The 115343-nt window shown below is 46.9% G+C and carries 95 protein-coding genes, 2 rRNA genes and 8 pseudogenes (2 of these 105 only partly in view); 32 read left to right on the top strand and 73 right to left on the bottom strand.

Features of this window, described 5'->3' with window-relative positions; genetic code table 11:
- The 9 genes from MKX76_RS08355 to MKX76_RS08315 form a co-directional block, all read left to right on the top strand.
- On the top strand, positions 1 to 2427 hold the 3' portion of the coding sequence (locus tag MKX76_RS08355) for an alpha-mannosidase (protein WP_341033450.1). Its footprint begins 681 nt before the window's first position; 2427 of the gene's 3108 nt are visible here — the last part of the coding sequence; its start codon lies beyond the left edge, outside the window; it ends in the stop codon at positions 2425 to 2427.
- 170 nt (positions 2428 to 2597) lie between these two features.
- Positions 2598 to 3521: an ABC transporter permease gene (locus MKX76_RS08350; RefSeq protein WP_007131396.1), complete on the top strand. Its 924-nt coding sequence runs from the start codon at positions 2598 to 2600 to the stop codon at positions 3519 to 3521.
- Positions 3522 to 3533: 12 nt separating this feature from the next.
- Positions 3534 to 4430, top strand: coding sequence for a carbohydrate ABC transporter permease (locus tag MKX76_RS08345; RefSeq protein ID WP_077566283.1), 897 nt, complete (start codon positions 3534 to 3536; stop codon positions 4428 to 4430).
- Between the two features lie 83 nt (positions 4431 to 4513).
- A complete protein-coding gene (locus MKX76_RS08340) occupies positions 4514 to 6175 on the top strand; it encodes an extracellular solute-binding protein (protein ID WP_007131398.1) in 1662 nt (553 codons plus the stop codon).
- 258 nt (positions 6176 to 6433) lie between these two features.
- Positions 6434 to 8461 carry a glutaminase domain-containing protein gene (locus MKX76_RS08335; RefSeq protein ID WP_445669839.1) on the top strand — a complete coding sequence of 676 codons (2028 nt, stop codon included), beginning with the start codon at positions 6434 to 6436 and terminating at the stop codon, positions 8459 to 8461.
- Between the two features lie 19 nt (positions 8462 to 8480).
- Entirely contained in the window at positions 8481 to 11801 is a 3321-nt protein-coding gene (locus MKX76_RS08330) for a glycosyl hydrolase (RefSeq protein ID WP_341033447.1), read from the top strand.
- Positions 11802 to 12305: 504 nt separating this feature from the next.
- Positions 12306 to 13256 (top strand): carbohydrate ABC transporter permease, encoded by a 951-nt coding sequence (locus tag MKX76_RS08325; RefSeq protein WP_341033446.1) that lies wholly within the window; start codon positions 12306 to 12308, stop codon positions 13254 to 13256.
- 59 nt (positions 13257 to 13315) lie between these two features.
- Complete coding sequence (locus MKX76_RS08320) at positions 13316 to 14185, top strand: carbohydrate ABC transporter permease (protein WP_007131402.1); 870 nt, start codon at positions 13316 to 13318, stop codon at positions 14183 to 14185.
- A gap of 40 nt (positions 14186 to 14225) precedes the next feature.
- Positions 14226 to 15605: an extracellular solute-binding protein gene (locus MKX76_RS08315; RefSeq protein ID WP_028404294.1), complete on the top strand. Its 1380-nt coding sequence runs from the start codon at positions 14226 to 14228 to the stop codon at positions 15603 to 15605.
- 111 nt (positions 15606 to 15716) lie between these two features.
- Here MKX76_RS08315 and MKX76_RS08310 read toward each other — a convergent pair whose 3' ends face one another.
- The 7 genes and pseudogenes from MKX76_RS08310 to MKX76_RS08280 form a co-directional block, all read right to left on the bottom strand.
- Entirely contained in the window at positions 15717 to 16853 is a 1137-nt protein-coding gene (locus MKX76_RS08310) for a GerAB/ArcD/ProY family transporter (RefSeq protein WP_341033445.1), read from the bottom strand.
- 69 nt (positions 16854 to 16922) lie between these two features.
- Positions 16923 to 18146: a Ger(x)C family spore germination protein gene (locus MKX76_RS08305; RefSeq protein ID WP_341033444.1), complete on the bottom strand. Its 1224-nt coding sequence runs from the start codon at positions 18144 to 18146 to the stop codon at positions 16923 to 16925.
- A 34-nt stretch (positions 18147 to 18180) separates the two neighbouring features.
- Positions 18181 to 19777, bottom strand: a pseudogene (locus tag MKX76_RS08300) (spore germination protein).
- A 159-nt stretch (positions 19778 to 19936) separates the two neighbouring features.
- Positions 19937 to 21178, bottom strand: a complete 1242-nt coding sequence (locus MKX76_RS08295; protein ID WP_341033443.1) for a Ger(x)C family spore germination protein — start codon at positions 21176 to 21178, stop codon at positions 19937 to 19939.
- A gap of 40 nt (positions 21179 to 21218) precedes the next feature.
- Complete coding sequence (locus MKX76_RS08290) at positions 21219 to 21428, bottom strand: CLC_0170 family protein (RefSeq protein ID WP_007131406.1); 210 nt, start codon at positions 21426 to 21428, stop codon at positions 21219 to 21221.
- A complete protein-coding gene (locus tag MKX76_RS08285) occupies positions 21425 to 22519 on the bottom strand; it encodes a GerAB/ArcD/ProY family transporter (protein ID WP_007131407.1) in 1095 nt (364 codons plus the stop codon). Before MKX76_RS08285 ends, MKX76_RS08290 begins: the two co-directional genes overlap by 4 nt.
- A 3-nt stretch (positions 22520 to 22522) precedes the next feature.
- Positions 22523 to 24153: pseudogene (locus MKX76_RS08280) on the bottom strand (spore germination protein).
- Positions 24154 to 24479: 326 nt separating this feature from the next.
- Between MKX76_RS08280 and MKX76_RS08275 the strand changes: the two are divergent.
- The 4 genes from MKX76_RS08275 (at position 24480) to MKX76_RS08260 (ending at position 31462) form a co-directional block, all read left to right on the top strand.
- Entirely contained in the window at positions 24480 to 27407 is a 2928-nt protein-coding gene (locus MKX76_RS08275; protein WP_210095498.1) for an insulinase family protein, read from the top strand.
- A 344-nt stretch (positions 27408 to 27751) separates the two neighbouring features.
- Positions 27752 to 29251, top strand: a complete 1500-nt coding sequence (locus tag MKX76_RS08270; RefSeq protein WP_028404302.1) for a malate:quinone oxidoreductase — start codon at positions 27752 to 27754, stop codon at positions 29249 to 29251.
- Positions 29252 to 29473: 222 nt separating this feature from the next.
- Positions 29474 to 30616, top strand: a complete 1143-nt coding sequence (locus tag MKX76_RS08265) for a nitric oxide synthase oxygenase (RefSeq protein ID WP_051425038.1) — start codon at positions 29474 to 29476, stop codon at positions 30614 to 30616.
- A 135-nt stretch (positions 30617 to 30751) separates the two neighbouring features.
- Positions 30752 to 31462 (top strand): lipase family protein, encoded by a 711-nt coding sequence (locus MKX76_RS08260; RefSeq protein ID WP_341033441.1) that lies wholly within the window; start codon positions 30752 to 30754, stop codon positions 31460 to 31462.
- A gap of 506 nt (positions 31463 to 31968) precedes the next feature.
- On the opposite strand, the gene MKX76_RS08255 is transcribed toward MKX76_RS08260, so the two are convergent.
- Positions 31969 to 32688, bottom strand: coding sequence for an NAD(P)-dependent oxidoreductase (locus MKX76_RS08255; protein ID WP_445669838.1), 720 nt, complete (start codon positions 32686 to 32688; stop codon positions 31969 to 31971).
- Between the two features lie 199 nt (positions 32689 to 32887).
- Between MKX76_RS08255 and MKX76_RS08250 the strand changes: the two are divergent.
- Together MKX76_RS08250 and tnpA are read left to right on the top strand one after the other, a co-directional pair.
- Positions 32888 to 33007 (top strand): annotated as a pseudogene (locus tag MKX76_RS08250) (MerR family DNA-binding transcriptional regulator); the annotation flags it as partial.
- 536 nt (positions 33008 to 33543) lie between these two features.
- Positions 33544 to 34017 carry an IS200/IS605 family transposase gene (gene tnpA, locus MKX76_RS08245; protein WP_007127619.1) on the top strand — a complete coding sequence of 158 codons (474 nt, stop codon included), beginning with the start codon at positions 33544 to 33546 and terminating at the stop codon, positions 34015 to 34017.
- Between the two features lie 332 nt (positions 34018 to 34349).
- Here the strand turns inward: tnpA and MKX76_RS29745 are convergent.
- Positions 34350 to 34439: pseudogene (locus tag MKX76_RS29745) on the bottom strand (FAD-dependent monooxygenase); the annotation flags it as partial.
- Positions 34440 to 34847: 408 nt separating this feature from the next.
- Here MKX76_RS29745 and MKX76_RS08235 point away from each other — a divergent pair.
- Complete coding sequence (locus tag MKX76_RS08235; RefSeq protein WP_341033439.1) at positions 34848 to 35507, top strand: AlkZ-related protein; 660 nt, start codon at positions 34848 to 34850, stop codon at positions 35505 to 35507.
- 263 nt (positions 35508 to 35770) lie between these two features.
- On the opposite strand, the gene MKX76_RS08230 is transcribed toward MKX76_RS08235, so the two are convergent.
- The 4 genes from MKX76_RS08230 to MKX76_RS08215 all read right to left on the bottom strand — a co-directional run bounded on the left by MKX76_RS08230 (position 35771) and on the right by MKX76_RS08215 (position 37807).
- Entirely contained in the window at positions 35771 to 36289 is a 519-nt protein-coding gene (locus tag MKX76_RS08230) for an SRPBCC domain-containing protein (protein ID WP_007131420.1), read from the bottom strand.
- A 25-nt stretch (positions 36290 to 36314) separates the two neighbouring features.
- On the bottom strand, positions 36315 to 36659 hold the full coding sequence (locus MKX76_RS08225; RefSeq protein WP_007131421.1) for an ArsR/SmtB family transcription factor: 345 nt from the start codon (positions 36657 to 36659) through the stop codon (positions 36315 to 36317).
- Positions 36660 to 36852: 193 nt separating this feature from the next.
- Positions 36853 to 37065, bottom strand: a complete 213-nt coding sequence (locus MKX76_RS08220; RefSeq protein ID WP_028407015.1) for a hypothetical protein — start codon at positions 37063 to 37065, stop codon at positions 36853 to 36855.
- Positions 37066 to 37096: 31 nt separating this feature from the next.
- Positions 37097 to 37807 (bottom strand): GAP family protein, encoded by a 711-nt coding sequence (locus MKX76_RS08215; protein WP_007131422.1) that lies wholly within the window; start codon positions 37805 to 37807, stop codon positions 37097 to 37099.
- 90 nt (positions 37808 to 37897) lie between these two features.
- Between MKX76_RS08215 and MKX76_RS08210 the strand changes: the two genes are divergently transcribed.
- A complete protein-coding gene (locus MKX76_RS08210) occupies positions 37898 to 38491 on the top strand; it encodes a TetR/AcrR family transcriptional regulator (protein ID WP_007131423.1) in 594 nt (197 codons plus the stop codon).
- A 246-nt stretch (positions 38492 to 38737) separates the two neighbouring features.
- Positions 38738 to 38884, top strand: a complete 147-nt coding sequence (locus MKX76_RS08205; RefSeq protein ID WP_210095507.1) for an IS3 family transposase — start codon at positions 38738 to 38740, stop codon at positions 38882 to 38884.
- A 525-nt stretch (positions 38885 to 39409) separates the two neighbouring features.
- Here MKX76_RS08205 and MKX76_RS08200 read toward each other — a convergent pair.
- The 3 genes from MKX76_RS08200 to MKX76_RS08190 all read right to left on the bottom strand — a co-directional run bounded on the left by MKX76_RS08200 (position 39410) and on the right by MKX76_RS08190 (position 42374).
- Positions 39410 to 40129: a hypothetical protein gene (locus MKX76_RS08200; protein ID WP_100085264.1), complete on the bottom strand. Its 720-nt coding sequence runs from the start codon at positions 40127 to 40129 to the stop codon at positions 39410 to 39412.
- A gap of 113 nt (positions 40130 to 40242) precedes the next feature.
- Positions 40243 to 41595 carry a sensor histidine kinase gene (locus MKX76_RS08195; RefSeq protein ID WP_341033436.1) on the bottom strand — a complete coding sequence of 451 codons (1353 nt, stop codon included), beginning with the start codon at positions 41593 to 41595 and terminating at the stop codon, positions 40243 to 40245.
- Between the two features lie 71 nt (positions 41596 to 41666).
- Positions 41667 to 42374 (bottom strand): response regulator transcription factor, encoded by a 708-nt coding sequence (locus MKX76_RS08190; RefSeq protein WP_213614113.1) that lies wholly within the window; start codon positions 42372 to 42374, stop codon positions 41667 to 41669.
- Positions 42375 to 42955: 581 nt separating this feature from the next.
- Here MKX76_RS08190 and MKX76_RS08185 point away from each other — a divergent pair.
- The gene (locus MKX76_RS08185; RefSeq protein WP_341033434.1) at positions 42956 to 43621 is read left to right on the top strand and encodes a hypothetical protein; all 666 of its coding nucleotides are present in this window, start codon (positions 42956 to 42958) and stop codon (positions 43619 to 43621) included.
- Between the two features lie 278 nt (positions 43622 to 43899).
- Here the strand turns inward: MKX76_RS08185 and MKX76_RS08180 are convergent, their stop codons facing one another.
- The 16 genes and pseudogenes from MKX76_RS08180 to MKX76_RS08105 all read right to left on the bottom strand — a co-directional run bounded on the left by MKX76_RS08180 (position 43900) and on the right by MKX76_RS08105 (position 58657).
- Positions 43900 to 44670 carry a nucleotidyltransferase gene (locus tag MKX76_RS08180; RefSeq protein WP_213614117.1) on the bottom strand — a complete coding sequence of 257 codons (771 nt, stop codon included), beginning with the start codon at positions 44668 to 44670 and terminating at the stop codon, positions 43900 to 43902.
- 171 nt (positions 44671 to 44841) lie between these two features.
- Positions 44842 to 45336, bottom strand: a complete 495-nt coding sequence (locus MKX76_RS08175) for a hypothetical protein (RefSeq protein ID WP_213614119.1) — start codon at positions 45334 to 45336, stop codon at positions 44842 to 44844.
- A gap of 611 nt (positions 45337 to 45947) precedes the next feature.
- Positions 45948 to 46328, bottom strand: coding sequence for an anthrone oxygenase family protein (locus MKX76_RS08170; RefSeq protein WP_341033432.1), 381 nt, complete (start codon positions 46326 to 46328; stop codon positions 45948 to 45950).
- Between the two features lie 391 nt (positions 46329 to 46719).
- On the bottom strand, positions 46720 to 47151 hold the full coding sequence (locus tag MKX76_RS08165; RefSeq protein ID WP_213614121.1) for a VOC family protein: 432 nt from the start codon (positions 47149 to 47151) through the stop codon (positions 46720 to 46722).
- 824 nt (positions 47152 to 47975) lie between these two features.
- Positions 47976 to 48857, bottom strand: a complete 882-nt coding sequence (locus MKX76_RS08160; RefSeq protein WP_210095514.1) for a nucleoside hydrolase — start codon at positions 48855 to 48857, stop codon at positions 47976 to 47978.
- A 347-nt stretch (positions 48858 to 49204) separates the two neighbouring features.
- Complete coding sequence (gene ssuE, locus MKX76_RS08155; RefSeq protein ID WP_210095515.1) at positions 49205 to 49774, bottom strand: NADPH-dependent FMN reductase; 570 nt, start codon at positions 49772 to 49774, stop codon at positions 49205 to 49207.
- Positions 49775 to 49785: 11 nt separating this feature from the next.
- Positions 49786 to 50268 carry a M20/M25/M40 family metallo-hydrolase gene (locus tag MKX76_RS08150; RefSeq protein ID WP_210095516.1) on the bottom strand — a complete coding sequence of 161 codons (483 nt, stop codon included), beginning with the start codon at positions 50266 to 50268 and terminating at the stop codon, positions 49786 to 49788.
- 12 nt (positions 50269 to 50280) lie between these two features.
- Positions 50281 to 51620 (bottom strand): annotated as a pseudogene (locus MKX76_RS08145) (LLM class flavin-dependent oxidoreductase).
- 36 nt (positions 51621 to 51656) lie between these two features.
- Positions 51657 to 52124 carry a DinB family protein gene (locus MKX76_RS08140; protein WP_341033429.1) on the bottom strand — a complete coding sequence of 156 codons (468 nt, stop codon included), beginning with the start codon at positions 52122 to 52124 and terminating at the stop codon, positions 51657 to 51659.
- Between the two features lie 154 nt (positions 52125 to 52278).
- On the bottom strand, positions 52279 to 53454 hold the full coding sequence (locus tag MKX76_RS08135) for a M20 peptidase aminoacylase family protein (RefSeq protein ID WP_341033428.1): 1176 nt from the start codon (positions 53452 to 53454) through the stop codon (positions 52279 to 52281).
- A 43-nt stretch (positions 53455 to 53497) separates the two neighbouring features.
- Positions 53498 to 54514: an LLM class flavin-dependent oxidoreductase gene (locus MKX76_RS08130; RefSeq protein WP_341033426.1), complete on the bottom strand. Its 1017-nt coding sequence runs from the start codon at positions 54512 to 54514 to the stop codon at positions 53498 to 53500.
- A gap of 13 nt (positions 54515 to 54527) precedes the next feature.
- Positions 54528 to 55280, bottom strand: a complete 753-nt coding sequence (locus MKX76_RS08125; RefSeq protein WP_341033425.1) for an amino acid ABC transporter ATP-binding protein — start codon at positions 55278 to 55280, stop codon at positions 54528 to 54530.
- Positions 55277 to 55987: an amino acid ABC transporter permease gene (locus tag MKX76_RS08120; RefSeq protein WP_341033424.1), complete on the bottom strand. Its 711-nt coding sequence runs from the start codon at positions 55985 to 55987 to the stop codon at positions 55277 to 55279. The genes MKX76_RS08125 and MKX76_RS08120 overlap by 4 nt, the downstream gene beginning before the upstream one ends.
- Positions 55984 to 56769, bottom strand: coding sequence for an amino acid ABC transporter permease (locus MKX76_RS08115; RefSeq protein ID WP_210095523.1), 786 nt, complete (start codon positions 56767 to 56769; stop codon positions 55984 to 55986). Before MKX76_RS08115 ends, MKX76_RS08120 begins: the two co-directional genes overlap by 4 nt.
- 33 nt (positions 56770 to 56802) lie before the next feature.
- Positions 56803 to 57639 (bottom strand): transporter substrate-binding domain-containing protein, encoded by an 837-nt coding sequence (locus MKX76_RS08110; protein ID WP_090911061.1) that lies wholly within the window; start codon positions 57637 to 57639, stop codon positions 56803 to 56805.
- A 139-nt stretch (positions 57640 to 57778) separates the two neighbouring features.
- Entirely contained in the window at positions 57779 to 58657 is an 879-nt protein-coding gene (locus MKX76_RS08105) for a LysR family transcriptional regulator (RefSeq protein WP_210095524.1), read from the bottom strand.
- Positions 58658 to 58926: 269 nt separating this feature from the next.
- On the opposite strand from MKX76_RS08105, the gene MKX76_RS08100 reads away from it, so the two are divergent.
- Positions 58927 to 59469 carry a GNAT family N-acetyltransferase gene (locus MKX76_RS08100; RefSeq protein WP_007131441.1) on the top strand — a complete coding sequence of 181 codons (543 nt, stop codon included), beginning with the start codon at positions 58927 to 58929 and terminating at the stop codon, positions 59467 to 59469.
- 474 nt (positions 59470 to 59943) lie between these two features.
- On the opposite strand, the gene MKX76_RS08095 is transcribed toward MKX76_RS08100, so the two are convergent.
- Complete coding sequence (locus tag MKX76_RS08095) at positions 59944 to 60270, bottom strand: hypothetical protein (protein WP_244152755.1); 327 nt, start codon at positions 60268 to 60270, stop codon at positions 59944 to 59946.
- A 141-nt stretch (positions 60271 to 60411) separates the two neighbouring features.
- Between MKX76_RS08095 and MKX76_RS08090 the strand changes: the two genes are divergently transcribed.
- Entirely contained in the window at positions 60412 to 60786 is a 375-nt protein-coding gene (locus MKX76_RS08090) for a winged helix-turn-helix transcriptional regulator (protein ID WP_007131443.1), read from the top strand.
- On the opposite strand, the gene MKX76_RS08085 is transcribed toward MKX76_RS08090, so the two are convergent.
- The 18 genes and pseudogenes from MKX76_RS08085 to gap form a co-directional block, all read right to left on the bottom strand.
- Positions 60776 to 62197 carry a hypothetical protein gene (locus MKX76_RS08085; RefSeq protein WP_341033422.1) on the bottom strand — a complete coding sequence of 474 codons (1422 nt, stop codon included), beginning with the start codon at positions 62195 to 62197 and terminating at the stop codon, positions 60776 to 60778. The genes MKX76_RS08090 and MKX76_RS08085 overlap by 11 nt on opposite strands.
- Before the next feature lie 422 nt (positions 62198 to 62619).
- Complete coding sequence (locus tag MKX76_RS08080) at positions 62620 to 63489, bottom strand: hypothetical protein (protein ID WP_341033421.1); 870 nt, start codon at positions 63487 to 63489, stop codon at positions 62620 to 62622.
- A gap of 447 nt (positions 63490 to 63936) precedes the next feature.
- On the bottom strand, positions 63937 to 64863 hold the full coding sequence (locus MKX76_RS08075) for a phosphotransferase family protein (RefSeq protein WP_007131447.1): 927 nt from the start codon (positions 64861 to 64863) through the stop codon (positions 63937 to 63939).
- Between the two features lie 327 nt (positions 64864 to 65190).
- Complete coding sequence (locus MKX76_RS08070; RefSeq protein ID WP_007131448.1) at positions 65191 to 65880, bottom strand: stalk domain-containing protein; 690 nt, start codon at positions 65878 to 65880, stop codon at positions 65191 to 65193.
- Positions 65881 to 65921: 41 nt separating this feature from the next.
- Positions 65922 to 67028: a sensor histidine kinase gene (locus MKX76_RS08065; RefSeq protein ID WP_007131449.1), complete on the bottom strand. Its 1107-nt coding sequence runs from the start codon at positions 67026 to 67028 to the stop codon at positions 65922 to 65924.
- On the bottom strand, positions 67021 to 67716 hold the full coding sequence (locus tag MKX76_RS08060) for a response regulator transcription factor (protein WP_007131450.1): 696 nt from the start codon (positions 67714 to 67716) through the stop codon (positions 67021 to 67023). The genes MKX76_RS08065 and MKX76_RS08060 overlap by 8 nt, the downstream gene beginning before the upstream one ends.
- A 269-nt stretch (positions 67717 to 67985) precedes the next feature.
- Positions 67986 to 70118, bottom strand: coding sequence for a hypothetical protein (locus MKX76_RS08055; protein ID WP_341033418.1), 2133 nt, complete (start codon positions 70116 to 70118; stop codon positions 67986 to 67988).
- Positions 70094 to 70909 carry a hypothetical protein gene (locus MKX76_RS08050; RefSeq protein ID WP_341033416.1) on the bottom strand — a complete coding sequence of 272 codons (816 nt, stop codon included), beginning with the start codon at positions 70907 to 70909 and terminating at the stop codon, positions 70094 to 70096. The genes MKX76_RS08055 and MKX76_RS08050 overlap by 25 nt, the downstream gene beginning before the upstream one ends.
- Positions 70910 to 70995: 86 nt before the next feature.
- Positions 70996 to 72333, bottom strand: coding sequence for an ABC transporter substrate-binding protein (locus tag MKX76_RS08045; RefSeq protein WP_007131453.1), 1338 nt, complete (start codon positions 72331 to 72333; stop codon positions 70996 to 70998).
- Between the two features lie 37 nt (positions 72334 to 72370).
- Positions 72371 to 73525, bottom strand: coding sequence for an efflux RND transporter periplasmic adaptor subunit (locus MKX76_RS08040; RefSeq protein WP_340900525.1), 1155 nt, complete (start codon positions 73523 to 73525; stop codon positions 72371 to 72373).
- A gap of 38 nt (positions 73526 to 73563) precedes the next feature.
- Positions 73564 to 74382 (bottom strand): carbohydrate ABC transporter permease, encoded by an 819-nt coding sequence (locus tag MKX76_RS08035; RefSeq protein ID WP_341033413.1) that lies wholly within the window; start codon positions 74380 to 74382, stop codon positions 73564 to 73566.
- A gap of 77 nt (positions 74383 to 74459) precedes the next feature.
- Positions 74460 to 75326 (bottom strand): carbohydrate ABC transporter permease, encoded by an 867-nt coding sequence (locus MKX76_RS08030; RefSeq protein ID WP_341033411.1) that lies wholly within the window; start codon positions 75324 to 75326, stop codon positions 74460 to 74462.
- 625 nt (positions 75327 to 75951) lie between these two features.
- Positions 75952 to 78543, bottom strand: coding sequence for an FtsX-like permease family protein (locus MKX76_RS08025; protein WP_341033409.1), 2592 nt, complete (start codon positions 78541 to 78543; stop codon positions 75952 to 75954).
- A complete protein-coding gene (locus tag MKX76_RS08020) occupies positions 78540 to 79223 on the bottom strand; it encodes an ABC transporter ATP-binding protein (RefSeq protein ID WP_007131458.1) in 684 nt (227 codons plus the stop codon). The genes MKX76_RS08025 and MKX76_RS08020 overlap by 4 nt, the downstream gene beginning before the upstream one ends.
- Positions 79224 to 79312: 89 nt before the next feature.
- Positions 79313 to 80251 carry a VanZ family protein gene (locus tag MKX76_RS08015; RefSeq protein WP_341033407.1) on the bottom strand — a complete coding sequence of 313 codons (939 nt, stop codon included), beginning with the start codon at positions 80249 to 80251 and terminating at the stop codon, positions 79313 to 79315.
- A 101-nt stretch (positions 80252 to 80352) separates the two neighbouring features.
- Complete coding sequence (locus tag MKX76_RS08010) at positions 80353 to 81354, bottom strand: sensor histidine kinase (RefSeq protein ID WP_341033406.1); 1002 nt, start codon at positions 81352 to 81354, stop codon at positions 80353 to 80355.
- The gene (locus tag MKX76_RS08005) at positions 81355 to 82038 is read right to left on the bottom strand and encodes a response regulator transcription factor (RefSeq protein ID WP_007131461.1); all 684 of its coding nucleotides are present in this window, start codon (positions 82036 to 82038) and stop codon (positions 81355 to 81357) included.
- Positions 82039 to 82555: 517 nt separating this feature from the next.
- Positions 82556 to 83556, bottom strand: a pseudogene (gap, locus tag MKX76_RS08000) (type I glyceraldehyde-3-phosphate dehydrogenase).
- Positions 83557 to 83662: 106 nt separating this feature from the next.
- On the opposite strand from gap, the gene MKX76_RS07995 reads away from it, so the two are divergent.
- A complete protein-coding gene (locus tag MKX76_RS07995; RefSeq protein ID WP_007131464.1) occupies positions 83663 to 84517 on the top strand; it encodes a helix-turn-helix domain-containing protein in 855 nt (284 codons plus the stop codon).
- 227 nt (positions 84518 to 84744) lie between these two features.
- Here MKX76_RS07995 and MKX76_RS07990 read toward each other — a convergent pair whose 3' ends face one another.
- A complete protein-coding gene (locus MKX76_RS07990; RefSeq protein ID WP_431786078.1) occupies positions 84745 to 84993 on the bottom strand; it encodes a GNAT family N-acetyltransferase in 249 nt (82 codons plus the stop codon).
- A 927-nt stretch (positions 84994 to 85920) separates the two neighbouring features.
- Here MKX76_RS07990 and MKX76_RS07985 point away from each other — a divergent pair.
- The gene (locus tag MKX76_RS07985) at positions 85921 to 86307 is read left to right on the top strand and encodes a VOC family protein (protein ID WP_007131465.1); all 387 of its coding nucleotides are present in this window, start codon (positions 85921 to 85923) and stop codon (positions 86305 to 86307) included.
- A 12-nt stretch (positions 86308 to 86319) separates the two neighbouring features.
- Positions 86320 to 86979: an AlkZ-related protein gene (locus tag MKX76_RS07980; RefSeq protein ID WP_007131466.1), complete on the top strand. Its 660-nt coding sequence runs from the start codon at positions 86320 to 86322 to the stop codon at positions 86977 to 86979.
- Between the two features lie 39 nt (positions 86980 to 87018).
- Here MKX76_RS07980 and MKX76_RS07975 read toward each other — a convergent pair whose 3' ends face one another.
- The 5 genes from MKX76_RS07975 to MKX76_RS07955 all read right to left on the bottom strand — a co-directional run bounded on the left by MKX76_RS07975 (position 87019) and on the right by MKX76_RS07955 (position 90766).
- Complete coding sequence (locus tag MKX76_RS07975; RefSeq protein ID WP_007131467.1) at positions 87019 to 87957, bottom strand: phosphotransferase; 939 nt, start codon at positions 87955 to 87957, stop codon at positions 87019 to 87021.
- Positions 87958 to 88229: 272 nt separating this feature from the next.
- A complete protein-coding gene (locus MKX76_RS07970; protein WP_341033404.1) occupies positions 88230 to 88919 on the bottom strand; it encodes an erythromycin esterase family protein in 690 nt (229 codons plus the stop codon).
- A gap of 68 nt (positions 88920 to 88987) precedes the next feature.
- Positions 88988 to 89668 (bottom strand): erythromycin esterase family protein, encoded by a 681-nt coding sequence (locus MKX76_RS07965; RefSeq protein ID WP_341033403.1) that lies wholly within the window; start codon positions 89666 to 89668, stop codon positions 88988 to 88990.
- A gap of 291 nt (positions 89669 to 89959) precedes the next feature.
- Positions 89960 to 90232, bottom strand: a complete 273-nt coding sequence (locus tag MKX76_RS07960; RefSeq protein WP_007131469.1) for a DUF2277 domain-containing protein — start codon at positions 90230 to 90232, stop codon at positions 89960 to 89962.
- 93 nt (positions 90233 to 90325) lie between these two features.
- The gene (locus MKX76_RS07955) at positions 90326 to 90766 is read right to left on the bottom strand and encodes a hypothetical protein (protein ID WP_007131470.1); all 441 of its coding nucleotides are present in this window, start codon (positions 90764 to 90766) and stop codon (positions 90326 to 90328) included.
- A gap of 848 nt (positions 90767 to 91614) precedes the next feature.
- Here MKX76_RS07955 and MKX76_RS07950 point away from each other — a divergent pair.
- Entirely contained in the window at positions 91615 to 92925 is a 1311-nt protein-coding gene (locus tag MKX76_RS07950) for a hemolysin family protein (RefSeq protein ID WP_210095703.1), read from the top strand.
- 64 nt (positions 92926 to 92989) lie between these two features.
- Entirely contained in the window at positions 92990 to 94057 is a 1068-nt protein-coding gene (locus MKX76_RS07945; RefSeq protein ID WP_007131473.1) for a hemolysin family protein, read from the top strand.
- 600 nt (positions 94058 to 94657) lie between these two features.
- Here the strand turns inward: MKX76_RS07945 and MKX76_RS07940 are convergent.
- The 3 genes from MKX76_RS07940 to MKX76_RS07930 all read right to left on the bottom strand — a co-directional run bounded on the left by MKX76_RS07940 (position 94658) and on the right by MKX76_RS07930 (position 97809).
- On the bottom strand, positions 94658 to 95491 hold the full coding sequence (locus MKX76_RS07940) for a carbohydrate ABC transporter permease (protein WP_341033402.1): 834 nt from the start codon (positions 95489 to 95491) through the stop codon (positions 94658 to 94660).
- Positions 95492 to 95510: 19 nt separating this feature from the next.
- Positions 95511 to 96407, bottom strand: a complete 897-nt coding sequence (locus MKX76_RS07935; protein WP_100085266.1) for a carbohydrate ABC transporter permease — start codon at positions 96405 to 96407, stop codon at positions 95511 to 95513.
- Positions 96408 to 96495: 88 nt separating this feature from the next.
- Positions 96496 to 97809: an ABC transporter substrate-binding protein gene (locus MKX76_RS07930; RefSeq protein ID WP_210095704.1), complete on the bottom strand. Its 1314-nt coding sequence runs from the start codon at positions 97807 to 97809 to the stop codon at positions 96496 to 96498.
- A 269-nt stretch (positions 97810 to 98078) separates the two neighbouring features.
- Between MKX76_RS07930 and MKX76_RS07925 the strand changes: the two genes are divergently transcribed.
- The 3 genes from MKX76_RS07925 to MKX76_RS07915 are packed head-to-tail and all read left to right on the top strand — an operon-like array spanning position 98079 to position 101301.
- Positions 98079 to 98882: a cache domain-containing protein gene (locus MKX76_RS07925; protein ID WP_341033400.1), complete on the top strand. Its 804-nt coding sequence runs from the start codon at positions 98079 to 98081 to the stop codon at positions 98880 to 98882.
- Between the two features lie 45 nt (positions 98883 to 98927).
- On the top strand, positions 98928 to 99806 hold the full coding sequence (locus MKX76_RS07920) for a sensor histidine kinase (RefSeq protein ID WP_341033399.1): 879 nt from the start codon (positions 98928 to 98930) through the stop codon (positions 99804 to 99806).
- The gene (locus tag MKX76_RS07915; RefSeq protein WP_341033398.1) at positions 99799 to 101301 is read left to right on the top strand and encodes a response regulator; all 1503 of its coding nucleotides are present in this window, start codon (positions 99799 to 99801) and stop codon (positions 101299 to 101301) included. Before MKX76_RS07920 ends, MKX76_RS07915 begins: the two co-directional genes overlap by 8 nt.
- Before the next feature lie 280 nt (positions 101302 to 101581).
- On the opposite strand, the gene MKX76_RS07910 is transcribed toward MKX76_RS07915, so the two are convergent.
- The 11 genes and pseudogenes from MKX76_RS07910 to MKX76_RS07860 all read right to left on the bottom strand — a co-directional run bounded on the left by MKX76_RS07910 (position 101582) and on the right by MKX76_RS07860 (position 113245).
- Positions 101582 to 102265 carry a hypothetical protein gene (locus MKX76_RS07910; protein WP_007131479.1) on the bottom strand — a complete coding sequence of 228 codons (684 nt, stop codon included), beginning with the start codon at positions 102263 to 102265 and terminating at the stop codon, positions 101582 to 101584.
- Positions 102266 to 102268: 3 nt separating this feature from the next.
- Positions 102269 to 104008, bottom strand: coding sequence for a sensor histidine kinase (locus MKX76_RS07905; RefSeq protein WP_341033397.1), 1740 nt, complete (start codon positions 104006 to 104008; stop codon positions 102269 to 102271).
- A 3-nt stretch (positions 104009 to 104011) separates the two neighbouring features.
- Positions 104012 to 104686, bottom strand: coding sequence for a response regulator transcription factor (locus MKX76_RS07900; RefSeq protein WP_007131481.1), 675 nt, complete (start codon positions 104684 to 104686; stop codon positions 104012 to 104014).
- Positions 104687 to 105847: 1161 nt separating this feature from the next.
- The gene (locus MKX76_RS07895) at positions 105848 to 106435 is read right to left on the bottom strand and encodes a chloramphenicol phosphotransferase CPT family protein (protein ID WP_040739586.1); all 588 of its coding nucleotides are present in this window, start codon (positions 106433 to 106435) and stop codon (positions 105848 to 105850) included.
- Positions 106380 to 107261, bottom strand: coding sequence for a metallophosphoesterase family protein (locus MKX76_RS07890; protein ID WP_083832651.1), 882 nt, complete (start codon positions 107259 to 107261; stop codon positions 106380 to 106382). Before MKX76_RS07890 ends, MKX76_RS07895 begins: the two co-directional genes overlap by 56 nt.
- 132 nt (positions 107262 to 107393) lie before the next feature.
- Positions 107394 to 108140 carry an amidohydrolase family protein gene (locus tag MKX76_RS07885; RefSeq protein WP_007131484.1) on the bottom strand — a complete coding sequence of 249 codons (747 nt, stop codon included), beginning with the start codon at positions 108138 to 108140 and terminating at the stop codon, positions 107394 to 107396.
- A 658-nt stretch (positions 108141 to 108798) separates the two neighbouring features.
- Positions 108799 to 108903: pseudogene (locus MKX76_RS07880) on the bottom strand (TetR/AcrR family transcriptional regulator); the annotation flags it as partial.
- Positions 108904 to 109103: 200 nt separating this feature from the next.
- Complete coding sequence (locus tag MKX76_RS07875; RefSeq protein ID WP_007131485.1) at positions 109104 to 110126, bottom strand: DUF4179 domain-containing protein; 1023 nt, start codon at positions 110124 to 110126, stop codon at positions 109104 to 109106.
- Positions 110127 to 110166: 40 nt separating this feature from the next.
- A complete protein-coding gene (locus MKX76_RS07870) occupies positions 110167 to 110709 on the bottom strand; it encodes an RNA polymerase sigma factor (RefSeq protein WP_007131486.1) in 543 nt (180 codons plus the stop codon).
- A gap of 415 nt (positions 110710 to 111124) precedes the next feature.
- Complete coding sequence (locus MKX76_RS07865) at positions 111125 to 111880, bottom strand: alpha/beta hydrolase (RefSeq protein ID WP_007131487.1); 756 nt, start codon at positions 111878 to 111880, stop codon at positions 111125 to 111127.
- A 786-nt stretch (positions 111881 to 112666) separates the two neighbouring features.
- Positions 112667 to 113245 (bottom strand): hypothetical protein, encoded by a 579-nt coding sequence (locus MKX76_RS07860; RefSeq protein WP_007131489.1) that lies wholly within the window; start codon positions 113243 to 113245, stop codon positions 112667 to 112669.
- A gap of 221 nt (positions 113246 to 113466) precedes the next feature.
- Between MKX76_RS07860 and MKX76_RS07855 the strand changes: the two genes are divergently transcribed.
- The 3 genes and pseudogenes from MKX76_RS07855 to MKX76_RS07845 all read left to right on the top strand — a co-directional run bounded on the left by MKX76_RS07855 (position 113467) and on the right by MKX76_RS07845 (position 114167).
- Complete coding sequence (locus MKX76_RS07855; protein ID WP_007131490.1) at positions 113467 to 113760, top strand: DivIVA domain-containing protein; 294 nt, start codon at positions 113467 to 113469, stop codon at positions 113758 to 113760.
- Between the two features lie 105 nt (positions 113761 to 113865).
- Positions 113866 to 113982: pseudogene (locus MKX76_RS07850) on the top strand (AraC family transcriptional regulator); the annotation flags it as partial.
- A gap of 5 nt (positions 113983 to 113987) precedes the next feature.
- Positions 113988 to 114167, top strand: a complete 180-nt coding sequence (locus MKX76_RS07845; protein ID WP_341033394.1) for a hypothetical protein — start codon at positions 113988 to 113990, stop codon at positions 114165 to 114167.
- A 225-nt stretch (positions 114168 to 114392) separates the two neighbouring features.
- Here the strand turns inward: MKX76_RS07845 and rrf are convergent.
- Positions 114393 to 114509: ribosomal RNA gene (gene rrf, locus MKX76_RS07840) — 5S ribosomal RNA — on the bottom strand.
- Positions 114510 to 114776: 267 nt separating this feature from the next.
- Positions 114777 to 115343, bottom strand: a 23S ribosomal RNA gene (locus MKX76_RS07835) (it continues 2479 nt past the right edge of the window).

The raw sequence follows: 115343 nt of genomic DNA, 5'->3' as shown, positions 1-115343 counted from the left end.
CTGATGCTGCGCGGGGGAGATTCGGTGTTGACGATCAGCGCTGTCGGGCATGCGCATATCGACCTGGCTTGGCTGTGGCCGCTCCGTGAAACGATCCGCAAGGGAGCCCGAACCTTCTCCACGGCGCTCCGCATGCTGGACCGATATCCCGATTACGTGTTCGGCGCCAGCCAGCCCCAGCTGTACGAATGGATGAAGCAGCATTATCCGAAGCTGTACGAACAGATTAAGACGAAGGTTCGCGAAGGCCGATGGGAGCCGCAGGGAGCCATGTGGGTCGAATCTGATACCAATGTCCCGGGTGGGGAATCCCTCGTTCGTCAACTCCTGTACGGCAAACGATATTTTATGCAGGAATTCGGCCTGGAGATGAAGTCGCTATGGATGCCGGACGTCTTCGGCTATACGGCTAGCCTGCCGCAGCTGCTTCGCAAAGCAGGCGTCGATTACATGATGACCCAGAAGCTGTCCTGGAGCGAGTATAACCGCCATCCGCATCATTCCTTCTTATGGGAGGGCATCGACGGATCGAAGGTATTGACGCATATGCCGCCGGAGGATACGTACAACAGCCCGGCTGCCCCGCGGTCCATCGCCAAGATAGAACGGGAATATCTGGATAAGAACGTATCCGGCCATGCCCTGTTGCTGTTCGGCATTGGCGACGGCGGGGGAGGCCCCGGTGAGGAGCATCTCGAACGGCTGGTGCGGGAGAAGAATCTGCTGGGTCTTTCGCCGGTCGTGCAGGAGCCGTCCTGGCGATTCTTCGAACGGCTTGATGAGGAGAAGGAAAGGCTTCAGACCTGGCGGGGGGAGTTGTATCTTGAGAAGCATCAAGGGACGCTGACGAGTCAGGCGCGCAGCAAGCGGTATAACCGGATGATGGAAAAGGCGCTGCGGGAGCTGGAATTCGCTTCGGTCCTTGCATTCGCCGAGACGGGCAGAGCTTACCCTGCTGACACGCTGGAGGCGATTTGGAAGGAAGTGCTTCTGTACCAGTTCCATGACATCCTTCCCGGCTCTTCGATCAAGCGCGTGTATGATGAATCCTTGCAGCGGTATGAAGCGCTTCTCGAACAGACGGAAGCCATGATTCGGGAAGCGTATACCGGGTTGGCCGGTCGGATAGCCGCAAATGACGAAGCGTGCAGGGCCGTCGTCTTTAATTCACTTCCATGGAAGAGGGAGCAATGGATCGAGATCCGCGGCCGTTGGCAAAAGGTGCAGGTTCCGGCCATGGGCTTTACCACCGTTGCCGTTCAGCCTGAGGCTGGCGAAAGTACCGATGCGAGTCCTGAGGAATCAAGCGCATCCGTTATGGAATCCGCTGCCGGATATGAAGAAGCCGTCCGGGTTTCCGTTAATGAACGAACGCTGGAGAACGACAAGCTGACCGTAACGTTTGATCCGGACGGAACCATCCGGTCGATTATCGATAAAGAGGCGGGCCGCGAGGTTATCCCGCCGGGGGAGGCTGGCAATCGGCTGCATGTGTATGAAGATGAAGGCGATGCGTGGGATTTCCGCCATGACTATGCCGCTACTGCCGGACAGCCGCTATCGCTGATGGATGTGCAACCTTATGATAGGGGGCCGATAAGCGGTTTGATCTTTCGCTATCGTTTCGGCGAATCCGAGCTGACGCAGACGGTTAAGCTTTCGGAAGGCAGCCGCCGGATCGATTTTGAGACGATCGTCGATTGGAGGGAGCGGGGGAAAATGCTGCGGACCTCCTTCCCGGTGAACGTGAGATCCGAGCATGTCACGTGTGAAATCCAATTTGGCAGCATCAGCCGCCCCACCCATCGCAATACGATGTGGGACTTCGCCAAAGACGAGATCTGCGCTCACCAGTGGATCGATATGTCCGAGCCGGATTACGGCGTTGCATTGCTGAACGACTGCAAGTACGGCCATCGGGCTTGCGGGAATGTGCTGGATCTGAACCTGCTGCGCAGCAGCTCCTATCCCGATCCGGATGCGGACGAGGCTGAGCATCGGTTCACCTACTCGTTATATCCGCATCTGGGCAACCATGTTCAAGCCGAGGTGTACAAAAGAGGGTATGAGCTGAACATCCCGCTCCGTATCGCGGAAGCTTCCGCCGATCCGGCGGCAACTTCTCGTAAGCAGCGGGAACCCAAATCGTTCCTGAGCTTGGGCCACCCGCATGTCATGGTGGAGTCCGTCAAGAAAGCCGAGGACGGGGACGATATCATCGTCCGGCTTTTCGAAACCTCGGGCACCCGCATCCAGACAAGGCTGCAGCTCGGATTTGCGGCTGAAGAGGCTTGGACAGCCGATCTGTTGGAACGAAGGCTCACCCGGGTGGATCTAGAGGACGGCGCACAAATTCCCCTCACCTTTGCGCCGTTCGAAATCATCACGCTGCGACTGAAGGCAGCAATGGCATCAAGCCGCCCATGATGCCATTAACGCATGAGCTCGTGAACGTATGCTGCCCATGAAGAGCATGAAGTTCATGAAGCGCATGAGCGTATGAAGCCCATGAAGCCCATGAAGCCCCTGGAGTCGATCCCCTTCGGATAGGTAATGGGGCTTCAAGGGTCAAGGACGGGAAAGGAGGTGTATACAAGATGAAAAATCGACTGGAAAACAGCCGATTATGGAAAAAAATATGGCAGCACAAGCTCTTTTATTTGTTCATGCTTCCGGGCATCGTCTGGTTTTTCCTGTTTTCCTATGTCCCGCTGTACGGAATCCAAGTGGCCTTCCGGGATTACACCTTCATCGGGGGCTTCACCGGGAGCCCCTGGGCCGGATTCAAGTATTTCGAGCAATTCTTCAACTATTATCAATCCGGGGACATCATTCGCAACACGGTCATCATCAGCCTGATGAAGCTGCTCATCGGATTTCCGATGCCGATCATCCTGGCCTTGCTGCTCAATGAGGTGCGGAAGATCAGGTTCAAGAAGACGATCCAGACCTTATCGTACCTGCCTTACTTCGTATCATGGATCGTCGTCGTGACTCTAATGCAGCGTCTCTTAACGCCATACGGCGGACCGGTAAATGATGTGCTGTCAATGCTGGGTGCCGATCCGATCCAATTCCTGAACAACCCGACATGGTTCTATCAAATGATTGTCGGCTCCGATATTTGGAAGAACATCGGCTGGAATTCCATTATATTCATGGCCGCGATTGCGGGCATCGACCAGCAGCTGTATGAAGCCGCAAAAATGGACGGTGCCGGACGCTTTCGCCAAATGTGGCATATTACCTTGCCTGGGATCCGAAACGTCGCGATCATTCTGTTTATCCTGGCGGTCGGAAACCTGATGAGCGCCGGATACGAGCAGCTCCTTCTATTAAATGGCCCTGCAACCGCGAGCATAGGCAGCGTGCTGGATGTACATGCCATCAACTCGGGGATCCGGGAAGGGCGGCTCAGCTATGCGGCTGCCGTCGGTTTGTTCCAGAGCATTATCGGTCTGATCCTGATTCTGACGGTAAATCGGATTGCCCGAAAAGTCAGCGACGTATCCCTGTTCTAAGGAGGTGACGATATGAAACGCAAGTGGTCCTTTTTTTCTATATTCAATTATACGGTGCTTGCTCTGGTTGGCTTTGCCATGATCTATCCGTTCATTTACATTCTGGCTTATTCGTTGAATGACGGCAAAGATTCGATGATGGGCTCGATTTATTTCCTGCCGCGAAAATTCACGCTCGAGAATTACGCCCAGGTGTTTGACAACGCCCGAATCTGGCAGGCTTACCGGATCACCATTATGCGCACGCTGATCGGCACGTTCTTGCATGTCGTATTGTGCACGCTCATGGCGTATGCGCTGTCGAAAAAAACGCTGCCGGGACGGTCATTCTTCACGTTTTACATTTTTCTGCCGACCATCTTCAGCGCGGGATTCATTCCGTTCTTCATCACGCTGCAGAAGCTGCATCTGATCAATACGTTCTGGGTGTATGTCCTGCCGATGCTGTATAACTTCATGCATATCGTCATCATCCGGACGTTCCTGCAAGGCATACCGGAAGAGCTTGAGGAGTCGGCGAAGATTGACGGTTACGGGGATTTTCAGATTTTCCTGCGGATCATCCTGCCGCTGTCCGGCCCTGTGCTCGCTACGATTTCGCTCTTTATCGGGGTCGCTCATTGGAATGACTGGTTCTCCGGGGCTTACTATGTCTCCAATAAAGAACTGATACCGGTACAGACGCTGCTCCAGGAAATGCTGACCGAAGCCGAAGCGCTCTCAAACTCCATGCAGCGGGCATCTCAGCAAGGCGGGCAGACGGTGGGCATGGCAAGCGGAGCGGGAGCAACACCCGAGTCGCTGCGGATGGCGCTTCTCGTCATTACGGTGTTCCCGATTCTGTGCATCTATCCGTTCCTGCAGCGGTATTTCGTAAAGGGGGTCATGATCGGTTCGGTGAAAGGTTAAGATTTGTTTCCTGCTCGTGATTACAAGCATGCAGCGTAGAATGGCTCACGAAGTTGATATCCATATTCCAGGAGGCGATTGGATTGAAAAGGATTTGGTCGAAAGGCGCATCCATTTTGCTTATGTCCGCCATGGTTGGAGGATTACTGATCGGCTGCACGAACACACCAGGAACAGGCGACGGCGGTGAAGGCAAGGAAGGAGAGACATCATACAAGCTGAAAATACTGCACAACTGGAACGGCTCGAGCGGTTCGGATAACGGGATGACGCCGGTTGAGCAGGTGATTAAAGAGAAGACTGGTGTCACGCTGGAGTGGGAATATACGAAAGGCAGCGAGACGGAGAAGGTGAATCAGATTTTTGCGACGCAGAACCTGCCCGACATTTATACCGGGCCTGCATGGGGCGGCGAGCTTGACGGCATTATCAAAGCGGCCAAAGAGGGCCAGCTGGTGGATATCTCGGACAAGCTAAGCAACTATCCGAATCTGATGAAGTCGATTGCACCGGAGAACGTGCCGCCGGCTTTATATGAGAAGGCGATCGATGCCTATGACGGCAAAAAGTATCTGCTGCTGCAAAACCAGCCGGCCACGAACGAGGATGGCATGGATTGGCTGTACGGCTTCTATGTTCGCAAGGACATCGCCGAGAAGCTTGGAGTCGATCCGCAATCCGTGAAGACGAAGGAGGATTTCTATAATTTCCTTAAGAAAATCAAGGATGCCAATCTTCAGGAGAACGGGCAGCCCGTCTTTCCGCTCGGCGGGTTCAGCAACGGCTGGGCGGTCGGCATCGGCAACACGATGTTCTATTCGGGTGCCTCCTATGTCGATAAGGGCGACGGAACGGTAGAGCATAACTTTTTTACGAAAGGCTATGAGGAATACACGCTCTTCTACCGGAAGCTGATCGAGGAAGGGCTGCTGGATCCGGAGACGTTTACGCAGACGGACCCGATCGCCAAGGAGAAAATCAACCAAGGCCGCATCGCGATTCTGGCGGCGCATTATCCGGCCATTCTTGACGCGTCCAAGGAGTATGCATCCGCCCATCCGGGCAGCGAGTTCGTTCCGCTCGGTCCGTTGGAGCGTGCCGACGTCGAGCCGGACCGGCCGGTGGACCTGGCGATCCAGGGGAACAATGTGACGGCCATAACGAAGAACTGTAAGGGCGAATGCGTGGATGCGGCGTTGAAGTTCCTGGATTTCATGGCTTCCGATGAAGGCTTCATGTTAGCGAGATACGGCGTAGAGGGCGTTCATTGGGAGATGAAGGACGGCAAGCCGGTTGCCATTCAGGAATGGTTCGACAAGTTCAGCACGGATACGAACATGAAGCTCCGCAAGAACGAGGGCATCAGCATCGGATTGGAATCGCTTACCGGACTGGACCGGATCAATTCGGCTGCCGGCGGCGACATCTGGGCCGATCAGGATCGGGTAGCCGCGATGGAAAACGCGCGAAAAATCCTTCGGCCAAACGGCATTCACGTGATCACGGCCTACAATCCGGGCGATGTGATCACGAAAGCGCCAGAGTGGGAAATGCTTAAGCCGTCGATGGACCGAATGGGCGATGCTTGGAAGGAAGCCGTGTTTGCCAAATCCGATGAAGCGGCGCTGAGCATCATTAACGAGCTTCGCGAACAGCTCCGCAATACCGGATATGACCAGGCAATGAAGTTTACGAACGATAATCTGAAGGGGAAAGACATCGTTACGGTTCAAATGCCGAACTAGCCGCAGTTTTGGTACAAGCACTCATTTGCTAAATCTTTAGCGGTTGGACTCGAATACAAAAGGTTTGCGGGAGAATAAACAGGCTTCGCTGTCTTTGTGATCAAGGATTGCGAAGTCTTTCGCATAAAAGCCCGTTTCATTCAAAGGAAATTCGGATGCCATGCAGAACTGTTAGGATAATATTTATGCTGCAATTTGCATCTCCTGCAAGATGGGTTCATGTTGTATCCGCCAAATATCGGAACAAAGGGAGCTGAAATGAACATGAAGACAAGTTTAAGACCGCCGTCCGTGCCGCTGGTCACGATTGACCCGTATTTTAGCGCGTGGTCGGCAGCCGATCATCTGTATGACGACCATATCCGGCATTGGACGAATAAACGCTGCGGTATGGTCGGCCTGATCCTAATCGACGGCAAACCGAGGAAGTTCATGGGACGGGTCGGACTGCAGGATGAACCGTCGGGTCCGGCGGAACCGGAGGTGCTGGAGCAAATCGGGCTTGCCGTTGAGCCGCTGACGACCCGCTACACCTTCGAAGGTGAAGGCATCCGTCTGGAGGTTAGCTTCACATCGCCGCTGCTGCCGGATGATTTGGATGTTTTGTCCCGTACCGTCACCTATGTCACGTTTCAGGCGAAGTCCATTGACGGTCAATCCCATCAAGTAAAAATTTATTTAGATGTAACCAGCGAGTGGTGTGTCCATACCACGGATCAGGTCGTCACCTGGAAACGTCACGAGCAATCGGAACGTTTGTCCGCTTTGTCGATCGGAACTGTAGCCCAGCCGGTACTGCAGCGCGCCGGGGATGATACGCGAATCGACTGGGGTTACATGTACCTAGCGTATCCTAAATCAAAGCGCATTCGAAGCGCCATTCATTCCGCAGCTGGAAGGGAAGCGTATCTTCGAACCGGCGAGCTCCCGGTTGCCGACGATGCAGCTAAACCGAGGCCTGCCGGGGAAAATATGCCGGTTCTCGCAGCCGAAGTCGATATGGGGCGCATCGACGCCGAGCCTGTGTCACAGTTCCTAATGCTCGCCTATGACGATGTGCATTCCATTGAATATTTTCATCAGCCGCTGGATGCTTACTGGAAGCGAAACGGGGCGTCCTTTCAGGAGATGCTGCTCTCGGCTGCGGACGAATATGAGGATATCCTGCAGCGCTGCCAAGCCTTTAGCGATGAGTTGCTGGGAGAATGCGCCGCAGCGGGCGGCGAACAGTTCAGGGATATCGCGGCATTGGCATACCGGCAAGCGATCGCGGCTCATAAACTGGTCACGGACGGATCGGGGCGGATCTTATTTTTCTCCAAAGAAAATTTCAGCAACGGCTGCATCGCCACCGTCGATGTCAGCTACCCGTCGATGCCTCTCTTCCTGAAGTATAATCCGGAACTGGTCAAGGGGATGATGCGTCCGATCTTCGATTATGCCGGAAGCGGCCAATGGGCATTTGATTTTGCCCCGCACGATGTGGGCACGTATCCGAAAGCCAACGGTCAGGTATACGGCGAGAACAAGCTGGAGTACCAGATGCCGATCGAGGAGTGCGGCAATATGCTGCTGATGGCAGCGGCCGTCTGCAAATACGAGGGCAGCGGGGATTTTGCCAAGGAGAACTGGGAGCTGCTGTCCAAGTGGGCCCGTTATTTGCTTGCGCATGGGCTTGATCCGGACAATCAGCTCTGTACCGATGACTTTGCCGGGCATCTCGCCCACAATGCCAACCTCTCGATCAAAGCGATTGTCGGAATCGGCGCCTATGCCTCAATGTGCAGCCTGCTAGGTATGGATGAGTCTGCCGAAGAATACCTGGCAGCGGCCAAGGCAATGGCCAGCGAGTGGCTGTCCATGGCGGACGCCGGGGATCACTACAAGCTTACCTTCGACAGCCCGGTCGAATCTTGGAGTCTGAAATACAACCTTGTGTGGGACCGGCTCCTGGAGCTTGGCTTGTTCCCGGATGAGGTTGCCGTCAAGGAGGTTGAGCATTATCTGAAGCAGCAGAATCAATACGGCGTGCCGCTGGATAGCCGCGAGACGTATACCAAGGCGGATTGGCTCATTTGGAGCGCTTCGATGGGAACCCGTTCGCAGTTTGAACGGTTGATCGCTCCGTTCTGGGACTTTCTGAACGAAACGGAAAGCCGCGTTCCCATCACGGATTGGTATGATACGAAGTCCGGGAAGCAGATGAATTTCCAGAACCGGTCAGTCGTGGGCGGCTTTTTCCTGCCTTTGCTGCTTTCAAAACAAACAGCGGCTAATGGACATTAAATGAAATCAGGTGATCAAGGTGCAGGAGTTTAGAACACGAGATACCATGCAGGATATTGGCCGAGCACCAATACGGGGCGATTCATTAGAAGCGCAGTTCCGGGATCCCGCCGCCATATTCCGTCCCCAGCCTTTTTGGTTTCTCAACCATAGGCTGGAGAAGCCGGAGCTGGAGCGGCAGCTTGAGGCCATGCATGAGGCGGGCGTCGGCGGGGTCGTGCTGCATGCACGGCATGGGATGCAATCGGGCTTTCTATCGGATGAGTTCATGGATGCGCTGGAGTTCTGTACGGAGGAGTGCCGCAAACGAAACATGATGGTATGGCTTTACGATGAGGATAACTGGCCGAGCGGAACGGTCGGCGGCAAGCTGACGCGGCAGTATCCGGAATATCGCATGCGGTACCTTCGCGTTGAAGAGCGAAGACTTCTAGGAGGCGGGGCGCAGGCTTCGTTGAAGCTAGACTTTACCTCTTACGAGCATCAAGAACTTATCGCCATTCTGGCTTACCGCGCGATTGAACGGGAAGGGGAGTGGCTGCTGTGCAGCAATCCCGAGAACATCACCGGCTTGCTAAACCAGGAATGGGTTCCTAAGACCGACGATTCCTACGTGATCCTTGCGTGCTGGTCCTGTGAAATTGCGGAAGGAATGACCTTCGCGCAAGGCTATTATCTGGATACGCTGAATCCGGAGGCGGTTCAAGCGTTTATCCGGATGTCATACGAGCCGCTGCTGCGATTGAAGAGGCAGTACGGGAAGACCATTCAAGGCGTGTTTACCGACGAGCCGGGACTCATGATTCATGACGGCTTCTTCGGCGTGGAAGCGATCCGGACGGATGTCCATAACGTGAGAGCAACGCTCCCGGGGATGGTGTTTGCCTGGTCCCATGGCATGGTCGAGCGGTTCCGGGAAGAGAACGGGTATGATCCGATTCCGCACTTGGGCGCATTGATGTACGGCATGGCAGATGGGAGCCGGACGTTTCGTCAGCAGTATTATGAGACGATTACGAGGTGGTATGTCGGCGGCTATCATGCAGCGATCCGCACCTGGTGCGAGCGGCTGGGCCTGCTGTACATCGGCCATACCTTGGAGGAGCCCGTGTGGGGCCAAGCCCGCTCCCAAGGCAATCAGACCCGCGTCATGCAGCAGTTTCATTACACGGGCGTTGATTATTTGACGCCGGGTATCGGCACCAAGGATCATCCGCATAGGATCGTGTCCGTGAAGACGGCGGCATCCGTGGCACAGCTGGAAGGCAAGGAGCGGGTCGTATGCGAGTCCTTCGGGGCAAGCGGTCATGCCTACTCCATGCGAGAGCGGCGGCTGGATGCGAATTTTATGGCGTTTCTGGGCGTCAATCTATTCATTCCGCACGCGTTCTATTATTCCTTTGCCGGCTATCGAAAAACGGATTTTCCGCCGACGGAATTTTATCATGCGCCGCATTGGCCGCATTATCGCAGCTTCGCTGATTACATCGGGCGCCTCAGCCTGCTCGGGGCTTATACAAAACGGCGGCCCGAAGTTCTCATGTTGTCACCGATCCACACGGTATACGACCATATGTTCGTATCGGGACAATCGAACCAGCATCCGGCTTGCGACCGATACTTCTCCTTGCTGTCGGATCGTCTGCTTCGGCATTCGCTGGATTATGATTATGTCGATGAGTGTCAATTGCGCGTAGCAAAGATCGTGCAAGGAAGCGGATTTTGCTTTGCGGGACAGGAGGACGGGTATCGGATACTGATTCTTCCGGGACTACAAGTGATGTCGAGAGATATAGCGGAACGATTAATGTCCTTCGTATCGGAAGGTGGAGCCTTAATAGCGATTGGCGCCATTCCGCAGCATAGTGAATACCAGCGGCACGATCCTGAAGTCACGCGTCATATGGACGCTTTGTTCGGGGCATCTCATCATGGTGTCGTTAACACGGTCGGAAAAGGGGTCACGGTATATTTCGACCTGGCCGGCGCGGATCATGACGAAGCAGCTGCTTCAGGAAATGATCGGAATGCCGAAGAAGAGTGTTTCGAGAACGTTTGTTCTCTTCTTCGGACGATGTTGTACAGACAGCTTAACCTGTCTTTGGATGTGACTGCAGGGAGCCGAGAGGATGTCATCATGGTGGAACGATATCGAGAGGGTATGCCTTTCGCATGGTTGCTGAATTGGTCAGATCGCGCCGTAACGGTCCGGATGAGCTGCAGTGACCGCCGCAGCGATGAACTACGCTTGTGGGATCTGGAGAGCGGGAGCGTTGTTTGCCTGACGAACCATGCCGAGCTGCACTTGGCGCCTGGGGAGCTGCGCGTGATTTCGTTTCCGACCGATCGAGGCACAGAATGGGGAGATCGAACTGACGTTCGGATTGATGGCCGAATCGATGCCCAACATTCTACAGATACTAGGATACCCGGCGAGCGGTTGCTGGGAGATTCTTGGCATTTCCAGACCCATGATCCTAACGTGCTCCTGCTTGATCGGTGGATGGTCACGCTGAATGACCGCGAGTCGCGGATGAATGCAACGATGCCGGGCCAAGTGAATACGTACCGTACGACCTTTACATTATCTGCAGAGCTGATCGATTGGCTGCGGGACGCACGGCGCTCGCATGAACAACAAAGCCAGCATACACTTGATCCTGCACGCACAGCGAGCCAGCCGTCCATTGAGCTGATCCTTGACGATGTGGACCAGCGCATTCCGTCCCATATCGGGTTCCTGCAGCGCCGCCGAAATATCGAAATTTTTGTCAACGGAGCTCGGCAGGAAGGCTTGCGGCCATCCCGGTGGCAAGATCCATATTATTCGGCAGTCGACATCACCTCGCATCTAACGGAGGGGGAGAATGTGCTCGAGGTGCTGACGGTTTCATTGCTTGAGCCCATGCCAGCTGTTTCGTTTCCGGCATTTCTAATCGGCCCCTTTGCGGCCCATGGTCACGCGTTAACCGTTCAGCCAGAGCTACTGTCAGGCGACTGGTGCAAAGCGGGTTATCCATACTACGCAGGAATCGGATGTTACTCGCAGCAGCTGTCGATTGCCGGAAAGGACCTTGCTCCGGATGAAGAAATATGGCTGGAGGCCGAGGATATTCGGGAGACAGCGCGGCTGTACGTGAAAAAGCACGATGCCGGCGTCCGGCTGTGGCCGCCCTACAGCTGGAATATCACCTCTTATATGAAGCAGGGGGATCATGTCTTCCGCATTGAAGTTGCGAATACGCTTGAAAATGTGTACGGCAAAAAAGCTCTGCCTTCCGGCGTGCTTGGACAGGTCAAGCTGGTCCGGCGGAGAGCGGGGGCTTCCTCGCAATCGTAGGTTCATAGACGGAGGAGCGATCAGGAGATTTCCTCACAAACCTTGTTTCAAAGAGGGATGACTCTCACTGAAAGGAGAGTCAACCATAGTTTCAAATATAAAGAAGGCCTTATCGTTAATCGATAAGGTCATTTGTTTGGGGATATGAGTTTACATAATATATTATATGTAAATTCGTTTATTAAGATCCTTATAGTATAGATACTTAATCTTTAAAATCTCCAAGTCCCTATTCCAGAATTCATATTCTGTATATGAATAGCCTGCTGTGATTCGATTAACGTAAAAACCCGCCACCAGTCGACCTGCAGCAATCTGCAGATTTATCGTTGGTTCGATAAGGACGTCTTCTGGTAAGCGTCGATAAACCGGGAAAAAAGAAAGATACATTATCCGGAATCAATCCGGAATCCAACACATAATCTTGTACAGAATGGACAGGGAATCCTTGTCCGACTGCCGGGCAATAGATCCGGCGATTATATGAAAGGAGGAGGATTGGTTGTGTCATCCACCCCGGAGGGGAAAGGGTCTGCGGTTCATGGTGGCCTGCCCAAGCGAAAATTCCGGTTCACCCGCAATGACTGGATGGGGTATTTGTTCAGTGCCCCGCTGATCATTGGCGTACTGGTGTTCGCCATTTACCCGATGTTTGCCGCGCTGTTCATGAGCTTTCATCAGACGTCAGGACTCAATCTGACCGGTACATGGGTTGGGTTGAACAACTACAAGTACGCGTTAGGGGATACCATATTTTGGCAAGCGTTTTCAAACACGTTCTTAATGGGGCTGTGGTCGGTCGTCCTCGGCATCGCTTTTTCTTTCATCTTGGCGAGCTTGATCAACAACCTGAAGTGGAACCTGGGAAGGAATTTTTTCAAAGCGGTCTATTTCTTGCCGAACGTTGTTTCCGGTGTGGCCACGACGCTCTTGTTTTCTTTTCTGTTCTTTCCGTCCAAGGAAGGGCTGATCAACTTTGTCATCGGATTGTTCGGCATCGAGCCTATCGGATGGTTCACGAATCCGCAAGTGGCGCCGTACAGCATTGTGCTCATGAGTCTCTGGGGGGCGCTTGGCTACAACACGATTATTTTTCTGGCTGGGCTGCAGAGCGTTCCGCGCGACCTGTACGAAGCGGCTGAGGTGGATGGGGCGGGTACTTATCGAAAATGGCTGTACATTACGATTCCGTATTTGCGTCCGATCTTTGTATTCATGCTCATCATGGGAACGATCGGCGGGATGAAGCGGTTTACCGATGTGTGGTTAATCGGAGGGACAGCCGGCAATCCGGGCGGAAGCCTGATGACGGTGGTGCTGTATATCTATCGGAATGCGTTTCTGGCTTCCCAGATGGGGCTTGCCACTGCGGTATCCTACCTGTTATTCCTGATCATTCTCATTCTGACGGTCTGCCTCATGCTGCTGAACCGGCGTAAGGACAGTCTGGATTAAATGCCGCCTAGCATGATGGCGATCTGCAAACACGATATCATGAAGACAGGAGGGAGACCATGTCCGGTACAGCTGTCTCTAAGGAGCCTGTGCCCCGCAGACGGTTGTCGATCAATCAGTTGATTCTGACAATCGTGCTGTTCGCCGGTTCCTTCATAATGATCGTACCGTTCTTATGGATGCTGATTACCAGCTTCGACTGGGCAGCGCGGCTGAATATTACGTTTCCGCCCAAAATCTGGCCGGAGGAGCCGTCCATTCGAACCTTTGAGGTTGCATTCACGAATATCAAGATGTTCCTCTATATCGGGAATTCCACGCTGGTCAGTGCAGGCGTTATTCTCATTAGCTCCCTATCGGCGCTATTGTCCGGCTATGCGTTGTCTAAGCTTCGTTTCAAGGGGGCGAACATCGTGCTTCTTCTCGCCCTCAGCACCATGATGATCCCGTTTGAAATGACGATGATTCCGCAGTACCTGCTGTTCAGCGAGCTTGGACTTGTTGATAATTACCTCGCCTTTTATTTGCCGGCGATGAACTATGCGTTCGGTACATTCCTGGCGAAGGCATTCTTCGATCAGCTGCCCAGCAGCTTAAGGGAGGCTGCCGTACTGGACGGTGCCAAGGAGTTTACCGTGTTCAGCCGCGTGTATTTGCCGCTGTGCACGCCGATCATTGCCACGATGGTGATTCTGCTGTTTCTCGGCGTGTGGAATGATATGCTCTGGCCTTTGCTCATTTTGAAATCGGCAAGCAAATACACCATTCAGATCGGTCTGGCCATGTTCACCTATAATAACGGCATTAACCAACAGCCATCCATCATCATGGCAGCCACGACGGCCAGTCTGATCCCGGTTATCGCCGTCTATCTGTTCCTGCAGCGCTATATTATCGAGAGTATCGCGCTGTCCGGCATTAAGCAGTAGATCGTAAGATAAGCAATTCATTCGGAGGTGTCATGAAATAATGAAGAAGGCTGTGCTGCTTATATTATCCTTCGTGCTGACGTTTACGCTGGCCGCTTGCTCGGGCGGTTCGAACACCGATGTGACCGGCGGCGTCAAGATCGAAAAGGTGTCGGACATGGAAGGGACAGTGCGCGTGGCCCTCGCCGGCTGGCAGCTGGAGAATGGCATTGACGCGCTGACCGGCAATCCGGTGATTGGTCTCAATGAATACCTGGATAAGACGTTTAAGATCATGTACCCGAACATTAAGCTCGAGGTGTACCAAATCCCATGGGAAAATGTCAAAGCCAAGCAGTCGGCAATGCTCTTATCCGGTGACGCCGATGTCTTATATACCGGGGGCGCCTTCGCTTCCCAATGGTATCAGGACGGGCTTTTGCGCGATCTGGATGACCTGATTGCCAATGATTCATCCTTCGATCCGGGCATTTATCTTGAGGGGATCATGAACAATTCTTACAGCACCAAGTCGCCGGACGGAACGAAGCAATTTGGCATTCCTGCCGTTCTCGGCCGCAGAATGACGATTTACGATAAGAAGCTCTTTGAAGACTGGGGCGTTGAACCGCTCTCGGCTAAGCCTGGTCCCGATGAAATTCTCGAGAAGGCCAAGAAAATGACCGGGAAAAATCCGAAAACAGGCGAAGATAATTACGGCCTCTTCTGGAGCGGCAACTCCTTAAACGGCTCTACCTTTGTCGCGTTGACCCTCGCATACGGCGCCAAGGGAGCAGAGGGAACGCTGAAGGATGTCAAGAGCATCAAGTGGCATCTGAATTCACCGGAGATGGTCAAGGTGCTGGAATGGCTGAAAGAAGCAGCGCAGCTGCCGCCTAAGGGCTTCGTGAATGCACAGGGAGCTGAAAATTTCGGTCTGGAGAAAAACAACATCGCGATTGCGCTCGATTCCACCGGGGGATCCACCATGAGCGAATACCGTTCGAAGCAGAACAAAGAGCTTCTGGACCGGTTCGAGCCCGTAATGAACATGGGGCCTGACGGAGAAGGATGGGTGGCTGTCGATCCGTTCGTCATGGCGAAGAATGCCAAGGATGTGGAGGCATCATGGGAAGTGCTCAAATTCTTGAGCGGTCATATGACGCAGAAATATAGGTACGAAAACTTCTCCAGTACGCCAACCTTGAAAAACGCCGATTTTGTTACGCCGGAGGACAAGTACGTGAAAAAGGCGCTTGAAATCGCAGCCGTCGGTCATTCTGAGCTGATGGACGAAGCCAACCCTTTCTACATGAGCGACATCGCTCCGGCAATCAACGGGTTTATCAGCCAAGCGGCCTCTGGCAACGCCCCGGATATACAGAAATTCCTGGATGATCTTCAGTCGCGTGCTGAGAAATGGTCGGCCAATTTGAAGTAACTTTTAATATGCATAGACGGGCCTAACCATGATGAGTATATGAACGTCATATCATAAAATATTCCAATTTGTATGTACATTTAGGATATCCGGCCGAAATGGCCGGTTTTTTTACGTTTGACCATTCTTTTTTGCAGCCGGCGATGGTCTGGTGCCTCTCTTGCGTTTCGGTGAAAACAAGCTTCTTAGCATAATGATCATGGCAAGCAGAAGGGGGACATAGATTTGAAAGATCGGAAAATGATATTTCAAATTTTGCTCAAAACCGACCCATAGATGGTGAATCAGATTGGGCGAAATAAAGGAAATCGCATAGATAAAACCTCCGACGGCCAAGGTGAGCATCTTATGATTCATTTTGATCAGCTGCGAAAGCCCAAGCACTGCCGCCATGTAGAAAGCTGTCATTTTGACGAATATCCCGATATAGATCAGCATCATTATGATCGGGTCCAGTCGTTCCAGGAAATTCGCAATCTGGATCAGACGGACACTGCGGAGCATCGGAAGCGTTGAGATGCTTGTTATGGTCGGGTCCAGAATGGCAAGATTCAATATGCTGAAGACTAGCAGGAACATGCCGACGAACAGGTAGGACAACACCGTAACCTTGGTCAACACCTTTTGGTTGTTCAGATGGTTCCAGAACACGAGAAATACGACGACCTGGCCAAACGGAAAGCTGATGACTTTGGGGATTGCCGCTTTGATGACGGGCATTACCCCGTTTTCAAGAATCGGAAGCAGCCGTTCGAGATGAATCAAATTGGTCGAAACAAACATAATCACGAGCAGAAGGTAGCCGATCAAGGTAATCGGGAGTAAAAACTCGACCACACGAAAGAACACCTCGATTCCTTTGGATACGGCGTACCCGGACAGCACGATCATGATCAGCATTAAGAGGAACAGGGGAGTACTCGGAAGGAAGGCAACATTGATAATGTCTCCGAATTCCCGAGTGTTCCTCATGGATTCATAGACGAAATAGAAGATGTAGGCTACGGCCAAGAGCGTGCCGATCCAACGGCCGAAATGACGCTTCAGGATCTGGTAGAGGCTCTTGTCGGCATTCCGCTTCTGAATATAAATATAGACGAAAAGCAGCAATAACCCGGCCAGCATCCCCGTGAGCATCACCAGCCAGGCGTCTTGGTTCACCTCGATCCCCAGCTGATACAAAGGCGAGCTTCCGATAATGAATAATATGGTCATTGCGATCAGTTGGTACTTATCAATTTTCTCCATATCCTTAACATCCTTATGTTGTCCTTTGTCTCCGAAGTTTCGGGCGTTGGCCCCACATCTCTTTCGGCATTATTGTTTCGGTTCCAGCATATTCGAGAACGGCTGGTAGAGCATATTGGTATTCTCGATACTCGCCTTGACATGCATACGAATCTCGATTTGCTCGAGCGGCTGCTTCGATTGACTCAGCTTTCTCCAGGCCACGGGCTGTTTCCGATGAATCACATTACGGATACCAGCTACATCGGCATTCAATTCTCTCATCTTGCTCCATGCGGCTTGGATTTCTTCCTTGATTTCATCCTCGATCGCCCGCTCCAGAATCTTGATGACATCCGGGTCCTTCAGTTTCATAGGGCAGCTCATTTCATCCAGCACCCCCTCCGCTTTAACTCGAACATCCATTACGATCCCGTCCGCATGAACTTTGGGATCCAGCTCGGTCGATGATTTGATCACAGCGAAGCTCGAAAGTTGGTCGGGATTTCTTTCATCGCATGGAAACACAATGATCATCTGACTGACTTCATTCGACAACCAGGCAACGCCGCGGCTTTCCCGGCGATTCATCCAGCCGATTAATTTATCATGGCGAAAAACACCAAGATCCCCAAGCTTGATAACGGCCTTGCTTCGAGTGGATTTAAGCGCATCCAGCGAGGATTGCGCTTGCTTATTACCGGATATCCTCACCTCGGGAACTTTTGCATCGGAGTTTGGATCGGCGACCATCGTTGCGAAGTCGATGAGCTTGATATTTTGGACCTGCGACAATTTGTCATGGCTTTGTTCGATCACCCGTTGAATGGCGTTGCCGTTTATTTTCTCAAGCGGGATGAATACCTCCAACAGATCGGAGGCTTTTCCCTTGGTCAGAAGGACCGACATCGTTTCCCGGCTCTCGATCGGACGCAGAAAGAAATCCAGCATCTGTTTTACCCCTTCGGTCCGAGCTACGCCTTCATTCATGATCAAGACCGAGTTATGACCGAAAAAGAGGGTGCGTGACGTCTCCAAGCTTGCATTCTGCATCGCTTCACGGATCGTTCGGCCTCGTGTCGAGAAGATGGTGACCGGGGATTGACTGCCGCCGGCTCCGCCGCCGGTTTGCGTGGCAATGGCCTGCGGAATGACGACTTGAAAGGAAATGACCCATTGCTTTCGATCCTCATCCCGGTCGATTGCCGTTGCGGCCACAAAGCTCAGGGAGTTCAATTCGTTGCTGTCCCAGCATCCGCTCAGGAGCAGCAGGAAGATTAGCATAACTATTGGAATTATCCGATTGCGGTCCATACATCATCACCTCTTTAGCTGCCATGATGCTTGTTTATTCATTGTCTTCCGATGGCGATGGTTTTAGATTTTTGCTTTGTCTTGTAACATTCTGCGTATTGATCAATCTCGGTCTGCGCTTCATGGCCCACCATGGAACCCGGATCAAGGTATCCTTCTGATCGGAAGGAATGAAGGGAGCGACTGGAACCAGATAAGGAATCCCAAAGGAGCGAAGCCCGCTCAAATGAATGAGCACAGCGATCATGCCAGCAATGATTCCGAACAAGCCTAGAGTGGCGGCCAGGATCATAAAGCCGAACCGCAGCAGCCGCGCCGAGTTCGAAATGCTGATCGATGGGGCAACGAAGCTGGCGATGGCCGTAAAAGAAACGATAATGACCATCGCAGCCGACACCAGGCCGGCCTGAACCGCAGCTTGACCGAGAACGAGCGCTCCGACAATCGAAATCGCCGATCCGATCGCTCTCGGCATACGAACGCCGGCCTCCCGGAGAACTTCAAACGTAATTTCCATCGCGAACGCTTCGACCAATGCCGGAAAGGGAACGCCTTCCCGTTGTGCGGCCAGACTGATCAGAAGCAAGGTTGGGAGCATCTGCTGATGAAACGTCGTGATCGCAATATAGAGAGAAGGCAATAGCATGGAAATCACGAACGAAACCATGCGCAGCAAGCGCAGAAATGTGGCGATGTCGTGCTTCTGATAGTAGTCCTCGCTGGATTGAAACAGCTTGAAGATCGTGATGGGGGCAATGAGCACAAATGGGGTCCCATCGACCAGAATCGCCACTTTGCCTTCCAAGACCGCACCGGCAACCGCATCGGGCCGCTCCGTATTCGTTATGGTCGGAAAAGGCGTGAATGTCCGGTCCTGGATAAATTCTTCGATATATCCGCTCTCCAAAATGCTGTCCGTATCGATTCGGTCCAACCGTTGGAGGATCTCATTCACGATCTTTTCATCGGCAATGCCATGCAGATACATCACCGAAACATCGGTTTGTGTCTGGCGTCCGATCTTTCGGTTGATGATCCACAGGTCAGGGCTTTTGATCTTCCGGCGGATCAAGGCGGTATTCGTTCGGATATTTTCCGTAAACCCTTCTTTAGGTCCGCGAATAACGGTTTGGGACTGGGGTTCTTCCACTGCGCTGTTCGCCGCCGAAAGAACTCGCCAGGACGCCTTTTACGGAGCCGTTCACGAGAATCGCCGTATTCCCCGCTAATACCGCATTTAGCAGCTGATCCATGCTGTTTAGCTCGCTGACTGTTCCGTTGGATAGAAACCGGTTCTGGATCAGGCTGACAATCTGAGTCGGGGTAGGGGAAGGGGGGATTTCCATAGAACTGACCTGCGTCAAGGAATCCATGATGGAATGGTTGATGATTTGATCTTTCACCAGACCATCAATAAAGATCACGGCCGCGCGAATTTCACACCCCACAACCTGGTCAAGCCTCCGTATGATGATATCCGGACTGTCGCCCGTACGCTCCCGGATGATGCTTAAATTCATGTCCAACTGCTCGGACAAGGCGGTACCGTCCGTAACCGCTTGTTGCAGCATTGGCTCTTCTCTGGTCTTGGATCGGGCGGCTGAACGGCTGCGCTTCTTGAAAAAGAACATCTCTAAAACCACCTTAACCAGTTATCGTATGAACTAAGGGTTACCTATTTCCTGGAATCGTAACCGCGCATGCAGGGAGCTCTTAGAGTAGAGCCGAAACTAAGCACAGGCAGATCCGCATTCAGAGCTCAGCCGGTATACGCTTTGGTCGGAAAAACCTTACTCTGCTTTCATTCCGACTCTGCGAACTTTTGATGTCACATGGATTTCGAATGTAGATTCCTTATAGAGCTTTTGCCACCGGTCGGCCGTCCGAACGTTCCGATTCCAATACGTCGGCTTTGTTGCCCGTACGAGCTCGCCGAATCCGAAGATGTCCGATTCCTTCTCCTGGGTCTTTCGAAGAAGCCCGAGGACCAGCTCTTTGACGGAACGTTCATTCTCTGAGGCGATTTCCTCAAGGATCCGGGATGAATTGATCGGTATCACTTCTTCATTCTTCTCTTCGACGTTGACCTCCGTCATTGCCGTGATCGTAAAGTGGGGGACGCCGTCCTTGATCTTAACCGTCGTCGTTGCTTCCCGGTTTGTCGCATGGATCGTAACGATTTGCGAGTCATCGCCCAAATGGATGATCCCCCGGTATCCCGCCGGGCTGATTCCCTTGATGACCAAATATCCGGCAATTTCAAACGGCTTTGTCGTGCCGACCATCCTCTCCCCCTTAAAGTAAGCGATCCCGCTGATTTGAACATTCTCACCTTCCATGATTTGAATGTAAGGGAGGAATCCTTCTTGACCCTTCTTCGAGGAATTGCTCCAGAACGTTCCAATGTAATTGGTCGGGAATTTCCCATGCCTAACGGCATCGTCTAACGTGGATGCCAAGTACAGCGTCGGGACGCGCTCCAATTTCGGAGCAGCTTCCATCAGCGCCTTTGCTTTTCCTTTCGACACCATCATCCATGCCATTCGGCGTACTTCCGCATTGCGATGAAGATAATCGTTTATATTTTGGATACCTTTCCTTGCAATTTCCTCGGAGATGACGATGACACGGAGGTGGCCGAAAAACAATTTTCCCGATATCTGCTGCTGTAAGTTCATCATGGCATCATCGATCGTATGACCGACGACACTGAGCACCCACACGGTCTGTTTTCCACCACCGTCGCTGCTGCCGCCGCTCTCGCCAGGCCCGAGGGGGATACGCCCCGGCAGAGCGATCTGCACGGACAACTGAATCATGCTCTGTTTTGGAGCGGGATATTTCCCCATGAGGTGGGATACCTCGTCTTCCTTCTTCGCCGCATCCGGCCCGGCGGTGTCTATGGATATGCCAAGGACGACGGCACGCTCCTCAAGCTCCATGCGATCCCAACAGCCTGTTAGCAGCGATGCTAGGAGGAGAAGGGTCATGATGATTCTCAGCTTGTAATCTACGGATGCATGTTCTCTCATAGAAATCTTCCTTCCCCGGGATTGATCCATATCGTCACGCTCATAAAATGATTTTTAACGTCATAGCCCCCAAAAAAATGACGATGCCTGACACGATGTTGATCCAGCCTAGGACGCGCGATACTTTCTTCTCCTTGTCCATCTTCGATTGATCATATTTGCGGGTATCGACAACAAGATTAAATAACCCGGTCAAGATCCAAATCGCAATGGCGACATACAGATAACCGCTGTAGATTTCACCGATCATCGGGAAGCACCTCTTTTTTTGCGCAGCTTCGAGATCGTCAGCAGCACGCCTGGGTACACAATGGTTATCAGCAGTCCGAACTTGGATATGACGGCATTCCATTCATTTAATTGAAGCAAGCTCTGGGGAAGCATCGCCAGCACGAACAAGATCGGTAGTATGAAAAAAGACAGCATCCCTTGATCAGCCAGCTTCAACATCTTGCTAATCGAATAGATGGTAAAGTAATAACAAGAGAACAAGGAGGTAAATACGGCCGTAACCCATACGGCAAGAAATACTGCATCCAAGCGCTCCAGCACATTGGCGGGCAGTGAGGTCGCCTTGGCCAGCTCGAGTGTCGGCCAGAGCAGTGTCTTCGTTTCTTCCGCACCGAACACGCCGACGGTTGCGATAACGATCAATGTATACAGCAAGCCCGTCACCAGCATTGCCCAAAAGCTTGCCCGCATCGCCTTCTCGGGTCTGCACATGGCGGGGATGACCATCATCATAATAAAGTAACCCTGAAACATCGTGGAGAGCGTAATGATCCCCATTGGGATCCCGCTCGGGTCGTTCCCCCAGACCGGAAGCACGTTGATGATGTTGGCGCTCTTTAAGGAAAGGGCGACAATCAGCAATGCGGGTACGAGAATAAATGGGCTGTAAAATAAGTGGATGTAGGCAAAAGACATGATGTTCTTGCGTGAGGAGAGGGCTGCCAGAAGCAGCATCACGAGTACGGTCACTTCCAGCGGCGTATTCTTGAGCACGGCTGTGACGACAACCTCACCGAATTCTCTTGCCACCAGCGAGCACAATACGCCAAAGAAGACGATGGATACAAGGTTTCCAATCGTGCCGAGCCACCTGCCCATGATGACTTCACTATATTGGATGTACGAATCATTGGGGAATCGCATGCCCAGGCGGGTCATGAAAAATAAACCGACAAAGGCGAGCGCCATCCCCAAAAATGTGACAAGTGGGGCTCCGGCGTCCGCTGCGCGTGCCGCCCCAAGAGGGAGTGCTAGGACGCCGACCCCCACGATCGTGCTGATCGTGATTGCCGATGCCTGCAATACGGTTACTTGGCGCTGATTATTCATCGTTTAACGCCCCTTTTCTCCGTTAGGATGGGTGGAACTCATGATGTTATTTGAAGCATGATCGACTTGGTCAATCATGTTGTCGCCCAATCTTGTGATGTCCTGCGTGTGGAGGAAGGAAGGCCTGTTCTTCATTTTCCACAGTGGTCCTCGCGTCAGCAAATCGCGCATGCCCTGAACGTTGCCCGGAACGAAAGGGCTCAAGTAAGGAACGCCAAACGATTTGAGCGACAGCAGGTGATTCGTAATGAGAATAAGCCCGACCATAACGCCATAGAGACCGAACACGCCGGCCAAAATGATTAATGGGAACCGCAGAATCCGGAGTGCGAGCGCTGCATTGTATGCGGGTGTAGCGAATGACCCGATGGTTGTCAGAGCAATGATGACGACGGTGATCGGGCTTGAGAAGCCTGCAGCAACCGCAGCCTGTCCAATGACGAGCACCCCAACGATCGATAAGGCACCGCCAACCTGCTGTGGCAGACGAATCGTCGCTTCACGCAAAACCTCCATGGAAATTTCGTGACCAACACTTCAATGACCGCTGGAAAAGGTACACCTGCTCGTCCGCCCGCTACCGCAACGGCAAATTCGGTAGGGATCAATTCCGGATTGAATGAAATGATCGCTACATATAGCGAAGGGAAGACTAATGAGAAGATAAGGGCAACGAGCCTGGACATCCGGATCGCGCTCATCAAGACATACCGTTCGGTATAGTCTTCGACGGTCTGGTAGAACTGGCTAAAGACGGTCGGTACGATGAGAGCCATCGGTGATCCATCCACCATAATAGCTACTCTTCCTTCGAGCAGATTGGCTACGACTTTATCCGGCCGCTCCGTATATTGAATCTGGGGAAACGGCGACCAGTGGTTGTCTTCAATAAATTGCTCCAAGTAGCCGGCATCGAGCACGGCATCAATATCGATGGTGGATAGGCGTTTATTTACTTCTTGAACAATGCCCGGATTGGTGATGCCCTCCATGTAACAGACGGCAACCTTGGATTTGGTCTTCGTTCCGATCTGCATGGATTTCACCCGGAAATCCGGCGTCTGCAGACGGTATCGAAGAAGGGAGATATTCGTTCCCAAGGATTCAATGAAGCCTTCCCGGGCCCCTCGAATGACTTGTTCCGTGGCTGGCTGTTCGATCGATCTCTGGGAAATCTTACGGGTTTCGATGACGATTGCCTCGTTCAGCCCATCGATGACGACGACGGATTGCCCGCGCAGCAGACTGTCAATTAGTATTGAAATATTTCGTTCGGCGAATCCTTCGCTATGATAAAGCGTATCCTCTAATAATGTATCCCTCAGCGCATGAAGCGGGATGCTCTCCACATCGATATGGGGGGGACCGTACTTGAGCGGCTTCAATATTGTATTATTGATCACGACATGGTCCGTAATATCGGTGAAATAAAACAGGACCGCACCATGCTGTCCGAATATCTGGAAGGAATGGACGATAAAATCGTCGCTGCCCCCGAGGAGATCCTTGATGCTTGACGTCGTTTCCTCTAGACTTTCGGAGATGTTCCGACCCTCTACCTGCTTTGTCACCGGTTTGTCAGCGGATTTACCCTTTCTTGACCGGTTGGACCCCTGCCATTTGGAAAAAGACATGGATGTTCACACCTTTCCCGATTTAACGGTGCTCATAGCAATTGAATATTTTGACTCAGTATTTCCACTGTTTGTAATTTTTATCAATTGTGGTAGTGAACCCATCGAGAGCGGGTTGAATCACTTAACCTTAGATGACACATATGGGATTCTTGTATATAACGATGCCCAAGACGCTCCTCATCGGTAGAGATGAGCGGAGGAGCTGCGGCAGACATGTCGAATGTTTATATGGAAGGGGAGGCTGCACCCGATCACGGAATAATAAAAAATGAAACATACAAATTACCGTACTCAACATGGAGACGGTCATGGAGGTTACGATTATGAAGACACTGGATTCATTAACGTCATATCAAGTATTGCAGCATCGAAGACTGAAGGATATCCAGTCGGATGGAGCCTTGCTTGAGCACAAGCGCAGCGGGGCCAGAATCATTCTGCTCTCGAATGACGATGAGAATAAAGTATTTACGATCGGATTTCGGACGCCGCCGGTTGACAATACGGGGCTAACGCATATTTTGGAGCATGCCGTTCTTTGCGGGTCACGCAAGTTTCCTGCCAAGGATTCTTTTGTAGAACTGGCTAAGGGCTCCTTGAACACCTTTCTGAATGCGATGACCTTCGCGGATAAAACGATTTATCCGGTAGCGAGCCGAAATGATCAAGACTTCCAGAACCTGATGGATGTTTACATGGATGCGGTTCTTCATCCCAATATTCACCATCAAGAAGAAATATTTCTTCAGGAGGGCTGGAATTACAATCTGGAAGCGGTGGATGCGGAGCTTAAATATAACGGTGTCGTGTACAACGAAATGAAGGGCGCCTTTTCCGCGCCTGAACGGGTCGTATACCGGTCCGTGTTGAACACGCTGTTTCCGGATACGATCTACTCCTATGAATCCGGCGGACATCCGGACGATATTCCTAACCTGCAATACCAGGAGCTGCTGGCGTATCACTCGAAATATTACCATCCTTCCAACAGCTACATTTATTTATATGGAAACATGGATATGGAGGGAAAGCTAAAGTGGCTTGACGAGGCGTATCTTGCTCATTATGACCGTGCTGACGCAGCTTCGGACATCGCGCTTCAAGCTCCGTTTCATCAACGGGCAGAAGCCGTGAGGACGTACCCGATCGGAAGCGGAGAATCGGAGGAGAATCGCTCTTATTTGACGTATAATGCGGTGATTGGAACGAGCCTGGATCCTGAGCTGACGATCGCTTTTCAAATATTGCATTATGCGCTGCTGGGATCGCAAGGCGCCCCGCTTCGACAATCCATCCTGGACCAAGGGATTGCGAAGGAAGTGTATGGAACCTATCAGAGCCGAGTCTATCAGCCGTTCTTCAGCATCGTTGCGAAGGGGAGCAATCAGAGGGATCGGGATCAATTCGTCGATACGATTACGAATGTATTGAATGACCTGGTAAGCAATGGTATCGACAGGGATTCACTGCTTGCCGGCATCAGCCTATACGAATTTCAATACCGCGAAGCCGATTTCGGCCGTTACCCGAAGGGCTTAAGTTATGCGCTGCAAGCGCTCGGGAGCTGGCTTTATGATGATAACGCTCCATTTGTACATTTGGAAAATCATCATATCTTTAACCGGCTCAGAGAAAACATGGATAAACGGTATTTCGAGGGGCTGATTGAGCGGTATTTGATCCGAAATACGCATGCATCCATTGTCTCTGTCGTTCCGGAAAGCGGGCTGAGCATCAAAAAAGAGCAGAAGCTCAGAGCTCGTCTTCAAACTTACCGGGATCAGTTGAACCCGGATGAGCTGCAGCAGCTCGTCGATCGCACCAAGGCTCTTAAGGCATACCAGAATGAACCTTCGACGAAGGAGCAGTCGGCAACGATCCCCTTGCTTTCGCGGGAGGATTTGGATCCGAAATCGCCAAAGCTCGGCCTGGAGCTTGATCGATTGGACGATACCACGATCTTATATCACCCACTGTTCACAAACGGAATCGGTTATTTGCGGTTATGCTTTGATCTGTCGAACGTTCCACAGGAATTACTTGCCTATGCCGGCGTATTGGAGGGGGTAATCGGATCCGTCGACACAGAGCGCTTCAGCTACCATCAACTGGCCAATCGGATTAATATTCATACAGGCGGGATCCACACGAGCATCGACGCATACGGCAGTACAAAGCAGGTTAATGGCTATAAAGCCGTATTTGAATTTCAAGCGAAGGTGCTGTACAGTCAGCTGAGCTCCGCGTTCGAATTGATCCAGGAAATGATCCTGTCCTCGAAATTCGACGATACCAAACGGCTGTATGAGTTGATCGCACAGCTCAAATCCAGCGAACAGCGGAAGCTGATTTCATCGGGTCATTTGGCGGCAAGGGAGCGGGCGTTGTCCTATCATTCCGCCGTGTACAGTTTCCGCGATAGGGTGGGCGGGATTTCGCACTACCGGCTGCTGGAGCATTTGGAGAGCCATTTTGACGAGGAGAAGGAGGGGCTTATTCATCGGTTGAAGGAGCTGGCCGGCTGTATCTTCAGACCTGAAAATCTGCTGGTAAGCTATACGGCAGAGCAAGAAGGCATAGCAAGGGTAAAGCCCCTGGCGGCTGCGTTTAAAGGGAAGCTGTTTCATCACCCGGTGCAGCGGGATACGGTGATTTTCACGCCGGAGTTTCGCAATGAAGGCTTCAAGACATCGTCCGAGGTCCAATATGCAGCCCAGACAGGCAACTTTATCGATAAGGGATATCAATATTCCGGATCTTTGCGCGTACTGAAAATGATTCTATCCTATGATTATTTATGGAACCAGATCCGGGTAAAGGGCGGAGCTTATGGCTGCATGACCGGATTCCAGCGGGACGGTAACAGCTATATGGTATCCTACCGGGATCCGAACCTTGCTCGAACATATGAGGTTTATGCGCAAATCCCCGATTATTTACGCAGCTTTAAGGCGAGTGACCAGGAGATGACACGTTATATCATCGGTGCGATCCGGGAACTAGAGCCTGCGAACAGCCCGGCAGCTGCTTCTGCGAACGCGCTGGCCTCGTATCTTTCCGAGTTTGATGATGATGATTTGCAGAGAGAAAGGGACGAGGTGCTGAATACAACGGCGGAAGACGTTGCGGGTCTTGCTCCGCTTGTTGAATCGGTTCTCGAACTGGGGAGTAAGTGCACGGTTGGGAATGAAGACAGCGTAGAAGCCCAGAGGCAGCTTTTCCACCAAGTTCTTCCTTTGTTTGAGAAGTAATTAGGGGGGCAATGCTTTGCGGGTCTAAACGCTCTACACCTTATCACATGCCGTCGATCAACCACAGGTTGAGATGTCTATCGATCATATATATCGATCAAAAGTCGCCAAAAATCGGCGGCTTTTGTGATTTTATGTGATAAGTTCTTGTCCCTAGCATGAAATCGTTTATAATTATCAGATAGTAGTAGATATTTTAATCTATAAATATTTATAATAGACTAGAATGATATGGTGATCATTACATCGGAACTGGTTCTTTGTTGAGGTGACGTTTTGCTTAGATTTTATAAGCGGCGGCGCCTACTCTTTTTTTGCAAATATAGTGGATAAGGAAGGATATCATGAGCAGCATTCAGAAAAAAACAGACGTCATCTTAATTGGTGCCGGAATCATGAGCGCGACATTGGGAGCATTACTGAAAGAGCTGGCGCCGGAGTGGGAAATCAGCGTATTTGAGAAACTGGCAAGTCCAGGGGAAGAGAGCTCCAACGAATGGAATAATGCAGGCACGGGACATGCTGCGTTGTGCGAGCTTAACTATACATCCGAAAAACCTGATGGATCTATAGATATCAGCAAAGCGATTAAAATTAATGAGCAGTTTCAGCTTTCACGTCAGTTCTGGTCTTATCTGGTTAGCAGCAATCTGATCCGCAATCCGCAGGACTTTATTATGCCTATTCCTCATATGAGTTTGGTGCAAGGGGAGAGCAATGTTAGCTTTTTAAAGAAACGTTTTGAAGCGCTGTCAAACAATCCATTGTTTCAAGGAATGGAATACTCCGAAGATCCGAAGAAACTGAAGGAATGGATTCCGCTGATCATGGAAGGACGGACTTCCAGCGAACCGATGGCGGCCACCAAAATTGATTCCGGAACGGACGTTAACTTTGGCGCTTTAACGCGCATGCTGTTCGACCATTTGAAGAGTCACAACGTTGAGGTTCACTACAAGCATATGGTGAAGGATATTAAACGAACCAGCGACGGTTCTTGGAAACTTAAAGTTCGTAATATCGACACCGGTTCAGTAGAGGAGCATACGGCGAAATTTGTCTTCATCGGCGGAGGCGGAGGCAGTCTGCCTTTACTGCAGAAGACGGGCATTCCCGAATCCAAGCATATCGGCGGTTTCCCGGTAAGCGGCCTATTCATGGTATGCAACAATCCGGAGGTTGTCGCGCAGCATCATGCCAAGGTATATGGGAAAGCCAAGGTTGGCGCTCCTCCAATGTCGGTTCCGCATCTGGATACAAGATACATCGACAATAAGAAAACCCTGCTGTTTGGACCTTTTGCCGGCTTCTCGCCGAAGTTCCTGAAGACGGGCTCCAATCTTGACCTGATCCGTTCCGTTAAACCGAACAATCTGCTCACAATGCTGGCAGCCGGCGTTAAAGAGATGGCGCTGACGAAATACCTGATCCAGCAAGTGCTGCTATCCAATGAAAAACGAATGGAGGAGTTGCGGGAGTTCATCCCGAACGCCAAGAGCGAGGATTGGGAAATTGTCGTAGCAGGTCAGCGGGTACAGGTTATCAAGGATACGGACGCCGGCAAAGGCACGCTCCAATTCGGTACGGAAGTCATTAGCGCTTCTGACGGCTCGATCGCTGCATTGCTCGGCGCTTCGCCAGGTGCTTCCACGGCCGTTCACGTTATGCTGGAAGTGCTGCAGAAGTGCTTCCCTCAGCATATGAAGGAGTGGGAGCCGAAGATTAAAGAAATGATTCCTTCTTACGGTGTATCCCTCGTGGATCAGCCTGAGCTGCTGCAAGAAATTCATCACTCCACTGCGAAGACGCTTGGTCTAAGCGAAAAAGAACTCGTCCATAGTTAATTCTTTAATTATATTGATGAGATCGATCTCTCAATTTTCATTGATGATCGGTTCACAGAAGAACCTTAATCCGTCTTTGGATTGAGGTTCTTTTTTTGTATTGTGCTTGATGAGATGACTAGATGTGAGCAAAATCCGAACAATAGGCGGATGGGTTTGATCGTTGGCTGGACTTCAAGGTAGTATATTCCTGAAGGCTTGAGGAGCGATGAGAGGAGCAAGATGATTTTGGTACAGGTACAAGAACACGGATTGGGTCTGGAACGGCTTAAGCTTGAGGCCGCCCATTTTATACAAGCATGTTACACTGAATTACATAAACCGGAAGCTGAATTGAATCAACGCCTGGCTGAAGTACAAACGCAAATCATGGAGTCGGGTACATACGAGCATACCTATGAGGAGTTAACCCATGGCTGCCGCATGGCTTGGAGAAACAGCAATCGCTGCATTGGCCGCTTGTTTTGGGAAGGACTTACCGTGTTTGATGCCCGTCATGTCACTACCGATGAGGAGATGGCGGATGCTTTGTTCAAGCATATAGCATACGCTACGAATGGCGGCCAAATCCGTCCTGCAATAACCGTTTTTAGACCGGCAGATCCTCTGAAGCATAAATCCGATGCGCGAATATGGAATCGTCAGCTTATACGATATGCTGGCTATGAGACGGATGATGGGATGGTTGGGGACCCGGATTCGCTTGCGTTGACATCGTTATGTCATTCGCTCGGCTGGGAGGGAAAGAAAACGCCATTCGATGTGTTGCCGCTGGTGATAAGCGCACAAGGAAAGGAACCCCGTTGGTTTGATATCCCCAAGGAGCTTGTGCTCGAGGTGCCGATTGAACACCCGGAATACCCGCAGTTGCAGGAGCTCGGCATTCGGTGGTACGGAGTGCCGATTGTGTCCGACATGCGGCTTGAAATTGGTGGTATTTCTTATACGGCGGCTCCTTTCAACGGTTGGTACATGGGAACGGAGATTGGCGCTCGCAACTTGGCGGATGAGCAGAGGTATAACCTGCTGCCGGCACTATCCGAGATCATGGGGCTGCCTGCAACGCATGAATCTACGCTATGGCGCGATCGTGCGCTTGTTGAATTGAATGTGGCTGTTTTGTACTCTTATAAGAAGAATGGGGTTACGATTGTAGATCATCATACAGCTGCCAAGCAATTTAAACGCTTCGAGTCAAATGAGGATAAGAGAGGCTGTCCGGTAACAGGGGACTGGACGTGGCTTATTCCGCCGCTGTCGCCCGCCACGACACATATCTTTCATCGTTCATATGACAATCGGATCGTGACGCCTAATTTTTTCTATAGAGATTCGGATTCAAGCTCGAATGAAACAATGCTTTAGTAAATATGGCGTGATAAACTCTAGATTAAGGGACAGTTGCATAGCGTACCGGCAATCGGCAGCGTTTAAACGTTTATAAGTAAGGATTGTTATAAATTTCACATAATGAGTCGATAAATTAAGTAGGGGGAAATCATGACAGAGGCTTACATATCGCCAAGCAGCACATGCACGGAGAAGTGTCGCACCCTGGTGTGTTTTTTTGCCGGTATCCTGACATATCGGAATAACTTTGAAGACGCAGCCAATGAGATTGCGAAAAGATTTCGTCATGCTAAAATTGTGATGATTTTCCCCTATGGTTTGGCCAACGGCAAGCAAGGTTCGGCTTTAATCCGTCTGTTGACCCGTCAATTGAGTCAAGCAGGCTATGACTTGGTTCGTGATCAATCGCGCCGAGTTAAGGAAGCATCACACATCATACGGGCGCATGCAGCCGATGTGGAACGGTTGATTCTGATCGGTCACAGCGCCGGCGGCGTGATCGCATACCGGACTGGGCTTGAGTTGCAAGAACACTACGGAGATCAGCAGATTCGAGTGTTTGCTGTGGGCTGCCCGAAATTTTATTTGAAGAACATTCCATATAATGAGAACTTTACATATATAACAGGCCAAAATCGAGACAGAATCACGCAAATCGGCAGCTGGCGCAAACCAGGATCCAGAATATATAACGGTAAGCCTGGACGCGAAATTCAAATGGACTTTAATCCGGATCATCAAGGCTGGCGGTTTCACGCATCATATTTCTTAAAGTCGTCTTGGGCCGACGCTAATGAAACGTTTCGAACGAACTCCGAGGAACTGATTGCCAAGATTTATGAATTATGTCCGGATGATTGAGTAAGAAAGAGGTATGAAAGTAAGAATGAACATGGATGAGTCATGGCTGATGGATTGACTGTGAAATGACTAAAAAACGCTCAGGTTTTTAAACTGACATCTGTTTCACAAAACTCGTATTTTGTACATATGTTTAAGAATCCGGAATCGTCCTTTTATCGCCGCTCCGAAGATGCCAGCTTTCGAAATAGAGATAGCTTCTCTATACTAAGAAAAAGCACTAGCCATACTATTAACAATTGTTTAAGAAAAGCACAAAAAAGAGGCAACGTTCCGTCCCCTCTTCAATCGCTTTATTAAGCGGGTATCCTATATGGGCAGACCGATTCCGTTTTTTGCTCCGCACGCAGCCAGAGCTTTTGTACACTATTTAGTTCGTGTGCCAAAGTACCAAACGAAATTCGAAATCTATATATACTCATACAAGAACAACCCTCCGTCCCTAAAATTATTTTGTAGTATAGCAATTAGCAATAAATTTAAAATGATGCAAGCCGTTTATTAAATTAGAGGTGTATGGGGAGCAACCAGTCGGCTGGCACACCCAACTCCCGGCTGCTCTTGACGATGTTATCCAGTCCTATCTTATTGACCGCCATGTTGGACACATCCGTCATATAAAACCCTTCATCCAAGATGCGGGCGGAGTCCTTACTTGTCAATGCAGGTACAATCACGTGCTGCAGCCAATTGCTTGCATAAGGCAAGAAGTTTTCCGCAGAAATATTGGCCGTACGCAGCAAAGCATGGGCATGAAAATAGCTGTACCAAGCGCCGTACAACATCGTGAGCATTGCCAGATCATACAAGAGTACCACACCCGTATCATCGTTAAGATAGGTTGCGTTTCCCCCCATCACTTCAAGGATCGGCTGATACGCATCAAAGAGTTCCTTTCTACCGCCATAAAGGATAAGTGCATCTGGACTACCGATCAACGGGGGAACCGCCATAAATGCCCCATCCAAATAATCGATGTTTTTTCCAAATGCCCATTCCTCCATGCGGCGCGCTTCGTCCGGAGTCCCGGTGGTCAAGTTGGTGATGAGGCGACCAGCGAGCTCCGTCTCGAGCGGTATAAGTGTGCTTTTGACAACTTCATATGTCGACAAACAGACCACAATTACACCGCTTGCCTTAACGGCCTCTGCTGCTGTTTCAGCTCGAACTGCACCGTTGCCCATAAGACGCTCGGCTTTTTGCGCAGATCGATTCCAGACAGTCACGGTCAGCCGCTAGATAAGCGGCCGCCAATGCTTGACCCATATTCCCGAGCCCTATGACGGAAATGGGAATTAATTCGTTTTTCTTGACTGGGTTATTATTAGAAGAGTATTCTGTTTTTCCTCCTTGATATTGACGCTTTATTTTCCTTGCCCCCCGGAATATAATGGGAATAACTCTAGTGCGGGAGGATTGAATGAAATGAAGATAGGCGAATTGTCACGCTTGACAAATGTCAGCACGCGCGCAATACGACATTATGAAGAAAAAGGATTGCTCATGTCCGAAAGACTCGAGAATGACTACCGCGATTTTAGCGAGATTCCAGGCTGGGATCAGCCAGGCACCTTCCATTCTGTCGATCTATGGTTTTTCTTCGAAACACTCGCCAAATGCTGGCGGCCATTTACAGGTAAGCATTATGATCTGGCGCGCCAGATGTGTAACTATCTGTCCCATTTCATCGCGACAGGTGACCCGAATGGTCCGGATTCCACCGGCAAACCTCTGCCCTATTGGATTCCGGCCAGCACTCACCAGCCCTATCGCATGGAATTTGGTGAACAGGCCGGGTTACAGCGTGCAGAGCCTGGGCCCGTGCTTGAATTGGTAATTGAGCAGTATTTCAAAAAGCAGAATGAGCCTGTTGTGTAAGGGTTTGATGCTACTTTAATAGTACAATAAAGAGCCGTGCACATGTGCACGGTTTTTTATTGCGGCTTTAGCCAGTTGAGCTCGCGAAGCGTGCGAAACAAAAAACCACCCGCTATGCGGGTGGAGGGATCGAGGTTTGACCAACAAGACCATTCCGATAAAATTGAGATGTTCAGGCTCAATAATGAAAGGAATGGTCTTAGATGGCAAACAAGAGCTATAGTTTAGCTCACACGAAGTGGATGTGCAAGTACCACATTGTGTTCACCCCGAAGTATAGACGGAAAGAGATTTATAATCAAGTGAGGAAAGACTTAATCGAAATATTCAAACGATTATGTAAATACAAGGGAGTGGAGATAATCGAAGGTCACATGATGCCCGATCATGTACATATGTTGGTAGCAATTCCCCCAAAAATCTCAGTATCATCATTTATGGGATACCTGAAGGGGAAAAGCTCACTCATGATATTCGAGAAGCATGCTAGCTTGAAGTATAAATATGGTAATCGAAAATTCTGGGCGGAGGGATACTACGTCAGCACAGTGGGCTTGAATGAAGCCACCGTGGCAAAATATATCCGTGAGCAAGAAGCACATGACCAAGCAATTGATAAACTGAGTGTGAAAGAGTATGAAGACCCATTCAGCAAAAACAGTAACAAGAAGAAGTAAACCAGTTTAACTGGTAAGTGAAAGTGACAAATTACACTGAGCCTGAACAATTTTATTGTCAGGCTAGCGTCTTTAGGCGCAGTTTGGCAACAAGGGGTTATACCCCAAGAGCAAACCACCCGTTTGACGGGTGGTTCTGATTTGCCTTGCCTGTTTTATTACTTACTCCTTTTTATCAATGCAGTTTTGCATCAGTTGATGCTTGGTAAGTGTACTTTACTCACATTTAAACGCACCTGTGTATAAAGTGCAGAATTTTAATTAGAATTGTGTATCTAATCGGCAATCGGGACCGATTCAAGATCATATTCATTAAAGCAATACACGTTATCAATGACCAATAGGCCTCTTCTTGCCAAATAAATCGATGCGGTTAATCCGGTAAGTCCGCCGCCGATGATGGCGACATCGTAATGTCCCATGTTAGCCACCTCACCTCATCGACTATACAAATTTTAGATTCTCGTTAACTTTAGTTAAGTAATGAAGTGAATAGGAAACATGAATCACTTGAAGTGCCAGCCACCTATTTTCTTAACACTTAAATAAAGTACTAGGAGGTGATATGTGAGTGTTAGAACATGTATTAGCACCTGACCCCAGTTAATGTTATATTTATAGGGATTCATTACCGAATTATTCCAAAATAGTCTGGAGGCCATTTGCATGGAACTAACTCACACTCGCTTGCTAAATTGAAGGGAAAGGTTAACTTTACATCGGAGCCGGTTTCAAGGCAATATGGGATTAGAAGCTTAAATTTCAGAGATCCAGCAGGAAACTTGATCGAGTTGTATCATGAAATTCCGATGGGGTAGGGGGTATATTGAATGAGTACGATAAGTTATGAAGAATTTGTCCAATTAGTAGAAAAATATAAGATTCTTCCGTTCGCAGCGTTTATCCCAGATTATCCATCGTTGACAGCTGCGGCGGATCATAACGACTGGCATTCAGGATCCGGCACGGATCCGTGGTTATGGCGTATTCGGATTGTCCAAGACGGTGTTGCTGCATATGGAAAGTTTTTTAGTGATAAGGCCTGCTTCATTCAAACCGATTTTTTTCCCATAGTCAGGTCCCTCCTATCATCCGGCAAAACCATTGAAGTACGTTATAATGACGGTCTGATATCAAGAACAGCGTATCATATCTATAAAGTCTTGTGCGAGCATGGAAATACCGATTCGCGAAATTTGCGGAAATTGACCGGTTTGGATAAAAAAGAAAACAAAAAAGAATATGAAAGATCACTGGTTGAACTACAGAATTATGGTGATGTCGTTATTACTGGAGCAGCAAAACAAAATGAAGATGATTCAGGCTGGAACAGTATGTGCTACCAACCTTCGGAATTATGGTTGAGCTCGATTCAGGCAGGAAGTGACGATGTACTCGTCGATGATGCGAGGATTCGGTTGAAATCGGAATTATCCGAAATTTGCTCTGAGAAGTCTTTTAGATTCTTCGCAAAGAAACTAGCTCTCTGAACAAACAACAAAGCCGCTAAATTTAGCGACTTTCAAAGAAAATATCCTATGATGCATGGATAGCCCCCTTCGTGCCCCATAATGAAGATTCTCCTGAAAAAAGCTAGGGAAAGAAAAAAATCCCTAGCAACTAAATTAGCGACTTTCTATGAGGCCATGTTCTTGTCCCACAGCAAAAGCTGAACAGTTAAAACGGATAACTAGTTCGAAAGGAGCACCTTTCTGCGGTGCTCCTTCTCTACCAATCTATCTTAATGCGAATATTAATTTTTCTTCAGTGTTTCTACAAGCTCGTTCAAGCGATCCCAGGTTTGAGTAATGCCTTCCAGCAATCCCATGTCGAGAACCGCTTGAAGGGATTCCTCTGAATCGAATACTGAACGGCTGACCAATTTTGTTTCTCCTCCCAAATCAAGGAATTCCATCGTCACTTCAGGAGCAGGCATAGCTTCATTGATATTGCCATCCTCATCTGAGAAATAATCAGTGTAGACAATTTTTTCTGGCTCCACAATTTCCTTATAAATTGTCTTGTTCCAAGATTCCATACCGTACTCATCCTGATTTTGATCCACACATTTCATGCAGTAATGCCAAACACCGCCTGGTCGAAAATCGATGTTGCAAACAGGCAGTTCCCATCCATGGGTACCCCACCAACGCTTTAAGTATTCTGGCTCTTTGAACAGTTTGAATACAAACTCACGCGGGGCATCAAACACACGCTCTAACACAAGCACCTTATCATTTTCCACTCTAGAAATCATTACATGTTTGGACATTGTAATTCCTCCCTAATTTCAGTCGTTAGAACTCTCCCTCATTCTTTAGCTCCTTCAGTAGACGATCCAAATTATCGAATCTTTCTTCCATAATTCCTTGGAATGACTTGATCCATGACTCCAAGGATTGAAAGGGCTCGGGTCTAAGCTTGTAATATCGACGGTTAGCTTTAGCAAGTACCTTCACAATCCCACAATCACTCAACACTTTTAAATGTTTAGATGTGTGAGGTTGACTTAGTTTAATCTGATGGCTAATTTCACCAACTGTTAGAGGGGATTCCCGCAATAGTTCAATGATAGCTAATCGGTTAGGTTCCGCTAATGCCTTGAGTGTTGTTACATCCATGTTTGGGGTTTCTACTGGCATGCGACTCACCTCGTTCTTATAAGTCCTCGATCATATAATGCAGTGTCTCAGCTCCTTCTCATCAAATAATAACTACTATATGGAATATAACAAAAACGGTATATAACTTTCAAGTAATATTCGAAATTAACACCTATCGCTTTCATTTTCTTTCGCTGGTTCAATAACAATGAGGACTTAAAGGGATAGTAGGTTAGTCATCTTTACCTTTTATTTTGAGAGAACCTACACCAATAATTGCTCCCAGTATAACTAAAACTATACTGGCTATAATTTCATAACCTTGCAAAGCCTCGATGTAATTTACGAGAAACCAACTTGGTCCCCCACTTGTCAATCGGTTTATGATACCTCCAACTCCTTGAATTAATAGAAGTAGACTTACACCGCTTGCAATCTCTTTCATAATGTTACATCCCCTTTCCAAATAATTAATTTCACGATAGAATTCCTCTGATGCCAATATTGAATAAAACCGCTCCAATAACTGCCACTCCCACTAATACGGAAGATAATGGAGCTTTTACTAATTTTGTTCTTAGTTTTTCAAGCTTAGTCTGTATCCAGCCTCGAAATAATTTATAAATGAACAATAATAAGATTGAAGGAAGTACCATAAGCACGTTATAGCCGAGTAAAATACTTATGGACCAACCCGTATTTAACGCTAAACGATCCATTAATAATATCGAATAAAAATACGGTAAAGCTGTGGTAAACTCGATCGCAAAAACAATAATGCCGAGTATAATCATCGCACGTATTGATACTTGCTTAGGTAACCATTCCAAAAATCGGGATTCCATTCCTTTTTTAGGCTTATAATAACTAATTAGTACAAAGACGACTCCAAGTACCGTATAAAACCAACTTGAAATTTGATTGTTAGACATGTTATCTATAAAACCAAGTATCTTCCCGACTCCCAGGTAAACCAGGATCCCCATCATGAAATAACAAAATTGTGTGGATAATAAAAAAATGATCAAACGCGATGTCAATTTTTCTTTTTGTATTAGAAGGATATAAGCTGTGATCGCCAGTACCCCGGGGCTTAAGATATCAATGAAAGCACAGAGTACAATAATGAGGAGTGCTGTTGTGGAATTTATGTTGGCAGGAATTAATGATTCCATGATTTCAAGCACCTAACCATCCCCCCCCTAATTTTATTTATTTAACACACTGTGATAAAATGATAATAACACAGTGTGTGAAAAAATCAAGAGGTGATTTGAGTGCCGAAAATTGTTGATCATGATCACAAAAGGAAAATTATCGCCGAAACGGCTTGGGAAATTATTGAAAAGGAGGGCATTGAAAAAGCATCTATCCGAAGAATTGCATCTGAGGCTGGTATGTCTACCGGGGCACTAAGACATTATTTCTCAAACCAAGATGAATTACTATTATTTATCATGGAATATTTTCTTGCCCGGGGGAAAGAAAGATCAGATAACAAATCATGGTCTCAAGACCCTTTCATTGCGGTACAAGAAACATTGTTAGAATTAGTTCCAGTGGATCGGGATAAACAAACTGAAACTAGCGTTTGGCTGGTTTTCGCGATTCGCTCGCTTACAAGTGTAGCTCTAAGCACGAAAAAAGATGAATTAACTGAAGGAGAATATATTTTAATGGAAGCGCTGCTTAAAATATTGATAAAAGCAGGCTGTGTAAAGAAAGACATCAATATTGAAATTGAGAAATTAAGGCTTTCGGTAGTTATTGAAGGTTTATCCATACATGCTCTATTAAGACCAGATATATTTACAATTGAAAAAACGGAACAAATTATTACTCACCACTTAAATGAACTTTGCAATCAATAATGCAGCTAGAATAAAAATAGACACCCCTTAGTGATAATGAGTTGAACATTAATCCAGGCACATTACGTAACTGGCCCAAAAAGTATCGGGTAACGAGTCTGTCAAAAAGAACTAAGGTTTCAATTTATCGAAGAGCATCGCTCCAAGTTTCGTTTGGAGAAGATGTGCGTTCTCTTTCACGTGTCAAGGAGCGGTTATTACAAATGGCGTACCTCTGAAGCTTCTGAACGGGAAAAGCGTAAGGTTATGCTAACTGAACGTGTGAAATGGCACTTCTACGACTCCGATGAAACCTACGGCAGTCCCAGAGTACGAAACGGGCTGGTGGTGGAAGGATGGACGGTATCGGAACGTACGGTGGGTCTCATTATGCGCGAACATGGTCTTCGTTAAGTTTGATACTTATCTAATCGGTAATCCGCTCATGTTTTTGTCCTTGACTCGGACAGGCCGTAAGTACGACCCTGTGAGTGCTTTAACACTTCCCGAAATCATTCTTCACGATATATCACACGGCTTGCAGCAGTGACTATGATTGAATAAGCCAATCTGTCTCTAACGCATTCCAGTTTGGCGCAGGCACATCCGACCTTGCCCTCCATTCGGCAAAGTCCTCATTCAAGGCTGTGAGTTCAACTGCTGTCCCATAAACTAACCCGCTAACCGGAAGCACGAAGAAAATCTTCAACGCCCAGCGGATTAAGTTTGGATAGCCGGTAATCCAAGACGTCTGCTTCGCAGGGGATAAAGGGTACCCCAATGATTCAAGTACACGGAAGCCCTCTCCCATCGCCGCCACTAACTGATGCATTCGCCTGTCATCGCGGACAATATACACGAGAAAATACCTACCCCTCTCCCGGGCAGGTATTAAAGGTGAATCGTATGAATGGCTTACCAACATTGATCACTAAAATATTAGTCCAGAAGGCTGTAGATCTGAATGCTCTCCACCTTGGCATTCTTGATACGAAACGACATCACATCCACATAATTGGATGGCTCGTAACGGAATTCATCCTCCTCATTAGGGGATCCATCACCAAGCAGTTTCCCCTCAGGGTAGGCGTTTTTGAGTGTATCCAGGCTATCTCCTGCTTTAATGTTTCGCACTGTTGCGTACTTAGGATCTGTAATTTCAATATGAAAGATGGAGTCTTGTTTCCCCTCCGGTATGCTGATTGTTTTAATCTCCAGACCAGGATACGTATAAACCTTCTCTGTAAAACCGATTAACGTATCCATGTTTGTTCCATCGCCGGCACGGTACGTATGAGATTTCAGGTTATCCGGTTTGCCCAGCATCTGTTCCATCTGATCTTCATTTGCTGTATCCGAAATCGCAATGGTGTGCTCATTATAGACAAAAGCAAGCTCCTTCAGCACCACATTGCCTTCCTTCTCCATCGAACCTTCCTTAATAGCTTCAGCACTTTGTCCTTGCGAATTTTCTGAAGCAGGCGCAGTAGAAGTTGATGCTCCTTCGCCTTTGGCCTGTTCGTCGGGCGTGTTTTTTTCAGCCGAGTTCTGCGCCGCTTCTGGCGACTTGGCACCATTGGACAAACAGCCCGTCAGTGCCATCGTTAGTAAAATACTCAGCAGGAAAACAGCTGGAGCTTTGTTTATCCGTTTCATCATGATCCCTCCATAAATGTGTGATTTCTTCTTATGAAGTGATTATAAAAAAAGCATTTATTAGTCTCATAACAGAATTGTACCAATCTTGTAACGTAACTGCTTACGCGCGTTTTTTACGCACGGGGTAACACAATCGTAACGGTCGTTCCTTCCCCGATTTGACTTTCCAAATCGATATATCCATTAAACCGCTCTACAATCTCTTTGCAAATCGAAAGTCCAAGACCTGAACCGTTCGCTGTGCTTGCATTTTTCGCCCGGTAAAATCGTTCCTGTACTCGCTCCAGCTCATCGCCCGCGATACCGATACCTTGATCACGTATCCGTATAACTACCTCGCTTGGCGTATGTGTAAGCTTCAATTCGATTCGCGATGGACTGCCTGAATACTTGATGGCATTGTCCACAAGGTTGGCGATCGCATGGGACATCAGCATGGGATTCACGTTGGCGTGGACTCTCGTCAGAAGCTTATCCTCCGGTTCCGCTCCCGCCACTATGAACATAATCTCGATTCCTTTATCTTTGGCCTTGGCACCCATACTCATTGCGACTTGCTGAATCAGTTCGCTCATTTCCGTCTTCCGGGCTTCCAGTTCGTTAGAACCAGCCTTGTCGAATCGGGATAGCAACAACAGTTCATTAATCAAGCGCGTCAGCCGATCCGATTCCTGCAGCAGATGAGCATAGATTTTTTGCAGCTCCTTGTTCTCGTTCTCCCCTTCAACCAAGTATTGAGAGAAACCACGAATGGCTGCCAATGGGGTTTTTAACTCGTGGGATACGTTGGAGACAAATTGCTTCTGGTACTGAATGTAATCATGAAGCTGCTGCCCCATGGAATCCAGCCCATCTGCCAGCATGCCCAGCTCATCCTTCCGGTTTAGACGAACTCTCCGAAACTCCTGTCTAGAGAAACTTTGCGCAGCGCCAAGCAACAGCTTAATCGGTTTGGTTGTGCTCTGGGCAATCCACAGACTGGATAACGTAATCAGTACAATAAATCCGCCTGCACCCGCAAACAGGATATAACGGATTTGATCCATAATCGCATAAAAGTACGAAATGTCCTCTACGAACTCATACACATATGCGTTCTCGTAATATTGATTCTGAATGGGAGTCGCAAAATATAGCAGATGATCTTCCGTTACGGTGTAGGCGTAACTGCCGCTCAGGGCTTTCTCAATATTCTTATTAAAAATAAGAGGTTTGCCATCATTAATGATGATGCCATCCACAGCCAAGCCCAGCAACTGCTTGGAGCTATCATAGATACGGACTTCCTTGCCTGAAGCTTTCAGCTTCTCCAGAGCAAGTCTGACGATTTCTTCTGTCTGCGGTTCTTCTGTCGATGATCTATGCTGTGCCAACACCTCACGGAAGGACAACTCGGACAGATCCGCCTTCTCCATCATCTGTTTTTCAATGGTAATGAAGCTGTAGTAATCGATGGCTTTATTCACCGCAAAAATGATGATGCCAAAGGACAGCACGGAGAAAAATAAATAATTCAGCAGTAACCGGGTTGCATACTTCAGGCCTCGCCACCTCCAAGTTGATAGCCAAATCCATAGATCGTCCTGACATACTTCGGTTCGTCTGCGTTATCCTCCAGCTTCTTCCGTAATCGCATGATGGTCATATCCACACTGCGACTGTCTCCCATAAAGTCATATCCCCATCCGATCTGCAGCAGCTCATCCCGGGTAAAGATTTTGTCTGGCCTTTTGAGTAACGTTTCCAGAATTTTAAACTCTTTGGCCGTTAAAGACACGGGTACACCGTTTTTCAGCACCCTTCGGCTTTCCAGATCGAATGTCAGCTCTTGATGAACGATGCGTGTAGATTTCACTTCTGTTCCTTCGCTTGATTCCTCCTTGCTCTCGTTTCTTCGCAGAATGACCTTGATCCGAGCGAGCAATTCACGATTGTCAAAGGGTTTGGTCATGTAATCTTCCGCCCCTAGCTCTAGTCCGAGCACCTTGTCGATCACCTCGTTTTTGGCAGAAAGCATGATCACAGGAACGGCACGTTTCCCGGTGATTTCCTTGCACAGGTCATATCCGGAGCAGTCAGGCAGCATCAAGTCAAGCACCACCAGGTCCGGTCCAAAAGCATCGAGCAGCTGCAGGGCTACTTTACCGTTTTCAGCCGTTTGAACGACGTAGTTTTCTCTTCTCAGTACGAGCTCAATTAAATCTCTGATTGCGACTTCATCGTCAATGACAAGTATTTTCTTCAATGCGCACCCCTTCTAGCCTTGTTCCCCAGCTTGAATCATCATTTACCCTCATCTTAGCACAGACACTTTAGATTCCTCCACCAACTGGATGATGAGGTATATTCCACTGAGCCTAACATAACTAGTAATGAACCCGAAGAAAGGAGAACAATCAAAGGATCTTCACGCAATTCCTTGTCAATGGACATACACGTCTCCTCACGGCCTTTCGAAACGCTTTTCTTTTCCTGAAATGCTGGCTACCCTCATACCAATAGCTTTCATTTTCACTTCAACAGGATAGCTAACTCTAGTTGCCGACAAAAAAACACCTCCAAGATGATCTCCATGCCCTACGACATGGTTGCATTTTCTTGAAGGTGTTTTAATTTGTCTTACATTATGGGGGCAGTTTCCCTCCCCGGTCAATCCTTGATGCCTCACTATATTTATAACGAAAGGCTTCAGGCGTTTTTTTGTTATACCTGTAAGATTATAATAGGATATAATACTGGTACTAAAGGGCTTGGAGACAAATGGAAAATACTGTGTTGTTTTCCTTTTTATATTAAACAAAATAAGAAATATGGAGATGTAGCGATATGACAGATTATCCAACTAGTAAGGATATTTTTCGGGAATGTTGTTCCAGGATTGCCGCGGCCTGCGCGCCATGCGGTTTCAAATACAATAAATCCAGAAGAAAGATGATTAAACCAATCGGTCCCTTTACAGCTGAGATAAGTTTTTTAAGTCACTCTTCCAATATAGCCGGCAGTTATTTGGAGTTTAATACTAATTCCCGGATCATAAATACGCACAGCGGAAAAGTATACTGGGAGATCAGCTTGAGCAGCTTCCGGGACAAAGGCAAGGTATGGAATTTGGCCAAGGAAGCCACTCGAGAGCGGGAACTGGCAGAAATAATCACGTTGATTCAAAATAAGGTCGTTCCATTGATGGACAGGTACGAGGCGAATCTTGAGGAGATCCTTGAGGAGGTCATCCAGAATGGATGGTTTTTGCCGAATGCGTATCCAATGGAATTCTATGTGCTTGACGTTCTAGACCTGGTGGTTGATTTCGGCTCACCTGAACAAATACGTGAATGCGCGCATCGATACATCCGCCACTTATCGGAGGAAATGCAGGAAACCTTCGAGAACGATTATAATGCATATCAACGGGATGGACAGCCTGCAAGTACAATAGCATTTCGTAAATTAATCCCTTTTATGACCGAGCGCAACATTTCACTACCACTATAAAATGAAAGGATATCGACTATCCCAATCCACACAGACATCTCATTGTTTGTTTTGCTTGTTCAATGATTGAGTTCATAACAATCAACTCCTATACATCTTATAGCATCACTTGCAGCAATTTCTGATAACGTTTTGTATTTACGACTTTCTGGCCTCTTAGAGTCGCTGCTTATAGTTGTGAGGCTTGCCGAACACCTAATGCAGTAACGCCACGACGGACTTAGGGGCTGGATGAGGTCACTCGCTTCTCAGTGTGACCCGAAGCGTCAAAAATGGTGTTAGTCGAAGGAAGTTCTGGAAGCAGCCATGGCATTTAAGGCCTTCTCAAAATAGCTATATACTTCATCCGCAATTCCCAGAAACTCTTCAACAAGTACATTATTACCATCCAAGTAACAAGCATACAGATATTCAACTAAAGCGGAGTCAATCTCACAATAATTTAATATGGCATTCTTCATCTTAATAATGTCATCTTGCCATACACCTGTATCTTCTAAAACCAGAGAGTATAAAGCACGAATTAATCTCTTAGAGTAACCTTTAATATATCTGGCTTTCATTGTGTTATCACTAGCATTAGAAAGTAAACGATGTCTACGATCTACTTCCTTCTTGGTCTCTGCATTTAAGTCTAAAATGAAATCTGGAGAAATAATTATCGGTGGTACTTTTTCACCAACGTCATCACCATTTATGCAAACACAAATGATCTTTACCCAAAAACCCCAATCATTTGGTTTACTTAATACATCGTCAATCGAGCAAATTGTCGTATCAATCTTAGTTAATACTGGATATTCTTTCAAAAGACTGTCATTAATATTTGACAATCTTTCGTAATCAATATCTTTGGGATTTACACATACAATAGTAAAATCTGCATCTGACTTGAAAGGTTTGGCAGTTCCTTTTGGAATCGAGCCACACATATAGATGCTATGAATCTTCCCTTTAAATTCGGTAAGTATATGATCTATATACTTATCAACAAAATCCTTATATTCACTTTGTATTACAATTCTTTTTATAACTTTTTCTAATTTCATATAGACTCCTCCTAAACTAAGAATTTCTTTTGGCTAACGTTTTTGTATTCACGACGCCTGGCGAATGCCAGGTGTGTCCGGCAGCCTCTGCTTCCCCGAAATCCTCTGCCGGACCGAGGGCGTATGCCCGATGCGTGAATATGGTGTTATATGACGGCGCGCTGAACCAACCTACATGTCTTTTAAGAGCCATTCTAAATCAAAATTATACTTTTTAATTAGTTTCTTCTCTTCGTATTGTGCAATATAATCAATTATTGTTTCTAGAACTCCTGTTTGAATAATCATCGAAAGATTTGAAGAGGCGTCCTTTATTCCTCTTTGCTTTTCTAATTCCAACATTCGTTCTATAATCTCTTTAAATCCTCTTAGGGATTCTTCATCTTGATAAATAAACTCCCTGTTGAGGTCTATACTCTTTAATTCTTCCTTATACTGCGCAATTTTTTCAGTCTGTCTTTTTTCATCTAAATCAGCACTTCGTTGGTAAGGTCCAAGACGGAATTCTGTTCTCCATTTGACAAATAATTCTTTCGAAATCCCCAATTCTTTTGAACCATCCCACTGGTCTAAATTTCGATCTACTACTAGTTCATACATCACTTCTTTCAAGGGTTTTCCATATCTCTTCTCGATTTGCTCTTTATACTCTTTATTAGTAATCAATTTTTGTTGCCTCCTTATTTCTTCGTACTGTCATATAACGTCTTATTTACGAACTTTGTAAATAACTTCACTATGTAGAGTATTCGCGAAATCAATAAACTCCCCTGCCTGTTAGCTTAATAAATTTAATTAATAGTTCAATGCTTATCTAATCGGTAATCGGTACAAGTTCTTGTCCTTGGCTCTGGACAAGAACTTGTACCTATAAATCAAAAAAGCCGCTATTTTAGCGACTTTCAATGGGACCATGGTCTTGTCCCTCATGAAAATTATCCATTTTAAAGTATTCGCGAAGTTATTGAAAATCCTGCCCGTTAGCATTATGAATGGGAACATGGTTAGATACTTATCTAATCGGTAATCGGCTTATGTTCCTGTCTTTTACGGCTATCGGTACAAGTTCTTGTCCCCCGTCAACGGTCACCCGCTGTCTGTAACAGCAAGCTTTAGATGCTACTCTTAGGGAGATGACTTAACATTATTGAACTAGCTTGGTACAGATAAGCTTACCACCTGCGAATAGCGCATATAAATGAAATAAGTGCCCCAATCGATGCGATTGTCCGCACATGATTCCACGGTACCCAACTGTCCAAATATTCCCCCCATGTCTAAGCCCCCTCCGAGCTACCAGAAGTCGCGGCGGCTAAAGTGTCGTTGAGCGGAACATTGAATATAGCCGTGACCATAAATACTCCGAAGATGATGAGCAGGCTTCCAACAATTACGTATATTGCGCTAGTTCTACCCATTTTAATAAATGAAGCTATCCCCAATACGACACTCAATACCGTTGTGCCCATGAAGACCAACATAAAGGACGATTGTAGAATCGTCGAATTGATGCTCTGCATGGCGGATATACCTTTTTCGACCGGGAGCTTGGCAAGCGATTGCATGACGAAGGCAGAGAAGGCGAAGAATACGCCAGCCAGAAGGCCGGCTCCCACTGCGGATGCATAGGTTAAATAATAGAGCAGATTTATCATCATCTATCCCCTCCCGCTATCCATAAGTTGAATTTACGAGCAAGTTACTGCAAGTGATTTCAGTCATTGTTCTTACAGAGGTTTCGCATAACATCTTATCTACGAACTTACCAAATAACTCCATATGTAGAGAATTCGAGAAATTATTGAACTCCCCTGCTCGTTAGCTAAATAATTTCCTTAATGAAAAAGTTGATGCAGAGACAATAGCCCCGATCCAGGCGAGTCTTTTATATGTATTTATTGTCTTCACCTTTAATATTACTTTTTTGTATATAATTGGTTTATCTACTCTAAAGTCCGCCCAAACGAGCGGCCGGGAAGAGTTGAAGGTGTTTTAATTTGTCTTACATTATGGGGGCGGTTCCCCTCCCCCGGTAAAGGCCTTTTATTTTCAGCTCCAACTGCTTGTTGTATCATTCATGAAGAACTGAAATGTAATGTTAAAATGGTCTTTCACTATTCCGAAGCAGGGACTGAATTCAGTTTCTTGCAACGGGAATATAACTTGTCCTTTTTCGCTGAATTTTTTATACATTTCTTCAATCTCGCTTTGTTGCGTCGCTGTAATGCAAATATTCACCTGATCTCCGATTACAATAGATTGCCCCGGAAAGATGTCAGCGACCATCAAATCATTTTCACCGGTTTGCAACACAGCATGGGAAATACGAGTCTTCACTTCATCAGGCAAACCATCGGCATCCTTGCCTTCTCCGTACGTAGTTTTGAACAGTAATTTCGAGTTCAACGCTTCCTGGTAAAACTCAATCGCTTCCGCAGCTTGTCCATCCAGCATAATAAATGGTGTCGAGCGCATTGACATATAAACATCTCCTTTTAATTGAAATTGTCCAATTTATTATTTGGACTTCATTAGCATCTTATCTGACAATAGTGACAATACTTGTCATAAATATAAGAAATGGAATTTATAATGGCAAAGTCGAAAAGACTGATCGGGATTATGATAATCATCAACAGAAAGAGATCCTTCGAAAACCAAGGACCTTGCCAATTTTGCGATCTGGTTAGATCTGTTGAACCATCCGAGCCGAAAATCGTTACCATCTTTATTAATGGTAAAAACTCTTCCTTACTGAATATGTCGGAAACACTCTTCGATCCAAATTTGAAACCAATGCACGACGGGTTCATTGCCCCTAAAGCGCCATGATCTCCCGGCTCCCCCCATCGTAAAACGACCACAAAAAAAGGCCAACCAAAAGATTCTGGCTAACCTGATAATACGAAAAGCCGCTAAAATAGCGACTTTTCTAAGGGGTAGTACAGGAATCAGATAGTAAGCTATCCTTATAACTTTCCCAACAACCTGCAGCTCGATTCCGTTTTGTTTCAAGTTGCGGAGTATCGTTGTGCGAAGAGCTTCCATGTTTCACCGAAAAAACCTCGTTTTGCCCTCAGGATTTTTCGCACCGACAATTCATACACATGTTCAGGTGATGAGTGAGCTGCGTTATATAATCTTGTTTCATGAACGCTCACCTCTCTCTTTCAGCAGACTTTCAGACCATCTTTCTGCTGTGTTCAGTATTATGCGTCCGGTTTCTTTTTGGCCAATTTGGCTCCAGCAGATTTTGCACGACAGACTACAAGCGGTGGGACACTTCGACGCTGAGCGTTATAATTTCAGCTGTCTAAAGTAGTGCTTAAAATGTGATAAAACTGCTCCCTATCTACAGTTCTGGCGATCTCCACATTTCCGTTTGGAGCGGGAGTAAATATCGTACTTCCCATATTGTTTTCCTTTTCCGTTTCCACCCGGACAGTGCCCTTTTCAAAACTGCAAATATCAGGGTGAAAAATAGAAACAGCTACTAAAGGGTCATGTAAGGTCAGCTTTCCGGCACTTTCCAGCCATGCGCTTCCAAAATCAAGAACAGCTTTCATCAAATCCGTATCTGCTCTTAAAAGGGTTCTCGCCCGTCTGGCATCAATGGTAAGCATATCGGTAACTTCCAGCGGAAATGCCTGATGGTTGGCTACATGGGAAGCAAATACAATCTTTGAAGCCAATGGGTCAGCCCATGAGTTCCAGTTGTAGCAAGGTTCTGGCAACGGATCAACGCCAAAATAGCCGTTCATTACATAAAGCCCTTTTAACAATCCCTGTGCGTCTGGATAAGAGCAAAACAGGGTAGCGATATTTGTCATATTTCCTATACCAATTAACACAATTTCATGTGGGTTTTCCTTTATTTTTTGATACAGAAAACCTGGTGCGTCCGCTTTCTCATAAGTATTGTGCGGCCAATGCTCTAATGCGCTTACACCATCCGGCGTGGGATATACGGGAATAGGCTGTAATGTCGTGTCCAAGCCCGCCACGATCGGAATCATTTTGCCTACGGTCCGACAAATTGCGTCTGCAACTGCCGCCCGTTTTTCAGGCTCTCCACAAACCGTTGTTATTCCAAGAAGTTCACATTGTGGTTCCTTTAATAAATATGCAAGGCAAATCGCATCATCAATATCTCCGCCAATATCTGTATCAAGTAAAATTTTTTCCATTCATAAAATCCTCCTGTATTTTTTTATTGATACAAGAGGTTGTTGCAAATCCCCATACTGCACCTCCTTATTTTAGTGGCTTATATTATATCACATGACCAAAATCTAGTGCGGCAACTGGTGGGTATGCTGCTCTTATGATTACCAAGTCTCGACGTCCGGTAATTTTTCCCCGGGTTAGGCTACCCTATAATGTAGTCACATTTCAGTCAATATCCTACAATGTGGCCGCTTTAATGCATTTTTTGGTGACACAAATTATTCTATATAAAAATAAAAATGCCCAGTAAATCATGTTTTTCTCGAATCATAAAATTTCAAGAACACGTTTCTTGGGGGCCAATGCGTCAGACAACCTGCCCCGGCCGCTCTGCCGGTGCAGCCGAATATCGGGCCAGCTCTGCCTGCAGCTCGTTCAGCGCGTCATCCAAGCGCCCTCTGAGCTGCTCCGTTATGTCGTAACCGCCGAGTTCCAGGCGGGTGACCCACTGATCTACGGCAAACACCCCGCTGAGAATGTTGGTCCCTCCGAGTGCGGAGACCACCGGCTTCAAGGCATAATCCACGGCAAGCAAATGCGCGATCGTGCCTCCGATAAAAAGGGGGAGCACAACCTTGCCCTGCAGGCCTTTTTGGGGAAGGAGATCCAGAATCGTCTTCAACGCTCCCGAATAGGAAGCTTTATACACCGGGCTTGCAATGATTACGGCAGCTGCGCCTTCAACGGCTGCGATAGCCTGCTTGATGGCCGGACTGTTAAAATCGGCCCGCAGCAAATCCTCAGCCGGTAGATCCGCTGCCGAGACGAATTCGATCTCGTAGCCGGCAATGACCAGGCGGTCCTCTAAGTATTGCGTCAGTCCGAACAAACGGGACCCTTGAGTCGGGCTCCCTGCTATAAATGCAATTTTTGTCATGGTCTTCCTCCTTATTCGTAAACGTCATGTACGGCTAAGCGTACCCATATTCGCGTCCCATGCACCAGGACATCCTCATCTGGATCGAATCGGGGCTGGTGTATCGCATGCACGATTCCCCGATCCGGATTCCCGCAGCCGATGAATCCAAAGGCACCAGGGACCTGATCCTGGTACCAATCGAAATCCTCGCCCGCCGAGCTTGGTGGATGGAGCCCCTGCACTTGCTCCTCACCCAGCACCTTCCCTGCGGCTTGCGTCATACGACGGAGCGCGGCTCCGTCATTGAGCACGGCCATCCCTTCTCGAAGCTCCAGCTTATAGCTGCCGCCTGCTCCCCCACACTCTAAGAGATCTGCAACCAGCTTCGAGGTGCGGAAGACATCGTACACTAACTCGGGATACTGATGAAGGTCCCTCCGTATCCTGGAGAGCTCTTCACGAAGCTCCCCCGCAAAAACCATCATTTCTTCATGCTCTACAGCAGCCTTCATTCGCGTCGTCTCTTAGGAACGGACAGCGACTGTCTGAGCCTTGCTGTACCGGTTCTCGGGCACGGGCAGACCCAAATTGCCGCGCAGCGTGTCGCTCTCGTATTCGGTTCTGTAGATGCCTCTATCCTGAAGAATCGGCACGACATGATCCACAAAATCCTCCAGTCCGTTCGGCACCGCTGCGGTAATCATGAAGCCGTCGGCTGCCCCGGCTTCGAACCAAGCCTGGATCTTGTCTGCCACCTGCTCCGGCGTGCCGATAAACCCGCCGCGCGGCGTGGCCGACTGCAGCGCCACTTGCCGAAGAGTAAGCCCCTTCTCCTTGGCATCCCTTTTGATTTTGTCGGTACCGCTCTGGAAGCTGTTCTTGCCCAGGTCGCCCAGCTCAGGGAACGGCTCATCCAGCGGATACTGGGAGAAATCGTGATGCTCGAAGAATCGGCCGAGATAATCCAGGGCATTCTCGATGGTCACCAGGCTGGCCACCTCCTCATATTTGCGCTCGGCCTCCTCCGGCGTGCCGCCGATGATCGGGCTGATGCCGGGAAAGATCAGCACTTCATCCGGATTCCGGCCGAATCCCGCCGCCCGCGCCTTCACGTCCTGATAAAAGGCTGCCGCATCCTCCACAGCCTCATGTCCGGTGAATACCGCATCGGCTTCCTTGGAGGCATAGTTCTTGCCGACCTCGGACGCTCCAGCTTGAAAGATGACCGGCTGCCCCTGCTTGGGACGAGCGATGTTCAGCGGCCCCTTCACGGAGAAGAACTCGCCTTCGTGATTCAGCACGTGCATTTTCTCCGGATCGAAGAATACGCCCGTCTCCTTGTTCCGCACAAAGGCATCGTCCTCCCAAGAATCCCACAGTCCCCGGACAACCTCCAAATACTCCGTTGCGATCCGGTATCGCTTATCATGCTCCGGATGCTCCTTTTTGCCGTAATTCAGCGCAGAGCCCTCCAGCGGAGATGTAACGATATTCCAGCCTGCGCGTCCGTCGCTAATCTTGTCAAGCGACGCGAACTGCCGGGCCACGGTGAACGGCTCGCTGTACGAGGTGGACAGCGTACCGACAAGACCGATGTTTTTGCTGACGGCGGCCAGGGCGCTCAGAATGGTGATCGGCTCAAAGCGGTTCAGAAAATGCGGTATCGATTTTTCGTTGATATACAAGCCGTCCGCGATGAAGATCAGGTCGAACTTGCCCTCTTCGGCTTTCTGAACCCACTGCTTATACAAACCTTAAAATTAACGCTTGCGTCGGGCTGCGCATCCGGATGCCGCCACATGGAGGTTCCTCCGCCCACACCGTGCAGGAGCGCCCCCAATTTCAATTGTCTTTGCTTTGCCATCTTCCATTCCTCCTTATCGATCTTAGCGCCATCGCCTCACACGGGGGCGGCAGCCAGTTTAATGCGTTCGATCTGCCCGAGATGATTCTGTATGTGACGGGTAAAACCGTTGACGATATCCGAGACGCTGACGGTCTCCACTTTGAAATTGATGCCGGTTTTGGCCGCATCGGCCGCGCTCAAACGACGAAGCAACAAGCTGTTATAGTGCAGCAGCGCCCGGAATGCTTCCAAAATATCCGCGGCTCTGCCTTCGTTCGAATATTGGCCGCTGACCCAGGCATCCTGATTAAACGCGGGCAGCTGGGCCGTCGTTCCGGCCAGAATGTCCCGGATTCGGAACGAGATCACGATGCTGTGATCCACCAGATGAGAGAGCACCTCCTGTACGCTCCATATGTGCGGTGCCTGCTTCCATTGGAGCTGATCCTCGCTAAGGCCAGCGACGGCGGCCAGCAGTTGATCATGCGTATTGACAAAGGCTTCAATAGGCAATTTGCTCATTCGATCTCCTCCAATACAAACTCGATAATGACCTGTTCGTGAGAAATAACAAGGAACTGCCCTTCGCATAACACTACAGTCCGTGTTCAGGGCCTCTTCATGGCGATGCATGAAATAGAACAAGGCTTTCGAACGGCAGTAACAAAAGAACTCCTTATCGCGAAGTCTCCCCGCCGGCATGGTAATGCCGGAGCGCCCGCTCCGCCAGCCTCGTGAAGAAATCGATGCTGACCGGAATCGCCCGCTCATCCAGATCAAAAGCCGGATGGTGCCACTCCTGCGTGCCCGCCGTTCCCATGAAGACAAACAACCCGGGAACCTCGCGCTGGTACACCGCAAAATCCTCCCCGGCCGGCGAAGGAACCGGTAACACCGCTTCATATCCTGCTTCGTCAGCAGCGGCATAACCGAGCTCCGCCAGCTTGCGGTCGTTATGGACCGGCGGCGGTCCCTCGATCCAGCGCACGGCAGCCTTCGTTCCGAAAGCTGCCGCCACGCCTTGAACCACCTGGCTGAATCGTTCAAGCACCTGCTGCCTGACGTCGTCATCAAAGGTGCGGATGGTCCCTTCCAGCATCGCTTTATCCGGAATCACATTCCACGCGGTTCCGCTATGCAGCTTCGTCACGCTGATGACGGCACTCTTCAAGGGGCTCACATTGCGGCTTACAATGGACTGGAGGGCCGTAATGATATGCGACGCGGTCACGATCGGGTCAAGGCCCGCTTCGGGTACGGCCGCATGGGACCCCTTCCCCGCCACTTCAACCACGAAGCCGTCGGCGGCGGCCATCAGCGGACCTTCCTTAATGCCAATAGTCCCAACAGGCAGGTCCGGCTTGTTATGCATGCCGAAGATCGCCTGCACGCCTTCGAGCGCCCCGCTGTCGATCACCTGCTTTGCGCCCTTGGCCTTCTCTTCCGCCGGCTGAAAGATCAGCCGGACGGTTCCTCTCAGCTCCTGCTCCCGCTGCTTCAGCGCATACGCCGTCCCGATCAAGGCAGCCGTATGAAAATCGTGCCCGCAGGCATGCATTTTGCCGGGAATCGTCGAGGCGTACGGGAGTCCCGTTTCTTCCTTGACCGGCAGGGCGTCAATGTCCGCTCGCAGCGCTATGATCGGACCCTCTTGAAATCCGCCGACTTCGGCGATTACGCCTGTGGCCAGCGGATACTCCGCGACCCGTATCCCGGCTTCCTCAAGCCAGCCCCGGATCAGCTGCGTCGTCCCAAACTCCTCGTTCGACAGCTCCGGGTACCGGTGCAGATGGCGCCGAATTTCAATAAATCGATGGATGTCTATATTCGTGGATAGAACTTGGCTAGGCATTCGTAAAACCTCCTAAACAGTCACGGATCTATGGCCGGCTCCATTACGCCTCGGCAGGAACCTCAGCCAACGCCTCGCTCAGCAGCTCGAATGAGCGGATTCGCTTGGCAAAGGGCTGGATATTGCTGGTGACGATAATCTCGTCGACGCCCGAAGCCTGCTGAAGTCGGAGCAGCTGCTCGCGCACGGTTTCCTTCGTCCCTTTGGTGATGAACGGCTCCTGTTCCTCAATCGTGTACGGCTCGCCTGCCTGGCGACCGAATTCTTCGGCCTGTTCCCTCGTCCCCAGCGTCAGCGTCCGGCCGCTGGCCAGATGAATCTTCACCAGCTTCAGCGATGCTGCCAGCTCCGCCGCCTCCTCCGCCGAATCGGCCACGATCACGGACAGGGCGACAAGAATCTCCGGTTCCCTGCCGTGGGAGTAGTCAAACGTGCTCCTGTAAACGCGAATGGCCTCCAGCGCTGCGGATTCATCCCCGTTGATGAAGAGGGAGAACACATAGGGCAGACCGAGTCCGGCCGCAATTTCCGCGCTGTCGGCGCTGGCACCCAGGACGTACAGCTCAGGCGCGGTCTCCGGCAGCGGAGCGGCGCGAAGCCCGGCGAGCGGATGATCCTCCTCCAGCGTGTTATGAACAAATTGGCGAAGCTCGACGATTTTATCCGTTAACGACGCGTTCTCCTGCACGCCCCGCTGCAGCGCCTGCGTGCTGCGCGGCAAACCGCCCGGGGCGCGCCCGATGCCCAGATCCACGCGTCCCGGCGCGAGCGCGGCCAGCACGTTGAAATTCTCCGCTACCTTGTAGGGACTGTAATGCTGCAGCATGACGCCGCCGGACCCCACGCGGATGGTTTGGGTTTTGGCTAGCAGGTAAGAGATGAGCACCTCCGGCGAAGAGCCCGCCACATGGTCCGAATCGTGATGCTCGGATACCCAGAAGCGCCGGAAGCCGAGCTCCTCCGACTTTTGGGCAAGCAGCACGGTGTGCGCGAACGCCTCCGCTGCCGTTTCCCCGGGATATATTGGACTTTGGTCAAGCACGCTTATGGTAATCCCCATATTGGTTGGCCTCCTAAATGCTATAGTTAAGCTCGGGCGTGATCCGCTTCAGGAACTGCTTGGTCCGTTCTTCACGCGGATTGTGGAACAGCTCGGACGGGGGGCCCTGCTCCACGATCACGCCTTCGTCCATGAACACGACGTGGTTCGCCACATCCCTCGCGAAGCCCATCTCATGCGTTACCACGATCATGGTGATCCCCTCCTTCGCGATTTTGCGAATGACCGCTAGCACCTCGCCCACAAGCTCCGGGTCGAGCGCCGACGTCGGCTCATCGAACAGGATCACCTCCGGCTCCAGGGCGAGCGCCCTGGCAATGCCCACCCGCTGCTGCTGTCCGCCCGAGAGCTGACTCGGGTAGGCATCCAGCTTATCGGCCAGACCCACCTTTTCGAGCAAGGCAATGCTCTTCAGCCTTGCCTCTGCCTTTGGCATTTTTTTGACGACGACCAGGCCTTCCATCACGTTCTCGATCGCCGTCTTATGCTTGAACAGATTGTACTGCTGAAACACCATGGCCGATCTCTGGCGTAGTTCATGAATCTCCTTCTTGGTGGCGCGCTTGCACTGGACACGGTAATCGCCGATAGTAATCTCGCCGCCATTCGGCTTCTCGAGATAATTCACGCAGCGCAGCAGCGTGGTTTTGCCGGAACCGCTCGGCCCCAGAATGACCACCACTTCCCCTTTGTTTACCGTCAGATCAATGGATTTCAGCACCGCGTTCTTGCCGTATGACTTTGAAATATCGGTCAGTTGAATCATGCGACGCCCCCCCGATTGTAGAGATTGATTCGTCTCTCGGTGATCGCGGTCAGTCTTTCGATGAGAAGCGTAAGCCCCCAGAAAATAGCTGCCGCCGCCAAGTACGATTCGAAGAACTTCCAGTTGGTCGAAGCCACGATCTGCGCCTGCGCGTTAATGTCCACAACCGACACGGTAAATGCCAAGGTCGAGCCATGAAGCATGCCGATCACCGAATTGGAGAGGTTTGGCAGGCTGACCGCCAAGGCTTGGGGGAATACGATCCTCCGCAGCGCTTGCCACGTCGTCATGCCGATCGAATAGGCTGCCTCCAGCTGTCCCCGGTTGACCGCGAGCAGGCCGGAACGGATCACTTCGGACATATACGCGCCTGCCGTAATCGAGAATGATATGAACGCAAACCAGATCATCGGGATGGAGGATGACTTAAAGCCCCAGCCCATCTGGGCGGACAGCGCATCCACCAGCACCGGCAGGCCGAAATAGATCAGCAGCAGATGCGTCAGCATGGGAGTGCCCCGGATAAAAGTCACGTAGGCAGTAGCGATCTGGCTGAGCACAGGCACCTTATAGATCCGGGCAAATGCGGCGATAAGCCCGATCATAAATCCGGCCGTGACCGATACGGCGGTGATCAACAGCGTTGTCGGGATCGCGGACATCAAGTTTACAAATGCCGCCCATATGAAGGATGGATCGATTTTCACAGCTCCGCGCCTCCTTTTTCAGGTCTTATTCCGGCGATGATACGGCGGTAGGATAATTTCTCTTGCACACGGAATCTCTTGCGCGCCGCCGACTCCGGAACCTCGTGGCGCATCAGGCGCCGCTCCGCACGCAGCAGCAGTTTCTCAAGCGTGAAGCTGATGACAAGATAGATGAAAGCCAGCGCCAGATAAGCTTCGATAAAATGCTGGGTGATATTGCCCAGGGTTTGCGCTTTTCCCGTCATCTCCATGAGCCCGAGGGTAAACGCCAAGGAAGTATCCTTCAGCAGGGCAATCACCATATTCGAAAATACCGGAACCGCGATCGCGAGCGCTTGAGGGAGGACGATCCGAAGGAAGGCTTGATGTCCCTTCATCCCCATGGCGTACGCCGCCTCTACCTGGCCTCTGTCCACCGCGGTTACCGAAGCCCGGATCATCTCCGACATGAAGGCTCCGGTATGAAGCCCGTAAGTCAGGATCACGAATACCATGACAGGCGCCCGGGACAGGTCGATATGAACCAGCTTAAGGATCTCCGGCAGACCATAATAGAACAAGAAGAGCTGGATCAGAATCGGCGTTCCCCTGAAGAACGAAATGTACACCATGGAGAATGCGTTCAGCACCGGGATCCGGTAGAGACGGGGAAGGGCAACCAGAAATCCGGCGACGATTCCCACCAGCAGAGAGCCTGCCACGATCAGCATCGTGACGCCTAACGTCGACAAGAGCTTGGGCAGAAAGCTAAATACATACGAGTAATCGAACGGTGCACCCATGGACCCCTTCTCCCTTCTACTAGGTTAATCTCATCATGGATTCGACGAGGTGAAGTCGTCGCCCAGCCATTCCTTGCTCAGCTTGGTCAGCGTTCCATCCGATTTCAGCTCCTTGATCGCATCGTCAACCGCATCCGACAGCTTCTGGCTGTCCGGGTCATCCTTGCGGAATACGAACAGGATGTCGGCCTCCGACAGGTGGTCGCCCGTTGTTTTCAGCTTTCCTTGCGGGTCGATCAGTGGCAGCGTAAAGTCCGCCCCGACGGTTGCATCCACCCGGCCCGTCGTAATCTGGCTCACGGTATCATTCGCCGCGCCGTTCTGATAGACAATGTTGATCGCATCGTTATTGTCCTTGTTGTAGTTCTCCAGAATCTGAGCAGCCGCACTGGTTGCACCGGTCAGTACCTTTTTGCCCTTCAAATCATTCAGCGATTGAATGGAGTCGTTCTCCTTGGCGACGATGATCTTATTCCGCCAGTAGGCGTAAGGCTCTTTATTGAACAGGTACTTTTCTGTTCGCTCCGGATTCTTCTCCATCTGGTGAGCTACAAAATCAATTTTCTTCGTTTCCAGGCTCAGCAGCAGATTGGAAAACTCCTGGGTCTGCAGCTCGAACTCATACTCCGGCAAACGTTGATCAATCTCCCGTACCAGTTCAACGTCAAAGCCGGTCAGCTTTCCGTTCTCGTCAATAAAGCAGATCCTTGGAAAGGCCGTGCCCGTGCCGACAACAATCTTCGTTACTTTTCCTTCCGCAGCGTTCGCCGTGCTATCTTTTTGCGCCTCTCCACTCTTCGTGCCTGTTCCGCATCCGGCGATCACCCCTGCCAATGCGATTACAACGGCTGCCACGATTGATTTCTTCACGACCTCATCCCCCTTCAATCTTGTCCCGATTCATAAATTAATAATTCCTATAGATTTAGTAAGAATTATGTTGTCACTAACTTTACCGCGATTTTGGAAACGCGTCTAATAGAGTTTTTCTATTCATCCATGCATTTCATCAATAGGACAATTCGCGGCCGAGCTCCAGCAAAGAATCCAGAAACCCATTGTTGTGCCCGTTCAAGGAGATGAGATGGGTCTGCAGGGAAATGCCTGCCGTCTCGGCAATATCAACGGGAATCAGGCTTCCCTCGGCTACCTCCTGCTGAGCGCATAGACCCGGAAGAAAGCAGATGCCTGCCCGCCCCAGCACAAGCTTCTTCGCCGTCTCGGAATTATCGACCTGAAACACGATATTCGGCGGCTGTTCCAGACTCTCGAATACCCGGTGAATCCTCAGCCAATCCAGCGAACCGCATTCGAAGAAGACCAGCGTCTCGTGCCGGATATCCCGAATGGAGGCTCTCCCGGCAGCAGCAAGTGGATGATCCTTATATACATAGAGGCGGATGGGATCTTCAAAGAACGGATAGGATTGAAACGCCGGATTCATCAGCTTGCGGACGAAGGCCAGATCGATGTCCTTGGACGTTATCTTGCCGGCCAGCTCTTCCGTGGGGCCGGTCGTCAGCTTGAAGTTCATCTCGGGAAACCGACGGTTGAGCACTATGAGCAGATAGGGCATTAAGTAATTGGATACCGAAACCGTGCTTCCGATTCTGAGCTCATTGGGCATGGACGCTTTGGATTGAAGATGGTGTTTCCCTTTTTGGAAGGTTTGGAGGATCTGCTGGGCATAGGGAAGGAATTGTTTGCCTTTGTCGGTCAGATGAATCTGTTTGCCCAAACGGTCGAACAGCCTGCAGTCGAGTTCCCTCTCCAGCGACTGGATGCGCGCAGTTACCGTCGGCTGGGATAGAAACAGAACGTCTGCCGCCTTGTTGAAGCTGCCGTAGTGGTTGATGTAGACAAAAGCCTCGATATTTTCGATGTTCAAGCTAACACCTCCGGGACCATAATTATACGCATTATACCTATGAATATAGATGGTTTTAAGACTGCAATTTACCTTATAAATTATCCTTATCTTAGGCAGTTGGAAAATTATTGTCAATCCAAATATGCTTATAGATTTTTTTAATGATAGTATTAATATTCTTGTTTTCCCATTTGTTTAATTGGAATAAACTGCTATACTAATCTCACCTTTTCAGGATATGGCCGTATCCTCTGAAGTTTAAATGACCAAAAAAAGGAGTGGTAGCGTTGAATTCAATCCAAGAAGTGATCGTACGGGATGCACATGAGTGGGAACGCGAGGCTGTTGCGGCTGTGATGCTGGAATCCTATCAGCAGTATGCCTTCGATCTGTCTGCGGAGCGATGGAAGGATTATCGGGATTCCATTAGGAATTCGGCTTACAGCCATGCGCCGCATGCCCGGATCGTCGCCGAGCTTGGCGGGGAAATCGTTGGCAGTGTGCAGCTCTTCCTCTCTTCGGAGGCCGCTTACGGAAAACCGGAGATGGGGATTCACTCGCCTATTATCCGCCTACTTGCCGTATCTCCGGGTTTCCGGGGGCGCGGGATCGCCACGCTGTTGATTCAAGAGGCTGCCCGCAGATCGATCCAGCTTGGCGCAACCACGCTGAATCTCCATACTTCCGACATGATGGCCTCTGCGGTGAAGCTATATGAGCGGCTCGGCTTTGAGCGGGCGTATGACACGGATATCTACAACGGAGAAAGTCTTGTAAAAGGATACCGGATCGAACTGCCCGGATCCTTGCTGCTACAAAGCGCCTTATGAAAAATAAAGGCCCTAGTAATCAGGTTCCTTATGTTCAATTGAGATTCTCATCTGTATTATAAATATCTTTCTGCAGCAACGCCTTTATCCAATTATGAAGCCATCCTGATATTTTTCTCGAAAGTTTGGCCAATTCGTAACGACTTCATTATGTCTACTTAAAAGCCCTGAAACTCTTTAATCCCTTGCTTATAAGAAGACCCGCCCTCAAGAACCGGGCAGGGTCGATATCATGAATGGAAGCAAGATCCTCGGGATGTTCCATGATGTATACCTCATACGGTGCAGGATCCAGTATTTTTCGCATAAGATGCATTACGCCGTCGCCGTTCTTGGGGTCGAAGTCCAGTATTGAAGCATAACCGTTCCGCCGATACATGTCAGCCAGCCAGGGATGCCGCGCGGCTGTCGCTAAAGTAACCGCAGGTGCTCGATGTCGTCAAGAAGGACGGACCGTTCGACCCAATCCATTAACTACGACCCAAGTTCCCTCGCTTGGAGCAAGGGATCCACCGCAAACCATTTTATAAAAGGCAGGGCCGTCACGTCCCGAACCTCTCCTTCCAGCGAATAGGTGAGCGTCGCCGCGATTTCACCGTCCTGCTCCAAGACATAGCATTCATTGCGCTGGATATTGGACGCGGCGAGTTCTGCCGTGGCGTTGGCGGCTGGCCATTTCAGTTCCAACTTCCGAATCGGTTCGTAGGCACGGAAAAGGATATCCCTTACCGTCGCAGCATCTTCCGCAGTTGCCAACCGTATGGTATCGCTAATCGAATATGCCCCCTTCCATTCTTTCATGATAATATTTCGACAGGAGCGGCTCTGGTTACTCCTTTTGAGCATGGGTTTCATACTTGAAACGATGGGCTCGGTTTGACAATATCCCTATTAAACGGGGGAGATTAGTCTATTTTAATTACAAAAAAAGGGGTATTGAATATGATCGAATACCGCAATAGCGTTTTTCTTTGTACCTCCGAAATCACTCTCGGATTAATAAGCGGAAAATGGAAGCCTTTGATTTTAAGTCATTTATCGAAACAAACCTACCGGTTCAACGAACTTCAGAAGCTGATGCCCGGAGCTACGCAAAAAATGCTGACGGTGCAGTTAAGAGACTTGGAAAACGACGGATTAATCGCCCGGAAAGTGTATGCGGTAGTTCCGCCAAAGGTCGAATATTCGCTAACCCAATTGGGAGAGGCGCTCATGGTTATATTAGTCCAGCTTCGCGACTTTGGGACAGAATATATGCGGTTATTTCCGGACGACGAACTGCCATCCGGAACACAAGAGCATGAGGTTAACGGTTAACAACTTGACGAGAATAGCTTCCATTCAACAGAATTACCCCTCTTAATTTACTACTTGCCAGATGCGGCGCCTCCACCTCATCGGCTTGTTCGTCAATGATTACAACCACATTTAGCGGAAACAGTTTGCCAAGCAGCGCCCACACAACAAGCGGATTGCCTCCAACCGAAATGTAGTGAACGCCGTCTTCATCAAACGCCGCGAGTCCTGTCACCCCCAAGATATCCGAAGCAGAGTGTTCGATCCATGCGGAACGGGCCGGCCATGCTGTACTTTCCGCGGATACGTGGATTTGCTCAGGACGATACATATATCGGTGTCCTCGCATAGCCTGCCCAACATCCACACAATAATCGTAATTCCCATCCGACAATCTCAGATTTAATATAACCCGACCTTGTTCATTGGCTTCGGGTACGATATCTATTTCGTTTTGGAAACTTGCTTCATTATTATTCTGTTGCTCTGATGTACGGGAACTTATCCAACTGCGGGTAACTGAGTAGTAATCCCCCTCAGCATAATCGAAGACAACGGAGTCAGCCCCCCCGGCCTTCTCATACGGCAATAGATGAGCGGGATGCCAGCAAAGTAAGCTTTTTGTGGCGGTAATTGGTTTTCCAATTGCGGCAGGCAGCACCATCCCGAGACGGTATTGAAATCCGTATCCAATCATGGAGAGTTCAGGGCTTAGGAAACTTTGCGCGAAGCGTACAACCTCTTTGTGTGGCATTTGTTTGACCAACAGTTCTGTGAGGAAGCGATTCCGCGCCGGCTCGATAAATCGAAGTCCCTTCTCTTGATCCCCCTCCAGGATCATAATAGGAACTTCCTCCCAGTTTTCAAAAGGCATCAACGCATCTCTCAGGAGGATAAGTTGGTGCAGATACTCATTAAACAACTGCATGATTTCGGGACTGCCCTTAGGCCCCATTAAAATGCTCACCACCTCTGGCGTCCACCGATGATTGTCACACTGGCTTCTATGAACAAGCTGGAGTAAGGCTTTTTCTCCGTACATCAACCAAGCCGACTTCTCTAAATAATATTCTCGGGCCCAGATTGACAATGTGTTTCCGATTTTTTGCGCCTGATCGAGGAACGGGCGTTTCGTTTCATCTTCCGAGGCGATCAAGGCCAACGGCAGCACGGCTTCTCTTCCGGAAACTCCTAAGCTGGATTGGAGATTCCTTAGCAGCGACTCAGCGGCTGCAGAGTCCCCAAGCTGTGAGCAAACCGCCTCGAGTAAGGCACTTGTTTCGCGGACGATATCTTTCGCGCGGTACACACCAACAGGGAGTTCCCATTGCTGTTTCTTTTGAGAGTCTACAGCACGAAACGTCGTAGTCTCGATATCCATTCGCGTCCCAAGTCGCAGGCTGCTATCCTCTATTTTGATCCGATATTCCAATTTATCTCCCCCTTTCGTTATTTCTGACTCAGTATAAATTCAATTGACATACTTGAAAAGTACGCACTTTGGGGTATGTCAATTTCAATTAAGTGACTTAGTTTCATGAAGGAAACCTTAGTTGCCGATAAAACAAAAAAGCCGCTAAAATAGCGACTTTCAATGTAACGTGTTCTTGTCTCCCGACACTAACCCCCCTTATCCCATGTCTTTCATTTTGAAGAAGCTATTGTCATCAACACGACTTCGGTCCTTGGTTTTGTACCGTTAGCGGCAACTGCTATATACGAAGGTGTTTTTGTGACCCACCTTAACGATACGATGAAGTCTGAACCTCCAAAGTTTCATTAAGGAACGCTTGAACTCCTTGATCACATTACCTTTCTTCCCAGTCATTAAGTCTAACTCTTCCCTATTCATTGTTACCACGAGGAGAGCCCTGTTCTTTTCCACTTGTTTTCGGTAACGCAAACATATACATAATCGTCGTCCCATGCTATCTGACCCTGACTACAGGCATCTGTGGATGAAGCTGGCGTATATTTGTCTCGGATTCGAAGCATACCCCCGTTTATATCTAGCTTGGTATCGGGGTCATTCGTTCCTAAACCGACATTACCGCTGCTGCGCTTTATGGTTAGCGGGGAATCAACGACTTTGCCGTCATCGTCAAAACGAACGAATTGCATGTCGGCTCCGGAATTGTCCCCCGGTTCTTCGGAACTATCTGCCCGAAGGGCCCATCTCGTTATCGTCTCATTTTCCTTGCCGGCTACACTGAACTGGATATCCCGGTTAGTCCCTCTTTCCCCTGCGACTCGCAGTATGCCGCTCATTACATTGAAGTTGGAAGAATGTGTACGAATCTCGCTAACGTCAGTATCGTAGGGAATTTCAAACCGGGTAAACAGTTGGTTCGGATATTCACCCGTTGGCGACATCGTCGTCTCGAATGAGATATGCTTATGGTCTTGTTGCTCCGGATTGTTAGCCTTGTCATGCGAAATGATCGCCGTTTTGTTCATTCCCTTCTCGTCGAGCCAAACGATTGCAGGCTTAGCCCTTTCCGCCGTCCATTGAAGCCGAATCAGATCAGACTGATGCCCTTCTTCCTCAACCCACCTCTGATCAGTAGACATATGTAGTCGGTCATTATGTGGTACGCGAATATTGTTATCGGATTGTTTAAGTTCGCTTAAGTTTATCTCCGATTCTTGGTTCTGAACGGTACAGCCAATGCCCAACAAGCAGATGCCGCCTACTATCATCATAATCGTCCTAATGTACTTCAAAGCGTTTCCCTCCGTTGTCGTAAATTCGAACTCGTTACGTAATAAGACTGATCGTATTATATTCAACAGAGGTCGTATACCCATTTCATCAAACTTCCCGGAAAAATGATTCTTTTCGTCTATGCTATCAAAAAAGCACTCCACCAGACAGAAAGTCCTACAAAATCGTTTTATGGCAATCGGTACAAGTGCTTGTCTTTCCTCTCGGAAACATAATTGTTTGCGTTCAACCAGATCAGCTTCCCTGAACGGACATTGGGTTCACCGATAATTATTAACCTTGTAAAAATGACCCTGATTGCCATTAAGCATCAGGGTCATTTTCGGGTGTTGATGAATGATTACATTTTTCTTCTCACGTTTTAATCTTCCAAGGAATGATATCTCAATTGCACTGGCAAATATCCCGTATTTCGCTCAATTATCAAAAACATTGCTCAATCTCTGCTAGTCCATAATCATATCAACAACTTTTTTAGCGAACGCAGCATAGGATTCGATTTGGTCCGGATTTCGATCAATGGCCCATCTGAGGTTATCAAACGCGCTTAATAGCAGCAAATGTTTCATTTCAGTTAGGTTTTCTACACTTATTCCGTACCCGTCTAAAAATGCTTTGAATTCTTCTATACTCGGATTTCCGTCTAGGATATGGCACCGCATCAACCAAATAATTTCTCCATGCGGTACCGTTCTTACTTCTGCATTGCCCCAATCCAATAATATTACTTGTCCCGTCTGATTGACTATCGTATTCTTCAATGAAATATCTCCATGGGTTAAACCGAAGCGGAACGTTTCTTTTTTCAAATTTTCAAACAGTTTTCGCACTCTCTGCGATTTTATTTGATTGATTACTCCAAGCTCAATCAACTGATCATTCTCCGTCAAACTATTGATATTATACTGCACATATCCTAGCCAACTGCCGTCCGATCCTGCGTGAGAGGGTGAATGAAACTCACCATGGACTGGATCAATCAGATTTTCCCCATATCCCTTCACTGGGATCGAATGAATAAGTTTCGCATATTTGCCAAGCTGCCTCCAAACATCGGACTTATTAACCTTACTATCTACTCCATTGTCTCCATCAACGAAAGCTTGAATCATATATGCGGTTCTATCAATTATGCCAATGGACAACACCTCAGGTCCGGGAATGCCAATTGCGGCAGCTTGTTCAATACACCATTTTTCTTTCACATAGCTTGGATATGTACCTGAGTCGTTCATGCGAACAACGACTTTACGACTCTCTGTTTCGACTACGAAAACCTGATTTACGAAGCCTTTCCCTATGATCTGGTATGATGTTTTTACTTTTTCAAGAAGAAAATCGCTTGCAATTCGTTCTGCTTGTATGTCTCCCACGGTTTTTTCACCCCCAGAAGTGTCGTGTTTCGAATAGTTTACCACACACTTTTTTTGGTGGGAAAGTACGTTTATCACTAAACTAACCTGCCCGTTAGTTGAATAAAGCCAGCGGGCTTCTTGTTCATTATTGAACTGTCGTCTCCATTAGCGTAGCATCGTCTATAATTTTTATACTACAAATACCCCGACTATTACAGCGATTACAATCATAATTCTTTACGTCAAAATGAAAAAAACACCGTCATAAAAACATGACGGTGTTTTTTGACTTTTAATTTTGAAACGTAACTCTCCGACGTGTTGGCTGAAGTTCCTTGTTCAAGATTAGTCGCTTAGATCATCGCGGTCAGTAATATGTATAACAAAAGCATACGAGGTATATCCTGCCTCCCAGTCCGAATTAACTAAGATGGTATATACCCCCAGTTCCGTTGGCAGCTGTACTCGATGATCAACCGCCATCATTTCGACATACTGCTCAGTGCCGTTACCCGAATCAAAGACGTTGAATATCTTCAATCCGTCAGGCTCCAATCCAGCCGGATAAGTTATGACGATATTTGAGCCAGGCCTCACGCTAACCGGCGGATACCGGGCTTCGGACACCCATTGCTCTACCGGATCGTTCACTTCCAGGCATCCATTCCAGCAAGAGCTTCCCTGCAGCAGCGGTATCTCCTGCATCCATACGGTACCATCCTTGTACTCGTTCTCATAAGCAATGGACGGAACGGGTGCCTCTATTTGTTCATCGAATGCTAAGCTTTGCTGCTTGATCGAGATTAATTCCTTGTTCTCGTCATAATAAACATCGGCATGCATTTCTTCCCCTACAAGGCGAAGCGGGACGTAGATGTTTCCGTTGTAGTTAATTACAGGAAGCCTGACGGTTTTACCGTTAATCTCAAATTTCCCGGAAGACAGGAAGTCAATCGAGGAGCTTGCGCCGTAAGCGGCCAAACCGATCACAGCTAACAAACTGAACCATATCCATACCCATACATATTTCCGCAAATCGCCCTCTTCGCTCCCTTCGATAGTCGGTCATACCATTTTTATTCAGGTACTTGCATGCCTCGCGGCAATCGTACTTCAAAAGCTGTACGAATCAAGCTGCTGTCGGCCGTGATCGTTCCATGATGCTGCATCACGATATTTTTCGAGATAAATAAGCCAAGGCCTGTGCTGCCCTCCCGATGAATCCGGGATTTATCGCCGGTGTAAAACATGTCGAATAAATGCGGCAGTTCGTTCGGATGGATGGGCTCGCCAAAGTTGATCACCTGAACTACCGCTACTTCTGCTTCAAGGAAAGCATGAATATCTACAAACTGACCGTCGTAGCCGTAACGAATCGCATTGGTCAGCAAATTTTCAAACACGCGTGCCAGCAAGTCGCCATCGCCCGAAATGATCAGATGCGGAGTAACGTGCAATCGGGCCTTCAGTTTGTTTTTCTCAAAAACCGGAAGTAATTCTTCGCTTAACTGCGTCAGCAGCTCGCTTAAATCGATGGGGCGTTTTTCGACTGGCAGCATACCGTAATTCATTCTCGTGATTTCGAACAATTCGTCGATCAGCTTCTCCAAGCGCTTCGACTTCGCGAAAGCAATGCCCGTATAATGCCGAACCTGTTCTTTGGTCAATAACTCGTCCCTGATAATGAAATCCAGATAACCGATAACGGAAGTGAGCGGCGTACGCAAATCATGGGCCAAATTCAGTATCAGTTGATCTTTGCTGCTCTCGGCAAAATCTCCCCTCGCCACCGCTTGCTTGAGCATCTCCCCGGTCAGATTGATATCCGCTGCGATATCCCCGAATTCGTCCCGGGTCGCAATCGAAACACGCTTGTCAAACTCGCCGTTGGCGAGGTGCCGAATCCCCGCAGAAATTTCATTGAAATAAGCCACATAAGGCTTTGTAAGCAGAAAGAAAAAAAAGACCGCCAGCGGGATAAAAAATATCAGGAAAAAATTAATATCCCCGACCGTTCTTATGAACAAACGGACATAAGCCAGCGGATCCTCGAATTTAACCTGAGTTCGGTAATAATATTGCAGAATTTTGTATAGTGCGAACATGATGATGCCGGATAAGAGCATGCTCAAGCCAAAGAGCACAATCATTTTGGAGCGGAAGCTTTGTATCAAATTAGCCATTGAACGTATAGCCTACCCCCCAAACCGTTTTGATCAGCTTGTTTTTGTTCGTATCTTCATGCAGCTTTTTCCGCAAAGTCCGAATATGCACCATAACCGTATTGCTTGTTTCAAAGTAGGCCTCGCCCCATACGTGCTGGAATATATTTTCCGTACTAAACACCTTTTTTGGGTAACTGGCCAGTAAATGCAAAATGTCAAATTCTTTAGGCGTCAGCTCGATCGTTTCGCCAAACAGGGTCACCATCCGCTGATCGGGGTAAATGACCACCCCTCCAGCTTCCAGCGCGGGTTTGCCGGAAATCATCGGTTGGCTCATTTGCATATAACGGCGAAGGTGGGCATTCACACGCGCGATCAGCTCCATCGGGTTGAAAGGCTTGGTCATATAATCGTCTGCGCCTCTCACCAGCCCAGCAATTTTATCAAGATCGGACGTTTTGGCGCTCAAAAAAATAATCGGCATTTGATTCCGTTCCCGAATTTGCCGGATGACTTCATAACCATCCAGCTTGGGCATCATAATATCCAGTATCGCCAGATCGATGGAATGCGTTTGAGCTGATTGTACCGCCTCCTGCCCGTCCGCCGCTTTAAGGACATCATAGCCTTCTTTTTTTAAGTGCAGCTCAATCAGGTCCGCAATTTCTGGCTCATCGTCCGCGATAAGAATTGTAATCCGCTTCATGGTATCCATCCTCTTCGTTCACTTTGCAACTTTATTGAAACTTGAGACTATAAGCAGGAGGGTTCGTAAATTCAATCCAACAGCTTGCTTGTAAGCACCTCCCGACTATACCAGTCTAACTGGAATATCTTAAGAATCCTTTTGGAATTCTTAAAGAGTTATTAAAGTTACAGTTGCAAACTGAAAGAAAGGGTTCAAAAACACCCCCGAATATAGTCTTCCATCTTCAGGGGTGTTGCCCTCTATCTACCTGTGTCTAGATATAGTATTTAATCGCTATCCGGCTTGTTCACCTGATTCTCTTCATAAATAATCGGATACGATTGGCTTCCGATCAACATTCTCCGACCTTGGAACTCATCATACAGATTGATGCGAACTCCCCCTCCGCTTACATTATTGCGGAAATTGTTATTCACTGTAATGGAGTATGATTTATTATTGCCGATGAACAAATCGGTGCCGAGCGTTAATGTCTTTTCCGTGGATTGTCCGTTCGGGTCAATAATCTCCATAATGAGTTTATGTTCATATTCACCTGTCTCGTAATCGCCATTCCTTATGAGATTATAATGAATAACGGTATTGAGCATGTCTTTTCCCTCACTAAGTCTAGCTTCTCCTCTCGTGATGGAGAGTTTATAAGGAAACAATTCCACATTCCCTAGATTCGTTGCTGGTTGGATAGCTCTAGGGTTAAGCGCTAATCCCACTGTATTGATCGATCCAATGACTTCCGTTGATTCTTCCTCAAGATCGGTCAGCTTTCGGCCTGCTACACCTTCGCCGACATACAATACAAGCTGTGAAGTATTCACATTCAGCGGAAGCTTGCTCCAAACGGTCACCAGATTTTTTCCTTTCGGGCTTGTTTTGACGGACGATTGATTGACCTCTGCCTCATAATACTCGTTGTCCGGTGTTTTGTAGTAAGCCACCAGCTGCGCCTGCATGGATTGACGTGTTTCCTGACTGGCCATCTCCAGTTCCGTGTATATCAAATTGGAGCTGCTGTCCTGGTACACGGTACTCATTCGTTCACGGACCTCCGCTTTCTTGCCCGGCGTATGGATCAGATAAGAATCACCTGCAGCAACCTGGTTCACCACATTGTTGACCGCTCGGGTATTTAGCGACAGAAATCTCGTGACGTCCTCTCCTGAACTTTCCTGAAGCTCAATGCGTAATTGATTGAAATTATAGGAATAGGGCACATTGGCAAGTACATATAGCTCTACGGTTTCATTAGGCGCCAGAGTCGTCTGATCATTCGGTATCACGATTTGAGCTGTACTGCTGATGTCACGCATATCAGCCTTAACTTGGGCTTTGAGTTCCGGCAGCTGTACGGTTAACGCTTTGGTGTTGCGAATGCTGATTCGAGCTGCAATCTGATCCCCATCTCCCCAAGGCAGCCGCTGGTATGAACTCAGCTTTACGCCGAATGTGCCATGATCGTTCTCGATGATATTCTCCGAGCCCAGATGGCTTCTGCCTTCCTGAGCATAGGGAATTTTATAGTGGGCTGTCGGGAAGCTGATCTTCCCCTCCACCGCAGGCTCCGTTAATTGCAGCTGCAACATATTCTGTTTCATGTGCAATGGTACATCTGCACGGAGATCAATCAGCTTTTCTTCTAACGGCTTCAGCGTAACATTGGCAAGTGCCTTCGCATTCACCGGGATGCTGTAGCCTTCATTCGTGTGGATGGAAAGCTCATAAGCCGGCAGCTTCAATGATTTTTCGCCAAGATTTTTAACTCGGAATTGTAGGCTCCATTTCCCGGTATCGTTCTCAGCATATACGGAAGCGCTTTTCAACTGCGTTTCAATCATAAGGTGATTAACGGATATTTTTTTGACGGCATAATCCGCCGCAGGCGCATCAGCCGTAACGGAAGGCAGCTTGAAGGTTTTTACTGGCAGCGTCATTTTTAAAGCTTCATCTTCCAGCATGAATTGCATCATCATATTGTCGGTTTTGAGTTTGGACGGAACCTCTGCCAGATAATAAATCGTTCGCTTCTGCCCTGGCTGAATCTTGAAGCTGGCTCCTGTTTCGTCCTCAGGCACAAGGTCGAACACCGAGCCGCCGGCCGACTTCAGTTGCACTTTAAATCCAGGATCACTTAGCACCTTCTTACCTCCGTTTGCATAATTGACCCCCACCCTCAAATACACTTTCCCATTATGCTTCATACGCTGCATTTTTTCTGCCTTGACCGTTACAGGCTGCTGTTTCATCATAAGCTTAGCGCTTTTGCCTTTAGCCACGGCAATATCCGAAGCTGCCGCAGGAAGTTTGAACGATTGCAACGGAAGTTGCATTTTCAAGGTTTCGTCTTCCTGAGCCAGCTGCAGCGTCATGCCACGGGTCTTCATCGTGGAAGGAATTCTGTCCAATAGTAGATGGTTCTGCTCTCCTGAGGCTGGAGCTTGTAGCCAGTGCTAGACGATTCAGGCAAGAGTTCAAATATCGAGCCGCCAGCCGATTTTAGATATGCTTTATATCCTGGATCGCTAAGCACCTTGGTTCCTCCATTCGAGAGCTTCATGCCCAACTTTATATATACTTTTCCGTTGATTGTATACCTCTGTACCGTATCTGCCTTGGCCGTAACTGAAATATTATTCATCTTCATCTTCTTGCTCTTGCCTACAGGGACTACAGATGAGTACTGAGCCGGAATCGTGAAACCTCCCAGCTTCTTCTCATAAGTGGCGCTGCTAAAATCCCATCCGAACATGGAAACCTTCATTCCGTTTACCTGTGCCGATCGTCCAATGTTCACATAGTACGTCACGGATTGACTGCTATTTGCAGGCAACGTTCTTTTACCAGCATCACTCGTAACAACTTTTCCTTTTATGATGGTGCCACTCGGAGTGGATAGCTTGGAAAAATAATCGATTAGATCTACTCTACTGCCACTATTATTACTGTAACGAAGTGTGTACGTGAGAATATTCCCGTCAGGATGAACAGAAATATTCATATCCGTCAGCTTCACACTGACGCTCTGCTTCAATGTGACCGAGCCGAGTTTATCCAGTGTGAACATAGATGCGCCTGAAGCTGATTTGGAAACAGACGAATCAGCTGCGGATGTCCCGTATGCGTCAAAGACAAACGATTGACTTAACATCGCAGCGCATAGCATCATTGCTATGCATGTCTTTTTTTGCCTGTGCATAAATGCACCTCCCTGTATTTGGCTTTCTCTCTTTCTGTGAAATAGGAAGCAGCGCACAAATGTGAGCTGCTTCCTGGATGATCTACCTATTCGTTTAAATAGGTGGTGACTCGGTTCTGGATCAGCTTCGCCACTTCCTCTGCAGTTTTCTGTCCGCTGAAGTACGCCATGGACTCTTCACCCGCAATAGATATCACTTTACTGTCCAGATCCACGTATTGATCCGCGGACTGAACCATTTGTTTAAACACATTGAATTGTTCGTCGGGTACTTCGGCCGGCTGCCCATTCGGAAGCTTATAATCGCCGCTTTCCACTTTTTCCTGAAGGTCATTTATCAGCTTTTCATTCACGGATTTAAGCATCGAGAACCCTTCTCTTTCCTGCAGTAATTGTGCTTCTTCTGACAATAGGAAGGTGATGAACTTCCAAGCTTCGTCTTGTGCTGGCGATTTGGCATGAATCGCGAACTGGGTTGAAGTAAAGACTCGCGCTCCTTTTTGCGCGGTTTCTCCCGCTCGGGGTAACAGCATGATCTTTGGATGATCGAACAGCATATAAGGGCCGTCGATGAAATCAAGCGGTGACCTAATCGGGGTTGAACTGAACAATTGTTGACCCGGCTGTGCCTCGTCAGCGGTTATAATCTTCTCATCATTCATTTCCATGGCCTGCTGAAGCAAATCCACAAATTCCGGAGAGTCGAACAATGCCTTTTTGGCGGAAGGTTCAACAAATGCAGCGTAGTTTTCATAGAGCATTTCTTGGAAGAGGTATTCCGGCGGATAGGACGCCAATGCATAAACCTCGGGGATACCGTTCTCCTTTGCCTTACGGATTACTTCCTTTGAAACCTTCTCGAACTTCTTCCAATCCCAGGTTTTATCATCGATTGCCACATTAGCGTTGTCCAACATGTCCCCATTACCAACCAATACTCTCAAGGAGTATCCCAAAGGGATGGTATACAGTCCGTCATTCAGTTTCAGACCGTCCAAAATATTCATTTGCAAATCGTCTTTATGGAGTGTCTGGTCTTGTTCCAGCAAATCATTCATATTGAGTAGGAAGCCTTTGCTCACATATTCTTTAACAGGCAAGCCGCCAACTTCAATGATATCCATCCCGTTTCCTGATAACATGGCTGTATTCGTTGCAGTACGATACTTCTCGAAATCCCCAGGTCCCCATTGTTCACCCATGCTTTTATATGCATGGATCTGCAGGTCGATATCCGGGTATTTCTCTTCGAACTTTTTTTCCAGCGTTTGATAGAACGGAGTCGACTCTGTCAGTGACAGGGTAAGCACCGTTTTTCCCTCTTTCGTTGCGGGCTTATCCGCGTTCCCGCCTTCTCCTGACCCGCAAGCGGTTAAACTCGCGATCAAAGCTCCCATAGAAATAAGTAAATGCCATTTTTTCATCGTATAATTTCCTCCTGATATGTTCTGTTTACAACGCCTATTCCAAGCGTACTCGGTTGCCATCCTGCAGAGGCTCGCTGCTTTTCAGAATGATCTTATCTTGTTCATAAATGCTATCCGTTTGGATCATCGTTTCTTTGTCATTTCGCTCGCTGAACTTGATGTTGACTTTTCGGGCAACAAAAACGTTACCGAGTGCACCTGGCTGCTCTTCGACTACAAAAACGTACATACCTTCCCGGTCCTGATGAACAGCTTCATTAGAAACAAGCAGCCCTTGATAGAGAGAGCTTTTCTCGATGTTAATTCGAGCCTGCTCACCTCCTTTCAGCTTGGTGTTTATGAGTTTAATGCGAATTCTCTTTTGAGGGACGGTTACCGTCTCCGTTCCTTCGGTTGCCCCCTCAATCATCGGTTCCGCATTGGTGATTTCTTCAATTACACCTTCCATGACATTGGCTTGCTGCTCTTTATCTGTGTGGACTTCTACCTCGATCCGCTCACCAACGGATATCCCAATACTGGACAAACGTTTTGCATCAGCGCCGACTTCAAACCTATAGCCTTGGCTGCTATTTGAGACAATGACATCCGGCTCGCCCGCAGATGCAAGACCTTCAACCGCATTCAGCTTCGTGACAATACCGTCAAAGGGAGCGGTAAGCATCTGGTCTTTTGCCAGTCGTTCTTTCATCTCGTTGATCTTACGTTCTTGCGCAGCGATATCGAGTTTCCCTTTTTCAACTTCACGTTTTGCGCTGCGCAGTTTAAGCTCATCCTCCCCAATGGAAGATTGAATAAACTGATCCTGAAGATTTTGCTGCTCAATCCTTTGCTTTTCCAGATTCGTTACTTCAAGTTCGATTTCTTGTCTTGCCGCTACGTTGTCATAAGCGATAAGCTTCTGTCCCTTCTTAACACGTTCACCTTCTTTTACGTAAATCTGCTGAGCCTTCCAGTCGTTTGAACTGGATAGTTTAGCTTCGGCGATCGGCTGAAGTATTCCGCTTCCCGCGATCGATAGCTCAATGCCTCCCTGTTTCGGCTGTTCCGTGGTCACCTTGGGCAAGGTCAACGACTGCAGCGTGTTACTGAACAATGTAAACAACAGCAGCACCCCCATAAAACCCATGAACACGATTTGAAGGATTCGCTTTCGTCTTTGGTCAGCTAACCCTTTTCCAAGCTCCATATCCTTTCTTCTCCTCCTAAAAAAACCGTCCTAATAAGCTAACCCTTAATACCTGACAATTGAATGCCCTCTATGAAATACGACTCCGCATACAGAAATAACATTACCATCGGGGCCATATAGATCATGGATGCAGCAAAGGCAATCCCCCGGTCGCTATCATTAATCCTGGATAAAAAGACGGACAGCGGCTGCTTGAACGGGTCGTCCAAAAAAATAAGCGGCTGTTCCACCATGTTCCAATAATCAACGAACAGCAAGATCACAAGTGCGGCCAATCCCGGCTTGATCATCGGAATAATCATCGTTATAAAAATCCGCAAATGTCCGGCACCGTCGATTTTGGCTGCTTCAATGTAGGCATAGGGAATGTCCAGCATGAACTGTCTGAGCATAAATACACCAAAAGCTGCGAAAATACCAGGAACAATGATGGCGCCCGTACTATTCAGCATGCCAAGCTTATCGACCATAATATAATTGGGTACCAGCGTGACTTGGAACGGCATGAGCATCGTCATGACATAGACCAAAAACATCGTATCCCGGCCGCGGAAAATCAGCTTTGAAAATGCATAAGCAGCCAGTGCCGCGACGAGTGTCTGACCTACAATAATCGGCATCACCATGAACACGGAGTTCCAGAACATCGTCAGATACTTCGGGTTGTCAATGAAAACCTTCCCATACTGTGCAAAAGACACCTTGTCCGGAATCAGTTTCAGGTTCGCAAAGGAGCCGTCTCTACCCGCAGTCGTTTCATTCATTTGTCCGATGAGGCCATAATTGATTTCAATTTCCAGTTCTGTCATCAATGAATTTGTGAATATAATCACAATTGGGGATATTAAGATCATAGCAATAACACCCATGACAAACGTTAAAGCACTTTTTTTCAATATGTAGGCTACTTGCACAGACTTCGCTCCACCTCCTATTCCATGTACTGCCGATGTCGGCGCTCAATCGCAAACAGCACTAGTACACTCAGTAAAATACAGAGAAACATCAGGGTTGCCGCCGCAGTCAGCTTTTGAATGTCGAGCGACACGAACATATTGTTCATGTAATGCTGCATCATATAAATGCTGTCATGGGGGTAATCACCTGCGATCAGATACGTTTCACGGAACACTTTGAATGAATTGATAATGGACATGATCACAACAAAAAACATCGTGGAAGTCAGATAGACCAGAGTAATACTTCGGAATTGCCGTAAACGACCAGCCCCCTCAATCCGGGCCGTTTCGTAGTAATCCTTCGGAATTTGCTGTAGTCCCGCTAGGAATAAAATGACGTTGTAACCGATGTTCTTCCATAGGTACACAATGATTACGACCCAACGTGCCGATTCCGTCTTCATCCAGTCCACCCTTTCATATCCGAAGCTGTTCAGCCATGCGTTCAGGGAGCCGTTCCAATCAAACAGCAGCTGCCAGATCATGATGACGGAGGCGACGGGCACAACAAGCGGCATAACATAAGCAGTACGTAGCCATTTTTGAATATATGTATTTTTATTCAGCAGCATCGCTAACCCGAGTGACAGCATGACCATAAGCGGAACACTGACCGCGCTGAAGTAAAACGTGTTGGATACCGCCTTGCGGAAGGAACCACTTTCAAGCAGTTCCAGGTAATTATCGAATCCCACAAATTCGCCGCCCAACGATTGGCTCATAAAGGAATAATACATACCCATGGCAAACGGGATAAGATAAAAGAGTGCAAATCCGATACCGCTTGGCACGAGAAAAAACATGGCCGCCGAAGCATCCTTACGGAGCCATTTTTTCATGATTGACTGATCCTTCCTTTCTCAGTAAAGTTTCGACCTCCATCCTGGCCTGTTGCGCTCCCCACTGCATTTAGAATAAATAAGATTGCTTAAGAAAAAAGTGTGGGAAATATTAAAAATACTTAAAATATTGAAGTGACTAGGCGATTTCGTTACAAACAAAAGTGGTACAACAAAAAGCACCTGAAAGTATCAGGTGCTTTTTTCGTGTATTTCAGAGATACGATTCTAGTAAGCCAATCCAGCTTCAAGCTTCACAATACGACCCGCTTTTCTGCGGCAATTCTGTACCGGACGCAGCAGCGACCGAATCCGAATAACAAGCTCCTGCGGATCGAAAGGCTTCACCAGATAATCATCACGTCTAACACGCGAAACTTCCATATTATACTAAAAGTGCACCCCCTAGGATTCATCGGATACCACTAGGGGCTTATCCCATGTCCGCTCTAAGGGGTGCACTTCAATTAACAGATGTTCGTTATCGTTCTACATCCATTTCATGTTCGGCAGCTGAAATCACCGACAAAAATAATCGATTTCAACGCCAACTGTATCTCAAACTCATATTCTGGACCGCCACTAAGTATAACACAGGAAGGAAAAACGGTGACCGAGGTATTCCCTATACATTCTCCTGCTTTAACGCATCAATAATGTTATCCTCTTTTAATTTCCTGCTTGAAAAAATAATCGCAGATACGACAATAACAAATACGGCGACGACAACAGAAAGCACACTCAGCCAGGGAACGGTGAATCCGTAGCTGAATCGGTTCGCAAATGACCGATAAATCAGAATCATCACGGCGAAACTGACGGGAAGCCCGAGCAGCAGCGACTTGACTCCATAAAAGATACTTTCATAGTTCATCATTTTCGCAAAGCCTTTTGGCGTCATGCCAACGGATTTCAACATCGCAATTTCTCGCTTACGAAGGGATAAGCCCGTCGAGATGGTATTAAAAATATTCGCAATCGAAATCGCGGAGATTAACACGATAAAACCGTACGAAAAGACGGACGTCAATAGAATCTGTTGTTCTTCGCTTTTTCTGGATTGATATACATTGTAGACATTCAGATTGGTCTCAAACATCTCTTCGATTTCCTGGTGTGTCCTCATTGGCTCCATACTTTTCAAATAGAGGTATGTCTGAACGTTAGCCAGCTCCTCAACGTCTGCCAATTGATCCATGATGCGTTCCGACACGATCATATTTAACCCACCCACGCCTGCCCCGCTCATTCCCATCGGCGCTTGATCCGTCAGCGCAGCAACGGTCACACGTCTTACCTTCGTTTCTTCCGCATTATCTTGATAGCTATTCGTTAGTTCGAAATTTTGACCGACATTCGTATATATGGCCTTCGTCTGGACGTATTTCCCCCTATCCAAATCCCGGTAATGAATCGTATCCATCACGATCGCGGCGGGATGATCCGGGTCCCTAAGCTGTTCGAAATTTGCACCGACGGCATTGGCATAGGCTTGCAGACTCGAATCGTCTAATGCATGGATCTTAATCTCGTAAGGGTATTTTCCGTCCTGCAGTAAACTCTTATCCTTCTTAGCCATCTCTTGCAATTCTTCGGAGATGTACGCTTCATCGACCCAAGCGCGCTTATAGAACTCTTGAATCAGGTTGTATTCCAATACACCATCTAAGGATACAATCGATTGCAGCAACCGATCGTCTATTCTTTTTCCATTGCTGTACGACACTTCCATATCATAATTGACGCCTTCCTGCGACAGTTCCAGGGATTGTTTCATGCCGGCGGTAAAAAACGATACCGTCAAAAACAAAACGATGCTGATGACAAGCGAAAATACAATGGCATGATATCTCCGTTTGTTTCTTTTTAAGTTTTTCAATCCGATTTCCGCTTCGATGCCGAAGAGCTTGCGAATGAACCTCGATGTTTTCACGGCTTTCGCCGTAAGCTTAACGTCGGACGTTTGGCGAATTGCGTCCATGGCGGAAACCTTGGATGCTTTGATCGCCGGAAGATACGTCGAGATGAAAATCGTCAGCATCGAAACAATACAGGCAATCAAGAGTGATAACGGCGTGACGATGACCGTCAGCTTTTCACTGCTCCATAATGCCCCTTCAATCATCGGGTTCATGAACCAAAAGGTGATTCCGATCCCAGCAAGACCGCATAGAATGCCAATCGGAATGCTGATCAAGCCAATGATGACACCTTCAAAAAGCACGGAATTACGCTTCTGCCTTTTCGTAGCCCCGACGCTCGCGAGCATCCCTAAATGACGGGAACGTTCCGAGTCGGATATCGCAAATGCATTATAGATGAGCGAAACCGAGCCGATCATAATAACCGCCATCAGGATAGCCGATAAAGAGTACATCATGCTGTACGATTCTTCGTTTTTGGACAAGCCGTAATAATGCAGCAAGTCGTTATTGTATTGGACCGATTCGATATCGTTTCTCTTTGCCACATTTTCCGCATGCGCAAACAAGGACGGTTTGATTTTCTGCAAGACCACCGCTGCATTCACGCGATCGGTTGCCCCGAACATATTTTCATCGACATAACTGATGATCGTATAACCCGGGGCCCCCGCCGTTTCCCATTCGGGGCGCTTGATGTAGCCGACCACCGTATAATCCTTTGTCTTGATATGCTGCAGCCTTTCAGTCAATGTGCCGTTTTCCCTACGCAGCGGTTCGGTCTGATCCAAGGGATGATCGCCCCCTTGTTCGAATCGTTCGCCGATCTGAAGGGTTAGACGATCGCCGATTTCGTACTTCACTTTGGCGTTCGTTGCAACGGACTCAGAAATAACCACTTCCTTGTCCGTATGGGGTAGACGGCCCTTGCTTAGTTCAACCTGAAATTGCGTGAAACCTTGCGCATCATATTCCTTGATGAACAAGTATGGTTTATTGGGATTTTGTCCCCCTTCTAATAGGGTATAGCCAAGATCCCTTGTAATCGCAACGGTTTTGGTTGCCTCATCGGCTTGTATCGCCGCAAGCTGTTCTTTGGTTACATCATGATATTGAACATGCCACTCCCCGCTATCCGCGATGGTTTGCCTGATCATTAAATCCGAGAAGGAGAACACAAGCGTAGCGACAGCGGTCACCATGGCAACCGAAATGATGACGCCGAGGATGGTGACAAGTGTTCGTCTCTTGTTTTGCTTCAAATTCCGGATGGCAAGTTTGTAGACAATATTCATTGACGGATCACCTCGTCTTTGGCAATCTTGCCGTCTACAATTGAAATGATCCTGTCGGCCTGTAAAGCGATTCGTTCGTCGTGAGTGATGATAATCAGCGTCTGATGATAGGTTTTATTCAACATGTTCAACAGATCGACGATTTCGCTGCTATTTTTGCTGTCCAAATTCCCCGTGGGCTCGTCTGCCAGCATGATGGCAGGGTTACTGATGATCGCTCTGCCGATCGAAACTCTCTGCTGCTGCCCGCCGGATAACTGATTCGGCAGGTGGTTTAAACGATGCTCCAAATTCAGCGTCTTTACGAGCGCATCGAACTGCTTCTTATCTTCCTGCTGGTTGTCCAGCAAGAGCGGCAGCGTCAGATTCTCTTTCACCGTTAAGGTGGGAATCAGATTGAAAAACTGGTAGATCAGTCCGATTTGTCGCCGCCGGAAGATGGCCAGACGCGTTTCGTCCAATGCATAGATGTCCGTATTTTCAACGAAAACCTTGCCGTTTGTCGGTCGATCGACGCCTCCCAGCAGATGTAGAAGGGTCGATTTTCCCGATCCGGACGGGCCGATAATCGCGACGAATTCGCCTTTTTGAACCGAAAATGAAATATCGTCAAGCGCCTTTACCGCCGATTCGCCAGTGCCGTATATTTTAGACAAATGCTCGATTTTTAAAATTTCCATTGCTATATCTCCTAAAAGTTTTGTGGGCGTTACTTCTTGAATCGACTGCGTACAAAACTCGCTTCGGAAGCATGGGCGCTCCTTCAAGCTCAATTCCAGCTATATACCATCTCTTGATATCCAACATCCCACAGGGTTACATTTCCCTCAATGGTGATCGCAAGCTCATTGGCCTGAGGAAGATAAATGGAGCTCATATCCGGCTCATGGCGTCCGGCTTCTACAGATATAGTTAGGAACTCATGTCCATCGGCGGTGACCCTAATGCTGCCCCGGGAATCCTTCTGATCGGGAATTCCATAATTCAAGAAGAGGTACACCTCCTTCTTATTGCCAAACGTATATGTGTACGTTTCCTTGTTTTTACCTTCAATGCTGTACACATTATAATGGGGTTCCACTTCTTGACCGCCAATCTCAAAACTGGCCGTTTGGGGTCCTGTTGAAGAATTCCCCGTACGATCCCTTAAATCGTTTATCGCCACAAAGGGACCCATCTCTTTGGTGAACGCTTGGTCAACCATTCCGAAGATCCCCCACACCCCGAGCATCAAAACAACGCTGAAAATACCAGCGGCAACAATATTTCTCCAGATGTTTTTCGCGCGAAAGCCAAGTTTGTACGCCCCGAATCCGATGGCTGCTCCCGTTGAGTTCTGTATGACGTCGTTCATGTCGAAGCTGCCGAGAAAAGTAAGCGCCTGAATCGTCTCCAGCACGAGAATGGACAGGATGAACAGAATCATGAAGCGAACAAAGCTAGTCCGATATAACAACGGAATCAATATGCCAAAAGGAATGAAAGCGGCGACGTTCCCGAAACCCACAAAGTCCATCAATGTCGGATGTAGAAAGTCGGATAGATCCGGCAGCCTAAAAAAATCGTCCGGTAAAAAAATAAAGGTGTACCCCTTGATTTGATCTGCCTTACCTACTCTGCCGAAAGCGAAAAACAAAAAATATAGAATAAACAGGGTATAAAATATCGTAATAGCAAAAATACTCTTGCGTTGTTGCTTCAAATCCATGGTCGTACCTCCATCGTTCATCTGTTGAATATCATTGTATCTGTCTAAAATGACTATTCAGTGACGATGAAGGTGACAATTCAGTCACATTTGGAATGCCGCTAAATCACGTGCTTATAAAATTTTATCCGAAACTGCGTACCCTTCTCGCTGTCGCTCGTCACATCGATCAGGCCGTTCTGGCTGGCAATGATGCTGTGAGCCATCGCAAGCCCTATGCCGATGCTCCCTTCGCCAGCATTCTTTCCTTTGTAGAAACGTTTAAAAATATAAGGCAAATCCTCTTTCGGTATGCCTTTTCCGTTGTCAGCAATGACGAGTTCCGTAAATAACGCGTTCTCGGAAAATGTGATGGCGATCGCACCGCCTTCAGGCGTATGCTCCACTCCGTTTTTCAAAATATTGATAACCGCTTCAGCAGTCCAATTGAAATCGCCGACAAAAGAGACGTCGTCATCCCCCGCAATGGAAATCGTCTGTCCCTTAATATCCATCGGAATCATTACCGGCTCTAATGCCTTTTGGATAAGGCTTTTCATGGGTATTCGGTCTTTTTTGAATGGGATGGTCTTCGCGTCCATTTTCGATAGCTTTAACAAAGAAGAAACAAGCCAGTCGATCCGTTCAAGCTGGATGCGAATATGGTGGGTGAACTCCGTTCTTTTGGCCGGAGGCAGGTCAGGGGCGCTTAGCAGGTCCGCCATGACGGTCATGGAGGTGAGCGGCGTTTTGAGCTGATGCGAAATATCGGAGATGGCATCCGTGAGTTGAAGTTTGTCCCGCTGCAACAACGACCGGTGCTCCGACAGCATGCGCGTCACTTTGTAAATATCATTCTTCAGGATGCTGAGCTCGCCTTCTTTATTATCCCGTACGTCAAGGGTATCATTGCCGCTGCTAATTTCCCGCAAATAGACGGACAGCTTTTCAATTTCGCGGTATCTCCATCTCGTATACAATAAGCTGCTGCCAGTGAGCAAAATCGATAGAAAGAAAACGAGTGCCGTGGCGGCAGGAGAAATCATAAGAGCGCCAATAATCGCCGCTAAGCTGATTAAACCCATGACGAACAATAACATCTTTATTTCTCGATTGCGCAGCATCTAATCACCAACCTTATATCCCAGGCCGCGTACGGTTTTGATCAATGTCGGATGTCCGGGATCATCCTCCAGCTTTTCCCTCAGCCTTTTGATATAAACGGTTAACGTATTGTCGTTCACGAAATCGCCGGCCACATCCCAAATCTGCTCTAAAAGCTGATTTCTTGAGAGCACTTGTCCAATATGGTTGCCAAAGATCAAGAGCAATCGATACTCCAAAGCGGTCAGCGAAATCTCGGTACTGTTTTTAAAGACTTTTCCTTCCAGTGTGTTGATGCGGATATTATCGATGTCTATGATGTTTTTGGTTTGGGACGGCTTTTGATATCTCCGCAAGACAGACTTGATCCGCGACAGAAGTTCGCGAACTCGAAAAGGTTTGGTAATATAATCATCGGCTCCCATATCAAGCCCCATTACGACATTGACCTCATCATCGATCACCGTTAAGAAGATGACCGGAATGTCCCGCCGCTCCTTCACCATCTTGCACAATTCATAGCCGCTTCCGTCCGGAAGCTGCAAATCGAACAGGCATAAAGCGAACTGATCGATATCTTCGGCGAGCACCTGTTTTGCGGATGCGACATCATGGCAGATAACGGTTGAATAGCGCTCTTGCTGCAGCGAATATTCCAGACCGGACGCAATTGTTTTATCATCTTCCACTAACAAGAATTTCATATCCAAAACGATCATCCTAACGTTTGATTGAATTTATGACCCCATCTTCATTCTGATAGTTTACCAACGCACTAGGAAAAATAAAAGCCGTTCCCATAAGAAAACGGCAGTCCACTTCGGAAGCAAATTGAGAAGGGTATAGTTGAGATCCTGATCTAATCGGGAATCGGCTCAGTTCTTGTCCCCCCGACATTTGTTTTTGTTTTTCGATTCATCTTTCTATCGTCACGAGTTGAAAAAAATCCTAACAAACAATGCAAAAACACCTCCAAGTTGTCTCCATGCCTTACGACATGATTGCATGCTCTTGAAGGTGTTTTTATTTTGTCTCACGTTATGGGGCAGCCCCTCTATACAGTGAAATTGAGATCCTTTTTTATGTTTTAGATGCTATGTTCCCATGTCATGCGAACGATTTGGATACAGCCCCATTTTCCAGCGATATGCCTGTTTCATGGCTTTTGGCAGCTTTGTGATTATTCGCTCATTTTTTAGTATCCTCTAACCCCGCTAAACATTATAATTTTGCTAGGTATTTTGCGGTACGTATTAACTGGCTGGTAAAGGAGTTCTCGTTATCATACCACGCAGCAATTTTCACCAATGTATCTGTTCCGAGCTCTGTTACCTTTGTCTGTGTTGCGTCAAACAAACTGCCGTAAGTCATGCCGATAATATCAGACGAGACAAGCTGTTCTTCTGTATAGCCATATACATTCGACTGGGACTGTTCCATCTTCGTGTTGACCTGCTCTGCTGTGACGGAGCCGGCTACTACTGCGGTTAATTCTGTCAGTGAGCCCGCCATGACCGGCACCCTTTGCGATGTTCCATCCAGCTTGCCATCCAAGGACGGGATCACTAGCCCGATTGCCTTTGCTGCTCCGGTTGAGGTCGGAATGATGTTGCCCGCTGCAGAACGCGCCCGCCGCAGGTCGATCTTGGGATGGGGTCCATCCAAGGTATTCTGGTCGTTTGTGTAAGCGTGTATGGTGGTCATAAAGCCCTTTTTGAGTGGTGCAAGCTCGTTCAAGAAATACGCCATTGGCGCAAGGCAGTTCGTCGTACAGGAAGCAGCCGAAACAATGGTATCGTTCTTAGACAACGTATGTTCATTGATACCGAAGACAATCGTGGGAACATCGTTCCCGGCGGTGGTGGAGATCAGCACCTTTTTGGCGCCTGCTTCAATATGTGCTGCTGACGCTTTTTTTGATGCGAAGTAGCCAGTGCATTCCAGAACAACGTCAATTTTCAGTTCCTGCCAGGGCAGCTTTCCGGGGTCTTTTTCGGTATAAATCGGAATATCCACACCGTTCACGTTCAAGCTGTTCTCACTATAACCAATCTTGGCATCATAACGCCCTTGCGTGTGTCATGCTTCAGCAAGTGCGCAAGCATCTGCGGACTTGTAAGATCATTGATGGCTGCAACTCTATATCCATCCGTATCAAAAAGCTGCCGAAATGCAAGTCTGCCAATTCTGCCAAAACCGTTAATTGCGATGTTGATTGCCATCATCATAACCACCTTTCTGTCAGATACCCAAATTATATCCCTTGAAATTTTGTGATACACTGTCATAAGTGAAGCATTTAACTATACTATCTGTCAGGTGAGAACCATGCCACAAATTGACCGCCATAAAAACAGAACGGTAAATATCGAATTTGTAGCTGCCGAGGATTTTGCACATATCCCCTACCCGGAGCGGTTTACTCTCGTTTTTGTCACAAATGGAAGCATAAAAGGGATATTGAACGAACGCCCGGTCACCATTTCAGCACCCGCTATTCTTTGTTTGTCTGAAGAGGATACGATACAAGGATTAGAAAAGCACAACGCTTCTGCATCATCATTTTGTTTTCATCTGGATTTTCTTAACTCAACTCCTCATGCTGAAACAGCAGATTACTTTCCGACCGATTTGAAAATACAAACAGGTCTTTCGCTGTTTCGTAAGTCTCCTGAACGAACGGGCATACCTCGCATAACCGAGAAGGCATATCCACAATTATTGGAGTGGTTTTTTGTGCTTGGCACGGAAGTGTATGCGCAAAGCGATGCACTCTGGGCATGTAGAATAAAAAAATATTTTATTCAAATCATGGGAGTGCTTGAACATTTAAACCGTCACAGTGAACAATCACCTGTGGATTTGGTTCTGGAATATATACACACCAATTATTCGAAAAAAATCACCCTGGAAGATTTAACAAAGTGCGCGTACTTGAATCGCGTTTCTCTCAATAAGATGTTTCAGGAAAGATGCGGGTCCACAGCGATGGGCTACTTAATGTCGCACCGCTTGAAGGTTGCGGGGAATCTTCTGACTCATACCGACATGAGCTTAAATGAAATTGCACGAGCTACCGGATTTGAGTATGACACTTACTTCATTAAACAATTTACGGCTAAAAAAGGCATGTCACCAACAGCATATCGGGAAATTTCCCGCAAGTTCTCTGCTGCCCAATGATGAAGGAAGATTCTCCTCTTCATAATCTAATGTTACTTCAACGAACAACGGCAGCCGGTCACGTGGCCAGCTGCCGTAATGAATTGTTGCGCTATAGTTCTTCGTTAGTGCAATAACAAGTTGCTATGACTCATTCAAGATGGAGACATCAGACAAAGCTTCAGTTTCTAGCCGAAAGGGAGCCAGTATGTCCTAAAACTATCGTTTTCCGTCATGAAAAATGAACCCTACGAGTCTACTACCGTAGACATAAAAATATCAACGGGATCCTCACGATCCACTGCAAACCCGAAGCGTTCATATAGACGAATAGCCGCGCTCCCTTGAAGAACATTCAAAGTAACCCGTTTTCCTGCGACATGATCTTGTTTCAGGAAATAAGTTAATACTTGGCTGCCGATTCCTTTGCCTTGGAAATCAGGATGGATGTAAAAATGCTCTAATAAATACCCGTCAGTTAGCGTTTTGAAAGCAATGCATCCAATAAACCTAGGCCCTGCTTTTATGATCCATGTATGATTTGGATCAAATGAATCCCTTAAACGTTGGCGAACCTCTCTTCATTAAATCTTCCTAACCTTGTTAAATCATCATGTAGTACTATTGCCCGTAAATTTGCAATTGTCTCAACATCAGAGCAATCGGACCGGTGAAGAGTAATCTGATCCACCAAGCTGACCCCCCTCCCTTTATTCAATGAATTCTTGGGCTATCCTGCCTATCCCTGCGTTTAGCTCGTAACCATTATTTATAGCATTTTGGGTACAGAAACCATACCATCAAAACACTTGCCGTTACTTGTGGTACGGTCACCCGCTGTCTGTAACGGCAGGCTTTAGAGCTACCCTCAGGGAGAGGACTTAACATTATTGAACTAGCTTGAAATAGATAAGCTACCACCTGTGAATAGCGTATATAAATGAAATAAGTGCCCCGGTTTCGCATAACATCCTATCTATGCTCTTCGTAAATAGCCACATATGTAGAGAATTCGAGAGAAATTATTGAACTACCCTGCTCGTTAGCTAAATAATTTCCTTTCTTTCCGCTTTGTATCTTAGAGTCACGTATTACTTCTAAAATTTGACGGTCTTCATCAATTCCATGACCCATTTGAATTTATAAATGCGATCAGCTCCGTATCTTTATGACTATGACAGAAGTTGTCACTATCCTAATCTATACTAAGTTTTAGATTCTCGTTAACTTTCGTTAAGTAATGAAGTGAACAGGAAACATGAATCACTTGAAGTGCCAGCCCACCTATTTTCTTATCACTTAAATAAAGTACTAGGAGGTGATATGTGAGTGTTAGAACATGTATTAGCACTTAAGCCCAGTTAATGTTATATTTATAAGGATTCATTACCGAATTATTCCAAAATAGTCTGGAGGCCATTGGCATGGAACTAACTCACACTCGCTTGCTTGTAGATTGCTTTAAGGAATGTTTTATTTTTTACCGAGATGTAATGGGGTTGGAACCCATTTGGGGAACAGAGGAAGGAAGATATGCTGATTTCAATGCAGGTAACACTACTCTGGCCCTTTTTGACCGAAAATCCATGGCCGAAGCGATCAACGAATCTTACTCTGTAGACGATCACTTTAATGATAGGACAGTCATCGTCTTTCAAGTGAATGACGTAGACAAGTCATTTCTCGAATTGAAGGGAAAGGTAAACTTTATATCTGAGCCGGTTTCAAGGCAATATGGGATTAGAAGCTTAAATTTCAGAGATCCAGCAGGAAACTTGATCGAGTTGTATCATGAAATTCCTATGGAGTAGGGGGTGTATTGAATGAGTACTATAAGTTATGAAGAATTTGTCCAATTAGTAGAAAAAAATAAGATTATTCCGTTCGCAGCGTTTATCCCAGATTATCCATCGTTGACAGCTGCGGCGGATCATAACGACTGGCATTCAGGATCCGGTACGGATCCATGGTTGTGGCGTATTCGGATTGTCCAAGACGGTGTTGCTGCATATGGAAAGTTTTTTGGTGATAAGGCCTGCTTCATTCAAACCGATTATTTTCCCATAGTCAGGTCCCTCCTATCATCCGGCAAAACCATTGAAGTACGTTATAATGACGGTCTGATATCAAGAACTGCGTATCATATCTATAAAGTCTTGTGCGAGCATGGAAATATCGATTCGCGAAACTTGCGGAAATTGACCGGTTTGGATAAAAAAGAGAACAAAAAAGAATATGAAACGTCACTGGTTGAACTACAGAATTATGGTGATGTCGTTATCACTGGAGCAGCAAAACAAAATGAAGATAATTCAGGCTGGAACAGTATGTGCTACCAACCTTCGGAATTATGGTTGAGCTCGATTCAGGCAAGAAGTGAAGATGTACTCGTCGATGATGCGAGGATTCGGTTGAAATCGGAATTATCCGAATTTTGCTCTGAGAAATCTTTTAGATTCTTTGCAAAGAAACTAGCTCTCTGACTCCGCCTCTATGACGCATCATCAACCGATCATTTTTTGCTAATCCATAATCATGTTGATGACTTGTTTTGCAAACGCAGCATAGGGATCGATCAGATCAGGGCTTCGATCAATAGCCCACCTTAGGTTATCGAAAGCCCTTAATAGTAGCAAATGCCTCGTTTCAGGTAGGTCTTTTTCACTTATTCCGTACCCGTCCATAAACGCTTTAAATTCCTCAACATTTGCACTTTCTTCTAGTCTTAAGATTTGATAATGTATCATTTGAGCAACAGTTGCATGCGGTACCACGCTTACTTCTGGATTCCAGTCCAGTAATATAACTTGCTTTGCCTGATTGACAATTGTATTCTTCAAAGACATGTCTCCATGGTTTAAGCCGAAGTGAAACGATGTATTCTTCAAATTTTCAAACAGTTTTTTTACTCTCTGCGATTCCATCGGAGTAATTACTCCAAGCTCAATCAAACGATCATGCTCATTCAAACAATTGATATTATATTGCACATACCCTTGCCAACTGCCGTCTGATCCGGCATGAGTAGGTGACTGAAACTCACCGTGGACTGGATCAAACAGATCCCCTCCATATCCTCTCACTTGAATAGAATGAATACGCTTGGAATATTCGCCTAGTTTTCTCCAAATATCAGACTTGGGAACAGTACTGTCTACCCCGTTGTCTCCCTCAATAAAGGCTTGAATCATAAATGCGGTTTCATCAACTATACCAATGGACAACACCTTAGGTCCTGGAACGCCAACTGCGGCTGCCTGCTCGATGCACCACTTTTCTTTGATAAAGCTCTGAAATGTATCTTTATTGTTCATCCGGACAACAACTTTATGACTCTCCGTTTCGACTACGAAAATTTGATTTATGATGCCTTTACCTATAATTTGATATGAACTTTTTACTTGTTCCTGAAGAAAATCGCATGCTATTCGCTCTGCTTGTATAACTGCAGATTTTTCCATTGTGTCCTTTATCCCTCCAAGCGTCGTGCTTCTAATAGTTTATCACACACTATTTTGGATAGTACGTTTATAATGAAACTCTACTTCCCGTAACTTTAATAAAATGAGCAGGCAACTGTAGCCTGCTCATTTTTAAGCCTTATTCAACTTACGTTTCTGTTAGCTTAATTGCTAATATATCGACGCATAGAAGGATAATGACAGTGCCCCAATTCATTGTCAGCTGCCTTCTTTTCTTTATTTAATTATCGTTTCCCGTTAGTTTCCCGGTATCATCTATAAGGTGTAAACAGGTTGGCATGTCTAAAATTAATCAAAGCATCATATGCTTCATCTAAATTCATTTCAAATTGATAATCGTCCGAGTTGCGAGAATTAGGATCATTCAAATCAACACCATTAAGGCTTCCGATATGAGGCATCTTCAACATCTCTTTCGTGAGTATTCGCTTTAATTGCTTATCTTGCATTGCACGATCAAAGTCCAAGAAATAAGCATCCTCTGGCAACTTCATGAATGAATTCAGTAATATGTTGTCGATACGAACGGTTAATGAAGGCGGATTCTTATCCGATCGTATCATTGAGTCTGCTGCTAATACCCCCTCATTAAAGGATGTTCCAATTGTATAATATGCATCACCATAACTTTTCTTTAATTGTTCTCCGATATATGTAATTTCTAGCATTTCGTTATCTATACTAATCCCTTTATCTTCTGCAATTTTAACAAAATAGTCTCCTGACGCTTTAATCTTTTTAGCGATATGTCCATTATGCCCTGCGATTAGTATCGGCCCGTTTGCTTGATTTATAATCCAATCCACTTTTTCCTTCATGGCTGTATCGCGATTCTGCGAATGTGAAATAAAGTGTAAGAAACCATAACCTTTACTATAATCTCGTATTAAAGAATCATTTATCGACGAATAGTAGGCATATATAGACAGCATATTCTGCATCGCGATCTCGTACAATTGCTTGCTGGACTTGGATATAAGATGATCAGCTTTCATATTCATTTTGTGTATCAATTGTTCAATAAGACGAACATCCTTCTGTAACAGTGGACTCCATGTATCCGTTTATACATACTTGCAGTTAATGCTCTATCTCTATCAGAATCTAATTCATCACCGACTAAGAGATAAAATAATCCCATAAGGTCATCAACACTTACATTAATGCTGCTGAACTCTCTGTAAAGATCACAATCCACATCTTTTAAATACTTGTCAAGTATGGGTTGTATTAGGTTTGGTCGCTGAACATCCATGCCCCAATATTGCAACTGTTCTTCACTAGATGCGGATCGATTATATTCGCGCATCCAATTGAATAACGCAGCCATCTCTTGTGTGTGGTACATCGGAATCCAGTCTTCCCACACATCTTTCAACTCTATGTCCTCGCCAGAAAGATATCGATTCATTAATTCAAAACCCGCAAATTCCTCCTCCAATACCAATGTGCGAACTCCATACTTTTCGACAAGCACCTTAAATACATCAAGCCGCACAGACTGAAATTCAGCATTGTTATGGGTCGCTTCGCCTAAACCAATAATCTGGACACCATCGGGTATCGTCAATTGCTTAACGGGTACAGCATATTTTTCTAGTTTATTCGTTAGATCATTTGGTTGACTAGAACAAGCAGTAAGTAATATCAATATAACGGTTATCCATGCTAAATATAATCGCCGCCTCATTGTTGCAACTCTCCTCTCTATAGGGGATTTATCTTCCTAACATCAAATCCCATATTAGGTATTCTATAATTTTATTGAGTAATCCTGCCTTTCAGCTTAATGATCTAGAGAAGTGAAATGTAGTTTATGCATATCTAATCGGCAATCGGGTAATGTTCTTATTCATTACGGCAATCGGGACAAGAACTTGTACCGATAAAACAAAAAAGCCGCTAAATTAGCGACTTTCAATGGGATCATGATCTTGTTCCCGACACGAAGAATCTCCAATGAGATTCCGTCTATTTTCGCTCAAGATTCCCCGAATCGCTTAGCGGCTCGTGCCCGGGCCCGAGCGATCTCAACCTCTCGATTGCGGGGTTCAGCTTGAGTCACCAAAGAATCCAGCAGCTGCCTTGCAACGATGGTAATCTCTTGCACCCCTTGGTTAAATGCTGCTTCGTTCGCTTTGGAAGGACGGTTAAAGCCCGAGAGCTTCCTTACGAATTGCAGCGCTGCAGCCTGAATTTCTTCATCCGTCGCAGGCGGGTCGAAATTAAATAAGGTCTTGATATTTCGGCACATGGCATACTAAACCCCTTTCTTGTAATGAACGCACTTTGATGTATCCAGCATAACATAGTTTGCTCATTCAAATAGTTCCTCAACCCTTTCATATTAAAAAAGAAGCAAAACGCGGACTTTGTAAAGGAACGAACGCGAGTAACATTCGCCCCATTTTTCGTAAAGCGATTCATTCCAATCTTCATCCGACACTTCTTTTCCAAGAGCCATTTCGTATGAAATGGCTAGGAACGAACCATTTTCTGCAGCAATTTCTTCAACCATATTACCTCTGGTCGATGGAAGAGCATTTGAAACTGCCAGTCCTTTTTTCGACAAAAAATTTAAAAATTCAATTTCCCCCCGTATATTATTTATTGATCTTCTAATTGTATGTGAGATTTTCAATATGAAAAATGCATTGTTTTTATGGTATTCATAAACAAAGCTTTCATAACCGCCCATTGAACGAATATTGTCTCTATTAATGTCATATCGCTTTATTGCTTCGGCAAGGATCTCTTCAGTGAATTGCTCTTCAATTTCTCGGATCATTTTCTCTACCTTCTTCCATTCTTAAGTTAAGTAGTTGCATCATTTTTTCAATCGGAAATTTCGGCAAACACCTGACGATAAAGCCGCGTTGATTGCTTTCCAAGTAATTGTCCATAAGCGCCCTCTGCCCTCTCTTAGAAACACATCGAGTGCTGGTTAATGCCTGGCAGCGGCAAGCACATCATATGTGACCCTTGTTGGATAAATCTTAAATGAAGAATATTCATCAACCTTCTTAGCACTTAAAGATATCCCCTACACTTTTCATCTCTAAATCGGAATGCTCGTTCTTGTTGACTGTAACATTCTTGTTAAATTATGAAAAGGAAAGAAATTAGTTAAATCAGCCCTTATCTTTGAAGGTTATTGCTTGTTAAAGAGATAGAGACAGGATTCATTCGTTGGTAAACTTCTCAAAATCACTTTTCAGCCAAAGCTGATTCCTGGTTCAAAGAGTTAGGAATGGGTATTGATGCGTCGGAAAAGCCAAGCGGGGCATTGTGTAGGAACAATTCATGAAACCAACTGCAGACTATAACGTAATACTGTATGGTTACGAATGCAGCAAATTATGCTTTGTAGCCAACCATCATAATTACAAACAGGAAGGAGGTAGTACATTGGGAAGGCGTTATTGCAAATGGATCAAGCTCCGGAACTAAAACGGTTTCAGAAGCGACTGCCGACAAGCTTTTTGCTCGGTTCGGCCAAGCAGCTTGAGTGGTTGGGACTTTTTCAAGCTACCTCCTTTCGTGGCTTGCAATGGAGCCGAACCAGCATTGAATCGTGCGTATCCGAATAGCCGTATTTCAATCTGGAGGTGAATCCCTCAAATTTGAGGGAATTAATTGGACATTATTACCGTTACAAATTTAATCATACTCGTTGTCTTGATCGGATTGACCGCATTTTTCGTCGCATCGGAATTTGCCGTCGTGAAGATCCGGATGTCGCGAATTGATCAATTGATAGCTGAAGGCAACCGGAAAGCGGTCACCGCCAAAAAGGTCGCGAGCGACCTGGACTACTATCTGTCCGCATGTCAGCTGGGCATAACCGTTACCGCCCTGGGGCTCGGGGCCATTGGCAAGCCTGCCGTTGAACGGCTGCTGTACCCGATATTCGACCTTCTCAACGTTTCGGACGCCGCAGCATCGGTTGTATCCTATGCGATCGCATTCATCCTCGTGACATTCCTTCATGTCGTCGTAGGCGAGATGGCGCCGAAGACGCTGGCGATCCAATTTGCTGAGAAGTTGACCCTTCTTCTCTCCGCCCCGCTATATTGGTTCGGCAAGATCATGTACCCTTTCATCTGGGCGTTGAACGGAGCTTCACGCGTCCTTCTGCGACGATTCGGCATTAAGCCGGCGGGGCATGAGGAGCATTATTCCGAGGAGGAGCTTCGTATCATCATGACCCAGAGCTATGAAGGCGGCGAGATCAATCAAACGAAGTTGGCCTACATGGAGAACGTATTCGCATTTGACGAACGAGTTGCAAAAGATATCATGGTGCCGAGAACCGAACTTGTGACGCTGGACAAGGATATGAAGTATGAAGAAATCGTCTCCATCCTGGACGAGAATAATTACACTCGTTACCCCGTCATCGAGGAAGGCAGTAAGGACCGCATCATCGGCGTCGTCAACGTGAAGAAAATGCTCCCGCATATCGTTTGCGGACGCCATCGCAATCTTGAGGAATTCGTACGCACCATCCCCTATATCTTTGAGGCGACCCCAATCAAGGAAGCTATGCTGAAGATGCAGCAAGAGCAGGTGCATATGGCGCTTGTTATCGACGAGTACGGAGGCACGGCCGGTATTTTGACGATGGAAGACATATTGGAGGAAATCGTCGGGGAAATCCGAGACGAGTTCGATGCCGATGAGGTGGCTGACATCCGAAAGATCGTTGGTGATCAATACCTGATCAACGGCCGCGTCCTGCTGGAGGACCTGGAGCGGCAATTCGGGATGATCTTCCAGGATACCGGCGGCATGGACACGATCGCGGGCTGGATTCAGTATCAACGCGGCACGACAGTGCAGAACGGGGATGAAATCGAGTTCGGCGGCTATGTATGGACCGTCGCCGAAACGGACCAGCTGCAAATCAAGCAAGTCCGGTTAAAACAAATGGAACCTACCATCTGAACCAACGAGCAATCGCTATAATCAATCTACCTGTGGAGGTGAATCCCTCGCCTGAGGGAAATTATTGGACGGTATAATTGCATTAAACCTGTTTCTGGTAGCCGTGTTCATCGGACTGACCGCATTCTTTGTCGGTGCCGAGTTCGCCATTCTAAAAGTGCGGATGTCCAGAATGGATCAACTGATTGCCGAAGGGAACAAAAAAGCGACGGTTGCGAAGAAAGTCGCGGGCGACCTGGATTATTATTTGTCTGCCTGCCAGCTTGGCATTACGATCACAGCCCTGGTGCTTGGTGCTCTAGGCGAACCGACCGTGGAGCGCATGCTGCATCCCCTCTTCGAGCGATTCGATGTGCCAGCGGCGGTTGCAACGGCACTATCCTATATCATTGCCCTGTCTATCATTACGTTTTTGCATGTTGTCATCGGCGAGCTGGCTCCAAAAACGCTAGCCATCCAATTTGCGGAGAAAATGACGCTAATGCTGGCCGGACCTCTGTATTGGTTCGGAAAGGTCATGAATCCGTTTATTCACGCTCTTAACGGCGCGGCCCGCTTGCTCCTTCGCATGGTTGGCGTCAAGCCGGCTGGACATGAATCGGTTCACTCCGAGGAAGAACTGAAATGGATCGTGGATCAAAGCTACGAAAGCGGCGAAATCAATCAGACGGAACGGGCCTATTTAAACAATATCTTTGCCTTCGACGAGCGATTGCTGCGGGAAATTATGATCCCCCGCGACCAGATCGTGACCGTTCGTAAGGGAATGCCGCTGAACGAGCTGATCCAGTTGCTGGACAACTATGATTTTACCCGCTATCCGGTCGTGGATGAACATTCGACGGATCACTTTGTCGGATTTATCAATACCAAGGAAATGCTCACTAGCATTGCAGCCGGCAAGGAATCCGACGTGGAGCGGTTCATCTACGACATGCCGCGTTTCGCGGACACGGCCTCCATTCGGGACGTCCTGCTCAAAATGCAGCAGACGCGGGTTCATATGGCAGCCGTGACCGATGCTTCTGGCCAAATCGTCGGACTTGTGACGATGGAGGATATTTTGGAAGAAATCGTCGGCGACATTCGTGACGAATCGGTAGGCCGCAGCCTGCCAGCTCTTCAGGGCTGATTCCAGTCTTACTGCGTAATGAACAATATTAAACGTCAATCAGCCCGTTATGGGCGGTTGACGTTATTTTTATCATAGGGATGGGGCACTGGTAATGGTAAAGCATCGAAACGTCTGGCTACCCCACCCATACTCCACAATTTTCCCATTTTCATTGGAGAACATCCTTTTTATTGGTGTTTAATCTTGCTGTCCTTACTCTCTTTTTCATCAAATTCTTCTCTTTCTTGTTTTCCTCAATAAATATCAGTTGTTCTTTTCAATATTTTGCCAGTTAGAAATACTTAATATTTCCGCTGCCTCTCCAATGAAGACCGCTCCTGCTTCCTCATCATCTTGCAGCTGGAACAACATCCAAGCCGTCATAGGTGCAAAAGCATATTCTTGTTACGATTTCGTAGGGGATGAAAAATCCGAACGCCAATTCAAATCCTTCCAGTCCTGATTGTGGTTAGAAGAATTCCGGATTTTATCGCAACCAAATACAAAATAGCCGCAACTATGCGGCTACTAGGCGTGTTTGTTCTTGTCGTCTTACCTTATTTGCTTATTTTGCATTCGACGAGCTGATGGATCCGTTCCCGTATCCTGCCGTTGCAGCTACCCCTTGATCCCCGTCATCGCAATGCCTTCAATGAAGTACCTCTGGGCGACAAGAAAAAGGATGAGCACCGGAGCGCTGACCAAGGTCGCAGCGGCCATCATCGCCCCCCAATCGCCGTCTCCGTACTGGTTCTGAAAGGAACTGAGTCCTACCTGTACGGTGCGTAGTTCATCGCTATTCGTGACGATTAGTGGCCAGAAGAAATTGTTCCAGGTCCCCATAAACGTGAAAATCCCCAGGGTCGCCACGGCCGGTTTCAAAAGCGGCGTCACGATCGAAGCCAGAATACGCATATGCCCCCCGCCTTCAATTAAGCCCGACTCGATCAGCTCCGTCGGGATGCCCGTAATGAACTGGCGCATGAGGAAACAGCCGAAGGCGCTCGTAAGGCCAGGAATAATTAGGCCCGAATACGTATCCACCCAGTTCATTTGCGACAAAATGATAAATACGGGAATGATCGTTACCTGCGAAGGTACCATCATTGTTCCGATGTAAGCCAGGAAAAGAGTTTTCCTCCCCTTGAACTCCAGCTTGGAAAAGGCATATCCGCTTGCGACCGACGTTATCAGAACACCTGTCACGGTACTCGCCGTATATAAAGCGGTATTAAAAAAGTACTTATTCCAGGGAGCCATTTCCCAAGCCGTTGTGTAGTTGGACCAGGCAAATTCGGTAGGAATCCACTTGGGTGGGTACACGAATACCTCTCCCGGTGTTTTGATTGAAGTCGTGATCATCCATACTAATGGCAGCAGGGTCGTCACGACCGTCAAAAGCAGGATCGCGTAAACCATAAGCATCCCGATCATGTGTGTTGGTCTTCTCATCCGTTAAACCTCCTACAACTCAATCCTCTTTCTTCTGATACGAGTTCCACTGCCAGATTGTGATAGCGAACAGCAAAATAAATAGCAGAACACTCACCGCTGAAGCCCTGCCAATTTTGAAAAACTCAAACGCATATTGGTAGATATAGTAAGCGATCATATTTGTCTGGTTCATCGGCCCGCCGTTCGTCAAGGCATAAATTTCGCCAAAGGTCTGGAAGGAACCGCTGATCGATGTAATCAAGATAAAAAATGTGGCTGGTCGAAGTCCTGGAATCGTAATCCTGAAAAATTTCTGGACGGCATTCGCACCGTCGATTTCCGCAGCTTCGTACAGGGATCTAGGAACGCCCTGCAGCGCAGCCAGATAAATGACCATGTTATAGCCAAACGACTTCCATATTGAGAAAATGATGACGGACAGCATTGCCGTATCCGGCGAGACAAGCCATTGAAATGGATGATTGGGATTTCCGACCCCGATTTTCTCCAGAAAAAAATTCAAAAGCCCGTAGCTCGGTTCATAAATCCAAATCCATACCTGTGCCACGGCGATTACTGGCAGAATGGATGGCAGAAAAAATGCCGCTCGCATCAGCTTTCGGCCTTTGATTTTGCTGTTAAGCAGCACGGCCACCACGATCGCAATGCTCATGGAGAAGGCTACCGTAAATATCGTAAATACGGTTGTATTGACGATGGATTTCGTGAATACGGGATCCGCAAAGGATTGCTTGTAATTGTCCAGCCCCACGAGCGTGAATTGATTCGCGAACAAATCAACCTCTGTAAAGCTCAAATAAAACGAATAAAATATGGCGAACAGCGTAAATACGGCGATCCAGACAACATTTGGCGCGATCAGCATCCATGCAACTGCCGCATCCTTGCCGAATATACGTTTAAACTTTTTCATGTTTGCACCACCTCGCACACGCTTAATCAAGAATAGAGGGAAGGAGACGGATGCCGCTTTTCTCACCCCATCTCCCTCCTACACGAGCTTATTTAGATGAAGACCATGTTTTTAATAACGGTTTGCTTTCCTCGTACGCTTTTTGCATGGCCTCTTCGGCCGTTTCTTTGTTATGCATGGCAGCTTCGATATGCGAAGTGATAACCTCGGTGATCTCCGTAAGGGTGAGCACGTTAAAAGGCTGATATCTGCCGTACTGGTACCCGTCGATGTGAACCTGAATGTCCGGATTCTCCTTGACGAATTCCTTCCAAGCAGCGATATCCGAACTGCTCTTGCGAATCGGAATCGAACCGTAACCGACCGCGAATTCAGCCGTGTTTTCCGGCGTGGACAACCAGGTTAGAAAATCCCAGGCCGCCTTTTCCTTTTCCGGAGTTGTTTTGAAAATAAAATTGTTCGTGCCGCCCAAAATCGTCGCCTTGCCCTTTGTTCCTTCAGGCAACGGCGCAATGCCATAATCCAGCTTTTCGTTGGCATTCAGGGTTGGAATAGACCATGGTCCCGTAATGCTCATCGCGATCATGCCGGATTGAAATCCGTTTTGCGGCGGCGACAGGCTGGCCACTTTGTGCTTGTTGATCAGATCAGCGAAAAATTGGGTTGCGGCTCTACCGCCTTCTCCGTTAAACTGCAGTTCCGTACCTTCTGCATTGACATATTCGCCCCCGGCCTGCCACAAAAAGGGTGCCCAGGCGGCATCCAACGCTCCGCCCTGTGTCGTTGGCAGGGACATTCCCCATCTCTTTTTAGCCGGGTCCGTCAGCTTCTGTGCCGCTTCGACCAGCTCATCCCAGGTTTTCGGCGGTGTAACGCCCGCTTCATTAAACAGCTTCTTATTATAATAGAGTGCACGATTATTCGTCTCAATCGGAATGCCGTAGGTCACCCCGTCAAATCTCACGTTACCGTCAATCAGACCGTTCAGGAAGTCATCCTCGTTCCACTTGTCCGGCTCGGCCTGGATAAATTCATCCAGAGGTTTGACGACATCCTTCAGCGGTCCCAGCCACATCGGCCACATCAGCATCCCGACTTCCGGCAAAGCCTTGCCTGCAGCTGCTGCCGTTAACTTGGTCACCATATTGTCCGTATCCACGAACACGAGCTTCACCGTGGCATTTGACTGCGACTCGTTATACTTTTTAACGATATTGTCTAAAAATTTCGCGCTTTCTCCGGATGCACCATGCCAAGCCGTAATCGTTACCCGTTTACCTGAAGCCGTCTGATCCGTGCCTGATGCTCCCTCCTTCCCTGAAGATCCGGAGCACGCCGATACTACACCCAGCAGCAAAGCTGCTACCAGCGGTAAAGCCAGTCGTTTAAAATGTTTGAACACTTGAAGACCCTCCCATTCGTAAATCTCGCCTATGCTTTATCCCTTGCCCTGTTCTGCAGCACAGTGCTTTAATAAAGCGTTGATTAAAAACTGATTTTACTGTAGATTAACGGTACCGTGTCTACTTTTAGACTGAAAACCCAATGTTGTAAGCACTTACATGAATGTGGTGAGTCCATGATATACAATATCCGCCGGCTGGAACACCGACGAATCTTAGCAATAAAGTGGAAAAATCTTATGTGTTTTGGATAACGGGAGGTTAAGCTGTGGCTGGAAAAACGCATTTTTTCAACTATTTATACCGCAGAACGGTCGCATATATTGTCTGTTCCGTCATTGTGATCACCGTTCCCCTGCTCATCATGCTGTCGGCCTACTCCAGGAACGAGATCATGAAATACAATAACGAAGCCATCGGCCTCATTAACGATCAGCTGGATTCGTTCTTCCGTTCGATCGAAAACACACAAAACATCATTACGACCGATAAGAGTGTCGTTCTGCCGCTCACGCTCTACTACGCCGTTCCCAATTATGATATCAGCGCGGCCACCAACGCGTTCCGCAGCATGTCGACAACGTTAAAGAACATGACTATGTTTCAGGACGGGCTCCAGTTTTGCGTTGTGGGCCAGAAAGGGCATTTGCCCGTCAACTCGACGAAAGAAGACATTAACGATAACTTTGTCCCCAGGGATGCGGCTTGGTATGAGATATTCGAACGAAATCCTGAGAAAAGCCGGATTTTCTTCAACAATGAGCGTGATTACTATCTTTCAGCCGAAAAAGCCATCTCCATCATCAAACCGATCCCCGACATTCAGACAAGAAAGCCGATTGCTTATGTCATTATGGATATTACCTACCCTGATTTCAGGGATATGGTCGAGCGGATTCATCCATCCATTCCGATCCGGATTCAAGATCCTTCCGGGCAGATCTTGTTCAGCAACATGGACCCTTCGAGTCAGACGTCCTCAAGGGACAATAAATTGTTTAGCCGCCAGGTTTCGACATTTACGGGGATTGCGATTGAGAGCTACGTGCCGGAGCAGCTGTTTATCAAGTAAATCAGTTCGATCATCCTTGTAATCCTATCCATTATGGCTGTGTATTTGTTTATTATTTTCATCATTTCGCTCGTTTCCATGAAGCGGTTTACCCGCCCGATCTATTTACTGATGAAGGCTATGAAACAGGTATCCAGAGGCAATTTAGAAGTCGCCGCAAACTACCAAGGGAATATCATCGAGCTCCATGACCTCAAAAATTCCTTCAATATTCTCGTGACCGGCACCAAGGACCTCCTTAAGGAAAACTATGAAATGAATCTTCTGAAGACGCAGGCTGAGCTGGATGCTCTGCAGCAAAAGATTAATCCTCACTTCCTATATAATGCCCTTGAGACAATCTCCAGCCAGGCCATCATCGACGGCTCCAAAACTGCCAGCATCATGTGCCAAAAGCTTGGAGCCCTGTTTACTTACAGCCTTCAGCCTCAGGACATCGTAACGCTGGAGCAGGAAATCAGGCATCTAATGGATTATATGTATATAGCCGAAATCAGCTCTTTTTATCCGGACATCCACGTGGACATGAACATCGATCCGGATACGCTGGACCAGCTAATACCCAAAATGGTGCTTCAGCCCCTGCTCGAAAACTGCTTCAAGCATGGATTCGGCAGGGAGCCGGGACATACTCCTAAGATCTGGATCGAAAGCAGCATTCAGGATGAATATGTTCGCATCGAAGTGTGCGATAACGGCAGGGGCATGTCTTCCGATGAACTATCCCGGTTGAGAGAAAGCTTGAAGCAGGTGGAGAAAAGAACACTGTCTTCTCCCGGTACCTCAATCGGGCTACGACATGTCCATTCCCGGTTGGCTTTATTTTATGGGGATTCCTATGCCATGGATTTTCAGTCCGCCCCTTCACAGGGACTACGAGTCGTATTATTAGTTCCAATCCGAAAGGAAGATGCTTATGTATAAGGTCATAATCGCAGATGACAATCCCATTATTTGCACAGCGCTGGAAAGCCGCATTCCATGGAATGAGCTTGGTCTGGAGCTTTCCGGTGTTTGCCATGACGGCAGCGACGTTCTGGATCTGATCGAGAGACATGCACCTCATATCATGATCACGGATATCAGAATGCCCATCCTTGACGGAATCGCGCTTATCGAGCGGCTGCGCTCCCACGGGCTTCCACTGCAAATCATCATCATCTCCGGGTACAACGATTTCATATATCTTAAGAAAGCCATCGATCATGATGTGGCAGGTTATTTGTTGAAGCCGATTCAGGACCAGGAGCTGCTGAACAGTCTGCGTAAAGCGATCGGTCATTTAAAGGAACAGGAAAACGTCTCCCAAATGAGCCGTACTGCCCGTATCCACGAGCTGCGCGAATCCAAACGGAACGCCAGCGATCGTTTGTCCGCCGTCATTCGGGGCGTGGAGACCTGTGAGCGGTGCGGAGATGTTCTCGCGGAGCTTTCTTTTCCGTCGCCCTACCAATGGCTCTTGTTTCAGTTACCACTTCAAGAGGATGGAGGTTTACCCGAGATCACCACGGAAGATCTTTTGGAGTATGAGGATGTTCTTCTTCATCAACATGCACGGTCATGCCATCTATTCCTACCGTCCGGCACCCTGCTCGCTGCCATAGCTCCATATGAGCAGGCTGCTTCGGTTACGGACCTGGTTTCGGTGCAGCTTCGGGAAGATGGCATCCAGACAACGCATGCAGCCAGCATGCAGTTTCAGTCGCTATCCGGCATGCAGCGGGAGCTAATGGGAACAATAGCCGGTTTATATGGACAGCTATTTCAGAGCCGATTCACACCAGCGACTGCGGTGCATACCCCTTTTCTGACAATCAAGGATCAGCAGATCATCAGCATGCACCTCTCTCTGCAGGATTACAAGGGCTCGCTTGCGTATATTTCCGAGCAGCTCGATCAATGCCTGGTCTCAGCTCCGACACCGGGTCATCTAGATACCTTCATTAAGACCGTGTTCAAGTGGTATTCCGACTATGATCCAGCGTATTACGGCATGCAGGAGCAGATGGATGCAGCGCTGCTGGCTTCGCTTGCCTTTTCCTCGAGGGCCCATATACTGAATGCATTAACCCCAACGACAGAACCGGACTCTGATTCGGGGAGCAAAGCGATGAACGTCGTTCAGTATATCGAGAATAATCTGAATCAGACCTTGACCTTGAACATGCTGGGCAAGATCTTTCATCACAACAGCATCTACCTTGGACAGCTGATCAAAAAAGAAACGGGAATGCCGTTTAATCAACTGGTGAACAAGCTGCGGGTCGAGCGGGCCGAAGAGATGATCCGCCGCAATCCCGATGTGAAACTGACGGATTTGGCCTATCAGTTGGGCTACTCGGACAGCAAATACTTCTCCAAGGTATTCAAGAAAATTACGGGAAGGCCGCCAAGCCAAAGTGCGGATTCCGAAATGTAAAAAGCGATCTCAAATCCTGAATGGAGATCTGCCTATCGATCCTTATATCAAAAAATTCAGAAGACCTTCCAGACAATGGTTCACTTTCCTTATCTGTCTCTGCCGAAGCTGAAAGGTTAACCGATAAAAAATAAGAAGCGATCCAGTATCACTCCTGTGATCTCTGATCGCTTCTTAAATTGCATGAATGAGAATACAGTGACAGCCCTGTATAGATCAAATCCCATACATAAAGCCGACTATTAACAAGCTTCCAATGAGCGCTTTCTTTGTATAAATACTACAGTGTGATTTCTTTCTCCCAAGTTAACTCATTACCATGTTCATCTCGGAAAAGAAAGAGTACTTTCCCTTTCTCTCCTTTTAGATTATCGGGATAGATAAATCCAGAATACTGTCCATTTCCACTAATATAAAAGCCATCCTCTCCGTTACTACCATGTTCAACCGCTTCTTGAATAGTGTTTTTTACAACAGAATGTTCGGATAACCACTGCATTTCTACCAAATTGTAGCCTTCAGGAGCCTTATTTACAAAAAAGTCAAAGCTATTTCCTGTTGTTGGCTTTTCTGTCTGGTCAATAATAATTAAAATTTCTTTGTCCTGGGTATCTTGATTAGATTGATCAGACTGATTAGATTGAATTGTTTTAGTTTCACTTACATTTTTATCATTGGTTTCTTTAGAATTCCCACCTATCTTTTTATCATCTGAAGTATCAGAAGATCCGCTTTCCGCATTATTACCTTGATTCTCTTCAATGTCACCGGATTCTTCTTTATTAATACTTTCTTTCTTATCTTCCTGCTCTTGATTAGAATCAGTTGTCGTATTCCCCTGAATCGTTTCAGACTTTTGATTCACATTGCCATCTGATGTCTTCGTTGATTCATTACCGCAAGCGCTAGTAATCAGCATCATTACCACACCTGTAATAACGGTTACCTTTTTAATGTTAATCATTATTCATTTCCTGCCTTCGTTTAAAGTAAAGTAAAAAGCCACGCCTTGTTTAGTGTTTACTGCTCCATAATCGCTGCCGTGCAGTTCAAGAATATGCTTTACGATCGCCAGGCCCAAACCTGTTCCGCCGGTTTTCCGATCTCGAGATTTTTCCGCCCGGTAAAAGTGATCCCAAATACGTACTAGATCCTCCTCAGGAATAGACTTTCCGTTATTCTCTATGATGACGGTAATAGTTCCTATTCCTTTTTTTATGCTCATTTTAATCTCGCTGTTTTCAAATGCATGCCTTATTGCATTGCTCATAAGATTCAGAAGAACTTGTTCAATTCGCCTTAAATCTGCCTCAACAAATAAGCCTCTCTGGTTCAGATTATTAGTATAAAATTGAAGCTTTTTAGATTCCATTTGTTGTGAAAAAGAATCTACTACCCTCTGTATTAGATTATATAGATCAAAGGAGCTTGGAGACAGCTTGACGGCTTTCACTTCGAATTTAGATAATTCCAACATATCCATAATCAAGTCGTTCATCCGGTCCGTCTCATTAACAATTAAGGCCAGGTATCGCTCTTTCTTCTCCTTTGCTACTCCATCCTGTAACCCCTCCGCAAAACCTTTCACTATGCCAAGCGGAGTCTTAAGTTCATGTGAAATACTAGCAATGAGTTCTTTACGAAGCTCTTCAGCCCGTTTTTTTTCTTCTACGTCCTCCTGCAGCATTATGTTTGCGTGTTGTAGTTGTTTTATTGTCGTATCTAAGTTATGGGATAATATATTCAAGCTTCGAGATAGTTCTCCGAATTCGTCATTGGTTCTAACATCAGGCGGTGAAGAAAAGTCTAGTTTAGCCAGACGTACTGCTGCACGGTTTAACATAATCAAAGGGCGTGAAAGCATTCTCGAGTAAACTAATGAAAGTAACATTACAAGGAAAATAATAATGGGTGCTGCATAAATGAAATATTTTCTTAGGGTATTGACGGCTTCCCCCACCGGTTGCATGGAGGTCATCGAAAATAAGTAATGTTTCTCGTTAGCACTGTTTAAGAATGGGTGAAGCAAGAAAACATAATCGACCCCGCTCCATTTATCGCTCCAATTCACCCTGATTACTGAACCCTGTTTTAGTTGGTGTTGATATAAATCGACGTTTTCTAACCATTCCTCGACTGCTTCTTTTACCAATGCGTCTTGATATAAAGGGTTATAAGTACGATTCTCAGGAATGAGCAGATCTGATACCGTACCCTGAACCCGCACAAGTCCAACTTCTGGATAATTTCCCCTTGGTCGGATGGAAACAGGCTGCATGATCGTATCGTTTTCATCCATAAAGATTCCATCTACAGCTATTACATCGCCTAATCTTAAGTTCTGTGGTACCTCCCCTTCCTGTATCCCATCTAACGGGATCTCAATTTTTACAATTTTATTTTTAGTTTGCAGTTTTATAAAATAAGGATTCAAACGAATGATTTCAAAATTACTGTTCAATATTGAAATACTAGTATCATTTTGATTCATGAACTCCCCGATTGTTCTAGCGGGAAGTTTTGCATTCGGCTCTTTTTCCAACTCCTTCAAGAGCTGATTCGAGTTATGCTCCATTGCATTAATTTTAGATGATCTATAAAAATGCTCGAAGAATTGTCCTTGGGCGAACATGACCAAAGAAAAAATAAACAGGATTAGAAGTGAAGTCGCTAAAAATAATTTGGTAACTACACTGTGCTTTTTCATCCCTCACACCTCAAATTTATAACCCGCACGAACTACCGTAACTATATACCGTCCTGTTTCACCAAGCTTTGCTCTTAACTTCTTAATGTGTGTATCCACGGTTCTTAAATCACCTAAATAATCATATCCCCAAACTGCGTTTAAAATATATTCTCTTGATAACACTTTTCCGTAATTTTGAACTAGAAAAAGGAGCAAGTCATACTCTTTTGGAGAAAAATCTATATTCACTCCTGATATATTTACGACGTGTGCCTTTCTATTAATTTGTAGTTCACCATACACAAGCATCTCGTTTTTACGACCTACAGTTCCTTCTTTCCTCTTTAATAGTGCTTTAGCACGGGCTACCAATACTCGAGGACTCAAAGGCTTTATGACATATTCATCTGCTCCAAGTTCAAAACCCAATAGCTGGTCTTCATCATCAGACCTTGCCGTAATTATGATTATGGGTATATCTGATTTTGCCCGAATACTCCGGCATACCGTATAACCATCCATTTCTGGCATCATAATGTCAAGAATAATAAGGTCGAAATGGGCAGCATTAAACTTATCGAGAGCGATCCTACCGTTTTCCGCTTCTTGCACTTCCCATTCTTCCTGAATAAAGTAATCTGAAATAAACTCCCTCATAAGTACATCGTCTTCAATCAATAAAATGCTTCGTTTCATTACAGCACGCTCCACTTTCTGTTTTCAAAGGCATATAGAAATCACCACCTCTATTGTTTTATCAGTATAGCAGAATAGAAGCACGAACAACTTTTATCTTTTAGCGATCCCATTCATTAACTAAATATAAATTAAACTTGTGTATAACGTGTGTACACGTCATAGTTTTGCGCAAATTCTTTCGTTTTTCTAATCCAATCCCGTTGTTCTATCCATCACTCCGAGAGTGAGTTCTTAAAAGAATACTCTATCTCTGTGCTTTCCAACTAGTATCGTTCTTAGGTCTAGGGATCAAATCAGCCTTTAGCCGTATTAAGTAAATATTCTTTCATGGCTTATATTATAAAGGGCACAAGATCCATATATTAAAAAAATCGGAATAGAAGGGTATGCGTAGAAGCTGAGGAAGATACGTGTTTCAGAAAAGATACTGTTATTGGGGTATGGTTTGATCCTTATATTTATGGTGGTACAGGATTGGGTTCCACTTGGCACGTTAAATAATGTCCAGGCAATTTCATTGAATCGTTCAAAGAGCGAACTGGTCACCGTCACAATTATTGGAGTTGTGCAAATTTTAATATTGATAGCTCTGATATTGGTTTTTGTCGGCAAGAGACAACCTTTATGGGTAAAGTTTTGGTTTACTTATTCATCCCACTTTTATATTTGCTGGAGCATTGCTTGATTGGTGGATTCCTTATTTGTTTGGATACGGTGCCGAGGAGAAAAGTACAAGATACATCGAAATGTTTGGAAACACGCATTCCTTTTTGCCTTTAAGGAATGGTATTGTGCCAAATACACCACATATCCTGTTCCATACGATACTTCTAATCTGCATCTTCCTTACCATTTATATTAGCTTCACTAATAAATCGAGGAGTTCGCAAAAGAAGTATATTTCAAGAGAAAAGGTTATATAAGCACTAGGGTTATTGGCTGGGATCTCACTGGAGGTTTTGATTCAGACTATATTAAATAGGTGACATATTGAAAATATTTTAACGCATCTAAACTTTTCAACACTAACAATGAATGAGCATTTTAAGAAAAGGTAGAGACTTTATCTAATCGGGAATCGGCTCAAGTTCTTGTCCCTCGTCACCCCCCCCTATCAAATAATTTGAAGGGGGGGTGGTTTGATGATGGATACACCTTTTATGAAACACTAACATCTCTTTTACTTAAATTCTTAAATGCCAAGTATTCCTTATTGGACTTCATATAACTTAATATCTTTTCGGCACATTCTTTTGGATTCATCTTTTCCGTATTTACTCTGAGGTCGTACTCATCAACGCTATATACCTTGTTGAACTGTGAAGCCGCTAGTCCAATAACTCTATCTCCTCTTGCTTGCTCTCTTCTAATGAGTTCTTCTTTCGAGCATATTACTCCTACAAATAACGTAGGCTGATCGAAAAACAGATCAAGACACTCATTCAACCACTTGTCGTTGTCGATTACGGTATCTACTATTACATTCACACCAATTTCTGAAAACAATTTTATTGTCGAATAGTACACGGAGAGTAAGGGATCAAAAATGATTTGTCCGATCCTTTGCTGATCTACTTCTCTTGTAGGTTCAACAACATCTAAAAATTTGGTGTTGAATTCTTTAATAAAATGATCTATTGATAAATAATGAAATGGAATCTCTGTTTGATTCATCAGTTCTATAGAAATACTAGTCTTTCCTGAACTTGAAGTTCCGTTCATTAACACAATAATCCCTTGCTTCAAACGAATCACCCTCACGTATAGGATTGGCGTAGCGTTCACATATCGTCTTATCTCTTGCCAAATTGGGAGGGCTTTCACCTTTTTTAACAGAATGTAGAAAGTACTCACCATGATTTATCTCCAGGCAGTTAAGCTGCTTACCGTAGGCACATGCTCCGTCAACACCTATCTTATCCTCAAGAGGACTAAACCAAATATCTGCAGATGAGTGCAAATAAACGCATGGCGTATGGCCAAAAACGACGATCTTATCTGTACCTGTGAGATTGTTAATGAATATGTCTCTGATCCACAAAAAATCGTCATCGGGCTGTTTTTTCCAATCCTCATAGAATGGGTTGATTCCGGCATGTACGAAGATATGAGTATCTGTTTCATGGTACAATGGCAGATCATTAAGAAAATCAATGTGCGGTTGGAAGTGATTACGAATAAATTCCTTGGCTTTTATATATGTATTCCAATCAAATTGCTCCTCCAAGAAGTCAAAACCACAATAACTCTCTATCGTCTGATACCCTCCATTATTTAACCAATGAGCATTAAGGCTCTCATCATTGTTGATCAGGGCGCTTACCATCATATCATCATGGTTTCCCTTTAGTACAACCACCCCAAACTCTTCATGCAATTCCTTGACTCGCTGCACGACCTCTCTGCTCTTTATCCCTCGATCAACGTAGTCTCCCAATAAAATCAACTCATCATGTTGAGGCCTATAATTAACTTTGCTTAGCAACAAGTTGAATTCATCGAGACAACCATGAACATCACTAATTATCAATGATCTGATACAGAACCCTCCTGTCTCAGTTGAATCTTTCATAATATACTATGCCATTGCCATCAGGTTTATATCGACGAGTCTTCGTTGAACAGGCTAAGGACAAACGGCTAAAATTCGCCATCTCCTGCTAGTAATATCCTAAAGCTCCTCAATACGCTTCGCTCAATATAGTTATTTCATATACCATTTAATCGCATTCTTATACAAGACCTTTTCAACTTGATCATTATCAAGAGTGTTGTAAATCAATTCAATATCAGAATGATCATAAGGTCTCTTTGCTCTCGTTGAAGGTAAATCGGTTCCAAACATTAAGGCATCTGGGTTAATTGAATAAATTGTACGGATAGCCTCTGTTACATCAAGATCAACCCTACCAAAGCCGGTTGCTTTTACTCTAACTCCCTTATCGACTAAAGATAGAAGGTTATTAAACCCCTCTCTTGATAAACCCAAATGATCTACCGATACTGCAGGGAGTTTTTCCAAAGTTGTTGCAATTTCAGGTAAAGAAGTAGAATCAATATATAATTCAGCGTGCCATCCTACTAACTCATGAACTCTCCTGGCGAAGTAGTCTAAACGGGAGATGTCTTCCGAACCTCCTCGCTTGACATTAAAACGAATGGCTCTTACACCGTAGCCATGCAGCCTGATTATTTCTTCATCTGACGTATCATGTGGCAATTGAGTTACACCAACAAAATTCTCACCGAGTTTTTGTAACGAATTAATGAGATAGTTTTGATCGAATCCTTGAAATGAACCCGATATAATAGCACCTCCCATTACATTTAGTTCCTGAACTTTATCTAAATAGTCTTTGCAGGTAAAGGGCTCAGGTAAGAATCCTTGATTCTCTATTAATGGAAAACGTGGGTCTATGATGTGTAGGTGTGTATCAAAAATGGTTCGCATGAATTTTTCTCCTCTCCTATCGCCAGATGTAAGCATTAGAAAAAGGTACACATGTGTTTCATCTAATGAAATTAAGTTTCACTAATGCTTCATCTATATTCTAACTGAAAAACACTAAGATAAAAAGCACCCAACATTGATAGAATTATATGAGTTTGTCGCATGTTTTTCTTTAGAGTCACATTTTATATGGATCCTCTTCATTAAGCTATTCCAACCCTTTAGCTTAATGAAATAGCATTGGAATTGCTTAGATTTTCATTTAACCGGTAATCGGACTCATTCTTGTCCTACAGCTGAGGCTGAAATTAAAAGCATAAATCCAATGAGTATTCATTAAGTAAGTATTTCTTTAAGAATCCATTATCTAGGATATTCAATTCTAACCTATAATTAAGGATGTCTTATGAATACAACCTACAAGCTCAGTCAATTCTAAATACAGCATGTAAATAAGCCACTTGGAAAGGACCAGGTGGCTTACTCATGTCATATTACACTTCCTCAAGTCTTACTTGTTGGCGGTACCGGTAATCTTCTCGTAGTACGGAGCCAGCTTGGAAGTCGCCTGCTCATATTGCTCCTGTTCTTCTTCGGTCAGCTTCTCGGCATCTTGGACAAGACGGACCATGAACCCGTACAACCAAAACCGGTATTACAACGCAACATCTTCACTTAAATCCACATTTCTGCCGCTTTCCCGATCAATCTCACCTTTGAATCCTCCCATTACATAGCTTTGAAGCCAACTTCTAAAAGAACTGCCTTATCCCCCGGAAGTTATGGCCAAACAAGTTGGAATCTTATTGGAGAGAAGTCTTTAGAGCATTACTGGTCCATTTGTCATGCAGATATGAAGAAAATCAACCACGAATAAGTGGTATTGTCTGGTCCTCATGCATAAAGGGCAGAAGTCGACGCTTCTGCCCTTTGATCGTTGCCCCTGCCACTTTATATCTATATTTACTTCAACTCCGTCACGTTGCCGTCAATGCTGATGCTCTTGATGTCTACATCCCCTAGAAAAACGAGGTTATTCTTGCTGTCGAGATTATACAGCCATTGAAATCCGTTCTTTGTGGTACTTGTCGAGCTGACATGCAGCATCAGTTCTGATCCGTCAGCGGCAATAACCTTAACCTCCGGCGTATATTCCGGCAGTTTATCTAACTCACCGTCGGTACGCTTGCCTTCGATAGCTAACCCGATGGAAGAAACACTAATAGTACTGAGAGACATTGCCTCCTCGCCCTCATCAATCGTCAGATTTAGACCCTGCTCTCTTTGCTTCCCGGGAGAAATGGTGAATTGTACATCCCAAGGGCCTTCAACGGCTTGGGTGATGGCCGCTGACGTGATTCGATCGGCTGTGATCCGTGCCTTTAGCCCGTCGAGGTCATTCATCGCATCCATTTCAAATACGCCGATAAGCTTTTTGTCATCGTCAACAAGCTGCTGCCCCACCATATAATTCACATCATGTTCCATATTCAGTTCAAGTGCAGGTATCGAAGCACCCTCTGGGAATGGCATGCCATCCTCTTTCATGAAGCTGACCACCAAATAACCGCTGTTGCCGACATAAATCCCTTCTTCCACATTCATGGTTACCCCGGAGGCGGTATCTGTCCCTTGTATAGGTGACCGTTCGTCTTCCGCAATGGATGCGGATTGGCCGAAGAACTGCTTCAAGCTATCCATGTACTGACTCGCAAAAGCGGTCGTGCTAAGTATCATAATCATCGCGGCAGCGATAACGATACTGGCTTTATATTTTTTTACCTTCCTGTTTTTAAACATCATCGTTTCCTCCTCTAGAATACGGTTCATCGCTCGATTCTTGATGCGTTCCAAACTGATATGCTGCGTCAACTCGCGTTCCTCTTCCTCCGTAAGAAAGAGTTTCTCCAGTTCCTGATTGTCGATATTGGCCAAGATATCTACAATTCGTCGCTTCACTTGCATCCATCCCCTTTCGCTATTCATTTGAAGCTTCACTCCTATAGACACGCTCCTTATAAAAATCCTACGGATTCTCGGTTTCATAATGGATGCGCAGTTTATCCTTCGCCCGGCGGATCCGGGCAGTGACGGCTTTCTCCTGCATATTCAGCCTGCTTGCAATATCCCGGACTTTCTCCAAATAGAAGTATCTGCGGATAAAGATTTCACGATCCGGTTCCCCCATATCCTGGACCATGCCGCTAATCGCTTCCTTCTCCTGTCGCAGAATAGCCAGTGCCTCTGCAGAAGGACAAGAAACCGCATCATCTTCCAGTTCCGATTCTATGACCCGCTGCCTTTTTCGCAAAACATTCAAAGTATGATTACGCGCGGCTATGGCCAGGTAAGGCTTGAGGCTATCTCCACGCAGCATGATTTTGGGCCCGTCTGTCCACAGCTTGACCAGTACGTCCCCGGTGATTTCCTCCACATCGTAGGAATTAAACCGTCCACCAGCCACCTTAGCAACCACCGCGGCTATGTAGCGTGAATATCGGTCAACCAATGTTTCAAAACATTTCGGATCTTTCCGAGCAATACCGTACAACAATGTCCGATCCTCCATGGATCCTCCCCCCTTTATAACCATCTCTTTTAGTTGAACTAAGCCCATAAATCCGGTGCTACTATATAAGACACCATTAATTCCGGAAACCCTACATGAAGTCCAATAAAAATTCACAAAAAACCGTTACCGGAACCCGATAACGGCTTAGCTGGAGCGATGAATATCTGATTTGGCTCCTCCCACACCCCATTTCCTGTTTTGCTCGCGAACTTGTGCGGCATCCGGGTTACGCATTTCCCAGCCCGGATGCGGCGACAGTTAGTAACTCCACGATATGTATGTAAGAAGTAAAGGAAACCCAGCTCTTCAACAGATAGCCAATATAAGTGAGCAACCGTTAATGAAATATTATCAAAAATATTTTTTTCTCATCAAAAAAAGTCACTCGGGAAAAATCCGGAGTGACTTTCGGCTATTTGTTCATTTCGGTGATCCAATCCTCTATAGCAAGAACAACCTTTTCTAATTGCTCTTCCTCATCAATGGCTGGATCATGATCCCCTTTTTGCTTTCCATATGATCCAAATTGTCCATGGTTCCCTCCCTCGATACTGACATACAAAGTGTCTGCAGGTAGGTTGGTTCTAGCCCTTTCCCAAGCTTCTCTGTTGAGTACTCCATCTGATGTCCCTGTTATTTGCAATACAGACAGATCTGAATCTTTTATTGAACCCGTATCATCAGCGTAAGAAGCCAAGAAAAATATTCCCTCTAGCTCCTTACTGTGTTCAGAAGCATATCTGGCTGCAAATGAACCTCCTAAAGAATGTCCCCCAATAACGTATGATTCATCGGGGTGTTCTTCAAGAAAGGAGTTGGCTTTATTTTGGCCAAAAATGGCTAGATTCAGCGGCATGTCTGCAATGTATACGCGATGTCCCAGTTTTGCGAGTTCCCTCGCAAAGGGGGAATAGCTTTTCGGTTCTACCAGACCTCCAGGGTAAAAAATAATATTAGGTTCGATTACCTTCCCCATACCAGCCTCAAATTTGTAACCGTCTTTTACCTCTGTTACTTTGACCAAATTATCGCTCTGAAAAGCGAGCTCCGCTTGACTGGAAGGACTGTAGGTTATCAATTTCAGGTATATGAATAAGCCAATTGCAACAATCACGAACAATGAGCATCCCCATACCAGCCTTCTAATCCATTTGTTTTTCTTCTTCATGGTTGACACTTCCCTTCACTTGAAATAAATTAAATTATATTTACCGGTAAGTATAATTACAAGTTTAATTTGTTGATATGGATAAATTGTCATAAGTTATTCCCGGAGGCTATGATGATGAATAAGGATTCAGTTGGCAATAGGATCAAGATCTTGTCCTATAAAAGGATAAGTCTTGGTCCTATAAACGTTAAACCCTCCTTATGCTCGGATCTCTGAAGGGTTATGTTCTTATCCGTCTGACGCCTGACCTCTCCTTGCCATTAAAATAAAGATAGCCGACCCATACTGGTCAGCTACCTTACGAAACGGATACTATTTTCATAATTTTAATAAAACCACGTTACCTACAGTGCAAATAAGTGAACAAGGATATCCATCTAATTTAGTAATTTGGCTACTGACCTGGTAATCCAGTAAAAAATTTCGCCGATCGTCATTACTTTTTCAGTATTATCAAATTTTTCTTCGATTCCTTTTTCGCTTTTTTTATTAGTAAGCATAATTTGATCTCCTTTGGTGATTCCTTTTTACTCAACTTATGTGTAGCTTTCATGTAGTTTTATACGAAAATAAATTTGTGAAAGTTCCGATTTTCAAAAATAATTCAGCTTAAGGTAGCAGTGAAATGCAGCTAAAAGCTTATCTAATCTAATCGGTAATCAGACTTTGTTCTTGTCCCCCGGCTATTGAGAATCCAATCAAAAAGAAACTCCGTTCCCCTTATATGGGACATTTTTTGGTGGAAGAACAACCCCGGTTTTCTTAAGGATTCCTCCATAGAAGTTATTTTTTTAAGCTCCATGAATGAATGACTGTATTGTTCTTTTTTAAATGGCTGTACCTTATGGCATTCTTATTCTTCAGTTCATTAAATAACTTATAATAATCCTGCTCCAAGGTTTCCCAAGCACTGTATTTTCCATTTCCGTCTAATCGCACGGTTAGAGAGCTTGCATTTGTTTCGTTATACAGGATTCCATTGGACGTTTGCCAATCGGGAATTTTATCTTTCCACTCCGCAAATATAAAACCCTTCCACTTGTCCCCGAGAGCCGACATCAATAAATTTCTATTTACTGGGTTAACTCCTCTGAACATTTCTAGCCTAGGATGATTATTATCAATGAAGAAATTACCGCAATTGGAACATTGATAAACCGTTTTAAAAAGTGTGCCTATTAATGATCGGATTCTCATTGCAGCCTCTTCTTTATCTGTTGATGACGGTCCCGATTTCTCAATAGCATCGTCAATCTCGTCCAGGAGATCAAACTGATCTTGATCCGATATTAAATATCCCTTATAGGATAAATAATCCGTCGTATCGTGTATTATTTGTCCACATTCACGTCTAAAATTCATTCGTTCACCTCAAACCGGCCGCTTCTTAAAATTAGGGTTGCCATTTACAAAGTATATTGCAATATAAATATTACCACATCCTGGAGTTTTCCTGCCCGATAAGAGAAACAATCTAAAGAGAAATATACAATTTAATGGTCCAGTTTTGAATTTTCAATGTTAAACCTTTTGAAACATCCCGCTATAATGAATTGTAGTAACCATTAAGGACGGTGAAGAGAATGGAAAAAGAACGTTTATTAAGGAAACCAACTGAACAGGGAATAGAACTCACCCCTCTCGAAATACATATGCACGAGTTTGACCACAGGCTTCGTGGGTATGACCAGGACCAAGTTAACGATTATTTGGATAGGATCATTAAAGACTATGAAACATATAACAAAATAATAAAGGAGCTTCAGGAATATGTAGTTATGTTGTTAAATCATGCGACTCCTTCAAGCGTTCCTGCAGGCCTCCATCAACGACTTCGCGAACTAGAGATTCATTGTTTCGGCAGACCGAAAGATTAAGGGAGGTTCCTGTCCAGACGAGGGTATTGACACAAAAGAGGCCTTATGAGGCCCCTTTTGTGTGCTCTCTAGCAGCAATCTGCCAGCAAATGTTAGTCGGCGCTCGAGATCGCTCGCAAGGTGGGCTTCAATCATGTGAATCACTTCATACAATCCTTAAAAAAGGTCCAAGGAAAAACACCTAAAGGTTTTAGGGAATTCAGAAGCGGATTAAGGAGTTGAACACCGTGAATTATTTTAAAGGAGCCATACCAGGATCAGATAACTTTATCTACTTCAAAAGTGAAGTTAAGCTTTATGAAAATGATGTTATTGTCTTAGAAGAAAAGAAATACTTCATTGAACGAATTGAAAGCGGACTACTAATTTTACAGAAAGTTGGCGCCATTGTTTCGGTTAGCGTATAAGCTTACATTTATAAATAAACAAACATAATATTGTACTACTTGTTTATACCATGTCAAAAAGCATTAAGTTGTCTTCCTGCATAAGGCAATCGCTTTTTTGCAATTGAGAAATGAAGACAATACGATGTCAGGACCATCCAAATACTGCGTAACTCTGTCTGCATCGATAAACTCTATATAACAAAAAATAGACACTATCAACTTAATGGATAGTGTCTTACGTGTGCTTGGCGGCGTCCTACTCTCCCGGGACCCTTCGGTCCAAGTACCATCGGCGCTGGAAGGCTTAACGGTCGTGTTCGGTATGGGAACGCGTGGAACCCTTCCGCCATCGCCACCAAACATGATTTTTGCGCTGCCTTTGCTTCATGATTGCTCATCAGCAAAATATCAAGCCTTAGAAAAGGCATGCAGCTTCAAAATCGTTTCAAGATTTTTTGAACCTTGAAAACTAGATACGAAACGTCTTTGCGTTGATTAGAATCCGTAGCATTTCCCCAATGTGGTATCGGGGTCCCCGAAAAGTATTCGGCATTAGCTTCAAAGCTTCGCTTCACTTTTTGGGGTATTGTTTATGCTTCCGTAGCGAGCTTTCTTTCAGAAAGCTTTTAGGATAAGCCCTCGACCGATTAGTATTGGTCAGCTCCATGCATTGCTGCACTTCCACCTCCAACCTATCTACCTCGTCGTCTTCAAGGGGTCTTACATACTGGGAAATCTCATCTTGAGGGGGGCTTCACGCTTAGATGCTTTCAGCGCTTATCCCGTCCGTACGTAGCTACCCAGCCATGCTCCTGGCGGAACAACTGGTGCACCAGCGGTACGTCCATCCCGGTCCTCTCGTACTAAGGACAGCTCCTCTCAAATTTCCTACGCCCACGACAGATAGGGACCGAACTGTCTCACGACGTTCTGAACCCAGCTCGCGTACCGCTTTAATGGGCGAACAGCCCAACCCTTGGGACCTACTTCAGCCCCAGGATGCGATGAGCCGACATCGAGGTGCCAAACCTCCCCGTCGATGTGGACTCTTGGGGGAGATAAGCCTGTTATCCCCAGGGTAGCTTTTATCCGTTGAGCGATGGCCCTTCCATGCGGTACCACCGGATCACTAAGCCCGACTTTCGTCCCTGCTCGACTTGTAGGTCTCGCAGTCAAGCTCCCTTATGCCTTTGC

The sequence above is a fragment of the Paenibacillus sp. FSL R5-0810 genome (assembly GCF_038002285.1).
Taxonomy (GTDB): Bacteria; Bacillota; Bacilli; order Paenibacillales; family Paenibacillaceae; genus Paenibacillus_AQ; species Paenibacillus_AQ lactis.
The sequence above is the reverse complement of the archived record's forward strand: the minus strand, read 5'-3'. Positions and strand labels throughout refer to the sequence as shown.

Excerpts from the sequence above, each read along its gene's own strand:
- MKX76_RS08350 (WP_007131396.1), top strand. The coding sequence starts at position 2,598 with ATGAAAAATCGACTGGAAAACAGCCGATTATGGAAAAAAATATGGCAG.
- MKX76_RS08345 (WP_077566283.1), top strand. The coding sequence starts at position 3,534 with ATGAAACGCAAGTGGTCCTTTTTTTCTATATTCAATTATACGGTGCTT.
- MKX76_RS08335 (WP_445669839.1), top strand. The coding sequence starts at position 6,434 with ATGAACATGAAGACAAGTTTAAGACCGCCGTCCGTGCCGCTGGTCACG.
- MKX76_RS08320 (WP_007131402.1), top strand. The coding sequence starts at position 13,316 with ATGTCCGGTACAGCTGTCTCTAAGGAGCCTGTGCCCCGCAGACGGTTG.
- MKX76_RS08315 (WP_028404294.1), top strand. The coding sequence starts at position 14,226 with ATGAAGAAGGCTGTGCTGCTTATATTATCCTTCGTGCTGACGTTTACG.
- MKX76_RS08310 (WP_341033445.1), bottom strand. The coding sequence starts at position 16,853 with ATGGAGAAAATTGATAAGTACCAACTGATCGCAATGACCATATTATTC.
- MKX76_RS08305 (WP_341033444.1), bottom strand. The coding sequence starts at position 18,146 with ATGGACCGCAATCGGATAATTCCAATAGTTATGCTAATCTTCCTGCTG.
- MKX76_RS08295 (WP_341033443.1), bottom strand. The coding sequence starts at position 21,178 with ATGAGAGAACATGCATCCGTAGATTACAAGCTGAGAATCATCATGACC.
- MKX76_RS08290 (WP_007131406.1), bottom strand. The coding sequence starts at position 21,428 with ATGATCGGTGAAATCTACAGCGGTTATCTGTATGTCGCCATTGCGATT.
- MKX76_RS08285 (WP_007131407.1), bottom strand. The coding sequence starts at position 22,519 with ATGAATAATCAGCGCCAAGTAACCGTATTGCAGGCATCGGCAATCACG.
- MKX76_RS08275 (WP_210095498.1), top strand. The coding sequence starts at position 24,480 with ATGAAGACACTGGATTCATTAACGTCATATCAAGTATTGCAGCATCGA.
- MKX76_RS08270 (WP_028404302.1), top strand. The coding sequence starts at position 27,752 with ATGAGCAGCATTCAGAAAAAAACAGACGTCATCTTAATTGGTGCCGGA.
- MKX76_RS08265 (WP_051425038.1), top strand. The coding sequence starts at position 29,474 with ATGATTTTGGTACAGGTACAAGAACACGGATTGGGTCTGGAACGGCTT.
- MKX76_RS08260 (WP_341033441.1), top strand. The coding sequence starts at position 30,752 with ATGACAGAGGCTTACATATCGCCAAGCAGCACATGCACGGAGAAGTGT.
- tnpA (WP_007127619.1), top strand. The coding sequence starts at position 33,544 with ATGGCAAACAAGAGCTATAGTTTAGCTCACACGAAGTGGATGTGCAAG.
- MKX76_RS08235 (WP_341033439.1), top strand. The coding sequence starts at position 34,848 with ATGAGTACGATAAGTTATGAAGAATTTGTCCAATTAGTAGAAAAATAT.
- MKX76_RS08230 (WP_007131420.1), bottom strand. The coding sequence starts at position 36,289 with ATGTCCAAACATGTAATGATTTCTAGAGTGGAAAATGATAAGGTGCTT.
- MKX76_RS08225 (WP_007131421.1), bottom strand. The coding sequence starts at position 36,659 with ATGCCAGTAGAAACCCCAAACATGGATGTAACAACACTCAAGGCATTA.
- MKX76_RS08220 (WP_028407015.1), bottom strand. The coding sequence starts at position 37,065 with ATGAAAGAGATTGCAAGCGGTGTAAGTCTACTTCTATTAATTCAAGGA.
- MKX76_RS08205 (WP_210095507.1), top strand. The coding sequence starts at position 38,738 with ATGCTAACTGAACGTGTGAAATGGCACTTCTACGACTCCGATGAAACC.
- MKX76_RS08200 (WP_100085264.1), bottom strand. The coding sequence starts at position 40,129 with ATGATGAAACGGATAAACAAAGCTCCAGCTGTTTTCCTGCTGAGTATT.
- MKX76_RS08185 (WP_341033434.1), top strand. The coding sequence starts at position 42,956 with ATGACAGATTATCCAACTAGTAAGGATATTTTTCGGGAATGTTGTTCC.
- MKX76_RS08180 (WP_213614117.1), bottom strand. The coding sequence starts at position 44,670 with ATGAAATTAGAAAAAGTTATAAAAAGAATTGTAATACAAAGTGAATAT.
- MKX76_RS08170 (WP_341033432.1), bottom strand. The coding sequence starts at position 46,328 with ATGATGATAAATCTGCTCTATTATTTAACCTATGCATCCGCAGTGGGA.
- MKX76_RS08165 (WP_213614121.1), bottom strand. The coding sequence starts at position 47,151 with ATGTCAATGCGCTCGACACCATTTATTATGCTGGATGGACAAGCTGCG.
- MKX76_RS08160 (WP_210095514.1), bottom strand. The coding sequence starts at position 48,857 with ATGGAAAAAATTTTACTTGATACAGATATTGGCGGAGATATTGATGAT.
- ssuE (WP_210095515.1), bottom strand. The coding sequence starts at position 49,774 with ATGACAAAAATTGCATTTATAGCAGGGAGCCCGACTCAAGGGTCCCGT.
- MKX76_RS08150 (WP_210095516.1), bottom strand. The coding sequence starts at position 50,268 with ATGAAGGCTGCTGTAGAGCATGAAGAAATGATGGTTTTTGCGGGGGAG.
- MKX76_RS08140 (WP_341033429.1), bottom strand. The coding sequence starts at position 52,124 with ATGAGCAAATTGCCTATTGAAGCCTTTGTCAATACGCATGATCAACTG.
- MKX76_RS08135 (WP_341033428.1), bottom strand. The coding sequence starts at position 53,454 with ATGCCTAGCCAAGTTCTATCCACGAATATAGACATCCATCGATTTATT.
- MKX76_RS08130 (WP_341033426.1), bottom strand. The coding sequence starts at position 54,514 with ATGGGGATTACCATAAGCGTGCTTGACCAAAGTCCAATATATCCCGGG.
- MKX76_RS08125 (WP_341033425.1), bottom strand. The coding sequence starts at position 55,280 with ATGATTCAACTGACCGATATTTCAAAGTCATACGGCAAGAACGCGGTG.
- MKX76_RS08115 (WP_210095523.1), bottom strand. The coding sequence starts at position 56,769 with ATGGGTGCACCGTTCGATTACTCGTATGTATTTAGCTTTCTGCCCAAG.
- MKX76_RS08095 (WP_244152755.1), bottom strand. The coding sequence starts at position 60,270 with ATGAAAGAATGGAAGGGGGCATATTCGATTAGCGATACCATACGGTTG.
- MKX76_RS08090 (WP_007131443.1), top strand. The coding sequence starts at position 60,412 with ATGATCGAATACCGCAATAGCGTTTTTCTTTGTACCTCCGAAATCACT.
- MKX76_RS08065 (WP_007131449.1), bottom strand. The coding sequence starts at position 67,028 with ATGGCTAATTTGATACAAAGCTTCCGCTCCAAAATGATTGTGCTCTTT.
- MKX76_RS08060 (WP_007131450.1), bottom strand. The coding sequence starts at position 67,716 with ATGAAGCGGATTACAATTCTTATCGCGGACGATGAGCCAGAAATTGCG.
- MKX76_RS08050 (WP_341033416.1), bottom strand. The coding sequence starts at position 70,909 with ATGCACAGGCAAAAAAAGACATGCATAGCAATGATGCTATGCGCTGCG.
- MKX76_RS08045 (WP_007131453.1), bottom strand. The coding sequence starts at position 72,333 with ATGAAAAAATGGCATTTACTTATTTCTATGGGAGCTTTGATCGCGAGT.
- MKX76_RS08040 (WP_340900525.1), bottom strand. The coding sequence starts at position 73,525 with ATGGAGCTTGGAAAAGGGTTAGCTGACCAAAGACGAAAGCGAATCCTT.
- MKX76_RS08035 (WP_341033413.1), bottom strand. The coding sequence starts at position 74,382 with ATGATCTTAATATCCCCAATTGTGATTATATTCACAAATTCATTGATG.
- MKX76_RS08030 (WP_341033411.1), bottom strand. The coding sequence starts at position 75,326 with ATGAAAAAATGGCTCCGTAAGGATGCTTCGGCGGCCATGTTTTTTCTC.
- MKX76_RS08025 (WP_341033409.1), bottom strand. The coding sequence starts at position 78,543 with ATGAATATTGTCTACAAACTTGCCATCCGGAATTTGAAGCAAAACAAG.
- MKX76_RS08020 (WP_007131458.1), bottom strand. The coding sequence starts at position 79,223 with ATGGAAATTTTAAAAATCGAGCATTTGTCTAAAATATACGGCACTGGC.
- MKX76_RS08015 (WP_341033407.1), bottom strand. The coding sequence starts at position 80,251 with ATGGATTTGAAGCAACAACGCAAGAGTATTTTTGCTATTACGATATTT.
- MKX76_RS08010 (WP_341033406.1), bottom strand. The coding sequence starts at position 81,354 with ATGCTGCGCAATCGAGAAATAAAGATGTTATTGTTCGTCATGGGTTTA.
- MKX76_RS08005 (WP_007131461.1), bottom strand. The coding sequence starts at position 82,038 with ATGAAATTCTTGTTAGTGGAAGATGATAAAACAATTGCGTCCGGTCTG.
- MKX76_RS07995 (WP_007131464.1), top strand. The coding sequence starts at position 83,663 with ATGCCACAAATTGACCGCCATAAAAACAGAACGGTAAATATCGAATTT.
- MKX76_RS07985 (WP_007131465.1), top strand. The coding sequence starts at position 85,921 with ATGGAACTAACTCACACTCGCTTGCTTGTAGATTGCTTTAAGGAATGT.
- MKX76_RS07980 (WP_007131466.1), top strand. The coding sequence starts at position 86,320 with ATGAGTACTATAAGTTATGAAGAATTTGTCCAATTAGTAGAAAAAAAT.
- MKX76_RS07975 (WP_007131467.1), bottom strand. The coding sequence starts at position 87,957 with ATGGAAAAATCTGCAGTTATACAAGCAGAGCGAATAGCATGCGATTTT.
- MKX76_RS07970 (WP_341033404.1), bottom strand. The coding sequence starts at position 88,919 with ATGCAGAATATGCTGTCTATATATGCCTACTATTCGTCGATAAATGAT.
- MKX76_RS07965 (WP_341033403.1), bottom strand. The coding sequence starts at position 89,668 with ATGAGGCGGCGATTATATTTAGCATGGATAACCGTTATATTGATATTA.
- MKX76_RS07960 (WP_007131469.1), bottom strand. The coding sequence starts at position 90,232 with ATGTGCCGAAATATCAAGACCTTATTTAATTTCGACCCGCCTGCGACG.
- MKX76_RS07955 (WP_007131470.1), bottom strand. The coding sequence starts at position 90,766 with ATGATCCGAGAAATTGAAGAGCAATTCACTGAAGAGATCCTTGCCGAA.
- MKX76_RS07940 (WP_341033402.1), bottom strand. The coding sequence starts at position 95,491 with ATGAGAAGACCAACACACATGATCGGGATGCTTATGGTTTACGCGATC.
- MKX76_RS07935 (WP_100085266.1), bottom strand. The coding sequence starts at position 96,407 with ATGAAAAAGTTTAAACGTATATTCGGCAAGGATGCGGCAGTTGCATGG.
- MKX76_RS07915 (WP_341033398.1), top strand. The coding sequence starts at position 99,799 with ATGTATAAGGTCATAATCGCAGATGACAATCCCATTATTTGCACAGCG.
- MKX76_RS07910 (WP_007131479.1), bottom strand. The coding sequence starts at position 102,265 with ATGATTAACATTAAAAAGGTAACCGTTATTACAGGTGTGGTAATGATG.
- MKX76_RS07905 (WP_341033397.1), bottom strand. The coding sequence starts at position 104,008 with ATGAAAAAGCACAGTGTAGTTACCAAATTATTTTTAGCGACTTCACTT.
- MKX76_RS07900 (WP_007131481.1), bottom strand. The coding sequence starts at position 104,686 with ATGAAACGAAGCATTTTATTGATTGAAGACGATGTACTTATGAGGGAG.
- MKX76_RS07890 (WP_083832651.1), bottom strand. The coding sequence starts at position 107,261 with ATGAAAGATTCAACTGAGACAGGAGGGTTCTGTATCAGATCATTGATA.
- MKX76_RS07885 (WP_007131484.1), bottom strand. The coding sequence starts at position 108,140 with ATGCGAACCATTTTTGATACACACCTACACATCATAGACCCACGTTTT.
- MKX76_RS07875 (WP_007131485.1), bottom strand. The coding sequence starts at position 110,126 with ATGAATAGCGAAAGGGGATGGATGCAAGTGAAGCGACGAATTGTAGAT.
- MKX76_RS07870 (WP_007131486.1), bottom strand. The coding sequence starts at position 110,709 with ATGGAGGATCGGACATTGTTGTACGGTATTGCTCGGAAAGATCCGAAA.
- MKX76_RS07865 (WP_007131487.1), bottom strand. The coding sequence starts at position 111,880 with ATGAAGAAGAAAAACAAATGGATTAGAAGGCTGGTATGGGGATGCTCA.
- MKX76_RS07860 (WP_007131489.1), bottom strand. The coding sequence starts at position 113,245 with ATGAATTTTAGACGTGAATGTGGACAAATAATACACGATACGACGGAT.
- MKX76_RS07855 (WP_007131490.1), top strand. The coding sequence starts at position 113,467 with ATGGAAAAAGAACGTTTATTAAGGAAACCAACTGAACAGGGAATAGAA.